Genomic DNA, 113,180 nt, shown 5'->3' on the forward strand with positions numbered 1-113,180 from the left:
TGCCGCGTTCGCCTTCGCGGAAACCAGTGCCGGACGGTGGGATCCCTTCCGGGTGAACGTTCTGACCGGCGCGCGTGGAGGTCCGCGACCCTTCCAGACACCTGTCCGTTGATCCGAGTCATATCGTCGGATTCCCGGACGGAGGCGACCAGCATACGGCGACCGGTTGAGTTAGGAAGTTCCCGGCCTAAAAACAGGATCTAAAAACTGCGATTCGGGCGCCAGAAAGTCTGATGAAAGTGAAATCGCACGGTTACAGCTCGTGCGTACTACGTAGGGGGTGGGGGCGGATTCGAACCACTGTCCTGATCGGCTTCGTGCGGTTTTATTCCCTCTGGGGCGCACCGCAACGCACAATGCTTCACGCTAGAGCGTCGTCAGCGAGGGTAGACCGCTGACCCGCGCAACTGCCGGGGATCCAACAATCGCACGGAGGTTACCCCCGGAAGAAGCGGTCGACCGGTACGACGCAAGTCAGTGAGAACCGGTAATCGGCTGTTTGGGATTATGGTATGACTGTCGGGCGTATCGAGTCAAACTGTGCTGATAGAATTTGTATAGAGAACTTGCTGTGAGCTAATGCGGTTCAATAAACTGATTAGATTCAATACGTGTCGTCACACAAAGATATCTCATGGGAATCTGCGAAGACGCGCCCGAGGAGTACTGCGGGCATGTTCTGAAACCGGAGGATGTTGGACTTGATGAGAAAGCAAGTGACAAGTGGCAAAAAGACGCGCATAACGCTGTTTGTCTCCGTGAACCGAAGTACAACGGACTATGCGTTTGGCACGCCGATAAAAAACAAAAGAGTATACAGGAACTGATTGAGGCAAAACAAACATCTGAAGATGTATGCTGGGACGCGGAGTGCGTGAAAGAACACCTTGGTGGGGCTATCTTACGCGGGATTAGGTTCCCTGATGGGTTCTCATTCCGTGACTGTATTCTCTCGTTTGCTGACTTTTCTCGTACTACTCTAAGGCAAGCAAAATTTGGTAGTAGCTATCTGTATAAAGCTGATTTTCGCAATGCTGACCTCCGGGGTGTCGATTTTTTTAATGCCTCCCTCATAAGTGCTGAATTCCCGAAGGTCTACTTGCATGAAGCCAAGTTTATCGATGCTGACCTCTCCAGGGCCACGTTTTCAGACAGTTACCTCACCAAAGCCGACTTTTGTATGGCCGACCTCCCCCAAGCTAAGTTTCAGAATGTTCATCTCCGCAAAGCCTTTTTCCGCAAGGCTAACCTCCCCCAAGCCGAGTTTCATAATTCGTATCTCCGCAAATCCGACTTCTCTGACGCTGATCTATCTAAAACTGTATTTTGCGATGGATACTGTTGCTCTGCTGACTTCTCCAATGCTATCATCCGAAAAGCTGAATTTTCTTCGAGCAATCTCAAAGAAACAAACTTTTCTCGATCTGAAATATCCGGCACACAGTTTGTTAACGTCAACCTCAAACAGGCTGAATTTCCTCGTGCCAACCTCGAAGAATCTGCGTTTGTAGAAACAAATCTTCGCGAAATTAATCTCACGGAAGCGAACTTACGGGAAGCAGAGTTCTCGGATGCGGATCTACGAAATGCCACATTTAGACCTGCGTTCGCAAGGACGCTCACATCGGAAGATGACATTCCAACCGACCCACTTGGTGCCTCACTTGAAGCCGCAGATCTCACCGGTGGGACAGACCTACGTGGCGCGAATCTCTCCGGAGCGCGGCTCTACCAAGTAAATCTCAGTGATGTTCGTATTAACAATAGAACTCAGTTCGGGATTGACGAGGAAGCCGGTGGCATGCGTGAGATATGTCGGTATGAGTACGACCCAAATACAGGAGTATATATAAACGAAGATATGCCTCATCTTCGGGCCGCTGCGTGGACGTATCGTCGTCTGGAGTCGCTATTTGAAGAGTACGCGATGAACGAACGTGCTCGGAACGCACACATCCGAAGGCAGGAGGCACAGAGAGCGTATCAAAAAGAACGATTAAAAAATAGTGATCGGATTGAAGGAAGCAACTTCCTCTCTAGTTTGTGGCTCAAATCGTTCGGACAGTACACTGTCGGAACGCTAAACTGGAACCTCCACCGTCATGGTGAAAGTTTGCGAAGACTGCTCGGCATGTCGGGGTTGCTGATTTTCTTATGTGGAATTGTCTACTCTAGTGCCGGTATCGCACGGAGTAATCCCGAGACGACGTACCGTGTTACCCTGACCGACCTCACAAATCCAGGCGCGATGTTAGTCGACCTACTCAACGGCTGGTACTTCAGCGTTATCACATTCTCAACGATAGGATATGGAGATTTCTACCCGATGAGTCCATTGTCACGCCTACTAGTTGGCGTTGAATCGCTTACTGGAGCGTTATTTATCGCTTTGTTCGTGTTCGTTCTCGGACGTCGTGTGGCGAGGTGAAACTTCTTTTATATCTGGTTGGATTAATAATGGTATCGCGCGTATTGATTAGAAACACCGCTCGGTACTTCTACAATCGCGGCGAATCCCCCATGTTAACCGGTAGATGACGGCGCTACGAATGCGCCGAGGGCAGACAACTCGAAGAAAATTGTCCTCGAAATCGCAGTACGTGGCGGAGGGTGTTTCCTTCACAAAACCACGCAGCGCGTATGGGTTGGGGCGGATTCGAACCGCCGACCTGCTCCGTGTGAAGGAGCCGTCATAACCTGGCTAGACCACCAACCCGCTCGTGTCGAGGTATCCGACCTCCGGACTTAAGAGTTACCTTCCGCCGAATAGTTCATGCCGCACCCGCCCGATTCACCCCCCGTGACCCACGAACTCCGCTTCCTCGAACGCCTCCGGCAGGGCGTCGCGAGCCTCCTCCACGCGCCGCTGTCGCTCGTCGGCCTCTACGCCGAGCGCGAGACACCTCGCGAGCAGTACGCGTTCACGCTTCATGAACCGTATCCGATCGTCGAGGCGCAGCTCCACCGGCTCGGGTTCGTTCGCAACCTCGTCTCCTCACTCAAGTACCGCGACTACGAGACGCCCCCGGAGACGACCGTCGCGAGCTGGGTCCGGTACCCCGAGGGCGCGCTCGCGAGCGACCACCAGCTCCACCTCGCGCTGTACGCCGGCGCCGACCGCTCGACGACCGACGTGTACGCCCACTGGGAGCCGTCGTGGATCCGCCACCCGATCCGGCACTACCGCGCGACCGACGTCGACGCGCAGGAGGGTATCGAGCGGACGCGGTCCCTGTTCGAGGAAGCGGGCATCGAGTACGCGGTGCTGCCGGCCGAAGAGCGGATCGGCGGCGACGCGGCCGCGACGACCGGACCGCCGCTCCAATAAGGAGTCCGCGGCGTGGCTACTCCGCGGCGGCGTCCTTGCCGCGGTACTCGGCGACGCGCTTCCGGGCGGACGCGATCGCCTCGCGCGCCTCGCCCTCTGCGCGCTCTTCGAGCTCTTTGAGATCGGCTTGGAGCTTGTCCAGCCGCGAGGCCTCCGGCTCCGGCTCCTCGTCTTCCCGCCCGACGAGCTCCTTCACGCGGGCTTCGACCGGCTCTAACTCCTCGACGACGCCCGCCTTCGCGTGTTCCGCCGCTCGACCGAGGTAGTACCGCGCGTCTTCGAAGTGTTTGCTCATATCTGTCCTTTGGACGAGGGCAGATATAACCTTTGTGGCGGTGCGACGAGGACAGTATTCGAAACGGCCGGCCGCAGGTGCTCTCCTCGGGACCGCCACCTCACTCACGCGCGCCCGGCGGTAACGGGTCGGCGTGGTCCGCGATCGCCTGGGCGACGCGGTGCGGGTGTTCGTGGACGACCCAGTGCGTCGCGTCGTCGATCGCGAGCAGCCGGCCGTCGACGCAGTGCTCGACGCTCTCGTTGGCCAGCCGGCGCGCGAGGAACCGGTCGTTCGCGCCCCAGATCAGGAGCGTCGGCACCGATACCTCCGTCTTCGGCGGCTCGGGGCGGTCGCGGACGATCGCGCGGTACCAGTTCACCATCGCCTCGAAGGCGCCGTCGCGGTTCCACGCCCGTCGGTACCGCCGCAGGTCCTCGTCGGTGAAGGTGCCGGGCGCGCTCGTGTCGCGTAACGCGTTCGTCGCGAGCCGCCAGTTTCCGGCGCTCGCCACCGCCTCGGGCAGCTTCGGCAGCTGGAACGCGAGCATGTACCAGCTCTTGAACCGCTGGTCCCACGAGGTGCGGAGCGCGCGCTCGAAGACGGTCGGGTGCGGGACGTTGATCGCGACCAGCTCCGAGACGCGGTCCTCGTGGGCGAGCGCGAGCCACCACGCCACCGCGGCGCCCCAGTCGTGGCCGGCGATGGCGGCCGTCTCCCGGTCGTAGGCGTCGATCAGCCCGACCACGTCGCGTGCGAGTTCGCCGATCCGGTAGTCGCGCACCGCCGGCGGCTTCGCGGAGAGATTGTACCCGCGCTGGTCGGGGATGACGACGCGGTAGCCCGCGTTCGCGAGCGGCGCGATCGCGTCGTTCCAGCCGTACCAGAACTCCGGGAAGCCGTGGAGCAGGACCAGGAGCTTCCCGTCCTCGGGGCCGGCCTCGACGACGTGGAGCGGCACCCCGTTCGTCTCTATCGCGCGGGACCGGCCCGATACCGACTCCGGAACCTCGTCGTCGGGGACCGGTTCCGGCAGCACCGCCTCGTCGACCGGCCGGCCGGTGGGCGTCTCGTCCATACCGATCCCGTGCGTCGGCACCGTCAAATAGGTACGCTCGCCCAGGATGTGGGGGATCGAAATCCTCAAGCGGCTGGCAACCGCCATTCCGAGTATATTCGCGAATCCCAAAGTTCGCCCGCGGTGAGCGCGTTCTCCCGGGATTCGCACCGTACCCTATGACATCCGATTCGTCGACCCCTTCAGCCGCGGACGCGCCGAGCGACGACGCGACCGTCTCGAACGTCGTCCTCGTCACGGTGGACTCGCTGCGCGTGGACGCCGTCTCCCCGTACGACGACGACCGCCGCTCGCCGGTCATCGACGGGCTCGCAAACGGCGGGACCGTGTTCGACCGCGCGTTCGCGACGGGCAACTGGACTCCCTTCTCGTTCCCGTCGATCCTCGCGTCGGAGCCCGTCTTCGCCCGGTCGGGCGACATCGGCGTCGACGAGTCGGTGACGCTCGCGGAGGCGCTCTCCGAGGCCGGGATCGCGACCGGCGGGTTCAACGCCGCGAACGGCTTCCTCACCGACCACTGGGGGTACCCCGACGGGTTCGACGAGTTCGAGCCGTTCGTCACGAGCGTCGGCTCCAGCCGCTACAGCCGGTACCTCGCCGCCCACCCGACGGTCGAGGCGTGGATCCAGCTCGCGTCCTCCCCGATCCGCCGGCTCGGGTCGAGGCTCCGCGGCGAGAGCGACGACCGCCCGTTCCTCGACGCCTCGCGCATGTTCGACGTCGAGGACGCCGCGACCGGGTTCGTCGACGACACGGACGAGCCGTTCTTCCTGTGGGTCCACTACATGGACACCCACACCCCGTACGTCCCCGCGCCCCGGTACATCCGCGAGGTGTCGGACGGCATCGTCGGCACCCACCAGATGCTCCACGCGCACGCCCGGACGAGCCTCGGACTCGAAGTGGGCGAGCGGACCCTCCGCGAGCTCCGGACCCTGTATCAGGCGACGGTACGGCAGGTCGACGCCAGCATCGGCCGCCTGCTCGACAGTCTGGAGGGCGCGGGCGTCGCCGACGACACCGCGGTGCTGCTCGCTGGCGACCACGGCGAGGAGTTCCAAGAGCACGGCCACCTCGCCCACTACCCGAAGCTGTACGACGAGCTGATCCACGTCCCGCTCGTGGCCGACGTCCCCGGGCTCGACGGCGGCCGCGTCGACGGCCACGTCGGGCTCGACGCCATTCCGCCCACGGCCGCCGACCTCCTCGGCGTCGACCCCGCCCCCGAGTGGCACGGCGAGTCGCTCGTGCCGGCGCTGGGCGGCGACGACGCTCCGTCCGAAGCCGGAGAGGCAGACGCCGATGCCGACGGGCCGGACGTCCCCGACGACCCCGTCGTCTCGGTGACCGTCCGCGGCGAGGAGGTGACCCAGCAGCCGATCCCGCGGGCGCTGTCCGACGGCGACCTGTTCGTCAGCGCGCGCGACGACGACTGGACGTACATCGAGAACGTCGACGCCGGCGAGCGGGAGCTGTACCACCGCCCCTCGGACCCGACCCAACAGGAGAACCTCGCGGTCGACCCGAACGAGGAGGAACAGGCGGTTATCGACCGGTTCGTGCCGGTCGTCGACACCCACGCGGAGCTGCTCCGCGAGCGCGGGGCGGCAGCGGAAGCGGCCGCGGCCGAGCGCGGCGAGGAGGAGGTCGACGAAGACCTCGAAGCTCGCCTCGAAGCGCTCGGGTATAAGTGATGATTCGATCGGTCCTGCGCAACCTCGTGAGCGGACCGCTCGCGGTCCAGATGCGTCGGTTCGTGGTCGTCGGTGCGATCACCGCGGGGATACAGATGGGCCTGTTGTGGCTGTTCGACAACGTCGCCGGGCTGAATTATCTGCTCGCCGCGACGATCGCCATCGAGATCACGATCGTCCTCTCGTACGTCCTCAACAATGCGTGGACGTTTCGGGCGAGTCAGAACACCGGCCTGTCCGCGTACCTCGGCGGACTGCTCAAGACGAACCTGGTTCGCGGGACCGCGTGGCCGATACAGATCGGCGTCCTCTACGCGCTCGTCGAGTGGGGCGGGATGACCGCGCTCGTCGCGAACGTCCCCGCGATCCTCATCAGCGGGCTGTACCGCTTCGCGCTCGACTCGCAGTGGACGTGGGGGTGATATCCGCCTCGCCGCGTCGAGTCCCTCAGAACGGGAGCCGCGGCTCGACGCGCTCGACGAGGTCGCGGACCGCCTCCTGCTTGTAGTAGCCGACGGCGGACGCGGCCACGACGAGCGCCACGAGCGCCATCGCCGAGAGGAACCGGCCGCTCGCGAGTTCGCCGCCAGCGTACACCGTCAGCACATACGCCGGAAGGCGGCCGACGGCGATGACGCCGATGAAGGTGGGGAGCGACCACTTGGTGAGCCCGCTCAAAAAGCAGATGGCGTCGTCGGGAAGCCCGGGGATGATGACGAACGCGAACAGCCCGGGAATTCCCACGGTGTCGACGAACCCGTCGAACCGCTCGATCACGTCCTCGTGGATGACGTTCTCGACGAAGGAGCGACCGTACCGCTTCGACAGCGAGAAGGCCACCGCGCTGCCGATGAGCACGCCGGTGAGGCTGTACACGGTGCCCCAGAGCGAGCCGAAAAGGTAGCCCGCGACGAGGGCGACGACCTGTCCCGGAATCGGAGCGACGATGACCTGGAGGGCCTGGATGCCGATGAACACGATGGGGGCGAAGATACCGAACTGGTCGAGCCACGTCCGGAGGGCCTCGGCGTCGGTGATGAAGCCCGCGTAGCGGCTCACGAGGACGTAGAGCCCGACCGCGAGGACCGCGACGCCGACCACGGCGGCGATCCCCCGCCGGCGGTCCGCCCGCGAGGAGAAGAGTTTCATTCGTGTCGTAGCGGGTGACAGAGGGTCTTGAAGCTTACCAACGGGTCGACCGTTCCGAGACGGACGCGGGGCTAGGAAGCGTCTCAATCCAGCCGCTCCGCGCTCCAATACGCCATCCGCATCGGAATCCGCTCGCCGTCGCGGTAGTCGGCGCCCTCGGGCAGGAACCGGAGCTCGTCGAGCGGACGGGACGCGACGGCCGCCAGCGCGAGCGCGTCGACCGCGTCGTCGACGGTCGGGTCCGCGGCGTTCACGATGTCGGCCGGCGCCCCGGCGAGTTCCCGGCAGACCCGGCCGAGCGCCGCGTTCGGATCGTCGAGGTGGCCGTCGAGCGCGTCGAGCCGCTCGCCCACGCCAGGCGCGCCGGTCTTCGAGTGGTCGAGCGGGCGGCCCGCGAGCCCGCGGAAGCACACCTCCGGGTGCGCCTCCAGAATGCGGTCGCGCGCCGCTTCGTCCTCGCGGAGGAATTCGTCGACCTCGCCGACCGCCGGCGCGATGTGGTACGACTGCCGGCTGAGCCCCTTGTCGAGGTCGGCGCGGTTCCGCTCGTTCACCGTCTCGTAGTCCGCGCCCTCCTTCGCCGCCTCGCACGCGCTCCGCGACGGGACGGGAAACACGCTGCTCGGGCGCTCGGCGGCCGACCGCGCGGCGGAGTCGACCGCCTCGCGGGCCGCCAGCGTCTCCGCGTCGTCGGGGAGGCCGATCGGCACGTCGACGAGGATCCGGTCGAAGTCGCGCTCGGTCCACAGCGATTCGAGATCGCGTTCGAGGCGGGGCTTCGGTTCGTCGTCGCCGTCGATGACGACCGCGAGCCACGCGCCGCCCGCCCAGTCGACGCCCGCGACGGTGTCGGTTGGCATCGCTGATCGGTGCGGGCTCCGGGCACTCAATCGGTTCGGTGCGTCGGAAAACGACAGCCGTCGCTCGTCGAGTGAAACGGATGCGGGAGAAGTGGGCCGGCACGAATTTGAATCGTGGTTACGGCCACCCGAAGGCCGAAGGATACCAAGCTACCCCACCGGCCCGCACTCGATTGAAGGCCGCTCGTTCTTTTAATCCTTCCGAAAGGGGGGCGATCAGAGAAGATCAGATAGAATGAGAATCGGTGAGGACCAGGCAAATTGATGGCAGCCACGGCCACCGCCAAAGGTCAGGCTGTTCGCTTATAAATAATTAAAAGCAGACCGGCAGTTGACACCGCTAACTTCCTAGCCGCTCGCTTATAAATGACTGATACCGGATCGATGGTGAATACCGCCAAAGCCCCAGCCGCTCGGTTATAAATAACAGACAATAGATCCACGGCGACCACCGCCAAAGCCCCGGTCGCGAGGGCGGCGCACGCTCGCTGTGCTCCTCGTCGCTCGTTTCACTCGCTCCTGCGGTGTCGCCGGCGGCTTTGCCGCCGGCTTTCCGTGGCGCGTAGCGCCACGCTACTTACGTCGCCTGCGCCGCCCTCGCAACTGCCCCTTTGAGTCCCACCCCGCACAGCCCCGCAGCCTCACGCCTCCCCAGCCTCGTCGGTGGTCCTCCGCTTCGCTCCGGACCACCGACTCCCTCGCGCGTGCGACTCACGCCCTTCGGGCGTTCGTCGGCACGCGCCACCGCAGCTTCACTTATAAATCGACGGCGCCGTCCCCGTCGGTCTCGAAGTACCGATCGCGGTGTTTCCGGCAGCCGGGGTTGAACGCGGCGCCGCACGCGGGGCAGACGTCGTCGTCGGCCGCGAGGTATTCGCGGGCCGTGAGCGTCGTGCGGCAGGCACCGCACAGGACTGCCGGCTCGTCGAAGCGGTCGCGGGGCCACGGGACCGCCTCGTGGTCGGCGGCCGCGTCGTGACAGGCGTCGCAGGGGTAGTACGCCTCACAGCAGCCGAACCGGAGCGCGACCACGTCGACCGGATCGTCCCAGTGCGCGCAGCGCGTCTCGGGGTCGACGTCGATTCCTCGCAGGGGGATTTCGAATCGGGGGTCCGTGTCGGGTGCGGTCGTCGTTTCGCGGTTTTGGGGTTGCGTCGGCATCGGTCTCGCGGTCAGTATTCGGCGTACCCGTCCGTGTCGAGCCAGTTGTGGACCACGGTGACGGTGTGGTCCGCGTGGAGCAGTTCGGGGCCGACGCGGAGTCGCCGCTCGGTGCGCTCGGCCACGGCCTCCGCCTCTGCGGGCGCGAAGTCGTGGTGGTCAGAGAGCACGAACACGGGGTCCTCGGGGGGCTCCGCGTCGGCGAGCGGGTCGCCCTCCTCGTGGAGCTGGACGAGCGTCCCGTCCGGGCCGCGGCCGTCTTCGCCGACGAGTCGGTCAAGCGTCGCGTCGAGATCCATCCGGCGGAGTTCGACGCCCGGAGAGACGTCCGCGGGCATGTGGCCGATGGCGTCGTCCTTCGCGTCGACCGCGTCGCGGACCCGCGCGGCGACGTTGCGCTCGTCGGGGTGGAGGTGGCGGAGCGTGTCCGAATCGAAGGTGACGGTGAACTCGTCCGCGACGACGAGGTGGACCCGGACGGACTCGCGGATGCCGTGCGAGAGGAAGACGCCGGCGCTCACGCACCGGCAGAGCAGATCGAGCCGCCCGGCCCCGGGGATGTCCGACAGCGAGATCGCGTCGGGGTCGGTGGGCACGTCGCGGCCGATGACGACGAACTGGCGCATATCCGGGGCTCGCCCCCGATCCTCATAAGGCGTGCGACCCAACCGCTGCCGTGAGCCTCACCGGACTCTGCCAGGTCTGCGAGGCGGCCACGGCGAGCCACGCCTGCGACCGCTGCGGGCGCGCCGTCTGCGACGACCACTGGGACGAGCGGGCCCGCGCCTGTTCCGGGTGCGCCGCCGGGCGCGGGTAGCGCGGTTCGCTCGACGAGCCCGCCGGAACGCCTCTGCCGGCGCACTCCCGGCGCTATCGGTGCCGGTTCAGCCGCTTTGTGAGCCGCTTCGCCGCGTCGCCCGCGGCGCCGAAGTAGGTCGCCTCGTCGCCGGGCCGGCTCGACTCCTCGCCGGCGAAGATGATCCCGCGCGAGGAGTTCACGAGGCCGACGTCGACCGGGAGGTCGGGGCGCTCCGCGAGCCCGTGTTCGACCGCGGCCTCGGCGTCGCCGCCCTGCGCGCCGACGCCGGGGACGAGGAACGGGATCTCGGGGACGATCTCGCGGACCGTCTCGAGTTCCTCGGGCGCTGTCGCCCCGACGACGAGCCCGACGTTGTCGTTCGCGTTCCACACGTCGGCGAGCGCGGCGACGCGCTCGTAGAGGGGCTCGCCGGAGGCGAGTTCGAGGTCCTGAAGGTCGGCGCCGCCCGGGTTCGACGTGCGACAGAGCGCGAACACGCCCTTGTCCGCGCGGTCGAGGAACGGCTGGAGCGAGTCGCGTCCGAGGTACGGGTTCACCGTGATCGCGTCGACGTGGTCGAGGACCTCGGCGTACCGCCGCGCCGTGTTGCCGATGTCGCCGCGCTTCGCGTCGAGCAGGACGGGGACGCCCTTGCCCTCCGCGTACGCCGCGGTCTCGCGCAGCGCGCGCCAGCCGTCCGGGTCCTCGTAGAAGGCCGCGTTCGGCTTGTAGCAGGCGGCGTGCTCGTGGGTCGCGTCGATGATCCGGCGGTTGAACGCCCACCGCGGGAGGTCGGCGTCGGTCACGGTCTCGGGGAGCCGGCTCGGGTCGGGGTCGAGCCCGACCGAGACGACGCTGTCGACTGCCTCGATTCGGGCCGCGAGCGTCTCGAAGAAGCCCATGGGCGCCCTGTGTCGGCGGGCGCACTAACCGTTGCGCTCCGCGACCGCGCTCCCGGATCGCGACGGTCGTGCGGGCGGGCGACGCGGGCGTACCGGCAACATGATCCGGCGTATGTGCCGACCCCGGGGTCGCGTAATAACAGCTTACACCAACCGGCCTCCCGTTCGGTACCACACGCATGGCAGCCAGCACCGGCGACGGTCTCGGAGCGGGTCTCTCCGGGAACATCCTGAAATACTACGTCTACAAGGCGACGAAATCGGTCGAGTTCTATCGGCCGATCATGTACCTCTTCTTTCTGGCGCAGGGGCTCTCGTTCACGCAGATCGCCGTTCTGGAGGCAGTGTATAACCTGACCACGGTGTTTGGTGAGATCCCGACCGGCTACGTCGGCGACCGCGTCGGGCGGCGCAACAGCCTCCTCATCGGGACCGCGCTCATCTCCGTGACGCTCCTCGGTATCGGGCTGTCGGGCTCGTTCCTCCCGCTGGCCGGCCTCTACGTCTGCTGGTCGCTGGGGTACAACTTCCGCTCCGGAAGCGAGGACGCGTGGCTCTACGACACGCTCACCGACGACCTCTCCGAGGACGAGTTCGCCCGCGTTCGGGGGCGCGGGGAGTCAGCGGCGCTGGCCGTCGGCGCCGTCGCGGCGGTCCTCGGCGGGTACCTCGGCAGCGTCGACCTCTCGTATCCGTGGTTCGTCGCGGCGGGCGTGACGAGTCTCGGGGTCCCGGTGCTGCTCACGCTCGACGAGTCCGAGACGTACAAGGAGACCGACACGGAGGACCTGACCCTCCGCCGAACCGCCGGTATCGTGAAAGCGGTCATCTCGCGCCGTCGGATGCGCTCGTTCCTGTTGTACTACTACGTCCTCTACGCCGCCGTCACCTACCTCGTGTTCGTCTTCCTCCAGCCGATATTCGAGACCGTCGTTCTCGACCTCGGGATCTCGCAATCGCAGGTCGAACCCCTCCTCGGGTGGTTCTACGCGGCGTACAGCCTCGTCGGTGCGGTCCTCTCCTACTACACGGGAGCGATACGGGAGCGGATCGGGCTGCGGACGTGGTTCCTCGTCCTCCCGTTCGCCGTCGGCGGCGCGCTGATCGCGATGTACTTCGTCCCGGTGCTCGCGCTCCCGACGTTCCTCCTGATCCGGGGGGTGTCGGACGTCACGCGGTCGTTCGCCGGCCAGTACGTCAACGACCGCGTGGAGACGCTCGGTCGCGCCACCGTCCTGAGCGCGATGGCGATGGTGAGCGGGCTCGCCGTCGTCCCGTTCCAACTCGGGAGCGGCGTCGTGTCCGACGCCGTCTCCCCGCTGTTCGCGCTCGGCGTCGGCGGCGTCGTCCTCGTCGTCGGGGCGACGGTCATCCTCCTCTGGCGGGTTCCGATCGGCGACGAAGCGACCGAAGACTCCCGTGACGAACGGCCGGATGGCTGAAACGCCCCTGCGGAGCGCCCGAGCTCGCTAACAGGAGCAGTAGTACTCGCGGTCGACGAACTCCGTCTCGAACAGTTTCGCGGCCGGTCCCGGGTCGGAAGGGCGGTACACGCCGGTCGTCAGGTCGCCCTCGCGCTCGAAGGCGCCGGAAACGAGGCGCCGCCAGTCGGCGGCCGACAGCTGGTCCCAGAACGCGTCGTCGCCGGCGAGCAGCGAGAGGTAGTCGCGGAGGTACACCCACCGCGTCGGCTCGACGCCGTCGGACTCGTAGGTCGCGTCGGTGACCGCGGCGTACGCCGCCATCGGGAGGTTCGCGCCCGCCGCGACGGGCATCCCGATCCACTTCCACGGCCGGGTGTTGACGTCGAGCAGGAGGAACTCCTCGCGGTCGGCGTCGTAGACGAACTCCGACTCGCTGATCCCGTGGTAGCCGGCGTCGTCGAGGACGGCGAGCGCGCGCTCCTCGATGGCCGGCTCGTCCGCGGTCTCGACGAGACAGGAGGTGCCGAAGTTGCGGGGGTAGCGCACCGCCGCGTTGCCCACGACCGCGAGCGCGTCGTCGGTGCCCGACGGGGGGACGTAGGAGGCCAGCGAGTGGTCTTTCCCGGTCGCGATGTCGACGCGCTTCTGGGCCATCACCGCGATCCCCTCCTCGCTCGCGGCCGCGACGACGTCCGCGAGCTCCTCGCGGTCCGCGACCTCGATCACGTTGGTGCCGAACGCCTCCTCGAAGTCGCGCTTGAGCTCGGGTTTCACCACAAGCGGGAAGCCGAGCGCGTCCGCGGCCTCCTCGACCGTGGCGTCCGCGTCGCGGGTCCCGGCCGCCGCGGTCTCCGCTAACCGGTACGTCTCCGGGTAGGGGACGCCGAGCCGCTCGCAGGTCGCGTACAGCTCCGACTTGTTCAACACGTCGTCGAGCGTGTCGCTGCCGGCGAACGGGAGCCGGACGCCGTCGGGGTCGGCCTCGGCGTACGACAGCGCCCACTCGTCCATACAGCCGAACGCGACCGCCTCGGTGCCCGCGGCGTCGACGATCGCCTCCACGTCCTCGCGGAACCCGTCGAGGTCGTCGAGCGGGTACGTCACCGCCCCGGCGAAGTCGACCGCGTCCGAGGGCGGGGCGACCCCGTCGTGGGTGACCGTCTCGGCGGCCGTTCCCGCGTCGCTGCCGGCCCGGTCGAGCGCGATCACGGGCACGCCGTGGGCGTCGAGCGCGCGGGCGACGCCGAGCCCGGTGATGTGGGCGTTGCTGACGAGCGCCGGCGGCCGGTCGAACTCGGCGTCCGCGAGCGCGTCGATCAGTCCCTCCGTGGACCGAAACGTGTCTGCCATACCCCGCCTCGGCGGTCGACGCACAAAAGGGACCGACGTACCGGCTCGCTGTGCCCGTATCGGTGACGGGGGCGACGGGGTCCGCCACGACGCCGAGGGCGGGACTCGCGCGGGCGACGCGAGCGGCTTTTCAGGGCGCGTCGCCTCCGATCGGGTATGACAGGAACCGACGACGCGGACGCGACCGGGGAGCTACCGGACCGAGTCCGCCGCGCGTTCGCGGACCACGGCTCGTTCGAGCGCGACGGCGACGCCTGGATATCGACGACGACCGCGTTCGACGGGCGCGTTCGCGCCGAGTCGGCCGAGGAGGGGCGGATCGGGTTCGCGGTCGTCGTCCGCGTGCCCACGCTCTCGGCGGTCACCGCCGACGAGGTCGCCGACGTGGTCGAGGACGGGTGGGCCGACACGTTCGAGCGCCGCGCGGTCGACGTCGGCGGCGTCACGCGGAAGGACAGGGAGTTCGACCCCGCCGTCGAGCGCGCGGGCGACGAGATCGCGGTGACCTACGAGTTCGCGGACATCAACGAGCGTCGCGGCGTCGACGACGCGGGCGCGCTGATCGATTTTGTCGAGGGAACGTACGTTCAGGGCGTCATCCCCGGCTACGAGTACACGGCACCCGTCTCGGACCTGCTCTCGGCCGCGCGCCAGCAGGGCGGCGGCGGGCCGGTCTGAGGGACGGCCGGGCCGGTCAGCGGGAGGGTCGGCCGGGCCGAGGGGCGGCGGTCCGGGCTGCGGCCGATAGGGGGAAGTGTCGGCGGTCCGTACGGCGACCATGCTCGCGCTGTTCGGGTTCGGCAGCCTCCTCGCTCTGGTGGCGTTCCACACGTTCCTCGCCGGGGTCGCGACCCGGTTCTTCCGGATTCAGCTCTCGACGTCGTGGGGGTCGGTCGTGTACACCCTCGTGTTGACTCCCCTGCTGTTGCTCGTCTCGACGCTCGTGTTCACGGGGGCGCTCGGCGTCGGGACCGGGATCGACGTCGGGAGCTCGACCATCCTGCTGGCGCTGCTCGTCGCGCTCCCGCTGGTGCTCGGCGTCGCGATCGACTACCTCTACGTCCCGTCGCCCGACGAGTACGAGCTGCCGGACACGCGCTGAGAACTCCGGATACCCGCTGAAACCCTCGAACGAGACGCCGTTAGCGGTCGACCAAGTTGGCGACTATCTCCTCGACCCGCGCCACCACGTCCTCCGGCGCGCGCGTGGCGTCGACGCGGTGGAATCGGCCCGGGTCGGCGCCGATCAGGCGCTCGTAGTTGTCGCGCACGGCGGCGAGGTAGCCGTCGCGCTCGAACTTGTCCGTCCGGCCGGCGCGCTCGGCCGCGGTCTTCGGGTCTAAATCGAGATAGATCGTCGCGTCCGGCGGGCGGGAGAACGCGGCGTGGATCCCGCGGACGTACTCCACCGGGCGCTCGATCCCGGCGTCGGCGCGCGCGAGCGTCGCCCCCTGATAGGCGAACCGCGAGTCCGAGTAGCGGTCGGAGATAACCAAGTCGCCGTTCGCGAGGGCCGGCCGCACCGTCTCCGAGAGGTGGTTCGCGTGGTCAGCGGTGTATAAGAACAGCTCCGCGAGCGGGTCGGCGTCCGGGTCGCCCATCGAGCGCCCCACCGCCTCCCCGTACCAGCTGTCGGTGGGTTCGCGGGTGAACGTCGCGTCGGGGTACACGTCCTGGAGCGCCTCCCAGACCGTCGTCTTGCCGCTGCCGTCGAGCCCCTCCAGCGTGATCAGCATGGTCGCGTTCCGCCGCGGCGAGGAATAAACGGCCCGGGTCCGGTCCGGGCGTTCGGGCCTCCCTCGGTCCGAGCGCGGGCCCGCCCGACGGCCCTTTTTAGTAACCCCTCCCCGAACGGGGGTCATGGCCGATAATCCGCCAGCCGCTCGCGGGCCCGGAGGGAACGGATGGTAGCGGTCGCCGTCTCGCTCTCGCGGGTGGCGGCCGCCCTGGTGTTGGTCGCCCTGAACGGCTTCTTCGTCGCCTCGGAGTTCGCGTTCGTCAGGATCCGAGCCACCTCGGTCGATCAGCTGGTCGAGGAGGGGAAGGCGGGCGCGGAGACGCTCCAAGAGGTGATGACCAACCTCGATGACTACCTCGCGGCGACGCAGCTCGGGATCACGCTCGCGTCGCTCGGACTGGGGTGGATCGGCGAGCCCGCCGTCGCGGCGCTCATCGAGCCCGTCCTCGGCCCGCTCCTGCCGGACGGGCTGGTCCACCTCGTCGCGTTCGCGATCGGGTTCTCCTTCATCACCTTCCTCCACGTCGTCTTCGGCGAGCTCGCGCCGAAGACCATCGCCATCGCGCAGGCCGAGCGGATCTCGCTTTTGCTCGCGCCGCCGATGAAGCTCTCGTACCTGATCTTCTCGCCCGGCATCGCGGTGTTCAACGGCACCGCGAACGCGTTCACGAGCCTGATCGGCGTGCCGCCCGCCTCGGAGAGCGACGAGACGCTCGAAGAGCGGGAGATCCGTCGCGTGCTGGCCCGCGCGGGCGAGGCCGGCCACGTCGACGAGTCCGAGGTCGCGATGATCGAGGGCGTCTTCGAGCTCGACGACACTGCGGCCCGCGAGCTGATGGTCCCCCGCCCGGACGTCGTCTCGCTGCCCGCGGACGCGTCGCTCTCGGCGATCCGCGAGACGGTCCTCGACGCGGGCCACACCCGGTACCCGGTCGTCGAGAGCGACGACGCCGACCGCGTCGTCGGCTTCGTCGACGTGAAGGACGTGCTGCGCGCGACCGAGGCGGCCGACGGCGACGCCGGCGACGCAGACGGCCCGACCGCGGCGGACCTCTCCCGGGAGATCCTCGTTGTCCCGGAGACGACGAGCGCGAGCGACCTCCTCGTCCAGTTCCGCGACGAGCGCCGGCAGATGGCGGCGGTGATCGACGAGTGGGGCGCCTTCGAGGGGATCGCCACGGTCGAGGACGTCGCGGAGGCGCTCGTCGGCGACCTCCGCGACGAGTTCGACGTGGCCGACGGCCGGCACACGATCCGGCGGACCGGCGACCGGACGCACGAGGCCGACGGCTCGGTCGCGCTCGTCGACGTCAACGACGCGCTCGGCACCGACCTCAGCGGCGACGGCTACGAGACGCTCGGCGGGTTCGTCCTCGACCGCATCGGGCGCTCGCCCGAGGTCGGCGACGTCGCGGAGACCGAGGCGTACGCCTTCGAGGTCACCGCGGTCGACGGCGCGCGCATCTCGACGGTGCGCGTCACGCGGCGCGACGGCCCGGACGAGTCGGGCGACGCCGGCGGCGGCGATGGGTCGTCAGCCGGCGACGCTGCGTGACGGCCACCACACGAGCGTTTTTCACCCCTGCGCGAGACCAGTCGCGTATGTTCGACCGGATCTGCGTTCCCACCGACGGCAGCGACGCGGCCGCGGCGGCCTTCGAGCACACCTTAGCGATCGCCGCCGACCACGGCGCGACGGTCCACCTCCTCCACGTCGCGGACACGACCCGCGACAGCGTGACCCGGATCGGCGGCGACGTGGTCGACGTGCTGGAACAGGAGGGCGAGTCGATCGTCGAGGAGGCGGCGGCCCGTGCCGTCGACCGCGGCGTCGACGCGGAGACGGCAGTCCGACAGGGCGGCGTCCCCGAGACGGTCGCCGCGTACGCCGAGGAGGTCGACGCCGACCTCGTCGCGATGTCGACGCGCGGGCGGCAGGGGGTCGAACACCTCGTCGGCAGCACGACCGAGCGCGTCGTCCGGCAGTCGCCGGTGCCGGTGCTGGCGCTCCGTCCGGGCGACGAGGCCGTCCCGTACCCGTACGAGGACGTCCTGGTGCCGACCGACGGGAGCCCGGCCGCGACCGCCGCGCTCGACCGCGCGATCCCGATCGCGGAGCGGGCGGGCGCGACGGTCCACGTCCTCTCGGTCGTCGACACCGGCGGGATCGGTATCGCCGATCACGTCGAGGTGGACGCCCTCTCCGAGTACGCCGACGACGCGGTCGCCGAGGGCGTCGAGCGCGTCGAGGCCGCCGGGTTAGAGGCGGTCGGCGCCGTCGAGGTCGCCTCCTCGGCCGCGCGCGGGATCCGAGCGTACGTCGACGACCCCGGCGTCGACCTCGTCGCGATGGGGACCCACGGCCGGACCGGCGTGGGGCGGTACCTGCTGGGGAGCGTCGCCGAGCGAACCCTGCGGAGCGCGCCCGTGCCGGTGCTGACGGTCCCGGTTCCCGAGGAGCAGGAGGAGTAGTCCGGCCGTTCCCGTCAACGCCGGCCGCCGATACGTCGAATTTCCAGAGCGTCTGACGCCGCGGTAGGTTTACGGGGCTTCCACGCGATATGACTCGCATGAAAGTGTTGGTAGCCGGGGGGACCGGGTTCATCGGGTCGTACCTCTGTCGCGCGCTCGCCGACGATGGGCACGCGGTGACCGCGCTCTCCCGCTCGCCCGAGGAGACGCCGGACGGCGTGACGGGCGTCACCGGCGACGTGACCGACTACGACTCCATCGCGTCGGCCGTCGACGGCCACGACGCGGTCGTGAATCTGGTCGCGCTCTCGCCGCTGTTCGAACCGGACGGCGGTAACCGGATGCACGACCGGATCCACCGCGGCGGGACCGAGAACCTCGTCCGCGCGGCAGAGGACGGCGGGGTCGACGGCTTCGTCCAGCTGAGCGCGCTCGGCGCGGACCCGAAGGGCGACACCGCCTACATCCGCGCGAAGGGCGAGGCCGAGGAGATCGTCCGCGAGAGCGGCCTCGACTGGACGATCTTCCGCCCGTCGGTCGTCTTCGGCGAGGGCGGCGAGTTCGTCTCGTTCACCAAGCGGCTGAAGGGGATGTTCGCGCCGGGCGTGCCGCTGTACCCGCTTCCCGGCGGCGGGAAGACGCGGTTCCAACCGATCCACGTCGAGGACCTCGTGCCGATGATCGCCGCCGCGGTGACCGACGACGAGCACGTCGGCGAGACCTACGAGGTCGGCGGCCCGGAGGTGCTCACGCTCCGGCAGGTAACGGACCTCGTCTACGAGGCGGAAAAGAAGGGCGTCACCATCGTCCCGCTGCCGATGCCGCTCGCGAAGATCGGCCTCTCGGTCCTCGGCGCGGTGCCCGGGTTCCCGATGGGCGCGGACCAGTACCGCTCGCTGAAGTTCGACAACACGACCGCCGACAACGACGTCGGCGCGTTTGGCGTCGACCCGGCCGAACTGACGACGCTCGGCGAGCACCTCGGGATCCGATGACTGAGACACCGATCACCGGCGACTCGAACGTGTCAGCTGTCCTAATCTCAACGCTGGTAACCGCAACCGAAGGCTTATATACGAGATCACGTTCTGTTCAGTTCAAACGCGGAGGGAGCACACGATGAAACTCGCAATGATCGGATTCGGACAGGCGGGGGGTAAAGTCGTCGACAAGTTCTTGGAGTACGATAAGCGGACGGGCTCCGAGATCGTTCGGGCCGCAGCGGCCGTCAACACGGCGAAGGCGGACCTGATGGGGCTCGAACACATCTCCGAGGACCAGCGCGTCCTCATCGGCCAGTCGCGCGTGAAGGGCCACGGCGTCGGCGCGGACAACGAGCTGGGCGCGGAGATCGCCGAGGAGGACATCGACGAGGTTCAGGGGGCGATCGACTCGATCCCGGTCCACGAGGTCGACGCCTTCCTCGTCGTCGCCGGGCTCGGCGGCGGGACGGGCTCCGGCGGCGCGCCGGTGCTCGCGAAACACCTCAAGCGGATCTACACCGAGCCCGTCTACGGGCTCGGGATCCTGCCGGGCAGCGACGAGGGGGGTATCTACACCCTCAACGCGGCCCGCTCGTTCCAGACGTTCGTCCGCGAGGTGGACAACCTGATGGTGTTCGACAACGACGCCTGGCGGAAGACGGGCGAGTCCGTTCAGGGCGGCTACGAGGAGATCAACGAGGAGATCGTCCGGCGGTTCGGCATCCTCTTCGGCGCCGGCGAGATCCAGCAGGGCCAGGAGGTCGCCGAGAGCGTCGTCGACTCCTCGGAGATCATCAACACGCTCTCCGGCGGCGGCGTCTCCACGGTCGGCTACGCGGAGGAGGAGGTCGAGGAGCGCTCCTCGGGCGGCCTGCTCTCGCGGCTGCGCGACGACGGCGACGACGAGGAGCTCGACAGCGCCCACACGACGAACCGGATCACCAGCCTCGTGCGCAAGGCGGCGCTCGGCCGCCTCACGCTCCCCTGCGAGATCGAGGGCGCGGAGCGCGCCCTCCTCGTGCTCGCCGGCCCGCCGGAGTACCTCAACCGGAAAGGTATCGAGCGCGGGCGGAAGTGGCTCGAAGAGCAGACCGGCTCGATGGAGGTCCGCGGCGGGGACTACCCGTACCGCGGCGCCGGCTTCGTCGCGACCGTCATCCTGCTCGCGGGCGTCACGAACGTCCCGCGGATCAAGGAGCTCCAGCAGGTCGCCATCGAGGCGCAGGACAACCTCGACGAGATCCGCGAGGAGAGCGATGAGAACTTAGACGAGCTCGTCAGCGACGACAGCGACGAGCTGGAATCCCTGTTCTAGGGCCCGCCGTCTGCCGCGATGGAGGTCATCGTCCCCTTTTCGACCGACCGCCCGAAGTCTCGACTCTCGGACGTCCTCTCGCCAGACGAGCGGGCGGCGTTCGCGCGGGCGATGCTCGACGACGTACTCGACGCGGTCAAGGGGGCCGGCGGCGAGCCGCGCGTCCTCGCCACCGACACGGTCGACGTCGACGCGCCCGTCACCGTCGACGACCGGCCGCTGACGGACGCGGTGAACGCGGCGCTGGACGCGCGGCTGGGAACGGAAGAACGCGATAGATCGCCCGAGTCGGTCGCCGTCGTGATGGCGGACCTCGCGCTCGCGACCCCGGCCGCGCTCGACCGACTCTTCGCGGCCGGACACGACGCTGACGTCGCGATGGCCCCCGGGCGCGGCGGCGGCACGAACGCGTTCGTCGCCTCGCACCCCGAGTTCCGGGTGGACTACCACGGCGCGTCGTACCTCGATCACCGCGGGATCGCGGCCGAGGTCGGCGCGGACTTCGTCGCGGTCGACTCCCACCGACTCGGCACCGACGTCGACGAGCCGGCGGATCTCGCGGAGGTGCTGATCCACGGCGAAGGGAGGGCGGGGACGTGGCTCCGCGAGGCCGGCTTCGCGCTCGACGCGTCCGGGGGTCGCGTGGCGGCGGTTCGAGACTGAGCCGCCGTCGAACCGTGCCGGGAACGCGTCCGTCCCGTCCGCGGTCAGTGACGCGACAGTGAGGTCACCGCTGAGTTAGCTCGCCCGTTTCTTGGATGTCGAAGGCGAGGTTCTCCGTCTCGTCCCCCGACGGGATGAAGTGAACGTGGTCCTCGTCGGTCAGTTTCGAGTTCCCCTCGTACGCGTAATAGCGGACAAGATACCGTCCCGCGTCGACGACTCCCTCGGCCGTCGCCTCCCCGTCGGGTTCGACGTCGAACGACGAACTGAACGCTCTCGCCGCCGCCTCCGTCGCGCCGTCGTCGCGATAGAACTCCACCTCGACGGTGTAGGGAGCGTCCGTCTGGTTAAACAGGGTCACGTCGACTCGAGCGCCGCGGGATCGGAGCCGCGAACAGCCGGCGAGGGCGCCGGCCGCGGCGACACTGGCCGCCCGGAGCGCGGATCGTCGGGAGGGCATGGCTTCATCGTCGAGACGCGCGGGGCATCGGCTTTTCGGCTCGCTTCCGAACCGAACCGCACGCGTCCCGTCTCGCGCGGCGTCCGGCCCGGCCGCCCGACCGTGCCGGCCGGCCGCGACGTAACCGGATCCGGTGTCGACGAGGGATCCGCAACCGCGATTCTTTTTAAACGCCGACCGCGAGTGACGGCCGTGTTCGCCGGGGCCGACGAGTACGATATCGACGTCGCGGTCGACGAGCGGGCGGTCGAGCGACTGCTCTCGGTCCGCCCGGCCGACGTCGACGCCGCCGACCGGCTCACCTTCGCGCGCAACGTCTTCATCCCGCTGACGACCGCGTGCCGGTACACCTGTACGTACTGCACCTACTACGACGTCCCCGGCGAGGCGTCGCTGCTCTCGCCCGAGGAGGTGCGCGAGCAGTGCCGCGTCGGCGCCGACGCGGGCTGTACGGAGGCGCTGTTCACCTTCGGCGACGAGCCCGACGACCGGTACACCGAGGTCCACGAGACGCTCGCCGAGTGGGGGTTCGACTCGATCCACGAGTACCTCTACCGGGCCTGCGAGATCGCCTTAGAGGAGGGGTTACTCCCGCACTCGAATCCCGGTGACCTGACCGAGGCGCAGTTCGCCGACCTCCGCGAGGTGAACGCGTCGATGGGCGTCATGCTGGAGACGACCGCCGACGTCGACGCGCACTCCGGCGGGCGGCGGAAGACGCCCGGCCAGCGGCTCAACACGATCCGCGCTGCGGGTCGACAGGGCGTCCCGTTCACGACCGGAATTCTGGTCGGGATCGGCGAGGACTGGCGGGACCGGGCCGAGAGCCTGCTCGCGATCCGGGCGCTCCACGAGCGCCACGGCCACGTTCAGGAGGTGATCGTCCAGAACGTCGTCCCCAACGAGCGCTCCGACTTCCCGAAGCCGGACCTCGCGACGATGCGCCGGGCCGTCTCGATGGCCCGCGCGGCGCTCCCACCCGAGGTGTCGGTCCAGGTCCCGCCGAACCTCTCGCCGGCGGCGGATCTCGTCGACTGCGGGATCGACGACCTCGGGGGCGTCTCGCCGGTGACGGACGACTACATCAACCCCGCCTACGAGTGGCCGGACCTCCGCGAACTCGAGGCGGTGGCGGACGCGGGGGGCGTCCCGCTGCGCGAACGCCTCCCGACGTACGCGCGGTTCCTCTCGGACGAGATCCGGCCCGCGGGCGTCGAGCCCGCCCCCGAACCCGACGGTCGCGAGGCGTGGATCCCCCCGGCAGTCCGGGAACGGATCGCAGCGGACGACGTCCACGGCCGGCGGCTGCGCGCGGTCGCGCGCGGCGACGGGCCGCTCGCGGTTCGGAGCGACTGAGGCCTCGCGGTCCATCGCGTCGTAGCCGCCCGTCACACCGGACGTAAACAACCGCGCTGCCAGTAGCTTCTTTATATAGTCGCGTCAATGAGTGGACGATGTACCCATTACAGCTCGACGCGATCACGAACGCGGTCGACGTGGCGGCGATCGCGACGACGGCGCTCCGGTTCGTCGCCGGCTTCCTCGCCGTGTTGCTCCTCGGAAAGCTCGCCTTGGTTCCGGGTTTCAGACGGGTCGCCAGATCGCGCGGGTTCGACGAGGCGGTGGTGAGCCTCGGGACGAACGTCCTCAACGCCGTCGTCTGGGTGGCCGCGATCGCGATCGGCTTCGCCGTGGCCGGCTACGGGAGCTTCCTCTCGGCGTTCGCGGTGTTCGGCGGCGCCATCGCGCTCGCGGTCGGCTTCGCCGCGCAGGACCTCCTCGGGAACTTCGTCGCCGGCGTGTTCATCCTCAAGGACAAGCCGTTCGAGGTCGGCGACTGGATCGAGTGGAACGGCAACGCCGGCCGCGTCGAGGAGATCGACCTCCGCGTCTCGCGGGTCCGGACGTTCGACAACGAGCTGGTGACGGTGCCGAACGGGGACCTCGCGAACAACGCGGTCACCAACCCCGTCGCCTACGACACGCTCCGACAGAAGTTCGTCTTCGGGATCGGCTACGACGACGACATCGAGACGGCGACCGACATCATCGTCGAGAGGGCCGAGGCCCACGAGGAGATCCTCGACGACCCGGGCGTCTCGGTCCGGCTCGTCGAGCTCGGCGACTCCGCCGTCGGGCTCCAGTCGCGCTGGTGGATCGCGGACCCCGACCGCGGCGACTTCGTCCGCGTGCGCTCCGAGTACGTCACCGCGGTGAAGGAGGCGTTCGACGCCGCCGGCATCGACATGCCGTACGTCCACCGGCAGCTCACCGGCAGCGTCGAAGTGATCGAAGAGGTCGCCGCCGACGAGTAACGCGCTCGCCGCTCCCCTTCACCCGACCTCTTCTTCCGCGTCGCCCGCGTCGGGCCGATACTGCCGGCTGACCGCCTGCCACCGGTTCGAGCGGAACCGGTAGCCGTTGAGTCCGGCCGGCACGAGTTTCTCCGCCACCAGCGCCGCGTAGAGGCCGCCGACGCCGAGCGGCGTGACGAGGCCGACGAGCGCGACCGGGAGCGCGAACGCGTACAGCCCGATCATCGACGCCACGAAGGGCCACCGCGTGTCGCCCGCGCCGCGCAGCGACCCCGTGACCGAGCCGTCGATCCCGAGCGGCACCGCCGAGATCGCGGCCGCGACGACGAACGCCGCGGTGGCGCTCACCGCGGCCGGGTCGTCGACGAAGACGCCCGCGATCGGCGTGGCGGCGGCGATCACCGCGGCCGACGCGAGGACGTAGACGACCGCCGACAAGGCGATCACGTCGCGGCCGTACGCGGTCGCGAGCGACTCCTCGCCCGCGCCGAGCCGCTGGCCGACGAGCGTGCTCGCGGCGATAGAGAAGCCCCAGCTGAAGCTGCCGAGCAGGGCCCGCACCCGGCGGCCGACCTCGAGGGCGGCGACCGTCGCGGAGCCGAACGACGACGCGGCCCACAGGAGCGGGAACACCACGACCCCCTCGGCCACTCGCCGCGCGATCAGCGGCGCGGAGACCCGGAGCAGCTGTCGGGTCAGCCCGGCGTCGAACCACGGCCCGGAGACCTCGACCGGGACGGGCGAGGCGCCGCGGCCGAAGTACGACCGGCCGGACATCCCCACGCGAGGACGAGCCCGACCGCGGCGATGGAGACGGCGGTGCCGAGGCCGGCGCCGAACACGCCCAGCCCGGCGCCGAGGACGAGCCAGACCGTGAGAACGACGTTCAACAGCGCGCCGCCGGCGCGCGCGACCATCGGGGTGCGGGTGTCCCCGACGCCGGCGTACGTCCGGCTGGCGATCATGTTGAAGAATTCGAAGGCGAGCGCGGGCGCCGTGACGGCGAGGTAGGTGGTCCCCGCGGACAGCGCCGCGCCGTCGCCGCCGACGAGGGCGACCAGCCGCTCCGCGCCGAGGACATAGCCGGCGACGATCGGCACGACGAGCAGCGCGGCCACGATCAGCGACTGCTTGACGACGAGCCCCGCCCGCCCGCGCTCGTCGCCGCCGTAGTTCTGCGAGACCAGCGAGACGGTGCCGCCGGCGAGCCCGATGGAGACGAACTTCGCGAGCTGCCAGAACGCGAAGGCGTAGCCGAGCCCAGCGACCGCGGAGACGCCGAGCGCGTACCCGATCACCGCGAGGTCGACGGTGTTCTTCGACATGATCGCGAACCCCGTCACGATCCGCGGCCACGCGAGCCCCATCGTCTCGTCGAGCCGCGACCGGTCGATGACGCCGGCCCGGTCGAGCGCGCCCGCGACCGCCTCGCCGACGCGCGCGGCGCCGTTCCGGAGCCGGGATAGCATTGGACCGCGGTACGGACCGGGCGGGCTTGTGTCTGTCCGTCCCACCCGCGTCCCCGAGCTCGCCCGTCCGCGGAGCGCAACCGTTTTCACCTGACTATCCGCTTGTACCACGCATGAATATCAGCGGGTGGCAGACGTATCTCGTCACGGCGACGAGCCGCTCCGCGGGGCGCACGACTCCCGAGGTGGTCGCGGCCGCGCTCGACGGCGGCGTCGACGTCGTCCAGCTCCGCGACAAGGCGACGAGCGCGCGGGAGCGCTACGAAACCGGGCTCCGCGTCCGCGAGCTGACCACCGAGGCCGGGGTGCCGCTGATCGTCAACGATCGGATCGACCTCGCGAGCGCGGTCGACGCCGACGGCGTCCACCTCGGCCAGTCGGACCTCCCGGTCGCGGTCGCCCGCGAACAGCTGGGCGAGGACGCCGTCGTCGGCGTCTCGGCCTCGACGGTCGAGCAGGCCGAGTCGGCCGAGGCCGCCGGCGCGGACTACCTCGGCGTCGGCGCCGTCTACGGCACCGACTCGAAGGACGTCTCCGGCGACCGCGACGGGATCGGCGTCGAGCGGATCGCCGCGGTCGCCGACGCGGTTGACCTCCCGGTGATCGGTATCGGCGGGATCGACGCGAGCAACGCGGCGCCGGTGGTCGAAGCGGGCGCGACCGGCGTGGCCGCGCTGTCGGCGATCACGGCCGCCGAGGACCCGGAGGTGGCGACCGCAGCGTTGCGGAAGGCGGTGACGGAGTGAGGCGAACGCGGCCGGGCCGACGCCTCCGACCCGGTCACCAGTCGCGCTCGTACTCGGGGTCGAACAGCCGGGCAGACATGGGCGCCGGGTCGCCCTCGGTGAGGTTGTACTCCGAGAAGTCGGTGACGCCCGCCTCGCGGAGCAGGGCCTCGTCGTAGAAGCTGTTCCCCGTACACTCCGCCGGGTCGCGCGCGAGGATCTCGAGGACCGCGTCGGAGACGATTTCCGGGCTTCGCCAGTCGTCCTCGGTGCCGAGCCCGAAGTAGCGCGTCGCGCGGGTGTCGATGGTCGTCACCGGCCAGAACGTGTTACAGCCGACGTCGTCGCCCGCCAGTTCCTCGGCGAGCGAGAGCGTGACGAACGACATCCCGAGTTTCGACCACGCGTACGGCGCCTTGCCCGGCGAGCGGTCGGTCGTGACCGGCGGCGCGTTCGTCAGCAGCCACGCGCCGTCGAGCCCCGCGAGGTGGTCGGCGAACGCGTGCGCGACGAGGTGGGTCCCGCGGACGTTCACGTCGGTGAGGAGGTCGAACCGGTCCGCCGGGAGGTCGGCGACGTTCGCCAGCTGGATCGCGCTCGCGTTGTTGATGACGATGTCCACCTCGCCGAAGTGATCGATCGACTCCTCGACGACGGCCTCGACGCGGTCCTCGTCGCGGAGATTCAGTTCGAGCGCGAGCGCCTCCGGCCCGCGCTCGCGCACCTCGCGGGCCGTCTGTTCGATCGACCCCGCCAGCTCGGAGTCGTCGTCGTCCGTCGTCTTTCCCGTCGAGACGATATTACACCCGTGGTCGGCGAGCGCGAGCGCGATCTGCTTGCCGATGCCGCGAGTCGTTCCGGTGATGAACGCCGTCGAGCCCGAGAGGTCGGGGTCCGCGAGTGGCATACCCCACCTTCGACCGACCGCGGGATAATTCTCGGTGGTTGAGCGCGGAATCGACGAGACGGTATTTAAATATCGACGAGCGGCTGCGACGATCGCATATAAATGGACGATGCGGTGGCGCGTGCCGACGAGCGCCCGGAGGGCGCGAGTCGCACGCGCGAGGGAGTCGGCCGACCGAAGGGAGGCCGACGAGGCTGGGGAGGTGTGAGGCTGCGGTGCGGGGCGGGACTCAAAGGGGCAGTCGCGAGGCGGGCGCAGGCGACGCAAGCACCACAGGAACGAGCGCAGCGAGTGACGAGGAGCGCAGCGAGCGTGCGCCCGCCTCGCGGCTGGGGCTTTGGAGGTGTTCGTCGTCGATCCGCCAGCAACTATTTATAAATGAGCGGCTGGGGCTTTGGAGGTGTTCGTCGTCGATCCGTCAGCAACTATTTATAAACGAGCGGCTGGGGCTTTGGAGGTGTTCGCCGCCGATCTGCGGACAGATGTTTATAAATGAGCGGCTGGGGCTTTGGAGGTGTCTCCCGTCGCTCCGTCAGCAATCAGTTATAAACAAACGGCTGAGGCCTTCGCGACCGTCGTCGCCGACCCGAACTCAATCCACTCTTATCGCGTCGCGGACTTCCACTCCCGCAGGCCCAACCGCTCGCCGTTCAGGTCCTCGGCGGGCGCCTCGGTGGCGGCCCAGACGAAAAGCGGCGCGACGCTCTCGGGGTCGCGGGCGCGTTCCTTCCCAGTGAGGTCCGTCGCGACGAGACCGGGGTCGACGACGCCGACCGTCGCGTCGAGGTCCGCGGCGAAGCCGCGCGCGACCGCCTCGGCGGCCGCCTTCGACACCGCGTACGCGCCCATCCCGGGCTTCGACTCGGCCGCGACCGCGCCCGACGGGACGATGACCCGCGCGTCGTCGGCGAGGTGGGGGACAGCCTCGGTGATCGTCGCGAACACGCCGCGCGCGTTCGTCCGCATCGTGTCGTCGTAGTCGGCGTACGAGAGCTCGTCCGCCGGACTCTCGCCCGGCGCGCCGTGGAACACGCCGGCGTTCGCGAAGACGACGTCGACCGGGCCGGCCTCGCGGGCGACGCGCTCGAAGAAGCGTTCGAGGTCGAACTCGTCGCGCACGTCGACGCGGTCGCCCCAGGCGGTGCCGCGCTCGGCGCCCGCGTCGCCCGCCGGGTCGCCGTCGCCCCCGTCTCCGTCCTCGCCGTCGCCGCCCGAGTCCTCGCCCTCGCCGCCCGAGTCCTCGCCCTCGCCGTTCAGCGCCGCGACGGTGCGATCGACGGCCGCGCCGTCGCGTCCGGAGACGGCGACGAACGCCCCCTCGTCGACGAACGCCTCGGCGACGGCTCTCCCGATCCCGCTCGTTGCGCCGGTGATCGCGACCGTCAGGTCCATGTGAAACCGGGTACGCGCGTCGGCGACTTAGAGGTATCCACTCGCGCCGGGACCGGCGGAGCGGGTCTCCCGCCTCGCCCGGCGTCCCGGACACGTTCGGGACGTTTCCGCGGCGCGTCTGACCGGATTTATACCGTCGCCGCTCCTACGATCGCGTATGGACGTGGTCCCGGACATCGACGGCGTCGCCGGCGAGTCCGTCGTCGTGATCGGCGGCGGATTCGGCGGCCTCTCGACGGCCTGTTACCTCGCGGACGCCGGCGCGGACGTCACCCTATTAGAGAAGAACGAGCAGCTCGGCGGCCGCGCCAGCCGGCTCGAAGTCGACGGCTTCAGCTTCGACATGGGGCCGTCGTGGTACCTGATGCCGGACGTCTTCGAGCGGTTCTTCGGCCACTTCGGCCGCGAGCCGTCGGAGTTCTACGATCTTGAGCGGCTCGACCCGCACTACCGCGTGTTCTGGAAGGACGGCGATCAGGTCGACGTGCTGCCGGACCGCGAGAAGAACAAGGAGATATTCGAGTCGTACGAGCCCGGGGCCGGCGAGGCGTTCGACGCGTACTTGGAGGAGTCGAAGCGCACCTACGAGATCGGGATGGAACACTTCGTGTACGAGGACCGCCCGCGGCTGCGCGACTACGTGGACAAAGACGTGCTCCGCTACTCGTGGGGGCTCTCGCTTTTAGGCAAGATGCAGGGGCACGTCGAGGACTACTTCGACCACCCGAAGCTCCAGCAGCTGATGCAGTACACGCTCGTGTTCCTCGGCGGCTCGCCCACGAACACGCCGGCGCTGTACAACCTGATGAGCCACGTCGACTACAACATGGGCGTCTACTACCCCGACGGCGGGATCGGCGCCGTCGTCGACGGGATCGTCGAGCTCGCCGAGGAGCTCGGCGTGGAGTTCGTCACCGACGCGGAGGTGACGGGCATCGAGGGGCGGTACGGCGCCTTCGCGGTCGACACCGAGAACGGCGAGCGCTACCTCGCGGACCGCGTCGTCTCCGACGCCGACTACGCGCACACCGAACAGGAGCTGCTGCCCGAGCACAAGCGCCAGTACACGGAGGAGTACTGGGAGTCGCGGACGTACGCCCCCTCCGCGTTCCTGCTGTACTTGGGCGTCGAGGGCGACGTGCCGAACCTCGAACACCACACGCTCGTCCTCCCGACGGACTGGGACGGGCACTTCGCGCAGATCTTCGACGACCCAGAGTGGCCCGACGACCCCGCGTACTACCTCTGCGTACCCTCGAAGACCGACGACAGCGTGGCGCCCGAGGGGCACAGCAACCTCTTCGCGCTCGTTCCGATCGCGCCCGGCCTTGCGGACACCCCGGAGATCCGCAACCGCTACCGCGACCTCGTCATCGACGACATCGCCGAGAACACCGGCACCGACCTCCGCGGCCGGATCGTCGTCGAGGAGACGTTCTCGGTCGACGACTTCGCGGACCGGTACAACAGCTACGCGGGCAGCGCGCTCGGGTTGGCGCACACGCTCACCCAGACCTCGCTGCTTCGCCCGCCGCACGTCTCTGACGCGGTCGACGGGCTCTACTTCACGGGCTCGACGACGACGCCCGGCATCGGCGTCCCGATGTGTCTCATCAGCGGGGGGCTGACTGCGGAAGCGATGGCCGACGACGACGTGTGAGTCCAGCCGTGAGCGACCAGAACCGATCCGCGACCGACGGCGACGAGCGCTCCCGACCCACCGAGGACGAGCAGCCCCGCTCCGCCGGGAGCGGGAGCGAGGGGCTCCGGTACCTGCTGGTGTTGTCGCGGCCGCGCTTCTGGCTCTACCTCGCCGGCCCGGTCGCCGTCGGCGTCACCTACGGAATCGACGCCGTGAGCGGACTGTTCACGCCCGTCACCGTCGCGCTCGCGCTCTACTTCCTCGTCCCCGCGAACGTGTTCCTCTACGGCGTCAACGACGTGTTCGACGCCGACATCGACGAGCTGAACCCCAAGAAGGAGGGCCGCGAGGCGCGCTGGCGGGGGAGCCGTCCCGTCGTCGCCGCGGTCGTCGCGTCGGGCCTCCTCGGGCTCGCGACGCTCGCGATCACGCCGCGGGTCGCGTGGCCGTACCTGCTCGGCTTCCTCGTCCTCGCGGTCGGCTACAGCGCGCCGCCCGCCCGGTTCAAGACGACGCCGTTCCTCGACTCGCTGTCGAACGGGCTGTACGCGCTCCCCGGCGCGGCGGCGTACGCGACCGTCGCGGGGACGCACCCGCCGCTCGCGGCGCTCGCCGGCGCGTGGCTCTGGACGATGGGGATGCACACGTTCTCCGCGATCCCGGACATCGAGCCGGACCGCGCGGCGGGGATCGACACGACCGCGACCGTCCTCGGCGAGGGGCGTACCTACGCCTACTGCTTCGCGGCGTGGACCGCCGCGGCCGCCGGGTTCTGGCTCGTCGACTTCCGGCTCGGACTCCTGCTCGGCGTCTACCCGATCTTCGTCGCGTGGGTCGCGCGCTCGTCGGTCTCGGTCGACCGCGCGTACTGGTGGTTCCCGGCGTTAAACACCGTCGTCGGCACGCTGCTGTCGATGGGCGGCCTCTGGCGGGTGTACCCGCTCTGGGAGGCGCTGCCGTGACCGACGGCGACGGCGGGGGGTCGGCCGAGGGCGGCTCGGCAGGGGACGGGGCGACCGGAAGCGCCTCCACCGCGACGACCGCCTCCGGGCTCGACGCGCTCCGCGAGCGCGCGCCCGACACGCGCCGCGAAGCGGAGGCGCTGCTCGACCGACTCGTCCGCGAGAACCGCTTCACCATCGCGGTCGTCTTCCCGCTCGTGGGGGCGATCGCGCTCGTCGGCAGCGCCGAGGGGTGGATTCCCGAGCCGTTCGCGTTCCACCCGTGGTTCGTGCTGTTCGGCGTTATCGTGATGCGCTCGCCGCTCGTCGTCGGCGTGCTGCCGACGATAGACCGCCGAGCGCTCGGTTGGATCGGCGTGTTGACCGCGTACACGTACCTCATCGAGGGGGTCGGGGTCGCGACCGGGTGGCCGTACGGGGAGTTCGCGTACACCGTCGACCTCGGGCCGATGCTCGGGGGCGTGCCTGTCGCGCTGCCGGTCTTCTTCATCCCGCTCGTGATGAACGCCTACCTGCTCTGCCTGCTGCTGCTCGGCCCGCGCGCCGACAGCGTGTGGGTGCGGCTGGCGACGGTGATCCCGGTCGTCGTCGCGATGGACGTCGTCTTGGACCCCGGCGCCGTCTCGCTCGGCTTCTGGGACTTCGGCGGCGGCGCGTTCTACGGGGTGCCGCTCTCGAACTACGCCGGCTGGGTGCTGTCCGCGATCGTCGCGGTGGTCACGCTCGATCGCGCCTTCGCGGCGGCGGGGATCCGCGAGCGGCTCCGGGACTGCGAGTTCATGCTCGACGACATGGTGAGCTTCGTGATCCTCTGGGGCGGGATCAACGTCTGGTTCGGGAACCTCCTGCCCGCGGCGGTCGCGGCCGCGTTCGGCGTCGGGCTCGTCCGCGCCGACCGGTTCGACACGCGGCTGTTCACCGAGTGGCGGCGGTCGTAGGCTCCCGCCCGACTCGGCTGCGCTTATATACCGGGATCGCGTTTGCTCGCTCGTGACCGACGGCGGCAATCGCAGCGGACGACCCCCGGAGGACAGACAGCGATGAGCGACCTCGCCATCGACTACGGCGACCACGAGCGGGTGCGCGAGGTCGTCGACCGACTGACCTACTGCGCCGAGCACGTCGGCGTCTCCTTCGGTGGGTGGGAGGAACCGCACGTCAAGGGGCCGGGGCTGTACTTCGCGGTCGTCGCTGACCGCGACTACGGCGCGTACGCTGACCCGATGGGCGACAAGCGCTGGCCCCGAGCTGACTGCGCGTCGGTCTTCGACGAGGACGCCTTCATTGACGCCGCCGAGTCGGTGAGCGTCGAGCAGGACGGCGGGATCGTCGTCGCGGTCGACGGCGAGATCGAAGAGCAGATGGTCAGGTTCCGCGACCTCGGCACCCGCGACGAGGAGGCCGACCTCGTGGACGACGTGAGCTACGAGCCGTGGATGGGGTCGCGACACATGAGCGCGATCGAGACCTCCGTCCGCCCCGAGGTCGTCGCGACGGTGACGCTGAGCGAGGAGACCGGCCGCGTCAGCGTCTTCCGCGACGGCGAGGCGAACAGCATGCGCCGCGAGGAGATCGGCGGCCGCTGGCGCGGCGAGTAGCGCTCCCCGCCTCCGGCACCGACTCCGCGCGCGGCGGGAAGCGCTCCCGCCTCCCGACACCGAGGCCCCACCGTTAAGCCTCGGCCGCGCGAACGCCGAGACATGTACGACGAGATCCTGGTGCCGACCGACGGGAGCGAGGCCGTCGACCGCGCGCTCGACCACGCGATCCGGCTCGCGACGGACCACGACGCGACGCTCCACGCGCTGTACGTCGTCGACCAGCGGGTGACGACCGCCAACTCGGGCGACCTCCACGACGAGGTCGTCGAGGACCTCGAATCGCAGGGCGATGCCGCGGTCGACGCGGTCGCCGACGCGGCGAGCGAGGCCGGCCTCGACGTCGAGACCCACGTCGCGCACGGGACGCCGGACACGGAGATCGTCGAGTACGCCGAGGAGTTCGGCATCGACGTGATCGTGATGAGCCCGGAGGGGAAGTCGCCGCGCGAGCGGATTCGGTCGCTCGGCAGCGTCTCCGACCGCGTCGCCGACGACTCGTCGGTGCCGGTGTTCCTCATCAAGTGACGCCCGTCCGCGACTGAAGCCGCGGGGTTCAGGTGGATCCGGACGCGACCCGTCCGCATGGAACTCACCGTGCTCGGGTCCGGCAGCGCGATGCCGGTCCCCGACCGCGCGCAGGCCGGCTACCTCCTCGACGACGGCGACCGGTCGCTGCTCGTCGACTGCGGCAGCGGCGTCCTCCAGCGGCTCGCCGGGACGGACACCAGCTACGAGGGCGTCTCGACGGTCCTCCTCACGCACCACCACCTCGACCACGTCGCGGACCTTCTTCCCCTCATCAAGGCCCGCTGGCTCGCCGGCGAGGAACACCTCGAAGTGGTCGGCCCCGCGGGCACGAAGTCGCTCGTCGACGGCCTGCTCGACGTTCACGACTACCTCGACGGGCGGATCGACCTCGCCGTCCGCGAGGTGTCGGCGTCGCGCCCGTTCGCCGCTGGCGGGTTCGACGTGACTGCGCGCGAGACGCGGCACTCGATGGACGGGTTCGCCTACCGGTTCTCGCCGCCGAGCTCGGACGCCGAGGCCAGCGGCGGGCCGCTCGCGCTCTCGGGCGACACGGAGGCGTTCGCGGGGATGGGGCGGTTCGCGGACGGCGCGGAGCTCCTGGTTCACGACTGCTCGTTCCCGGACGACGTCGACGTGTCGAACCACCCGACCCCGACGAGCCTCGGCGAGTCGCTCGCGGGCGCGGAGATCGGGACCCTCCTCCTCTCGCACCTCTACCCGCACACCGGTGGTCGCGAGCGCGAGATGGAAGAGAGCGTCCGCGACGCGGGCTTCGACGGCGAGGTGCGGGTCGCGACCGACGGGCTCCGCGTGTCGCTGTGAGGGGGGCGGTGAGTCCGGAATCGTAACCGTCGGTCGGCGGCGTCGCGGCCGCAATGTAACCGCTGAGTGTTACGCACCCACACGTTCGACCCGGATATTTAAGCGCGCGTAGTCGCTTCTCTCCGCCATGGCCGGCCCACTCGCGGACGACTTCGGACGGGAGGTGACGGGGGTACGGATCTCGCTCACCGACCGGTGTAACTTCGACTGCGTCTACTGTCACAACGAGGGGTTAGGCGACACGCGCGGGCCGATGGAGCCGAGCGACGAGGAGATGAGCGCGGACGACGTGGTCCGCTTCTTAGAGGTCGTCGAGGGGTACGGCGTCGACGCCGTGAAGTTCACGGGCGGCGAGCCGATGCTCCGCCAGGACCTCGAGGAGATCATCGAGCGCACGCCCGACTCGATGGAGGTGTCGATGACGACGAACGGCACCTTCCTCCCCGGGCGCGCGGAAGACCTGAAGGCCGCCGGGCTCGACCGCGTCAACGTCTCGCAGGACGCGCTCGACCCGGACGACTTCGCGGAGGTGACGAAGTCGGGCGCCTACGAGAAGGTCCTCGAAGGCGTCAGGGCCGCCGTCGACGCCGGGCTCGACCCCGTGAAGCTCAACATGGTCGTGTTCACGCACACCGCGGGCTACGTCGAGGAGATGGTCGAGTACGTCGCCGACAACGACGGGCTCCAGCTCCAGCTCATCCAGTACATGCCGGAGCTGACGGGCAAGCCCGAGTGGAACGTCGACATCGGGCGCGTCCACGACTGGCTCGCGGAGAAGGCCGACCGCGTCGAACACCGCGAGATGCACGACCGGAAGCGGTACTTCGTCGGCGAGGACAGCGACGACGAGACGGGCGGCATGGTCGAGATCGTCGACCCCGTCGAGAACGAGGAGTTCTGCGCCAACTGCGGCCGCGTCCGCGTCACCCACGAGGGGTACCTGAAGGGGTGTCTCAACCGCAACGACGACCTCCGCTCGATGGGCGAGATGACCCGCGAGGAGATCGCGGACACCTTCGAGGAAGTGGTGGCGAACCGCGTCCCCTACTACGGCGAGTACCTGATCGAGGGTGAGGACGGGGAGTACGAACTGAACGAGAAGTATCTCGGGGCGCCGAGCGCGGCGGACTGAGAATATTTCAGTTATTGTTGATAACTCACTCCAGCGACTCTCTTTGGAACTGTTCGTAATCATCAGGCGGCTTCGGTCTTTCAGTCGACATCTCCAGGTGTAGTTGAAATTAGGATTATGAAATCTCCAAGAGAATTTTGGTAAAAAATACACATCCAATTTTTTGTTATTGTGTTAGCTTGGTTCTTATAGTTAGAATAGTGATGTCAAGATTATGCTTCAAGAAATACTCATATAATGTGGGTTTTGATATGGTAGATGTGAAATCAATATATGATGAGTGACCTACTATCCGAAATCATCGCCAAACTTCGCCCAGAAGATGGACTTGATTGGCATGGCTTCATTGTTGGCGCGGTCGTTGCGATGGTAATCGCGGTCTTATTTCAGCCGTACCTTGCTACGGCCGCAACAAATCTGAAAGTCAGCGTAGGTGCCCCGGGATATCAAGAGCCAAATGTTGATGTTTCAGTTAATGAGATGCCAGTAATTTACCCGGAGAATGTGAGTGTGGACGACTTTGATGGGTTAAAATGGAAAGAAGACTACTCCCTGTATCGGGTTCAAATAGAAAATACAGCGGATAAGCCGGTTGAAGATGTTGAGTTATCATTGCGGTTACCGGGGTGTTCAATATATACTAATCTTGAGGGACCTGGAATAACCGAGGGGATGGATTCAGATAATTATATTCAACCAAGAATTACCTTTGATTTGGAGCCCCCAGATGGCTACGAAAACAGGCTAAGTACATTGGGATGTACCAAGCAAATTGAGATCTCGAATTTACCGTCAAACGAAGTCCGGACTGTAGAATATGTTGTCACGAGAGAGTTCTCTAGATGTGACTTTATTAGTGGTTATAAGCCGACACCGGAATACAATCTTACCTACCAGTGGACTGCCGATTCTGAGGAATACGGAGTAGAACTGTCGGATCGGGTTTCGGGTCTCGATGATGATTATGAATCTGCTAGAAGCCCAGGAGGGGTAGGAATACAAACCACATTGTACCCTTCCAATGGTGAAGTTAGCTACGCATATCTAGTGAATGTGTCCGCACCATCACTCGAAGAAGGGATGAAAAAGTGTGTATACACTCCAACAAGCAGTAACATCACAGCTTCAAGATAGACGGACTCAGTAAATTCGTCTCCGACAAATCAGTGGGATGACCTTCCACTAATGTCCGTGTGTCACGAGTTTTGCCTGCGCGAGATTACCCCGAAGTTCGTTATTCCGGATGGCGTTTGTTATCCGCAAGAATAGTTCCACTGAGATTATGCGGAAACTGTATTTGCGGAAATAGGACGCGCTAGTTGGTGTAGTACTATCTTCCCAAATTAGCCGTCCTCAAATTTCTCGCGGGCATCTTCGAGTATTTCATCAATAAAATTCCTATGCCGCTGAATTACAGCTGGACGCCGTTCGATAGCAAAGTCAGTCTCCAGACGCTGTTTAACAAAGGGTAGTGTTGGTGAGTAATCGGTGAGTGGGCGTCCAGATTCAATCATTTCGTTTTGTGTTTCAAAATCGTGTTCATCAGGAGCGAGCCGTTCAAATGTTGTTGAATTTTCATTTATATATTCAGCTAGCCTTCGTTGCGCATCCCGGAACCTCTCTTCTTGGCCCGAATTTCGATAATAGATACTCTCGAATGCGTTGATCATCTGTACGTCGTTTAGCCCCTCGACAGGGGTTTCGGAGGTGATAGTAACTTTCCGCTCTTCTTGATTTGTGTACTCAACAAAGTACGCAGCAGGATCGTAGAGCATGACCTGAACTTCATCAGAAAATGGGACAAAAATCTGTAATCCTCTGTTCTGTGTACCAATTAGATACTTATCGATCTCGTACTTAAATCTAGGATTATCATGGACAACAGGATGGTCAGAAATCACAAATTCAAGATCTGTCTTATTCTCTAGGATCGCAACCTCAAGATCAATGATCAGTTCAATTCCTGTTAGTGCCTGTAGCATTGGATAAGAAAGAGGAGACTCATGAGTGATTTTGTAGTCATCAAGGATGTCCAAAGCGTTCTTTCCGCTCGGTAACTCTGGATCAACCTCTCCTGACTCCACCTTCAATTGAATATATTCTTTGGCAAGGTTGTCTATCAGTTGTTCAGTCTCTTTCTTCGTTTGTTTAGTCCTAGTTCGCTGAAGGAGGACAAAAACACAAAAGAATCGCACCTCAGAGTCAGATAGTGTATTAAAACTTCGCTCATCCCGTATTTTGTTGATAACATTTGCATGAAGATCTTCTAGACCATCCATGCTCTGTTCCACCTCTGGTCCACCGTAGAAATAGTCCTCAGAACACAAATTCGAAATAGAGGTGGGAGGGTATTCCTGTTTGTTATCTATATTATATACGGGAACACGTTCATTGTCCGTCCATCCGCGGAGAAGATACTTCGGGACATAGTGTTGGTTCTTGTACTCTGCCATCGAATATAATTGGGCCTACTGTCCAAATTAATGTTACTGAGTGGAGGAGAGTCGTAATGGTCCTATCACGAGGGTGGGCTGATGAATATTGAGTGTACAAAATTTGCGGGGATTCTCTATGGTTCCATGTCCGTACAGTCACGGTGGGGCTCCCGCGAGCGACTGAAGGAAGCGAGTGGAGTAAACCGCGCCCGGGAGTGACCGCAGGAAATGAACGGGCACAGTGGGATTCGAACCCACGACCGTCGGATTAGAAGTCCGACGCTCTATCCGGGCTGAGCTATGTGCCCTCACTCGCTTCTAATCCTCCGAGTCTAAAAAACGCCCGCGGTTCGCGCCGCCCGCGGGCCAACAGCAGACCTAAGTCCGCGAGCGGAGTATCCGCCGGTAATGAACGTTATCGGAACCGTCGGCCTCCCCGGCAGCGGGAAGGGGGAGGCGGCGAACGTGGCCGAGGCGGCCGGCATCCCCGTCGTCGTCATGGGCGACGTGATCCGCGCCGAGTGCCGCCGCCGCGGGCTCGACCCGGCCGAACACCACGGGCGGATGGCCGGCACGCTCCGCGAGGAAGAGGGCGACGACGCCATCGCCGCCCGGACGCTCCCGCGGATTCGGGAGGCCGCGGCCGAGAGCGACCGCGACGAGACCGTCCTCGTCGACGGCCTCCGCTCGACCGTCGAGCTGGAACGCTTCCGCGAGGCGTTCGGCGACGACTTCACGCTCGTCGCGATCCGCGCGCCGTTCGAGCTGCGCGCCGAGCGGTTAGGCGAGCGCGGCCGCGACGACTCCGACTCCGACCTGTCGGCGCTCCGCGAGCGCGACGAGCGCGAGATCGACCTCGGCCTCGGCGAGACCCTCGAACGGGCCGACGTCGAGATCGACAACACCGACAGCCTCGCTGCGTTCCGCGAGCGCGTCCGCGAGGAGCTGGGCGTCGACGACGCGGAGTCGGACCGCTCCGACGGCAAGGCCGGCGAGAAGCCCGACGACGCCGAGGCGACCGACGACCCTGAGGCGCCCGAGGCCGGAGGTGACGGCGCGTGATCTACAGCGTCGACGTCCGGATCGAGACGCCGGTCAACGACACGGAGGTGACCGACCGGGTCACCGACGCGGTCGAGAACGTCTTCCCCGACGCCGAGCCGGTCCACGAGGACGGGCGGCTCGTCTCCGAGACGCACAGCCTCGACGCCTTCTCCGACGTGCTCCACGAACAGGAGATCCTCGACACCGCGCGGCGCGTCTTCCGGCAGAACAGGACGGAGGAGGAGTTCACCTTCTCGCTGAAGAAGCAGGCGGCGTTCGAGGGCGTCGTCAACTTCGCGGTCGGCGAGTCGGACGAGCTCGGCGAGATCGACGTCGAGGTTCGCGTCCGCGAGCCGGACGTCGAGTCGTTCATCGACTACGTCGCGCCCGAGACCGACGAGGGGCAGCCCGTCGACCCCGTCCGCGAGTATGGCGACCGGTTCGACCCCGAGGACGAGGCGTACTGAGGGCGGGAGGCGGTCAGCCGAGAAAGTTCTCCGACTCAGTTACTCAACGCCGACGAGCCCGCGCCGCCGATCGCGCCGAAGACGGCCGGGTAGACGGCGCCGGCGAGCAGGACGGCGGTGACGATGTCCGGAGCCACGCTCCCGTCGCCGACCGCGTACCGGAACAGGAACGCCCCGACGACAGCGAGCGGGAGGTAGCCGGCCGCGACGAGCGCTCCCGAGCGGGCGCCGTCGAGTGGCGCGTCCGCGCCGGCGACCCGACCCGCGACGAGGCCTGCGACGAGCAGGAGGACCGGCGGGACGAGTAGTAGGAATCCCGCGCCCTCGGCCTCCATGAGGAGGTTCCGCGACGACGTGCCGCCGAACAGCGCGGGGAACACGGTCTCGACGAAGTGGGCGTTGTAGAACATCCAGCCGGACACCTGCCACGTCGAGATGGGGTCGCTCCCGAACAGCTCGGCGAGGAAGTTGAGCCCCGACAGCCCCTCCTCGATCCGGCCGCTCTGCGTGAGGTAGACGGACAGGTAGCCGACGAGGTACGCGGCGGCGCCGGCGACCGCGCCGGCGACCGCCTCTCTGGCGATGCTCGGATCCGAACCGGTCGTCGCGGTCGTTCCACCGGGTGGTGACGAGGACATGCGCTCGGTGTCGTTTCGGACGCCGTAAGTGTTTGTTGGGTCGGGATCGTCACCGTAATTCAACAGAATCGTCGGTTGAAACACCCGCTCTCGCCGGAATTTTCGCCGGTCAGGCGGTCGCCTCGCGCCATTCCGCCTGCGTGATCGTGTACCGGACCTCGTCGTGGACGGTGCCGTCCGGGAAGGTCATGTGGTTTCGGAGCAGCCCCTCGCGGCGGCCCCCGAGCCGGTCGACGTACCGCTCGATCGCGCGCCGCGAGTTCTCGTTGTCGGGGTGGTGGCTCACGGCGACGACCTCCAGGTCGAGGTCGTCAAACGCGACCTCGACGAGCGCGGCGGCGCGCTCGCCGGAGTAGCCTCGGCCCCAGAACCGCTTGCGGAGCCACGTGCCGAGGAGCGCGGTGCGCTTCTCCCAGTCGACGTGGAAGCCGCCGAAGCCGGCGAGCTCGCCGGCGCCGTCCTCGCCCTCGCGCGGTCGGATGACGTAGCTCGCGGCCTCTCCCTCCTCGAAGCGCTCTCGGCCGCGTTTGAGGAACTCCAGCGTCTCCTTTTTTGTCTCGTGGGGGTCCCACGCGAGATGCTCGGTCACCTCGTCGATGTCGGGATCCGACGAGCAGATACGGTAACACTCGTCGAGGTCGACGGTCTCCGGACTTCTCGCCTCCAACCGCAGTCGGTCCGTTTCGATCGTTTCGGGGAACACGCCGGTCGGGTCGTCGCCGACCGAATAAACTCCACCGGCGGCCTGCGACCCTTTATCACGGCTTTGTTGAGATACCATTCTTCAGATACATTCTCGCCTGAAACAGCCGATCGATGAGAGCTGCTTCTTGATCGATAGCGGGAGTGAGTGTAGTACGTCGTGAGTGAGGCCATTTATACGGGAAACCGGGGAGTTGCTGTCGGCTATTTATAAACGGTCGACCGCGTTGCGCTGACGACCTCCAAAGCCCCAGCCGCGACGGCTCGCGCGCCTTGCTGTGCTCCTCGCTCAGTCGCTCGCGCTCCCTCGCTGCGGTGCTTGCTGCGGCGTGCTTCGCCCTCGCGGCTGCCCCTTTGAGTCCCGCCCCGCACCGCTCCGCACAGCACCTCACGCCTCCCCAACCTCGTCAGTCGCCTCCGCTTCGCTCCGGCGACTGACTCCCTCGCGGGCTGGCTCGCGGCCTCCGCTTCGCTCCGGCCGCTCGCAGGCGCGCCATCGCCGACTATTTATAAGCGGCCGTCGCCGCCGCTGGCGACTATTTAAATACCAAATCGCTGCTACCGATCTGCGATACCCACTCCCGAAATCGCTCGCCGCTACCCCTGTATTGAACAAATCAAGTCAGAATATTCTGAGGATTTCGACAGGGCGTTATCACGGGCCGATCGTCGTCATTCGTGGAGCGCGTCGGCGAGGTCGGCGGCGACGTCCGCGATCGCCTCTCGCGCCCGATCGACGTCCTGCATCGTCATGAACCCGTGAACCATCGACGGGTAGTTCTCGTAGCGGGTCGCGACGCCGTCCGCGACGAGCTTCTCCGCGTACGCCTTCCCGCCGTCTCGGAGCGGGTCGAAGCCTGCGGTGACGACCGTCGCGGGCGCGACGCCGGAGAGGTCCCCGGCGTTGATCGGATCGGCGTACGGGTTCCGGCGGTGGATCTCGCTCCGGTAGTAGGCCTCGGAAAACCACTCGATGTCTTCCCGCGAGAGGACGACCCCGGCGTGTTCGCGCACCGACTCCTGCTCGGGGTCGATTCCGATCCCGGGATACAGCAGCGCCTGATGTGCGATCTCGGGGCCGTCCCGCTCGGCGGCCATCAGCGCCGTCACGGCGGCGAGGTTGCCCCCCGCAGAGTCGCCTGCGACCGCGACGTCGCCGGTGCCGCGGAGCCGCTCCGTCGAGTCCGCCGCCCACTCGACCGCGGCGTAGGCGTCCTCGACGGCGGCCGGGAACGGGTGTTCGGGCGCGAGGCGGTACTCGACGGAGAGGACGGCACAGCCGCTCTCCCGCGTCAGGTGGCGACAGAGCCAGTCGTGGGTCTCGACGCTGCCGAGAACGAACCCGCCGCCGTGGAAGAAGACGACGGTCGGGTGCGGTGGGTCGCTGTCCGGGAGGTACAGCCGCGCCTCGCTGTCTCCTTCCGGGCCCGGAACCCTCACCGACTCCGTCGCGCCGACGCTCGGCGGATTGCGGTTCTGGAGCCGCGTCAGGGGCCCGGTCAGGCGCCGGAGCAGTTTTAGCTTGTAGCCGCCGTGCGGGAGGGGAATCCGCGACTGGCGGGCCGCGGCGCGCTTCGCTTGGGGGTCGATCTGGTCGGCGCTCACGCCGCGAGAGTCGTCGGGCCGTCGACAAGACGGTTGCGGCGGAGTCGCCCGGGCGCGGGCGGTGCCGAGTCGCTCACCCGGTCACGCCGGCCGCGCGTAGCTCCTCGCGGATCGCGTCGCGTTTCACTAAGGCGAAACCGACGCAGATGATCAGGAAGCCGGCGACCGTCGTTGCGGTGATCCCCTCATCGAGGAGGAGCCACCCGACGACGGCGGCGAACACGGGCGCGACGTAGGAGACGAGGTTGATCTCGATCGGGCCGAGCCGGTCGAGCAGGTCGAAGTAGATGAGGAAGCCGATTCCGCTGGCGACGACCGAGAGGTAGCCCAAGGCGAGCAGCGACTCCGTCGTCCACGCGACGTCGGCGACCGACTCGCCGAGTGCGAGCGAGACCAAGTGGGTGAGTCCGGCACCGAGCAGCATCGCCCACGCCTCCATCGTCTCGACCGCGATGTCGGCCTCGGAGGCCCGGGAGAGGACGGAGCCGAGCGCGAAGGAGGCGGCCGCGAGCAGGACGAGCAGCTTCGCGACCGTGCCGCCGCCGGTCAGGTTCGCGGGGTCAGGGTTCGCGAGCACGACCGCGCCGACGAGCCCGATCGCCAGCCCGAGCGCCCCGACCGCGGTCAGTCGCTCCGCGGGGAGGAAGGCGCGCGCGAACACCGTGGTCAGGAGCGGAGAGAGGCTGACGATGACGGCCGCGACGGCGCTCGTCACCGCAGGGTCGGTCTCGCCGACGAACAGGAACGAGTGGTAGGCGGCGATGATGAACACGGCGCCGGAGAGGACTTCCAACCACGCGTCGCGGCCGCGGGGGATCGGGTCGTCGACCGCGTACGCGGCGTACGCGAGCATGACGACCCCGGCCACGTCGTACCGGAGCGCCGCGAACAGCACCGGCGGGAAGTACGCCAACCCCGCCTTGATCGCGACGAACGCCGAACCCCAGACGGAGGCGAGGATCAGGAACAGCGAGAGGTTTCTGAGACGGCTCACGTCCGCCCTCTCCCCGCGGCGCGCCAAAAGGTTCCGGAAACGGTCGCGTTCGCTGGATTCGCCCGGGAGGGAGAGGCGGGTGGCGTCCGCTACCGGACTCGGTACCCGTCGGCGTCGCGGGCGACGACGCCCACGTCGGAGAGCCGGCTGAGCGCGCTCTCGACCGTCGACTCCCGCGCGCCGACCTCGTCGGCGACCGCCGCGGGGGTGCCGTCCGTCTCGACCACTGCGGCGATGACGGCCGCGAAGAAGCGGCTGTCGGCCTGCCCGCCGAGCCGCTCGTCGATCTCCCCCAGCGCGTCCTCGACGCGACCCTGAACCCACCGCTGGGCGAGCGAGAGCTCGCGGTCGAGGTCCTGAAGCCGCGCGAACTCCTGGGCGAGCTCCGCGAGGTCACCCGTCGCGCCTGAGCCGTCGGGGGCCTCGATCGAGAGGTGCGGACAGCGCCCGGACATGTCGAGGCTGTTCTTCGCCGGGTAGGCGCTCTTCGCGCCGAAGCCGTACGGCGAGACGCTCACCTCTAAGCGGAGGCTGCGCGCGATCCGGAAGTACTTCCGGCGCTGGTCGTCCGTCGTCGACTCGACGAGACCGGCCTCCTCCAGCTTCCGCAGGTGGTCGATCACCGCCTTCGGGCTCACGTCGAGGTACTCCGAGATCTCCGTGACGTAGCAGGGTTTGGTCGCGAGAAGCCGGAGGATTCGCCGCCGGTTCTCGTTGCCGAGGAGATCGAGCAGTACCGCGGAGTCCATTAACGTGTGGTTAGCGTTCAGCGGATAAAAGGTTGGCTTCCGGCGACAGACGCGTCGAGCGGAGATCGAAGGACGGGACGGCGGGTGGAGCGATTCGTTCGTGCTCGCTTTCGCCCGCCGCTGAGGCGCCGTCCCCGAGCAGGTGCGGCTCGTTCGTTCGACCGCCTCACGCTATGACGTATCTCGATACCGCCGCGGCAGCCCAAATACTGATTACCGTGACGGCGCACCCTTACGGAGGGAATGCCCGAGAAACAGCCGCGTCCCGAATGGAACCTCTCCGAGCGGGACACGATCATCTTACAGGAACTCGCGCGCGACCCGCAGCTCACCTCCCGCAGGCTCCGGGACCTCCTCGACGAGGAGCACGACATCGACGTCTCTCACGTCACCGTCAACGAGTCGATCCGGCGGATGCGCGAGGACGGAGTGTTCCGCGAGGCGCTGGTCCCCAACGAAGAGCAGCTCTTCTTCTCGCTTTTCGAGTTCCAGTTCAACCCCGAGGGGTTCGAAGAGAACTGGCGGGACGCGCTCGAACACATCCGGTCGAGCCGCCACACGTTCATGTACTTCCTCTCCGACGGCGACTACCAGTGGAAGACCATCATGATGTTCAAAGACCGCGAACAGGAGTCGAAGTGGATCCACGAGTTCTACAAGGAGTACGGCGAGCTCATCACTAACCTCCGCAACTCCGTCGTGACGAACGTCCTCAAGTTCGGGACCGACCCCGAGCTGTTCGAGGTGTTTCAGGAGGACGGCGACGACGAGTGACCGTCGCCGCCGGTCACCGACTCAGTCGAATTCGCCGAACCGCGTGACGGCCTCTAACTCCTCCGTCGGCGGGTCCTCGAACGCGTCCCGCGCGATCGACCGCCGGTGGACCTCGTCGGCGCCGTCGACGATGCGGAACTGCCGGACGTTCTCGTGGAAGCGCGCGATCGGCAGGTCGTAGGCGATCCCGTTGCCGCCGCAGAACTGGAGGGCGTCGTCGATCGCCTCCTGCGTCACGTTCGCCGCGAACGTCTTCGCCATCGCCACCTCGATCCGCGCCTCGTGGCCGTCGGCGATCCGCCCGGCCGCGTGCCGCACCATCGTGCGGGCGGCGTGGAGCTCGGTCCGGCGGTCGGCGATCCGGAACCGCGGGCCCTGCTTCTCCGAGAGCGGCTCGCCGAACCCCTCCCGCTCGGAGAGGTACGCGGTCGCGATGTCGAGCGCGCGGTCGGCCATCCCGGCGTACCGCATACAGTGGGTGAGCCGGGCCGGCCCGAGCCGCTGTTGGACCAGCGTGAACCCCTCGTTCTCCTCGCCCAGCGTGTTCTCCACGGGCACCCGGACGTTGTCGAACCGGATCTCGGCGTGCGTCGTCCCCACCAGCCCCTCGCCGAGGTGCGGGATGTTCCGGACGATCTCGACGCCGTCGGCGTCGGCGGGCACGAGGATGACCGAACAGCCCGCGTACGGGTGCGCCTCCTGGTCGGTGCGCGCGAACGTCAGGAACACGTCGGCGTCGAGGCCGCCCGTCGTCCACCACTTGTGACCGTCGATGACCCACTCGTCGCCGTCCTTCTCGGCGGTCGTCCCCAGCATCTTCGGGTCCGACCCGCCGCCCCCCATCGGCTCGGTCATCGCGAACCCGGAGTCGATCTCGCCGGCCGCGAGCGGGCGGAGCCAGCGCTCCTTCTGCTCCTCGGTGGCCGCGATCTCGAGGGTGTGCATGTTCCCCTCGTCCGGCGCCGCACACCTGAGTGCGGTCGGGCCGAGCAGGCTCCGTCCCGCCTCCTCGAACACGGGGAGCATCTCGCGGAAGCCGAGCCCGAGCCCGCCGTACTCCTCGTCGACCTGCGGGGCGTAGATGCCCTCGTCGCGCGCGGCGTCGCGCAGCGCCTCGATCTCCGCCGGCGGGATCGGCCCCCGACCGAGCCACTCACGCTCGACCGGGAGCACCGTCTCGTCGACGAACTCCCTGACGGCCTCGGCGACCTCCGGTCCGCGTCCGATGTCGTCGTACTCCATACCGGCCCTTATTTAGCAATGTAAATAGTGGTTCCGGCTATTCTCCCAAAATTCTATATTACGCGAAACTGATCCCCAATGTACCGAAAAATAGATTTACAATGTTAGTTGAATATGCGACAACCGATGAAAGCCGTTCGGGCATAGATCGGCCGGCTGCCGTCGCCTCCGGCCCGCATCGAACGGGGGGAGACCGGCCGTGACTGACGCCGATTACCTCGACAGGCTGGTCGACGACGACGCGCTCGGGACGTATCTCGCGGGCGAGTTCGGGCCGGCCGACACGTTCGCCGTCGAGCGACACGCGGAGGGGCACTCGAACGAGACGCTGTTCGTCACGTGGGGCGACCGCGAGTTAGTCATCCGGCGGCCGCCGCCCGGCGAGACGGCCGACACGGCCCACGACGTGCTGCGCGAGTACCGCGTCGTCGACGCACTCTCCGACACCGGCGTCCCGGTTCCATCGACGCTGCGCGCCTGCGACGACGCCGCGGTGCTCGGGAGCGACTTCTACGTCATGGAGCGCACCGACGGCGACGTGCTGCGCGACGCCGAGCCAACGCGGTTCGCCGACCCGGCCGCGCGCGAACGCGTCGGGGGCGAACTCGTCGACACGCTCGCGGCGATCCACGCGGTGGACTACGAGGCGGTCGGGCTCGGCGAGTTCGGTCGCCCGGAGGGGTACACGGCCCGGCAGGTCGAGCGCTGGACGAACCAGCTCGACTGGGCCTTCGGGACGACGGAGTCGGTCAGGGAGGTGCCGGACTTGGTCGCCGTCGGCGAGTGGCTCGCCGACAACGTGCCCGACGAGCACCCGGAGACGCTCGTCCACGGCGACTTCAAGCTCGACAACGTGATGTACGGCCCCGGGACGCCGCCGGCGGTCGTGGCCGTCTTCGACTGGGAGCTGTCGACGCTCGGCGACCCCCTCGCCGACCTCGGCTGGCTGCTGTTGTTCTGGTACGACGAGGGCGACCCGGCCCCGGCGATGCCCGACCTGATGTCGACGTTCACCGCCCGCGAGGGGTACCCGACGCGCGCGGAACTGATCGACCGGTACGAGGCGTCGACGGGCCGCGAGTTCGCCCACGAGCGGTTCTACCGCGCGCTTGCGGCGTACAAGATGGCCGCGCTCGGCGAGATGTTCCTCGCGCGGCACCTGAACGACGACAGCGACGACCCGCTGTATCCGAAGATGGAGACGCAGGTCCCCGAGCTCGCGGCGCGGACGCTCGCGTACGTGGAAGGCGAGACCGAGCGGCTGTAGGCCCGCCGTCGGACCGTGGGCCGCGACTTACCGCGCCGTCCAGCCGCCGTCCGCGGCGAGCGTCTCGCCGGTGACGAAGCTCGCCGCGTCGCTCGCGAGGAAGACGACCGGGCCGGCTATCTCCGTCGGCTCGGCGAAGCGGTCGAGCGGCGTCCGGTCGAGGATCGACTGCCGGAGCCGCTCGTTCTCTTGGAGGGTCTCCGTGAGTTCGGTCGCGACGTACCCGGGCGCGACCGCGTTCACCCGCACCTCCGGCGCCCAGTCCATCGCCGCGCTCTTCGTCAGCCCGACGAGCCCGTGTTTCGACGCGACGTACGGGTGCTGTTTCGGCAGCCCGACCTCGCCCGCCACGCTGGCGACGTTGACGACGCTCCCCTCCGCCTCACGCAGGTGCGGGCCGGCGGCCCGGAGGGTCCGGAACGAGCCCCGCAGGTTCACGTCGAGCACGCCGTCGACCGCGTCCGACTCGATCTCGGTCGGGTCCCCGAGCGCGTCGTCGGGGTTGAACCCGGCGTTGTTGACCAAGACGTCGAGCGAGCCGAACGCCTCGACGGTCTCCTCCACGAGCGCCTCCACGTCGGCGTCGTCGGTCACGTCCGCGGTGATCCCGCGCGCCTCGACGCCGAGGTCGCGGGCCTCGTCGGCGACGGCCTCGACCTCCGCGGCCGTGCGCGCAGATGGGACGACCGTCGCCCCCGCCGCGGCCATCCCGAGGGTTATCGCGCGCCCGATCCCGCGCCCGCCGCCGGTGACGACGGCGACCTTCCCAGAGAGATCCGGGAGGGCGTCGCCCGGCGTCGGGGCGGCGGCGTCCGCACCGTCTCCGTCGGCCGACGGCACCTCCTCGTCTCTCATTCGCCACCTCCGTCGCCCGGCGCGTACGGCAGCTCCGGCTCCTCGACGGTCTCCCGGAGCGTCTTCTTGTCGAACTTCCCGGTCGCGGTCTTCGGGATCTCCTCGCGGAACCGGACGTCGTCCGGGAGCCACCAGCGCGGGAACTCTTCTTCGAGGAACGACCGGATCGCCTCCACGTCGAGCTCGCGGCCCGCCTTCGGCACGACGAACGCCAGCGGCCGCTCCTGCCAACGCTCGTGCGGCGCCGCGATCACGACCGCCTCGGCGACGTCGTCGTGCGCCATCAGGGCGTTCTCCAGCTCGATGCTGGAGATCCACTCGCCGCCCGACTTGATCACGTCCTTGGCTCGGTCGACGACCTCAATGTATCCGTCCTCGTCGACGGTGGCGATGTCGCCGGTGCGGAGCCAGCGCGCCCCGCCGTCCTCGGCCGCGACGAAGTCCGTCTCGTTGGCCTCCGGGCGGTTGTAGTACTCGCTGACGACGCTGGGGCCGCGGACGAGCAGCTCGCCGAACGCCTCGCCGTCCCAGGCGATCGGCTCGCCGTCGTCTCCGACGACCCGCATCTCCAGCCCGGGCGAGAGCAGCCCCTGCTTCGCCCGCTTGTCGAGTTCCGCCTCGCGGTCGCCGTCGGCGGTCCCCGAGGTCGGCCGCGAGACCGACCCGATGCTCATCGTCTCGGTCATTCCCCACGCGTGTTCGATCGTCACGTCGTGTTCGTCCTCGTACCGCCGCATCACCTCCCGCGGCGCGGCACTGCCGCCGACGACGATGCGTTCGAGCGAGGAGAGGTCGCCGCCGTGCTCGTCTAAGTGGTCGAGCACGTCGATCCACACCGTCGGGACCCCAGCGGTGAGCGTCACGCCCTCCTCCTCGATCAGCTCGACGAGGTCGGCGGGGTCCGGGACGGTCCCGGGTACACCTGTTTCGCGCCCGCCATCGTCACGGCGTACGGGAACTCCCACGAGTTCACATGGAACATGGGGACGACCGGCATCACCACGTCGTCCTCGGCGATGTCGAGCGCGGCGGGCGTCATCACCATCATCGCGTGGGCGTAGATCATCTTGTGGGTGTACTCGACCCCCTTCGGCTTCCCCGTCGTCCCGGAGGTGTAACACATCCCGGCGGGGTCGTCCTCGGAGAGCGAGGGCCACGATTCCATCGGGTCGGCGTCCGCGATCAGCTCCTCGAACGACGACAGCGGCAGGTCCGCCTCCGTCTCGGGGACCGCGTCGTCCATGACGACGACCTCGCGGACGCCGTCGATCCGGTCCCACAGGCGGTCGAGGACCGCCACGGCGTCGCGGTCGACGATCAGCACGTCGTCCGCGGCGTCGTTGATGATATACTCGACGTTGTCGTCCTGTAACAGGAGGTTCACGGTGTGGAGCTGCGCGCCGGAGAGGGGTACGGCGTAGTACGCCTCCAAGTGGCGGTGCGTGTTCCACCCGAGCGTCCCGACGCGGTCGCCAGGCTCGACGCCGAGGTCGGCGAGCGCGGCCGCGAGCCGCCGGACGCGGTCGCCGAAGTCGGCGTAGGTGTAGCGGTCGACCCCGTCGTGGGTGCGTGAGACGACCTCCGTCTCCGGGAACAGCCGCGTCGCCCGCCAGAAGAACGGGCGGAGGGTGAGCTCCTCAGGCATCGGCGGTCCCCACGGAGAGGTACGTCTCGAGGAGGTCCTCGCGGTCCCGGATCTCCGCGACGGTGCCGTCGAAGACGATCTCGCCGGTGTCCATGATGTACCCCCGCTCGGCGAGGTCGAACGCGAACTCGACGTTCTGTTCGGTCAGCAGGACGGTGACGTTCTGGTCGACGACCGTCTGGACGATCTCTCGCAGGTCGTCGACGATCACCGGCGCGAGCCCCTCGGTCGGCTCGTCGAGCAGCAGCACGTCTGGCGCTTGGACGAGCGCGCGGGCGACCGACACCATCTGCTGTTCGCCGCCGCTGAGGTTCCGCCCGTTGCTGCCGCGGAGGTCGTCGAGCGCCGGGAACAGCTCGTACATCTCCTCGACCGGCCGCGGGTCGCTCGCCAAGTTGTGCGCCAGCCGGAGGTTCTCCTGAACGGTCAGCGTGGGGAACACCCGGCGGTCCTCCGGCACGAGCGAGATCCCGCGCTCGTTGATCTCGTCCGACGACAACCCCGCTATCTCCTCGCCGCGGTACGTGATCGACCCCGAGCGCGGCGGCGACGCGCCGACGATCGAGCGCATCGTCGTCGTCTTCCCGGCGCCGTTGCGCCCGAGCAGCGTCACCACTTCGCCCTCGTCGATCTCCAGTGAGACCCCGTGGAGCACGTGGCTGTTCCCGTAGTACGTGTCGATATCGTCGACCGTGAGTATCGTCATACGCTATCACTCCCTAAGTACGCCTCGGTCACCCGTTCGTCCGTGAGCACGTCCTCCGGCGCCCCGTCCGCGAGGATCGACCCCTCGGCGAGTACGACGATCCGGTCGGAGATATCGGTGACGACGTCCATGTTGTGTTCCGTCACGACGAACGTGGCGTCTAAGTCCTCGTCGAGCTCGCGGATCAGCGAGACGATCTCCGTGACCTCCGTCGGGTTCATCCCCGCGGTCGGTTCGTCCATCAGGAACACGTTCGGCTCGATGGCGAGCGCTAAGGCGATCTCGACGGTCCGCTTCTCGCCGTGGCTCAGCGTGTCGCAGGGCGTGTCCGCGATGTCGGTGAGCCCGGTGAGCTCCAACAGCTCTTCGACGTCGGCCTCGACCGACTCGTCGCCGGTCGCCCGCGAGCGGAAGTCGAGCCGGGAGCCATCGTGGCTGATCCGGGCGACCCGCACGTTCTCGCGGACGGTGAGCCCCTCGAAGATATTCGTTATCTGGTACGAGCGCGAGAGCCCAGCCTGCGCCACCTCGTGCGGCTCCGCGTCGGTGACGTCGGCGAGGTCGTCCCCGTCCCCGCTCCGGAGCCAGATCGACCCCGACGTGGGTTCGAGCACGCCCGTCAGCAGGTTGTAGAACGTCGTTTTTCCGGCCCCGTTCGGGCCGATGATGCTGGTGATCTTGTCGTCGTCGATCTCGATGGAGACGTCGTCGACGGCGGTCAGTTGGCCGAACTGTTTGCGGAGGTCTTCGGTCTTGAGGACGGTCGTCACGAGTTATCACCTCTGTCAGCGCGCGCGTTGTCGTCGCCCGATTCGGCTCCGTCGTCCGCCGCAGTCGACGCCTGCCCGCCGTTGAGGGCGCCGCCACCCCCGCCGCCGCCGCCGTCGCCGTCGCCGTCTCCGAACAGTCGGTCGCGGAGCAGCAGGAGGCCGCCGACGGCGCCCTGCTTGAAGAACAGCACGACGGCGATGAGCAGCGCGCCGAAGAACAGCTCCCAGTACGCTTCGAGCGCCGGGAAGCGGCTGATCGCCCACCGGATGTACAGGAAGATGAACGCTCCGACGATCGGACCGTAGAAGTAGGTCGCGCCGCCGATCACGGTCGCGATGACGGCGATCGCGCTCGTCGACCAGTGCGTGAGCCCGGGCGACGCGACGCTCGCGAGCCCCGCGCGCAACACGCCGGCGATTCCGACGACCGCCGCCGAGACGATGAACGTCATCCAGCGGTGGTGGCCGACGTCGATCCCGAGCGCGGCCGCGCGGTCGGGACTCTCGCGGATCGCCTTACAGACAGTCCCGAACGGCGAATTGACGACGCGCCACACCCCGTACGTCGCCGCGACCACGGTGACGGCCGAAATGGCGTAGTAGATCCGACGGCCGCCGATCCGGAGGCTGAAGCCGCCGAGGTCGACGGTCCCGAGCAGGACGATTACCCCGTCGGTCCCGTTCGTCAGCCCCGCCGGGTCCTGAATGATGAGCGAGTAGCCCAACATCCCGAACGCGAGGGTGATCAGCGCGAAGTAGATCTCCTCTAACCGGACGCTGAGCCACCCGACGGGCACGGCCACGAGAACGACGAGCACGAGGCCGACGACGCCGCCGAGGACGAACGTGACGAGCGGCGAGATCCCGGCGCCGACGATGTCGGCGATCACCGGGCCGAGGTCTCGCAACACGATCGCGATCCCGTACGCGCCGCCCGCGTAGAACAGGCCGTGACCGAACGAGAGCAGGCCCGTGTAGCCGTACAGCAGGTTGAAGCCGAGCGCGAACAGCGCGACGACGAGGAAGTCGGTGAACAGGTACACCTGGAACGGCGGCGCGAGGGCGATAAGCACCAGCGCGACGGCCCCGAGAAGGCCGAACCGCTCGCGGGTCCACCCCTCGGCGACCGCCGAGCCGAACCGGCTGACCCGGCCGCCCGTGTCGGTCGCGCTCATTCGCCGATCCCCCCGAACAGGCCCTCGGGACGGATCAGCAACACGATCACCATCGCGAGGAAGGGGATCGCGATGCTGCCGGCGCTGATGAACTGCGGGCCGAGGCTCTGCATCATGCCGATGAGCATCGCGCCGACGAAGGCGCCGCTCATGGAGCCGAGTCCGCCGATAACCACGACGATGAACGCGTCGATGATCACCTGGTCGCCGAGCGCCGGGCTGGTCGCCTGGAGCGGCGCCGACAGCGCGCCGCCGAGCCCGGCCAACACGCTCCCGAGGAAGAAGACCCCGGTGTAGAGCCGGGGCACGTCGACGCCGAGCATGGCCGCCATCTCGCGGTCAGAGGAGGTCCCCCGGACCAGCGAGCCGAAGTACGTCCGCGTGATGAACAGCCACAGCGCGACGAGCACCCCGACGGCCAGACCGATGACGACCAGCCGGTACGCGTTGAACGTGCTCCCGCCGAGCGTCACGGAGAAGTTGAACACGTCCGGCGGGTCGATCGAGTACGACCCCGACCCCCAGATGAACCGGACCGCCTCGTGGATCACGAGCACGAACCCGAACGTGACGATGAGCTGGTCGAGGTCCGAGTCGACTCGGTTGTACAGCCGGCGGATCGCCGAGAACTCGATCGCGGCGCCGACGACGCCGACGGCGAGCGCGCCGACCACGACGGCGATCCAGAAGTTGTCGACGACGTTCGAGACGACGGCGAGCGTGACGTACGCGCCGAGCATGTAGAACCCGCCGTGCGCGAAGTTGAGCACGCCGAGCACGCCGAAGATGAGGCTCAGACCGACGGCGATCAGGAAGAGCCGACTCCCGAGGCTCAGCCCGATGACGACGTCGGCGATACCGATCAGTGGAACGAGTGATGTGAGACTCATGAGAACGGCGACGGGCTTAGATACCCGCCGGGAGGTCAGAGTCGCCGAGCGCCTCCGACAGCACGTCGGGACCCGCCTCGTACCGATTCACGGGGTCGAGCACGTTGCTCTCCCACTCGTCGTCGTACGTGACGGTGCCCCAGATGGACGCGACCGTCGCCTGGTTCGTCTCGCTGAACTGGTAGTCGCCGACGGGGCCCGAGTGCTCCATACCGGTGAACTCGTCGACGAGTGCACTGGGGTCCGTCCCTCCGGCGGACTCGATCGCCTCCTTGTACAGGTGGACCGCCCGATACGCGCCCTCTGCGTTGTACGTCGGGAGCGACTCGTACTCCTCGTAGTACGCCTCGCGGAACGAGTTGTTCGCCTCGGTGTCGGGGACGAACGGATCGTACCGCGTGGAGGCGTACTCCCCCTCCGGAAGCGGGCTGCCGTCGCTCGGGAGGTCCGTCCCCATCCCGACGCTGAACAGCGTGTGGTCGATCTGGTCGAACCAGCCCGCGCTCTCGGCCTGTCCGATGAACGTCGTGAGGTCGGCGCCCCACAGCGGCGTGAGCACCGCGTCCGGGTCGGCGTCGAGGATGGAGCTGATAAAGGGCGTGTAGTCGCTGGTCGCCAGTGCCGGGAACTGCTCGGCCGTGAACTCGGCCTCGACGCCGAGCCCGTCGCAGTACGCCTGGAAGTAGTCCCACGTCTCGTACCCGAACGCGTAGTCCGGGCCGATGGTGGCCCACTCGGTCGCGTCGAGATTCTCGGCGACCCGCGCGGCCCCGTAGATGTCCTGTGCGAGGCTGTTGGAGTCGCGGAACACGTACTCGTTCCCGACGGAGTCCTCGTGTTCGCCCTGCGGCGAGGTGACGAACGGGGTCGCCGCGTGCGTGATCATGAACGGCATCTGGAGCTGCGAGATCTGCGGCGCGACGGCCTGGGCGACGCCGCTGGAGTCGAGCCCGAACAGCCCGTCGACGTTGTCCTCCTGGACGAGGCTGCGGATCTGCTGGATCGCCGTGTCGGCACTCGCCTCGGTGTCGCGGACGAGCACCTCGACGTCCCGCCCGTCGATACCGCCGTTGTCGTTGATCTCTGACACCGCGAAGTCGATTCCGCGTTCGGCCTCCTCGCCGTACAGCGACGCGAACCCGGAGAGGATGTTCGCGGCGCCGAGCGTTACGGGCCCGCCGTCGCCGCCGCCCCCGCCGGAACAGCCGGCGAGCCCGACGGCCGCCCCCGCGCCGGCGGCCTGAAGGAACCGCCGCCGTCCGACCGGTGACCGGCCTCCCGGACTCGTCTCAGCGGCGTCGGCCTGTTTATACTTGTTTTCGGTATCGCTGTCTTCGGTTACCATTGTTAACAATCGTCCGTGAGTGTCGCTCTCCACATAAATATGCGGGTCTATGACATACAGACGTATTGGGAAATTTATGATTCTCCCGAGATCCCCGGCCTGGACCCGGATCGACCGGGTCGAACGCGGGAGTCGGCAGCCGGTCTTCCGGCGTGACTACTATTACAACGACTGTACAACGTTCACACACCTCTCATGAACGTGGTAAACCCGGCGACCGGAGCGCAGATCGAAACGTACAACGAACACGACGCGGACGACGTCGAGGCGGCGTTAGGCCGGTCGGTTCGAGCGTTCGAGGACTGGCGGACGCGCCCGCTCCGGGACCGCGAGCGGCTGCTCGCGAACGCGGCGGACGTGCTCAGAGAGAACAAGCGGCGGTACGCCGAGACGATGACGCGGGAGATGGGGAAGCCGATCTCGCAGGCGGTCGGCGAGGTCGAGAAGTGCGCGTGGGTCTGCGACCACTACGCGGAACACGCGGGCGCGTACCTCGAAGCCGACCACCACCCGAGCCCGCCGGGCTCGACGGTCAAGACCGAACACGAGCCGCTCGGCCCCGTCCTCGCGGTGATGCCGTGGAACTTCCCGTTCTGGCAGGTGTTCCGCTTCGCCGCGCCGTACCTCACGGCCGGGAACGTCGGGCTCCTCAAGCACGCGTCGAACGTGCCCGGCTGCGCGCTCGCGATCGAGGAGGTGTTCCGCGAGGCCGGCTACCCCGAGGACGTCTTCCAGACGCTTCTGATCCCCTCGGACCTCGTCGACGACCTCCTAACGGACGACCGCGTCCGGGCCGCGACGCTGACCGGGAGCGGGCCGGCCGGGCGCGCGGTCGCTGCGAGCGCCGGCGACCAGCTCAAGAAGACCGTCCTCGAACTCGGCGGGAGCGACCCGTTCGTCGTCCTCGACGACGCCGACGTCGCGGCCGCGGCCGAGACGGGCGCGTGGGCGCGGAACCTGAACGGGGGCCAGTCGTGCATCGCCGCGAAGCGCTTCGTCGTCCACACGGACGTGTACGACGAGTTCCTCGACGCGCTCGTCGACGAGGTCGACGCGCTCGTCGTCGGCGACCCGACCGACGAGGCGACCGACGTCGGGCCGCAGGCGCGGGAGGACCTCATGGAGTCGCTCCACGAGCAGGTGACCGCGAGCGTCGACGCCGGCGCGACGGTCGTGACCGGCGGAGAGCCGCTCGACCGAGCGGGGGCGTTCTACCCGCCGACCGTCCTGACCGACGTCCCCGAGGGGTGCCCCGTCGACACCGAGGAGACGTTCGGGCCGGTGGCCACGGTGTACGAGGTCGACGACGAGGAGGCGGCGATCGAGACGGCCAACGACACCGAGTTCGGGCTCGGCGCGAGCGTCTGGACCGAGGACCGCGACCGCGGCGAGCGCGTGGCGAGCCGCATCGACGCGGGCTGCGTGTACGTGAACCAGCTGGTGAAGTCCGACCCGCGGGTCCCCTTCGGCGGCGTCAAGGACTCGGGCTACGGTCGGGAGCTCTCCGAGGCCGGGATCAAGGAGTTCGTCAACCGCAAGACCGTCTGGGTCGAGTGATGGGAGTGACAGCCATCGAAGGGTAGTTACCCCCGGGCGGCACGCTGGGGTATGGAGACGGCACTCGTCATCCTCGACGGCTGGGGGCTCGGCGACCACGACCGCCGCGACGCCGTGAAGGCGGCCGACACGCCGACGTTCGATGCGGCGACGGCGCGCGGGGCGGACGGCCGCCTCGTCGTCCACGGGCGGCGCGTGGGGCTCCCCGAGGGACAGATGGGCAACTCCGAGGTCGGCCACCTCAACATCGGCGCGGGGCGGGTGGTGAAGCAGGCGTACACGCGGATCACGGACGCGCTCGCCGAGGGGTCGCTCTCGGACAACGACGCGATCGCGGACGCGCTCGACCACGCGAAATCGACCGGCGGCCGGGTCCACTTCATGGGGCTCGTCTCGGACGGCGGCGTCCACTCCGACGTCGAGCACCTGCTCGCGCTGATCGACGCCGCGGCCGACGCGGGCGTGCCCGCGACGAGTCACGCGTTCACCGACGGGCGCGACACGGCCCCGGAGATCGCCGACGAGTTCCTGGCCGACGTGACCGCGAAGGCCGACGAGCGCGGGACCGGCCACGTCGCGACCGTGACCGGCCGCTACCACGCGATGGACCGGGACGAGAACTGGGAGCGGACGCGGAAGGCGTACGACGCGATCGTCGAGCGCGAGGCCCCGCACGAGGCCGAGAGCGCGGTCGCGGCCGCCCGCGAGGCCCACGCCCGCGGCGAGACGGACGAGTTCGTCGAGCCGACGCTCGTCGCGGACGAGCCCGCGATCGATGACGCCGATGAGCAGAGCTCATCGAGCCACCGAGGCAAGCTCGATGACGGCGACGCCGTGATCTTCTTCAATTTCCGCGCGGACCGCGCCCGGCAGCTGGTCCGGATGCTCACCGGGACCCGACCGGAGTGGGGGTTCGACCTCGATCAGCCCGAGATCCGCATGACGACGATGACCGAGTACGACGAGACGTTCGAGTTCCCGGTCGCGTTCCCGCCGGAGATCCCCGCGAACACGATCGGCGAGGTCGTCGCGGACGCCGGCGGCACGCAGCTCCGGATCGCGGAGTCCGAGAAGTACCCGCACGTCACCTACTTCCTCAACGGCGGCCGCGAGGTGGAGTTCCCGGGCGAGATCCGGACCATCGTGGAGAGCCCGGACGTGCCGACCTACGACCTCCAGCCGGAGATGTCCGCGCCCGAGGTGACCGACGAGGCCGTCGAGACGATCGCCTCGGACGACCCCGACCTGCTCGTGTTGAACTACGCGAACCCGGACATGGTGGGCCACACCGGTGACTTCGACGCGGCCGTCGAGGCCGTCGAGGCCGTCGACGCCCAACTGGACCGCCTGCTCGACGCGATCGCCGACGCCGGCGCGCACGCGGTCGTCACCGCCGACCACGGCAACGCCGACGACATGGGCACCGTCGAGGATCCCCACACCGCCCACACGTACAACCCGGTCCCGTTCGTCTACCTGACGCCCGACGGCGACGACGGCGGACGCAGGGTCCGCGAGGGCGGGTCGCTGTGCGACATCGCCCCGACCCTGCTCGACCTGATGGACCGCGACCGGCCGGCGGAGATGACCGGCGAGAGCCTGCTCGAAAATAAACGATAAACTTCGGATCGATTCTCGCTCGTTCCACGGCGTTTTAATACACCGACTCACCTGTTATCTTTCATGACAGACGAGACCACGCCGGTGATCGCGGCCGCCTACCGAACGCCGCAGGGGAAAGAGGGCGGCGTCTACGAAGATGTCCGCAGCGAGGACCTCTCGACGACGCTCATCGACCACGCGCTCGCGGAGACGGGGCTGACTAGCGACCACGTCGACGACCTGATGTGGGGCGTCGCCCAGCAGCGCACCGAGCAGGACAACAACGTCGCGCGCGTCATCGCGCTGCTCTCGGACCTGGGCGAGTCGGTTCCCGCCACCTCGATCAACCGGTGGTGCGCCTCCTCGATGCAAGCGGTCATCTCGGCGTCCGACGCGATCGCCGCGGGCAACCGCGACTGTATCATCGCCGGCGGCGTCGAGAACATGAGCCGCGTCCCGATGGACGGCGACTCCTACGAGCACCTCCATCCCGAGCTCTCCGAGCAGTACAACATCTTCCAGCTACAGATGGGGATGACCGCCGAGAAGGTGGCCGAGGAGTACGACGTGAGCCGCGAGGCGCAAGACGAGTACGCGGCCCGGAGCCACCAGCGCGCCGCCGAGGCGACGGAGTCCGGCCGGTTCGACGACGAGATCGTCCCCGTCGAGACCGACGAGGGACTGGTCGAGGAAGACGAGGGGATCCGCCCTGACACGACCGCCGAGAAGCTCGCCGACCTCCCGCCCGCGTTCACGGGCGACGGCACCGTCACTGCGGGGAACTCCTCGCAGATCTCCGACGGCGCGTCGCTGACGGTCGTCACCAGTAAGGCGTTCGCCGAGGAGCACGGCCTCGACGTGCTCGCGGAGGTCGGCACGAACAACGTCGCCGGCGTCGACCCGACCGTGATGGGGATCGGCCCGGTGCCCGCCACCCGCGGGCTCCTCGAACGCGCCGGAACCGACATCGACGACTACGACCTCGTCGAACTGAACGAGGCGTTCGCCTCCCAGTGTGAGTACTCGCGCCGCGAGCTCGGTATCGACGAAGACAGCTACAACGTTAACGGCGGCGCCATCGCGCTCGGGCACCCGCTCGGCGCCTCGGGCGCGCGGCTCCCCGTCACGCTGCTCCACGAGATGCAAAAGCAGGACGCCGAACGCGGCCTCGCGACGCTCTGCGTCGGCTTCGGGCAGGGCGCCGCGATCGAGTTCCTTCGGTAGACGACGTAGGACCCGGAATTTTTCCTTCGGTGGCGCGTGCCTGCGAGGCCGCTCTGCGGCCGAGCAGCACGCGCGAGGGAGTCAGTCGCCGGAGCGAAGCGACGGCGACTGACGAGGTTGGGGAGGCGTGAGGCTGCGGTTGCGGCGCGGGGGCGGGGGCGGGACTCGAAGGGGCGGCCACGAGGCCCCCGTAGGCGACGTAAGCACCACAGGAACGAGCGAAGCGAGTGACGAGGAGCGCAGCGAGCGTACGGGGGCCTCGTGGCCGGGGCTTCGCCGGTGTTCGTCGTCGTCCTGTCAGTACCAATCAGTAAGCGAGCAATCGGATCTTCAGCGTCTTACTTGTCTCCGTGCGTGAATCCGCGGTCGGGCAGGGGGTCGCCGTCGGCGAGGACGCGCGGGGCTCCCTCTTCGGGCGCCTCGGTTACCGTCCCGATCCGAGTCAGGCCAGACGGACACGCCGCTTCGACCGCATCAACCTCCGCTTCCGGCACCGCACACAGCAGCTCGAAGTCCTCGCCGAAGTGCGCCGCGAGCTCGAACCGCTCCGCCGACCCCTCCGCGAGCTCCTCGACCGCGGGATGGACCGGAACCGCGTCCCGCTCCACCTCGATCCCGACCCCGCTCGCCTCGGCGAGCTGGTGACACGAGCGCGCCAGCCCGTCCGAGGAGTCCATCATCGCGGTCGCCGCGCCCACGAGCGCCAGCCCGTCGGCCACCCGCGGCGTGAACCGGAACAGCTCGTTGGCGCGCTCGACCGCCTCGTCCGAGTTCTTTTTAAATAGCCGGAGCGCCGCCGCCGAACGCCCCCACTCGCCGGTGACGCAGAGCGCGTCGCCCGGCCGCGCCCCGCCTCTGGTGACGGGACCTGCGTCGGTCACGTCCCCGATCGCGGTGGTCGCCGTCGTGAACTCGACGTGCTCGTCGAGGTCGCCGCCGACGTACTCGGCGTCGACGGCCTCGCAGACGTCGACCGCGCCCGCGACGAACGCGTCGAGCTCGTCCGGGTCGAACACCTCGTCGGCGTAGACGGCGACCGCGGCCCGGGCAGCCGCGCCCATCGCGGCCACGTCCGAGAGCGACGCGCCCACCGCGCGCCAGCCGGCAGTGTACCGGGTCGTCCCGGGCGGGAAGTCGGTCCGCTCGTGGAGCATGTCCGTTGTGATGACCGTCCCGTCGACGACGGCGGCGTCGTCGCCCGCGGCTGGGAGGTCGGCGGCGATGGCTCGGAGGGCGTCGCGCTCGTTCACTACCCGAAACTCCGCACGTGGACCCAATAAGCGATCGGTCCGGGCGACGGATGACGTCGACATCGGTGGCCCACGAACCCGGGGCGGCCGCCCCGTCCATGTCCCATGTTGCCATGAAACATTTAAACGGGTAATACACATTAACGAATATTATCATTATCAATCATTATGTTTATTATCCTCCTCCGATTTCCTCCGTTCGCAATGGCAGTACCCGTACACGGACACGCAGCGACCCGACGCACGGACTCGATCACCAGACGACCGCCGCAACCGCCCACACGACCCGATGACGACACCTAACGACACGCCCGACGACACGACCCGACGCACAGACGGCACGACCGACACGGACTCGACGACCCGCTCCGACCGCCGGACCGGTTCGAGCTCAACGACTACTTCTCCGCGGACGATCCCCGGCCGTACCCCGCTCACCGAGGAGGCCGGCGCGCCGCTGGTCCCGACGATCACGACCCGGCGAGCGACGGGGACGCGAACGGCCGGCTCGCCGCCGCAGACCGACACCCGGCAGCCAACCGACACCCCGCAGCCGACCGACACCCCGCAGCCGACGGCGACCGACACCCGCCGACCGACCCGCCCGCCGACGGACGGCGAGCGTGACGCGCCGCTCGTCCCCGACCTGCGTCCCGCCTCGCGGACGCGGACGGACGGGGGGTCCCGATGACGGCGAACACGACGCGCCGCCCCGTTCCCATGGCGGGGACCGGCGACGGCCCGCGACCGGACTCCACGTCGTTCGCGCCCACCGCGCGCACGGACGGCGGACGCCGCGCCGACGAGCGCCGCGCCGACAGCCGTCCCGACCGACGCTCCACCGACGAGCGCCGCGCCGCGTCGAACCGCACCGCAGCCGACGACTCCACGCTGTAATCCGATGAATCCCAACGAACTCGACGACGACGTCTTCGACAGAGATATCGACAACCCGGCCGGCCGAAAGCTCCGCCAGCTGTTCGACGAGCAGGAGTACACGTTCGCGCCCGGGATCTACCACGCGCTCGATGCCCGCCTCGCGGAGATGGCCGGGCTCGACGCGGCCTACATGAGCGGCTACTCGACCGTCCTCGGCCAGTTCGGCTTCCCCGACCTAGAGATGGTCACCATGTCCGAGATGGTCGAGAACGCCAAGCGCATGGTCGAGGCAACGAACCTCCCCGTCATCGCCGACTGCGACACCGGTTACGGCGGCGTCCACAACGTCCGGCGCGCGGTCCGCGAGTACGAGAAGGCCGGCGTCGCGGCGATCCACATCGAGGACCAGACCTCGCCGAAGCGCTGCGGCCACATCGCGGGCAAGCAGATCGTCTCCCGCGAGCAGGCCCGCTCGCGGTTCGAGGCCGCCGTCGACGCGAAGCAGAGCGAGGACACGGTCATCATCGCCCGCACCGACGCGTACGGCTCCGCGAATGGCGACTGGGAGGAACACCTCGAACGCGGCCGCATCTACGCCGACGCCGGTGTCGACCTCGTCTGGCCCGAGATGCCCGACCCCTCGCGCGAGGACGCGGTCGAGTACGCCGAGACGATCCACGAGACCCACCCCGACCTCGACCTCGCGTTCAACTACTCCTCCTCGTTCGAGTGGGGCGCCGAGGAGGACCCGCTCACCTTCGAGGAACTCGGCGACCTCGGCTACCAGTACATCTTCATCACGCTGTACGGGCTCCACTCCGGCGCCCACGCCGCCTACGAGGACTTCGCGAACATCGCCGAGAACGACGAGGAGGCGCAGTTCGACCTCGAAGAGCGCTACATCGGCCACGAGACCGAGAGCCACCACGAGCTCTCCTTCGTCCCGCGGTACCAGGACATTGAGGCCGAGTTCGACCCCGAGGCGCGACAGCGCCAGGAGGAGTCGGCCGGCTTCACCGAAGACGAGAACGACCCGATCACGGCCTCGGAGGGCGACGACTGATGGCCGGGCCGGAAGACGTCACGCTCCGGCGGAGTCAGCTCGCCACGCCGGGCTCCGACCCGGAGATGATCGAGCGCGCGCCCGACTCCGGCGCCGACGAGGCGTTCCTCGACCTCGAGGACTCCGTCGCGCCCTCGGCGAAGGTCGACGCCCGCGAGAACGTCATCGAGGGGCTGATCGAGTACGACTGGTCGGACACCCGGCCCTGCTACCGGATGAACGGCGTCGACACCAGGTGGTTCTACGACGACGTGATCGAGGTCGTCGGGCGCGCCGGCGAGTACCTCGACACGATCATGGTGCCGATGGCGAACAACCCGGAGACGGTCGCCACCGTCGACAACCTCCTGACGCAGGTCGAGGAGAACAACGACCTGCCGGTCGGCGACATCGGCCTCCAGGCGCAGATCGAGTCGCCGGAGGCGATGACGAAGGTCGCCGACATCGCCCGCGCCAGCGACCGCCTGGAGTCGCTCGTGTTCGGCCCCGGCGACTACACCGCCAACGTCGGCGCCGCCGGCCTCACGATCGGCTCCGGCGGCGGCTACCCCGGCCACTACTGGCACTACCAGCTCGCGCGCATCGCCCACGCGGCGAAGGCGCAGGGCCTCCAGGTGATCGACGGCCCGTACGCCGAGATCGAGGACGCGGAGGGGTTCCGCGACTCCTGTCGCTGGGCGAGCCAGCTGGGCTGTGACGGCAAGTGGGCGATCCACCCGAGCCAGATCGAGCCCGCCAACGAGACGTTCGCCCCCTCGCCCGAGGAGGCCGAGAAGGCGCGTCGGATCGTCGACGCCTACGCGGAGGCGAAAGAGCAGGGCAAAGGCGCCGTGAGCGTCGACGGCGAGATGGTCGACGAGGCGACCGACAAGATGGCCCGCGGGATCGTCGCGCGCGCCGAGCAGGCGGGAATTCTGTAAGCCGGGACGCTCCGAGGTCGTCGCGGCACTCGGGCATCTTTTTTCGACGCGCGCTCGCCGGTCGCCCGCCGGTATCGTCACTCCGAAATCGTCACTCCGGAATCGCTACTCCGAGATCGCGCCGCGGTCCCGCAGCTCGTCGATGTCGCCGTCGCCGTAGCCGTACTCGCGGAGGACCGACTCCGTGTGTTCGCCGAGCGCGGGCGGGTGACGGCGGACCGTCGTGGGCGTCCGCGAGAAGTGCATCGGCGAGCCGGGGAACCGCACCGTGCCCGCGGTCGGGTGCTCGGCCTCTTCGAGCATCCCGCGCGCCTCGATCTGGGGGTCGGCGAACACCTCGCCCACGTCGCGGACGCGGCTCGCGGGGACGTCGTGGTCGTCCAGCCGCTCGACCGCCTCGTCGGTCGTCATCGCCGCGAACGTCTCCGCTAACTCGCGGTCGAGCTCCTCGCGGTTCCGGACGCGCCCCTCGTTCGTCTCGTACCGCTCGTCGGCGAGCAGGTCCGGGCGGTCGATCGCCTCGCACAGCGGCGGCCAGAAGCGGTCGGACGAGCAGGCGACGACGATGTAGTCGTCCGCCGTCTCGTACGCCCGGTAGGGGACGATGTTCGGGTGTTTGCTCCCCATCCGACCCGGCGGCTCGCCGCTGGCGAAGTAGTTCGTCGCCATGTAGCTGGTCCAGGCGGCCTGGCCGTCGAGCAGGCTCACGTCGATCTTCTGTCCGCGCCCGTCGCCGAGTTCGCGTTCGAGCAGCGCCGCGAGGATCGCCTGCGTCGCGTACATCCCGGCGCCGACGTCGGCGAGCGCGACCCCGATCCGGACTGGCGGGCCGCCCTCGACGCCCGTGAACGACATGAAGCCCCCGCGGGCCTGCATCATGATGTCGTACGCGGGCTTGTCGCGGTCGGGCCCCCACTCGCCGTAGCCGGAGATGCCGCAGTAGACGAGCCCGGGGTTCTCCTCGACGAGGTCGCCGTAGCCGAGCCCCCACTCCTCCGTCTTGCCGACCCGGAAGTTCTCGACGAGGACGTCCGCCTCGCGCGCGATGTCGCGGACGACCGCGCGGCCCGCCTCGGTCGTGAGATCCAGCTGGATCGAGCGCTTATTGCGGTTGACGCTGACGTAGTAGGCGCTCTCGGCGCCGCTGTCGGTCTCACCATCCTCGCTGTCCCTCTCACCATCTTCGCCGTCCCTCTCACCATCCTCACCGCTGTCGCCCTTGCTGAACGCCGGAGGTACCCACGTCCGCGTCTGGTCGCCCGGGCCGGGCCGCTCGACCTTGATCACCTCCGCGCCGAGGTCGCCGAGCTGCATCGTACAGAACGGCCCGACGAGCACGCGCGAGAGGTCCAAGACGGTGAGTCCGTCGAGCGGACCCGCGTCGCCCTCGGGATTTCGCGCCTCACCGACCACGCGGTCTCGCCTCCGCGGACCGTCGCCGTATCCGGTTCATGCGATCCGGCACAGCCGCCGGGGTAGTGAGTGTTGCGGCGCGGTGGTGGGACTGAAGAACAGCGGCAGGGCGGTCGGATCAGGCGGGGAGGGTGTCGATCCCGTTGATCTCGACGTAGCCGTAGCCGCAGTCGGGGCAGCGCCACTTCGTCTTCTCGCCGAGGTGGAGCGTCATCGCCGCGGTCCGGTAGAACGAGCGGGTCTCGCCGCACGCGGGACAGTCCGCGTCCTTTTCGAGCGCCATGCGCGCCGATCGGTCCGGGGCGGTGTTGAACCTACTGATTCGGGCGTGGCCGGCGCGGTCGGTCGCCGCTGGGGGCGCCTCACCACACCGGCGCGAGCAGCAGCGCGACCGTCGCGGAGATGAAGACGAGTTTCAGGGAGGTGTTGACGACGATCACCTTCGTGCCGAACGACGCGCCCCAGATCCCGTACTGGAACGGGATCGAGCGCCGGAACGTCGAGACGGCAAAGGAGAGGATACTTCCGATGAGCAGCGACGCGACCGCGGTCCGGGTGGTGAAGGTGCCGGCTTCGGTCCCGGCGAGCGTCGCCGCGCCCGCGGTCGTGTCGAGCGTGAACACTGCGATGACGGGTACCGCGGCGCCCGGCAGCCCCAGCACGCTCGTGATCGGTTCGGCGACGCTCGTCAAAGCACGCACGTCGTACGTCGAGACCAGCCAGATGACCAGGGTGTAGACGACCGCGAGCCGCGGAACGATCCGCCGGAGCGTGCCCCACGACTTCTCGGCGGCGTCGCGGACGCGCTCGCGGTCGGTGCGGTCGTCGGCCTCGGGGCCGGTCGCGTCGACGTCGGCGAGCGCTGAGCGGTCGACGTTCGCGTCGGAGAGGAGGAGTCCGCCAGCGACGACGCCCGTGACCGTGATCAAAAGCGCGATGCCGGCGCGTGCGCCGACGTAGACTGCGCCCGTCGTGACCCCGAGGATCGGGATCAACACCGGGACGTAGTAGGTGAACACGTGCTGGACGAAGCCGAAGAACGTGTTCATCGTCACGGCGACGAGCGTCGCGCGGTCGTCGAGCAGGCCCGCCTCGCGGTACTCCGCCAGCGTCGCGTAGCCCGCGGTCGTCGACGCCGCGGTCGTGAGGATCGCCGTGCCGACCTCGTCCGGGAGGTTCGCCGGCCGCGTGAGCCACCCCGCGACCCCGGCGACGTACCGGACTAAGCCGAACGCGACGGCGACGTTGGCGGCGAAGACACCCCCCGCGATGAACGCCGTGATCCGGGCCAGCCGGGGGACCACGTCCGCGAGCACCGTCGCGAGGTCGGCGGCGACCGATTGCACGAATCGACGTACGCGAGGGGCGCTCAAATGGCCGTCGGAATGCGCGGGCGTTCCCGGGGCGTCGGAACGCGCGACGGTGCCCGAGGGGTCGGAACACGCGACGGTGCCCGAACCCGGGGCGGGAGCGCCGGCGCGCGGGGCTTATGTCCCGCCGCGGAGAACGCCCTCCCGATGGCTCCCGCCGAGGACGACATCTCGATCGACGAAAAGCGCGTGTACGCGGGCAGCACCGGCCGCACCGACGCCTACGTCGCGACCGGGGCCGGGATCGTCCGCGTCTCGCTGTCGGCCGACAAGATCGGCGCGTTCGACATGGTTGCGCGCGACGCGGCCCGCGACGTCGCGGTCCTCGCGTGCGGCGAGGGGACGGCTGATCTCGTCGCCGCCGCGACCCCAGACGGGCTCTCGGTCGCCGCGGTCGGCGACGACCCCGACTTCGAGCCGGTCGACGACGAGCCGGCGGTCGCGGTCGGCGTCGCGGGCGGTCGCGACGGCGTGATCGTCGCGCGAGAGGACGGCGCGGTCGAGCACGTCGAGTTCGAAGAAAGCGGGACAGCGGTCGCGTCGACGGCGCGGCTCGGCTCGGTCGCGGACCCGCGCGCGGTCGACGGCGCGCTCGTCGCGGGTGCGGACGGGGTCTTTCGGGTCGATGCGGGGAGACTCACCGACGTCGGCCTCGACGATGCGCGCGACGTAGCCGGGTCCGGGATGCCCCTCGCCGCGACCGGTGCGGGGCTCTACTGGCTCGGGAACGGCTGGATGACGGCCCGCGAGGGCGCCGCGGACGCGGTCGCGGCCGACGGCGACGGCCACGCGATGGCGGTCGTCGGCGGTGATCTGTTTGTTCACTCGGGTGCGGGCGAGTGGGATGATGAGACGTGGGCGGTTGCTGATTTGCCCGTGGACGAGACGGCGGTGGCGCTCGGTTACGGGCCCGGCGTCTCCGTCGCAGTCACGGACGCCGGTACGCTCTGCGTCGACGCCGGCGACGGCTGGCGCCACCAAGTGGTCGGCGTCCGCGACGTGGCGGGCGTGGCGCTCGTGGTCGTGGAATGAGTTGGAGATACTGTGTGGAGCGCCCCGAAATCTCGATCGTTCGCTTATAAATCATCGATAGCGGATCGGCGGCGACCGCCTCTGATGTCTCGGCTGCTGGTTTATAAATCGCGGATAGCAGATCTGCGGTGAACACCACCGGAGCCCGGCTGATAGTTTATAAGTAGTCGGCTGCGGATCGACGGCGACTAACTCCAAAGCCCCGGCTGATAGTTTATAAGTAGTCGGCTGCGGATCGACGGCGACTAACTCCAAAGCCCCGGCTGATAGTTTATAAGTAGTCGGCTGCGGATCGACGGCGACTAACTCCAAAGCCCCCGGCTGATAGTTTATAAGTAGTCGGCTGCGGATCGACGGCGACTAACTCCAAAGCCCCGGCTGATAGTTTATAAGTAGTCGGCTGCGGATCGACGGCGACTAACTCCAAAGCCCCGGCCGTGAGGCGGGCGCACGCTCGCTGCGCTCCTCAGTCGCTCACTCCGTTCGCTCCCTGCGGTGCTTGCGTCGCCTGCGCCCGCCGCACGGCCGCCCCTTTGAGTCCCGCCCCGCACCACCGGAAGACGGTCCTGCTCGCTCACTCCGTTCGCTGCGCGGGCTGCGACTTCCGTGCTCCCGCTCGCTTCGCTCGCGGGAACGCAACCGCACCTCACGCCTCCCCAGCCTCGTCGCTCGCGCTTAAAAGCGCTCGCGACTCCCTCGCGCGTGCTGACTCGCGGCTGCCGAGGGCGGCCGCTCGCAGGCACGCGCCACCGCCTCGAACATTTATAAACGAAAAGTTAGATTCCCGCCTTGGGCCGCTTTACGGGCTCGGCAGGTCGATCGGCTCGCCGTCGGCGTAGACGGTCGGATTTCGGATGATGCCGTCGAGGTGGAGCGGCGCGTCCGTCTCGCCGCCGATGCCGGCGTTGTCGCCGATCGCGATGTGGACGGTGCCGCCCGCCTTCTCGTCTAAGAGGACCGAGCCGACGAGCTCCTCGACGCCGCCGTTGGTCCCGATGCCGAGTTCCGCGAGGTTGTACGCCGCGTCGCCGACCTCCTCGGCGGCCGCCTCCACGTCGGCCCGGATCTCGTCGTCGCCGATCTCGGTCACGAACCCGTCCTCGACCTCGAACGCGAGTTCTTGGCCGTCGTCGAGCAGGCCGTGGGGCATCATCGTCCCGTCGACGACGAAGGTCCCGGTCGCGGTCTCGGGCGCGACGAACACCTCGCCTGCGGGGAGGTTCGAGAAGTCGCCCGGCTCGCGGACCATCCCGGTGTCGGCGAGCCACTCGCGGTCGCCGATCCCGAACGTGATGTCTGTGCCGGCGGGCGCGGTGACCCGGACCTCGTCCGCGTCGGCGACCTGATCGAGCACGTCGTCGCAGGCGGCGTCGATGGCGGCGTAGTCGGCGTCGAGCCCGGTCGTGAACACGTCCTCGGTGATCCCTGGGAGCGTCGCGCCGCGTGCGCCGGCGTCGCAGGCCGCGCCGCGGGCGCGGGTGTGGCTCAGGCTCTTCGTCGTGGGCGCAAGGAAGACGTCCGCCTCTCGCATCGCGGCCGCGACCGGCGCCGGCGGCTCCGTCCCGTGCTGCCCGGCCGGCGGGTACCGCAGGACCGTCGCGTCGTCGGTGACGGCGCACGCGGCCGCGTAGAGCGCCTCGCCGATCGGCTCGCGCTCGTCGTCGGTGACCACGACGACCGACTCGTCGGGGGCGACGTTCAGACACTGTTCGACCGCGGTCGCCGCGGCGTCGGAGAGGTCGGCTGGCATGTCCGCGCCTCCGTCCGCCCGGGCGTTAGGCCTTGCCATCGACGATTTTACTCTATTCTGTAATTGAATTATTTACGTCCGGTGCCGATCGGCGTCGAATTAACCGATCGATTACTCGTGGGGTAGTTAATTCCAATTGAGGTTCCTCGAAAAGATTATACCGGTCCCCGAGCGAGAGACGGTATATGATACGCGTGGGCGTCAACGGCTACGGCACGATCGGCAAGCGGGTCGCGGACGCCGTCGCGGCCCAGGCCGACATGGAGCTCGTCGGCGTGACGAAGGCGTCGCCGGACTACGGCGTCGAGGCCGCGGCCCGCCGCGGCTACGACCTGTACGCGGCCGTCGAGGACCGCGTCGACGAATTCGCGGCCGCCGGCGTCGAACTGGCGGGGACGCTCGGCGACCTGCTCGACGCCGTCGACGTCATTGTCGACTGCGCGCCCTCCGGCGTCGGCGAGCGCAACGCGCCGGTCTACGAGGCGCACGACACGAAGGCGGTCTTCCAGGGCGGCGAGGACGCCGCGGTCGCCGAGGCCTCGTTCAACGCCCGCGGCCGCTTCGAGGCGGCGCGCGGCGCTGACGCCGTCCGCGTCGTCTCCTGTAACACGACCGCGCTCTCGCGGCTGCTCGCGCCGCTCGACGAGACCTACGGCGTCGAGAAGGCGCGCGTCACGCTCGTCCGCCGCGGCGGCGACCCGAACGAGACCGACCGCGGTCCGATAAACGACATCGTCCCCGACCCGGCGACGGTCCCCTCCCACCACGGCCCGGACGTGAACGAGATCCTCCCCGACGTGACCGTCGACACCGCAGCGCTGAAGGCGCCGGTCACCGGGATGCACACCCACAGCGTCAACGTCACCCTGGCGACCGACCCCGACCCGGCGGCGGTCCGCGACCTGCTCGCCGACGAGAGCCGTATCTTCCTCGTCCCCGAGGGCGCCGGCATCGACGGCGCCGGTGCGCTGAAGGAGTACGCCGCCGACGCGGGGCGCCCGCGCGGCGATCTCTGGGAGAACTGCGTCTGGGAGGAGTCGATAAGCGTGACCGGTCGGGACCTCTACCTCTTCCAGAACGTCCACCAGGAGGCCGACGTGGTCCCCGAGAACGTCGACGCGGTCCGCGCGATGGCGACCGACGTCGACGCCGCCGAGTCGGTCGCGCGTACGAACGAGACGCTCGGCGTGGGCCTTGACAGCCGACTCGGAGACGGCGACCTGGTCCGGACGGAACTGCCGGCCGACGACTGACGTCCTCGTTGACCGCCTTCGTTGACTGCTCTCGGTTCGCTACCGCCCGCAGCCGGCGGTCACTCGTTCGGGCGCGTGACGAGGAACGTCCGCCCGCCCCGCCGTTCGAGGTGGACCTCGCTGCCGTCGACGCGGTTCGCCCGGACCCGGTCCGGGAGGCGGTCGGTTCGACAGTCGGTGACGTCCACCCGCGTCGGCGTCGCGTACCGCGGTCGGTCGGCGGTGACTGCGCTCATACCTCACCGTTCGACCGGACAGCCCCTATAAGCGAGCCATCCGCGGAGTGAAAGTGAAAGTAGACGGCTCCGAACCGCTGCCGGGCGATCCGAACGCGGACGGACGGGGACCTCGTCCCCCGCCCGCCCTACCGGCGGAGCCCCGTCGCCTCGTCGTCCTCGACGAACCGCACCGTGAAGTAGTCGTAGCCGCCGTAGGCGGCGTCGAGCGCGCCCATCCACCAGTTCCACCGCTCGACGAGCGAGGAGCCGTCCGGCGCGTCCTCCAAGTGTCCGATCACCCCCGTCACGGTCAGTCCGTGGCCGCGGTCCTCGGAGGGCCGCCCGGAGTCGACGAGGTCGCGGGCCGACCGCGAGACCGCGCGCCGCTCGGCCTCGGTCCCGCCGAACTCGTCTTCGAGTGCGCGTTCCAGACGCTTTCTGTCCATGCTCCCGCTACGTGCCGCGAGTATATCAGTCGCGTGGTAGGGGGTGGCACGTCCGGTGACGCCGAGGAGCTTCGACCGGACGTTCCGCCACCTGCCGGCGGGCGCGCAGCCGACTCACAGCCGCGCGGCGAGCACGAGGAACAGCAGCGAGAACGGTGCCGTGAGCAGCGCCAGCGCCAGTCCGCCCGCCCCCTCGCCGGCCGCGACGGTCATCAGCACGCCGACGACGAGCGAGAACGACCCCAGCGCCGCGAGCGTGAGCCGTTCCGGAACGCTCGCGCGGTCCGGCCCGTCGCTTTCCGCCAGTGCCGCGTCGAGCGCCGACTCGACCGCGTTGGCGCGCTCCACCGGGACGAACAGCCACGGCGTCGACCGGAACCACGCGTTCCCACGGTACGCGAGCAGGAACAGCGTCGTCCATCGGAGGTCGACCCGCCGCGTCCGGACCACCGCCCCGAGGTCGTCGCTCCGGGCCCGATCGTGGCTCGGATACGTCCGCTCGACCGTCGACTCGACCGAATCCAGTCGGACGACCACGCCCGACGACTGGACGACGGCCGGCACGAACCAGACGAGCCAGAACAGCGGCCAGAGGGCGGGGAGGAAGTCGGACGGCGCCGCCAGCGCCGCGGCGACGACGGCGCCGAACCCGGCGAGCGTCCACCCCGGACTGAGCGCGCCCGCGGCCTCCCGGAGCCGGGAGCCGGTCAGCTCGCCGACCGAGGTCTCGCGGTACCAGACGTACAGCGAGGGGAGGGTGGCGACCGCGAGCGCGAACAGGAACCCGACGCCGACCGCGGCCTCGGTAAGGCCGACGCTCGGGAGCGCGAGTTCGCCGGCGGCGGCGCCCGCGAGCGCGGCGACCGCGACGGCGCCGATCGAGACGAGGACCGTGCCGACGATCCCGACCGTCGCGCCGGCCGCGAGCGAGCGGAGGCGGTCGTGACGGACCGGCCCCCACTCGATCGGGTCGCGTTCGGCGGTCGCCTCGGAATCGCGGGGAGTTTCGGACCCCTCGGCCACGCCGCGGCCGTCGTCGGCCGTCGAGACGCCATCGGCGGCGTCGACGGCGTCGGCGGCGGCGGGCTCTCGGCTCTCGGAGGGCATACGCGCCGAGTCGTTCCGGGATGGCAAAAGAGTGAGGCCGAGCGCGGTGCGACGTGACGCGTCCCGGGTCCCGACGGTCGTTCGCGGTGCGCGCCACTCGCTCTCCCGGTCGCTTCGGGGAGGATGATACTTATTCGCTACCCGCGTAGAGGGGAGGTATGGATGCGGACTCCCTGACGGAGACGCTCGAAAACGCCGGCCTGTCACCGTACCAAGCGGCGGTGTACGTCGCGCTCCTCGATCTACGGACCGCGACCGCGACCGAGATCGCCAACGAGAGCGACATCCCGACGCCGCGCGTGTACGACGTGATCGACGCCTTGGCCGAGCGCGGATACGTCGAGAAATACGAGCAGGGGACGATCAAAGTGCGGGCACACAGCCCCGGGAAGGTGCTCGAGGACCTCGAAAACAGGATCGATCAGTTGGAATCGGCGACCGCCGAAATAGAGGACCGGTGGGAACAGCCCCCGCTCGAAAAGTCCACCGCCAGCATCGTGAAGCAGTTCCAGACGGTTATCGACCGCGCGCGGCTGTTCATCGAACAGGCGGAAACCCGCGTGTACGTCTCCGTGACGGCCGAGCAACTGGAGATGCTTCGCGACCCCCTCAAGCGGGCTCACGAGCGCGGCGTCGCCGTGTACATTCTCGTTAACACAGAGTCGAGCGAAGACAGGCCGACGGTCGACTCGATAGCCGGGATCTGTCGGGAGGCGCGATACCGCGGGCTCCCGGCGCCGTTCGTCGCGTCGGTCGACCGACAGAGCGCCTGCTTCTCACACCATCCGGACGCGGTCAACCAGACCGGCGTCCTCGTCAACGACGAGGAGTACACCTTCGTCTTCCACTGGTTCTTCATGACGTGCCTCTGGGAACACGGGACGCCGATACACTCGGAGGGACAGGACACGCTGCCGATCGAGTACGTCGACATCCGTCAGTTAGTACGCGAAGCGCGGCCGCTCTTCGAGTCCGAGGCGACGGTGACCGTCCGCGTTGAGGGGACCGACGTCTCCACCGGCGAACCGCGGACGATCGCGGGGACCGTCGAGGAAGTCCGGTCACACGTGGGCGACAGGGAGTCGGACACGCAGGTCGCCGGACAGGTACTGATGGTCGTCGACACCGGCACCGACCGGATCAGCGTCGGTGGCTGGAACGCCGTGGTCGAGGACGTCGAGGCGACTCGGATCGTCATCACCGACGTCGCGGATGTCGACGAGTACCCGTCGCTACGGGCGGGGACGGAACCGGCCGAGTGATCGCGGACGGCAGCGTCTCCGGGGCCACGTAGAACGGGTCACAGCCCGTCGCGAAGCTCCTCGACGGCCTCCCGGTCGGGAAGTGCGGCCATCGCACCGCGGCGCTTCGTCGACGCGGCGGCGACGGCGTTGGCGAACCCGAGGATACCGTCCGGGTCGTCGCCGTCGACGAGTCCCGCGATCGCTCCGGCGGAGAAGGCGTCGCCGGCGCCGGTCGTGTCGACGACCTCCTCGATCTCGTATCCGGGGTGGTGCCACTCGCCGGCGGCCCACCGCGAGCCCTCGTCGGTGACCAGCCGCGCGCCGGAACTGCCTTCGGTCAGGAAAACCGCGTCCGGTCCGGCGGCGAGAACCTCCGCGGTCGTCGTCGGGAGACCGGCGCCCTCGAGGTCCTCGCGGGTGACTTTGAGGACGTCCGTCTCGGAGAGCATCCGCTCTATCGTGGGCCCCGGATCCGTCTCCCACAGCTCGGGGCGGACGTTCGGATCGAAGAAGACGCAGCAGTCTCGGTCACGGGCCCGCTCGACGAGGTCGAACGTCGCCGATCGCGCTGGCTCGACGGTCAGCGTGACCCCTCCCACGACGACGACCTCGACCGAATCGAGGACGTCGTCGCCGACGACGCTCGTGTCGAGGCGCCTGTCCGCCGTGTCCGAGCGGTAGAAGGTGAACTCGCGGTCGGCGTCCTCGCTGTGCGAGACGAACGCCAGCGCCGTCCGGCTGTCCGGAACCTCCGTGACGAAGTCGTCCGGAACGCCCTCGCGGTCGAGCACCCGCGCGAGATGCGAGCCGAACGGGTCGTCGGCGAGCGCGGTACAGAACCACGGCGTCCGGTCGAGGCGCGCCAGCCCGACCGCCACGTTGGCCGGCGCGCCGCCCGCTCGCTTGGAGAACGACTCCACGTCCGCGAGCGGTCCGGGGCGGTCGGGAATAAAATCGATCAGGGTCTCGCCGGCGACAAGGGCCTCACGCGTCATGCGCCACCATGCTCGGAGTCAGGAGTATGAAAACAATAAAAATTCGGACGAGGGCGCGACCGACCCGGCGGGCGGTGCGTTCCGGCCCGACCGGGCGGTCGCGTACCGGCTCGGAACCGTGCCGCAGGGGTGAGCGGTTCAGTCGGCCTGAACGCCCTCGTCGCCGGCTTCGACGTCCGCGTCGGAGACGACGCCGTGCGAGATCGCGTCGCCGGTCTGGTCGTCGAACAGGTGGATCCGAGCGCGGTCGAAGACGATCTCGACGTGCTCCTCCTCGCCGATGTCGGTCGCGGGGTCCACGCTCATCAACAGCCCCTGGCGCTCCTCGAAGTCGGCGTCTTCCTCGTCGAACGATTCGAGGATCGGCTTCAGGTAGACGAAGATCTCGTCGCCCATCGGTTCGAGCACGTCGGTCTCGACCGAGAACGTGCGGCTCGGGTCCTCGGCCTCGCCGCTGTTGCCCTCGAGGTAGATGTCCTCCGGGCGGATACCGACCTCCACCGGGTCGTCGGCCCCTAAGCCGTCGACCGCCGCGGTGTCGAAGGCGATGGAGTAGCCGTTCGCGTCGAGCGAGCCGTCGCCGGCGGTCGCGTCGAAGAAGTTCATCGAGGGCGAGCCGATGAAGCCGGCGACGAACCGGTTTGCGGGCTGGTTGTAGCAGGTCAGCGGCGCGGCGATCTGCTGAAGCTCCCCCTTGTTGAGCACCGCGATCCGGTCGGACATCGTCATCGCCTCCGCCTGGTTGTGCGTGACGTAGATGATCGTCGTGTCCAGCTGCTTATGGAGCCGCTGGAGCTCGGTCCGCATGTTGACGCGCAGCTTGGCGTCCAAGTTCGCCAGCGGCTCGTCCATCAGGAACACGTCCGGGTCGCGGACGATGGCCCGCGCGATCGCGACGCGCTGGCGCTGGCCGCCGGACATCTCGCTCGGCATCCGGTCTAACATCCCCTGGAGCCGAACGACCCGCGCGGCCTCGTCGACCCGCTCGTCCATCTCCTCTTTGGGGAAGTCCCGCAGGCGGAGCCCGAAGGAGATGTTGTCGTACACGTCCATGTGCGGGAACAGCGCGATGTTCTGGAACACCATCGCGATGCCGCGGTCCTTCGGCGGGAGGTTCGTCACCTCGCGGTCGCCGATCAGGATCTCCCCCGACGTGGGCTTGGTGAGGCCCGCGACGGTTTCGAGCGTCGTGGACTTCCCGCAGCCCGACGGTCCGACGAGGCAGATGAACTCCCCGTCCTTCAGGTCGAGGTTCATGTTGTCGACCGCCGTTACGTCGTCGTACTGTTTCGTGACGTCTGTGAGTTTAACTCGTGCCATGTGGAGTCACTCCTTGAGGGCTCCCTGCGTGAGGCCGCTGATGATCTTGTCCTGTGCGACGACGACGAGGATCGCGACCGGGACGATCGCGATCAGGCTCGCCGCCGCCTGGAGGTCGTACCGGACGGTGTACTGCGTCTGGAACGCGAGGACGCCGTCGACCACCGGCGCCCACTCCGCGGCGCTGTTGCCGGTCATCAGGTACGAGAAGAAGAACTCGGTGTAGACGGTGATGAAGGTGAGAATGCCGGCGGTCGCGACGCCCGGCGCCGAAAGCGGCATGATCACGCGGAACAGCGCGCCGATGCGCGTCGTCCCCTCGACTCTGGCGGCCTCCTCGAGTCCGTCCGGGATCTGCCCGTAGAACGTGGTCAGGATGAAGATCGCCAGCGGCATCGTGAACGCGCTGAGCGGCGTGACGACCGCGCCCGGCGTCCCGTACAGCTCCACCGGGAGCGTGAACAGCCCCAGCATCGGAACCTGCTGGTTGAACGCCCGAAACAGCGGGATGAAAAGCGTCGCCGGCGGGAAGAAGCTGAGCACCAGAAGCGAGAACAGAAGCGGCGTCTTCCCCCGGAACTCCAGGCGGCCGAACGCGTACCCGGCGAGGCTCCCGACGAGGAGCACGAACACAGTTACCGTGAACGCGTAGAAGAGGCTGTTGAACATGAACCGCGCGAACGGGACCTGCTGGAACACCTGAACGAACGCCGAAAGATCGATCGTCGCCGGGAACAGCGGAATGTCCGTCTGTCCGGGCGGCGCCATCGCGACGTTGAACAGCCAGTACAGCGGGAACAGCGACGTGGTCAACAGCACCCCGCCGAGGAACACCAACATGACGGCGTACGCCTTCTCGGGGTTTTTGATCCAGTCGTCCGCCCACCGCGCGACGCGGGACTTGTTGTCCCCCTCGTCGTCGGCGTCGTCGCCCGATCCGTCGAACACTTCCGCGTCCTCGTGGTCGCGTGCGTCGATGCTCATGTCAGGCTAACCCCAGGCTCTGGTTGCTCTGTTTGATGAACAGGAGGTACACCATGATGAACAGCCCCACCACGATGGCGATCAGCACGCTCACGGCGGCCGCCGAGCCGTACAGCGTCGACGACCCGAACATCATCTGCGTGACCAGGCAGGTCATCGACGGGACGGTCGAACAGCCGACGGTAGTCGACTCGATGATGCCGTACACCCGGAGCGCGCCCATCGTCCGGAACAGCATCGCGACCATCAACACCGGGAACACCAGCGGGAACGTGATGTAGCGGAACCGCTGCCACCGGGAGGCGCCCATCACGTCGGCCACCTCGTAGAGGTCCTGGTTGACGCTCTCTAGCCCCGCCAAGATCAGCAGGGCCATGAACGCCGACGTCTTCCAGATGTCCGCCACCGTCACGATGACGAAGCTGTCGAAGGTCGTGTTGAGAGGGAGACTGGAGAAGATCCCGAGCTGCTGAAGCGGCTCGGTCAACAGCCCGTAGCCGGGGCGGAACAGCAGGAAGAAGATCATCCCCTGAATGACGATCGGGATCGCCCACGGCAGGATGATGAGCAGGCGAACGAGCCGCCGCCCCTTGTACTCGGCTTTCATCAGCATGGCGTAGAGGAACCCGAGCAGCGTCTCGCCCGTGACGCTCAACACGGCGAACAGGATCGTCATGAACAGCGCCTGTTCTAAGATCGGCGTCTCGAACGAGGGGTCGACGAACGCCGCCGGCGCCAGCGCGTTGTTGTTGGTGAGCAGCTGGACGTAGTTCTGGACCCCGACGAACTCCCCCAGGCTCCCGCCGGTGATCACGTCGGCGAAAAACGACATCCTGATCGCCGACGCCAGCGGCCAGAACGCGAACAACAGCAGGACCACGAACGCCGGGGTCAAGAGCAGGTACGCGTACGCCTGCTCGCTCAGATTCTCCGTCCACGTCCCGAGTCGCGTTAGGACCCCGCCAGATCCCTCTGCCACCTCCGATCTGCCCTGTTCAACTGCCATCCCGACTAACACCTCCCTGTGCCATTGCCCGCCGTTGTGGTACGAGCATCGCCCGCGTGTTTCTCGTGCGAATATTTATCATTATTGTCTATTTTACATGTGTGTTCGGCCCCTGAGTCCCCTCGACCCGGGGCCGACCCCGCTCCAGTTATCCGGACTGCTCTTCGACGGCGGAGATCTGTTCTTGCATCGCCGACGCCGCCTCTTGCGGGCTCTTCTCCTGGCGGAGCGCCGCGTTGACCTCGGTTGCGACGATGCTACGCTGATTCGGCCACACCGACGTCGTCGGCCGCGGGATGAGGTTCTCCGCCGAGTACTGGAGCGCCTCGAAGTACGGGCCGTACGTGTCGCTCTGCTCGACGTAGCTGTACAGCTCCGGCTTCGGCGGCATGAAGTTGGCCGTGTCGAACTGGTACTCGAGGACGGAGTCCTCCCACCACGCCTTGATCACTTCCTTCGCCGACGCCATGTTGTCGGTGTAGGGGTTCATCGACATGATCCAGCCGCCCTGCGCGTGCCAGGACCCGTTCGGTCCCTGCGGAAGCGGCATCACGCCGAGCTCCATGTCCGTCTCCTCGAAGGCGGTCAGGGCCCCGCCGATGGAGTAGGTCCAGTTGCGCTGGGTGACCGCGCTGCCGTCCTCGAAGAGGCTCTTCGTGTCCGGTTCGGACCAGCCGGCCACCTCCTGCGGCGAGACGCCCTCGATGTCCATCGGGGCGCTGCCCGTACCGTGGATGGTGTCGACCGCGGCCTCGATCCCGTCGATGGACTCCTCCGTGTCGAGGGTGACCGGACGGTCACCGATCGGCCCGAAGAGGTTGTCCTGACCGCCGAAAAAGGCGCCGCCCATGCTCGTGAGGTACTCGTTGAACGTACAGCACGCCAGCCCGGCGTAGTTGTTCCCCTGCCAGAGGTGGCCGTAATCGACGTCGGCGCCGTCCATGGCCTCCGAGACGATCTGGGAGAACTCCCCCCACGTCGGCGGGTCCCCGCGCCACGTGTTGAAGTCCGATTCGCCGTAGCCCGCGTTCCGAAGCAGGTCTTTCCGATACGTGATGGTCGGGAAGTCGGGGAACACGGGAACCGAGTACAGGTCACCCGTCTCGGGGTGAGTCCCCGTGTTGATCATCGACTGGACGCCCTCCTCTCTGACCCGGGAGATGAACTCGTCGTCCATCTCCTCTTCGAGGTTGACCAGGTCGCCGCGGACGATGAACGGGAGGGTCCACCCGTTGTCCGTCAACACCAGGTCGGGGTCGGACTCCTCCGCGTTGATCGCGGTCCGGAGCTGCTGTTGCTTGCTGCCCGTGTCCTGTGGCGGCCGGGTCATCTCGATCGTGATCGAGTCCGGCACGCCCGCCTCGTGGAGCACCTCGGGGAAGCCGGCGTCCACGAACTGCGGTCCCGAGAAGACCGTGACCGTGCCGCCGATCTCGCCGTCCCCCGACGAGCCCGCCGTGGTTCCGCCGTCCCCACCGTCTCCACCGCCGGAACAGCCCGCGAGGCCGGCCGCTCCCACCGCGCCCGTCGCCGCGAGGTACTGTCGCCGCGAGACGCCGTTTCGTGTGCTATCTTCTGACATCACGTGGCCATAAGGAATAATCATTAATATAGTTACTGTGGATTACAACGGCCGTTGTAAAAATCAGTTCCCGGAGGAGGTGCCGACGCCGGGGCGGCTCGGACCGAGGCACGTCTCCTCGACGGGCGTGTCGTCGTCCCAGCGGTGGGTCCGATGGATGTCGATGTAGTCGGTCCGAGTCGATGGCGGCGGAACGTTGATGCCCCGGTGGCGGGTATCTGGTCGGGATGGGATCGTCGTTCGTCTCCGGACTCCGGCGGTCGGACCACACCGGTGAGAACCGCTGTTGGCCGTGTACGGTCGTCAACGTCGCCCTCGTCGGTGCCGCCGGCACGGCGCTGGGAGCCGTCGTCACGCCGGCGGTCGGCGTCGCCGCCGCGGTCGGCGGCCTGGCGCTGGTCTGGCTCCGCGGGTACCTGATTCCGGGCACCCCGCGGTTCGCCCCGCCGTTGGTCGCCGCCGTCCCGGGCGGAGCGGCCCTCTTCGACGAGGCGCCCCGGGGCCAAGAGGAGCCACCGAACGGGGGCGGATCGCTGGGGGCCGAAGACGGGCCTGCCGACCCCGAGGCCCTGCTCGACCGGCTCGTCGAGACCGGTGTCCTCGAAGTCGGCGACGACACCGTCGCTCCCACCGCGGCGTTCGACGAGCGGTGGCACGCGGAGATGGACCGACTGCGCGACGACACCACGGAGGAACTCGCCCGCGCCGCGCTCGCGATCTCCCCGGCGGCCGAGGCGCGGACGATCGACGACGAGTGGATCGCGCTCGGTCCCGAGGACGGCGGCGTGACGGACGAGACCTGGCTCAGCCGTCCGGTAGCGATCGCCGAGATCGCCGGCTACCGGGCGACCGAGTCGCACCTCGACGACGACGAGACCCGGCTGGCGGCGGCGCAGACGAACCGATTGTTCCTCGACTCGTGTCCGGACTGCGGGGCCGCCTTGGAACGGGGCACGGACATGTCGTGTTGCGGCGGCCACACTGGTGCCGGCGACGAACCGTCCGAGACGCTCGTCTGTCCGGACTGCGAGGCCCGGCTGTTCACGTTCGACTGATACCGAGCCGGCGCCGCGCCGCACACGGCGGAGAGGCCGACGTGTGGACCGCACAGTTCGGACCGGGAACAATAAGTGAATTTACTACAGAAGGGAGTGTAACTGAACATGAGCGAGAGAAACCCCGACAGCCGACGGAGCACTGAGGGCTGGTCCCCGCCGCAGTGGACGAGATCGCAGGCCGACGGGATCGAACGCACGCCCGAAACCGTCGCCCCGGTCATCGAGCCGCCGCCCGAGGACCCAGCCGCCGACCTCCACATCTGGGACACGTGGCTGCTCCGGGATCGACACGGAGAGATCGCCGAGATCGACGGCTGGCGGGTGCTCTTCTCACTGACCGCCCCCGAGGAACTACTCCCCGGAAAGCGCCACGACGTCGCGGAGATCCGGTTCTTCTACTCCCGGAACGGCACCGAGTGGCACGGCGGCGATCGCGTGTTCGAGGCCGACGCGCTCGGCCAGCGCCAGTGGGCCGGCTCCGCGCTGTACGACGACGGCGAGCTGTACCTGTACTACACAGCCGCCGGGGACGAGTCGGCCGACGACCTGAACTACACGCAGCGCATCGCGGTCGGCCACGGCGGCCGTTTCGAGGCCGACGAGGACGGCGTGTGGAGCGAGGGGCCTTGGCGCCACGAGACCATCCTCGAACCGGACGGGGAGTGGTACGAGAACGAGGACCAGTCTCGGGGGATGATCTACACGTTCCGCGACCCCTGGTTCTTCGAGGACCCGGAGACGGGCGAGACAAACCTCCTGTTCGAGGCGAACACGCCGGTCCCCGTCGACAGCGACCGGTGCGACGGCGACGAGGCGCAGACGGAGTTCAACGGGAGCGTCGGCGTCGCCGCGTCCCCGAGCGGCGACCCGCTCGACTGGGAGCTCGAACCGCCGCTTCTCGACGGCGTCTGCGTCAATCAGGAGCTCGAACGCCCCCACGTCGTCCCCCGCGACGGCCGGTACTACCTCTTCTTTTCGAGCCACATGCACACCTTTTCGCCCGGTCTCCACGGTTTCGACGGCCTCTACGGGTTCGTCGCCGACTCGCTCCGGGGGGAGTACGAGCCGCTGAACGGGTCCGGGTTAGTCGTGACCAACCCAGCGAGCGTCCCCTTCCAGGCGTACTCTTGGATGGCGTTTCCCTACCGGGACGAGATACTCGTTCAGAGCTTCTACAACTACCGCGAGTTCGCCGGCGACTCGCTCGACGGCATCGCGGACCTCTCGGAGGCCGAGCAGCGACGCCGGTTCGGCGGGACGCTGAGCCCGACGCTTCGGCTCGACGTCGACGGCGATCGGACGCGCATCCACGGCACGCTCGCGCACTGGCACATCCCCACCTCGGAAGAGGAGCTCCCGGACACCGACGAGTATCGACCGCCGGACGAGGTAGGCTCGGACGACGGCTACGTCGATCGGGTGGACGCCCGGATGGATCGCCACCGGACCGTCGGGTACCTAAGGAGCAACTACTGAGACTCTGTGCCGGGCGCCGCGGCGGGCGAGCCCGTCACGGGCGTGATCGCGGATTCGAGCTCCCAGACGTCGAACTCGGCGACCGTCGCTCGCCCGTCTTCGGCGTTCACCGATAGCCCGGTACTGTTCTCGGCGGGATACACCCGGCTGGTCAGGCAGTGCCGCCCGTTGGCGAACAGCTCGATCACCGAGCCGTCGAGGAACGCCCGGAGCGACAGGGGCTCGTCGTACGGCGGCACGGACAGCCGCTGGGTGTCGGCCGCCCCGACCTCCCCGCGGCTCGACTCCGAGCGGTCGACGATCAGTTCGCCCTCGCGCGTGTAGCGGATCGCCGTCCGCTCGTCTCGGTCGGTCGATTCGAACACCGAGAGTTCGAACGCCGAGGCGTCCGCCAGCGACACCTCCAAATCGACCTCCAGCGTCCGGCCGTCCGCGTCGAGCGCGTGGCGGCGCTCGTCGAGGACGTCCGGGACCGCGGTCGACAGTCGGCGCTGGCGGAGCCGATCCACCTCGGCGGCGGGTCGCTGCCGGAGTCGTCCGTCGTCGCCGAGCGACAGCACCCGCGGGAGCGACAGGGCTCCGGACCACCCGGCGTCCCACTGGGCGCTCGTCTCCCGCGTCTCCGGGAGCCACCCCCAGGTCAGGTAGCGGTCGCCGTCTCGGAGCGACTGCGGCGCGTAGAAGTCGCCGGGGTCGAGCACGCCCCGGTGAGCGACGTCGAACTCGCCGTCGTCGATCTCTCCGAGGAAGTACACGACATCCTCGTAGTTGGAGACGTGGAGGAGCGACCGCTCGCCGAGGTCCAACAGCTCCGGACACTCCCAGACGGCGCCGTGTCCGTCGTCTCCCGTCAGCAGCGGCCCCTCGTACTCCCACTCGCGGAGGTCCGAGGACGCGTACAGGAGGGCCGTCCCGCCTCGGTCGGAGATGCCGCTACCGATGAGCTGGTACCACGTCTCGCCGTCCCGCCAGACCGCGTGGTCGCGGAACTCGATCTCCCAGTCCTCCGTCGACAGGAGGTCGAGATCGGACGGCGGCTCCTCGATCACAGGATTCCCCGGGTCCTTGTTCCACTCGCGGAGGTCCGGCTCCCCGCTCGTGGCGAGACACGGGAGCTGCCAGCGGCCGTCCCCGCCCGTGTAGAGGATCGTCGGCGTCCCGTCGTCGTCGACCGCACATCCCGACCAGCAGCCGTCGCGGTCGGGGCCGTCCGGAGACGGCGAGAGCGCGATCGGCTCGTCGGTCCAGTGAAGGAGGTCGTCGCTGACGGCGTGGCCCCAGTGGATCGCGTTGTGAAACGGCCCTGCGGGGTTGTACTGGTAAAAGAGGTGGTACCGCCCGTCCAACCGGATCAGCCCGTTCGGATCGTTCAGCCAGTTCGCCGGCGGGGTGAAGTGATAGCGCGGTCGGCCCGGGTCGTCGGCGAACGCCTCTCGCATCGCCGTCAGCTCGTCGGCCGTCTTCGGACGGCCGGGCTGGTCACCGCCGCCGTCGACCGCCGACAGACAGCCGGCGACCAGCTCCGAGCGCGCGTCGGCGATCGGCTCGGCCGCGGACTCGTCGAACGCCACCGGCGCTCCGACGCCCATGACGCCGCCGCCGCGGTCCCACGAGACCACGGTCATCTCGTTCGGGACGTCCCGGTCACCGCGGACGGTCGACGCGAGCACTTCGCCGTTCGAAGGCACCGCGCGCTCGTAGTGAGCCGTCGGGACTGCCCCTCGATCGCAGGTCGGGATCCGAACCGAATCGAACGCCGTTACTGCCGGGTGGTCGTCGTAGAGCGTCCGCCAGAGCACGCCGGTGGGTTCGGCGACGCTCTCGGTCCCGACCGCGTCCGGCGCCACCGGATCGATCCCGATGTCGTCGACGACGGCCATCGCTCGAAGCGTGAGCAGTAGCCCGCCGCCATCTGCGAGAAAGGCGTCGAAGGCGTCCCCGGTACCCTCAGAGAGGAGACTCTCTTCGATCGGCGCGTCGCGGTGCCACCACAGCACGTCGCACTCGTCGGTAACTTCTCCGACTTCGGCGGGGGAGACCCGCACGATTTCGACCGACCGTGCCTCCAGCCACGACAGCGCTGCCCGCTGTTCGTCCGACGGCGCGCCGTCACAGACGAACCCGACTCGTGTCTCGCGGCCAATCATAGCAAAGATAACTTGCTCCCGAGTAAAAGTCGTATCGTCTCCGGTCAACGCCGACGCGGTGGCGCCGATCGCCCGCGGCGAGACCGTCGTCGCCCGACCCTACGCCCCCTCTGCGTTCGATTCGGCGGCCTCCGCGTACGACTCTGCGGCCTCCGCGTCTGCGGTCGGGGGCTCGGCGGGTTCGACGTTACCGAGCCGGAGCGCGTTGCCGGTGACGCCGAGGCTCATCCCCATGTCGCCGACGACCACGGCCATCGCGACGCTCACGTAGCCGAGCGGGGCGCCCGCGGCGAGCAGCGCCTTCACGGCGAGCGAGGCGCCGATGTTCGTCCGGATCGTCGAACTCGCGCGCGAGGAGAGATCGACCACGTACGGGAGCCGCGTCAGGTCGTCGGCCATCAGCGCCACGTCCGCGGTCTCGATGGCGGTGTCGGCGCCGGCGGCACCCATCGCGATCCCGACGTCCGCGGCCGCAAGCGCCGGCGCGTCGTTGATCCCGTCGCCGACCATCGCCACGCCGTCGGCCTCGGCGCCGAGCTCGCGCACCGCGTCGACCTTCTCCTCGGGGAGCAACTCCGCGCGCACCTCGTCGACGCCGACGCGCTCGCCGATCGCCCGGGCGGTCCGCTCGTTGTCGCCGGTGAGCATCGCGACGCGGTCGATCCCGAGCTCGTGGAGCCGGTCAACGACCCACGCCGCCTCCGGGCGGACGGTGTCCGCGACCGCGATGACGCCCTCTAACTCCGTCTCCGTCCCCACGAGCACGACCGTCTTCCCCTCGGCCTGGAGCCGCGGGATCGTCTCGCTCGCCAAGTCGAGGTACTGGCCGTGATCGCAGGACTCGGGCTCCGCGGGGGCGTCGGCTCCCTCGGCGCCGTCTCGATCCGCCAGCGCGGACCCGCCGTCGGCGCGGACGTGCGCGTGGCTCAGGTCGAAGCCGAGCTCCTCGAACAGCGATGGCTTGCCGGCGTAGTGCGTCTCGCCGTCGAGGTCGGCGCGCACTCCCTCGCCGGTCAGCGCCTCGAAGTCGGTGACCTCGACGTCGTCGCTCGCGGCGTCGGTACCACCGGTCCCGTCCGCGGACTCGCTCCCGCGCGCGACGATCGCCGCCGCGACCGGGTGTTCGCTCCGCCGCTCGATCGCGGTCGCACACGCGAGGACGTCGTCGGCCTCGCGGTCGCCGAGCGGGACCACGTCGGTCACCGACAGCTCGCCGCGCGTGAGCGTCCCCGTCTTGTCGAGCGCGACGGCGTCGACGTCGCCCGCGGCCTCCAGGTGTTCGCCGCCCTTGATGAGGACGCCGTTGCGCGCGGCCGCGGTCACGCCGGAGACGACGCTGACGGGGGTGGAGATGACGAACGCGCACGGGCACGCGACGACGAGCAGCGTGAGCCCGCGGACGAACCACGTCTCCGCGCCGCCGCCGACGAGGAGCGGGCCGAGCGTCGCCGTGGCGATCGCCCCGACCACGACGATCGGGGTGTAGACGCTCGCGAAGCGGTCGACGAACCGCTCGGCGCGCGTCTCCTCGCCGTTGGCGGCCTCGACGAGCTCGACCACCCTCGCGATGGTCGACTCCTCGGCGGGCGCGGTGGCCTCCACTTCGAGGTAGCCCGCCTCGTTGATCGAGCCGGCGTACACCTCGTCGCCGGGCTCCTTCTCTGCGGGGACGGACTCGCCGGTGATCGGCGACTCGTCGACCGCGCCGGAGCCCTCCTTCACGACCCCGTCGAGGGGGACGCGCTCGCCGGGGCGCACCGCGAGCCGCTCGCCGGTTGCGACGCTCTCGGCGGGCACCGTCTCCTCTTCCCCGTCGCGGATCACGACCGCGTCGTCGGGCGACAGCTCCATCAGCTCGCGGAGGGAGGTGCGCGCCCGGTCGATGGAGTAGCGTTCGAGCAGCTCCGCGACCGAGAACAGCACCGCGAGCGTCGCCGCCTCGAACGGGAGGTCGACGAGCAGCGCGGCGACGACGCCGACGCTCATCAGCAGGTCGATGTCGAGGCTCAAGCCCCGAAGCGAGTAGAGCCCGTTCCGCAGGATCGGCGGGGCCGCGACCGCGACCGCCAGCAGGAACGCGACCGACGCGCCGGTGACGGCCCACGGGCCGAGGAACCCCACGCCGCCGACCGTCGCGAACGTCGGGTCGAGCCCCGGGAGAAGCCACTCCAAGACGAGGCCGACCGCGAGGAAGACGCCGCCGACCGCGGTCGCGATCGCTCGGGGGCTCGTGAACAGGTCGTCGGCGACGCCGTCGGAGTCGGCGTCTTCGACCGCGTAGCCGGCGGCCTCGACAGCGGCCGTCAGCGCCTCGACGTCCGTCACGTCGGGGTCGTACGTGACCACGACGACGCCCGTGGTCGGGCGGGTGTCGATCGAGAGGACGCCCTCGCGGTCGAGCGCGCCCTCGACTTTCCCCGCGCACGACGAACAGTCCATGTCCGGCACGGCGAGCCGGAGCCGCGCGCCGTCGGGGGTGTCGGTCGCGCCGCCGCCGGGCGGATCCGTCGCCCCGTCGTCGGGGCCGTTCGATTCGCGTGAGTCGCTCATTGTCCGACCCTATCCGCCGCATCATTATTAATCCAACTGCCATTCTCACGGGTTATTTTATAAGTAATTATTAAAATATCGATTAGATATACTAAAACATCCGCGAGTATTTACCCGTCGGTGGGCTACTCGCGGGCATGACAGACTGGCGCGCCGTCGGCTATGGGTTCGTCGTGATGCTGATCGCCGGGGTGTTGGCGACCGCCGTCCCGGTCGTCGGACACGCGGCCGCCGGGCTCGTCGGCGGGTTCGTCGCGGGCTACCTCGCCGGCGGCGGCCTGCTCTCCGGCTTCTGGCACGGCCTGCTCGCGGGGTCGGTGAGCGGGGTCGTCGTCACGCTGCTGCTCGCCGCGTTCGGCGGGCTCGTCGGTCTCGTGGGCGGCCCGCTCGGGAGCCTGCTCGGCGGCGCCGGCGTCCTCGTGGTCGGGCTGTTCCTCACGTTTCTGTTCGCCGTCGACTCGGCGCTCGCGGGCGCCATCGGCGGCGTGGTCGGGAAATAAGCACGTTTTTGCGAGACAGTCGGTTTTAAGGGGGTCAAAAAAGGTAGTTTCCTCATCGGCGCGCGCCTCCGAGCGGTCGTTTTTAAACGGCCGCGAGGAGCGCGTGCGAGGGAGTCGCGAGCGCTTTTAAGCGCGAGCGACGAGGCTGGGGAGGCGTGAGGTGCGGTCGCTGTGCGGGGCGGGACTCAAAGGGGCAGCCGCGAGGAGGCCGTAGGCGACGCAAGCACCGCAGCGAAGGAACGGAGTGACTGAGCGAGGAGCGTGGTTCGAGAGAGCGAAGCTCTCTCGTCATCACGAAAGGCGCAAAGCGCCTTTCGAACGACAGCGAGCGTACGGCCTCCTCGCGGCTGGGGCTTTGGGGGTGTTTGCCGCTGATCGGTTAGCAGTTATTTATAAGCGATCGGCTGGGGCTCCAGAGAGATGCGCCACTACGGTCACCCCGCTGGCTTATAAAAAGATGACTGGAGCGGCAACTGGTTTTTAAGCGCTCTCGACGGCGTCGAGGACCGCCTCGTAGTCGGGTTCGTTCGTCGGGTCGTCGGCGACCCAGTCGTAGACGACCTCGCCGTCGTCGTCGATCACGAACACCGCCCGGTTGGCGATGCCGTGGAGGCCCAGCTCGGCGATGTCGATCTCCAGCCCGTACGCCCGGATCGCGTCGCCGGCCATGTCGCTCACGAGGTCGAACTCGATCCCGTGCTCCTCGCGGAACGCGCCCTGCGAGAACGGCGAGTCGGCGCTGACCCCGAAGAGGGTCGCGCCGGCCGACTCGAACGCGTCGGCGCGCTCCTGGAACGCGATCATCTCATTCGTACACGGCGGCGTGAACGCGCCGGGGAAAAAGGCGAGCACGACCGGCCCGTCGCCGATCTCCTCGTCGAGGTCGAACGGCTCGTGGTCGCTCGTGCCGACCGTCGCGGTGAACGTGGGTGCGGCGTCGCCTGTGGATACCATCTTCACACAGTACGGTCGATTCACGCAAAAGGCTTGTCGCGACCGCGTTCGGTGCCGGTGTCGGCGCGGGGTCGCGGACCGCTACTCGCGGTCGAGGTACTCCTGTTGGATCGCGACGATCTCCGAGGAATCATCACAGTCGGCGTACCGCCGGAGCGGCTCGTCGTTGAGTTCGAGGAACGTCTCGCCCCACGTGAACTTCGACAGGACCCGCTCGGCGTGGTCGCGCTCGCCGAGGATGATCAGTGCGGCCGCGAACGCCTCGACCGTCGTGAGCCGCATCGGCCGCCCGAAGTTCACGGGATTGGCGGCGACGAGGTACGGGAGCGCGCGGTGCTCGCCGGGTAACGAGAACATTTTCTCGCCCGCCGACTCCCACGAGCAGTCGAGCGCGACGAGGGCGCTCTCGCGGGCCATCTCGGCGTCCGCCGGCGAGAGCGCCCGCTCGGCGTGGGGGTTGAGGACGACCCCGTACGGCGTGGCCCGGTCCGAGCGATGGAGCGCCGCGAGGTCGAAGCGCGCGAGCTTCCGGGCCGTACACTTGTCGGGGTCGTCGTCGCCCTCGTACCGGACGTGGAGGTCCACACCCCGGATTCGACGGAGTCGCCTATAAGCCGTGCGGACGTGGACAACACAAAAATACGCGGAGCCGTCGCCCGCCGCCCGTCACGGGGCGCGGGTCCGGGTCAGGATCGGTTCCGAGTCGTCGCTCTCGGCCGGGACGCGCGTCCGCGTCTCGACCGGCGCCGGTTCGTCGTCCGTCGTTAGTTCACACATCGCAGGCCACGCTTGCCGCTCGTGGTACAAAACTGTTCGGCTGAATGTCTCGTTATCTCTTCTATCTCCTAATATACGTTTATCTTTTCTCCCTGTACAACGAATATCAAACAGCTATTTCGGATTTAGTTCGACGAACGATGATACGCATCGTCGGATCTCGCGCCACGGTCCCGATACCGTCAAACCGACCCGGTACCGGCGGTGTTTTTCCTCGTCGCCGCGCAGGTGATCGTATGGAGCTGTTCGCGGTTCCGGACCTCCCGGAGATCCGGGAGGGAGACGATCTGGCGGCCATGATCGACGAGCGCGTCGACCTCCGTGAGGACGACGTGGTCGTCGTCGCCAGCACGGTCGTCTCGAAGGCCGAGGGGCGCGTCTTCGACCTCGACGACTTCCCGGCGAGCGAGCGCGCAGAGGCGGTCGCCGACCGGCTCGCGGAGATTTCGGGCGAACAGAAGGATCCGCGCTTCGCGCAGGCCGTCATCGAGGAGTCGACGGAGCTCCTCATGGAGGCGCCCTTCCTCCTCACCGCGACGCGCTTCGGCCATATCGGCGTTAACGCCGGCATCGACCGGTCGAACGTTCCCGACGGCGACCTGCTGCTGCTCCCCGAGCGCCCCTCCGAGAGCGCGGCGCGGATCCGCGAGGGGCTCGCGGCCGACCGCGTCGTCGTCAGCGACACCTGCGGGCGCCCGTTCCGCCACGGCCAGCGCGGCGTCGCGATCGGCTGGGCCGGAACCCCCGCCAGTCGCGACTGGCGCGGCGAGACGGACCGCGACGGCCGCGAGATGGGCGTCACCGTCCAGAACGTGATCGACGAGCTGGCCGCGGCCGCCAACCTCGTCGCGGGCGAGGGCGACGGCGGAACCCCCGTCGTCGTCGTCCGCGACTGGGAGTTCGGCGACCACGACGGCTCGGACAACCACTTCCGCGAGGTCGAGGGCGACTTCGTCCGGCAGGCCCTGCGGGAGTGGACCTTCGACGAATAACCATGCTCGGTATCGAACTCACCCCCGAACACGAGTTGTCCCGCCTCGTCGACCTCGGCGTCCGCGCCGAGGACGCCGGCTACGACGCCGTCTACTCGACGTGTCACTACAACAACCGCGACCCGTGGGCGTTCCTCTCGCGGCTCGCGGCCGCCACGGACTCCGTCCGGCTCGGCCCGGGCGTCGCGAACCCCTACGAGACGCACCCGGTGACGCTCGCCTCGAAGGTCGCCACCCTCGACGAGGCGTCCGGGGGCCGGGCCGTCTTCGGCCTCGGCCCCGGCGACCCCTCGACGCTGGCGAACCTCGGGCTCGAAGACGAGCGCGGGCTCCGCCCCGTGCTGGAGGCGTTCAAGACCGCCCAGAAGCTGTGGGCCGGCGAGCGCGTCGACCACCAGGGGACCTTCGACGCGACCGACGCCGGGCTCAACTACGAGCCGCCGCAGGGGGCTGATATTCCGGTCCACGTCGGCGGCGAGGGGCCGCACATGTGCCGGATGGCCGCGAAGCACGCCGACGGGCTGCTGTACAACGGCTCGCACCCGAAGGACCTCGTGTGGGCCCGCGAGCAGGTCGACGACGGCCTCGCGGACAGGCCCGACCACCGCGGCGAGTTCGACCTGATCGCGTACGCCGCCGTCTCTATCGCCGAGGACGAGACCGCCGCCCGCGAGGCCGCCCGCCCGCCGGTCGCGTTCATCACCGCGGGCGCCGCGCCGCCCGTCCTGAAGCGCCACGGGATCGACCCGGACGCGGCGACGGAAATCGGCGACCGCGTCTCGGCCGGCGAGTTCTCCGCCGCCTTCGAGCGCGTGACCCCGGAGATGATAGACGCGTTCTGTATGGCGGGCACCCCCGAGACCGTCCGCGAACGCGCCGCCGCGGTCGCCGAGCACGCCGACGGGCTCGTCGTCGGCTCGCCGCTCGGCCCGGACTTGGAGAACGCCGTCGACCTCGCCGCCGACGCGGTCGACGGGCTCTTTTAACACCTCCCGCACCGCGGCGGATTCTCACCCCGTGACAATCGAGAATCGGTCCTGATAACCCCGGCGGGAGGTTCATATGGCGTTCTCATCGAGGTCCGAACATGTCCACGACACGACAGCGCCGCCCGGGGATACGCGGGCGGTACGAGGCTATTCTGTGGCGGACGATGGACGCCCTCGGCGTCACGGAGTCGATAGAGCGCAAGGTCGTCACGGCGGTCGGCATCCAGTTCCTCGTCACCGTCGGCATCTTCGTCACGCAGTTTGTCCTCTCCGGGACCGCCGCGTACGTCGTCTCCGGCGCCCTGTTCCTCGGCGCGGTCGTCGCCATCTACAACACCCTGCTCATCGTCCGACGCGACTTCGTCGCCCCGATCCGAGCGTTAGAGCGCGAGGCGGACGCGATCGCCGCGGGAGAGATCGAGGGGACGAGCGGCGTCGACGCGGCCGATCAGTCGGACGGCGACGCGGCCGGCGCGCTCGATCCAACCCAACCCGACGAGGTCGGGAGCCTCGTCGGCGCGTTCGGCGAGGTCCACGGCTATCTCACCACCGTCTCGGCGCAGGCGGAGGCGCTCGCGGCTCAGGAGTTCGACGACCCGGCGCTCGACGAGGACGTCCCGGGCTCCTTCGGCGAGTCGCTCGACGAGATGGCCGAGAACCTCGCCGCCTACACGGCCGAGCTGGAGGCGCTCGTCGACGCCTTCGGCGACGCCGCGGAGCGCGCGCAGGACGGCGACCTGACGGCGACCATCGACGCGGACGCGCTGGCGACCGACGAGGAGCGGTACGCCGAGCTCGTCGACAACTACAACCGGCTCGTGGCGACCCTCGGCGAGACGCTCGGCGACGTCGGCTCGTTCACCGCCGACGTGGCCGGCACCGCGGACGACGTGCGCGCGAGCATGGACGAGGTCGACGACGCGAGCGGCGAAGTCGCCCGCTCGGTTCAGGAGATCTCCGACGGCGCAGCAGAGCAGACGGACGAGTTAGAGGCGATCGCCGGCGAGATGAACACGCTGTCCGCGACGGTCGAGGAGATCGCGGCGAGCGCGGACGACGCGGCCGAGACCGCCCGCGACGCCGCCGAGCGCGGTCGGTCCGGCCGAGAGGAGGCAGCCGAGGCGATCGCGGAGCTGGAGACCCTCGAAACCCGGATCGGCGAGACGGCGGCCGCGGTCACCGACCTCGCGGAGCGGGTCGGCGAGATCGACGAGATCGCAGCCGTGATCGACGAGATCGCGGAGGAGACCAACCTGCTCGCCCTGAACGCCTCCATCGAGGCGGCGCGCGCCGACGGCTCCGGCGACGGGTTCGCGGTCGTCGCGGACGAGGTGAAGTCGCTCGCGGAGGAGACCCGCGAGTCTGCGGCGGAGATCTCCGGGCGGATCGAGGAGGTCCAAGAGGCGTCGGCAGAGACCGCGGCCGACGCCGAGGAGATGGAGACGCAGGTCGCGGACGGCGTCGAGACGATCGAGTCGACGCTGCGGGAGTTCGAGGGGGTCGTCGAGGACGTGACGACGGTCGACGAGACCGTCCAGGAGATCAGCGACGCGACCGACGACCAAGCGCGCACGACCCAGGAGGTCGTCGACATGGTCGACGGGGTCGCGTCCGTGAGCAGACAGACCGCGACCGAGGCCGAGACCGTCGCGGCCGCGGCCGAGGAGCAGACCGCGACCGTCTCCGAGGTGACGGGGCAGGTCCACACGCTCTCGGACCAGTCCGACGAGCTGCTCGCGCGGCTGAACGAGTTCGAGGTGCCGGACGGGTCGGACGGGGCCGCGACCGCGGTCGGGGGCCGGCGAGCGGTTCCGGGACGCGGTCGGCGACGGGCGCCGACGACGACTGAAGAGAGGGTCCGATCGAGCCCCCGGTTTTCACCTCTTTATTCGGAGCGGCCGCGACCGCCGAGCGCGGGGAGGTTCACGCCGATCTCGTTGAGCAGCGCGCCGACCGCGGCGTAGCCGAACACGGCGACGCCGCCGACAAGCAGGAGCTGTCCGACGACGACGAGCAGCGCCGACAGCGGGTCGCCCGCGCCGAGGATCAGGTCGTTCAGGAAGATGTCGACGAACCGGCCGACGTCGCCGACCAGCCGCGAAACGAAGTCGATGAGCGCGATCATGGGCCACGGTTGGGCCGGGGGGTACTTGGGTGTTGAGTTCGCGGCGGCGATTCGCCGATCGATTCACCCTTCCGACCGCGGCGTCGCCGCCTCGTCGGCGCGCGCGTACCGCAGCGCCCAGCCGATCAGGACGCCCTGGAACGGCAGCCGGATCCACGCCGCGAGCCGCGCCGGGCCGACGAGCCGGTCGGAGACGAGGTCGTTCAGGGTGTCGCTCCGGGCGAGGTGGACGTTCGCCGGGAACACGGCCACGAGGAGGGCGACGATCCCCCACGCCGACGGGCGTCGCGTCCGCGGGATCGCGACGCCGATCCCGAGGAGGATCTCGGCGATTCCGGAGAGGTAGACGAGCCCCACCGGCCGCGGGAACGAGGGCGGAACCGCCTCGGCGAACCGCTTCGGAGCGAGGAAGTGCGCGATACCGGCGACGACGTACGTCGCGCCCATCAGCGGCGCGAGCGAGCGCTCGGACTCGCCGCTTCCCTGGCTGTGCGACTCGTCCGGCGCGTCGGCCACCGGCCTGGACTGCGTTCGGTCTGCGTCGGTCACGCCTCGTCCCACGAACGGGAGGCGTATTACTCCTCGCCGCCCCGCCGCGGCCGGCCCGGATTCCGGGAACCGAACGTCTTAGGAACGGCCGAACCTAACTGACCCGTAATGAACACGCTGTTCTGGGTGCTCACCGGGATCCTCGCGTACTCCGCGGTCGCGATGTACCTGCGGAACAAGGGGGTCCTCCCGGACGCGTTCAGGGTCTCCGGCCCGGTGTTGACCCTCCGGACGCTCCGCGGGCGCGCCTTCCTCGGTCGACTCGCGGCCCCGAAGCGGTTCTGGCGTGCGGTCGCCAACCTCGGACTCGGCGGGGCTTTGGTGGCGATGGTGGCGTCGTTCGCGCTCATCCTCTCATCGGCGATGTCCGCGTTCACGAACGCGCAGCCCTCCGCGATCCAGCAGCCGCAGAACTTCCTCATCATCCCCGGCGTCAACGACTTCCTCCCGCTGTCGGTCGCGCCCGAGATCGTCGCCGGCCTCGCCGGCGCGATGGTGGTCCACGAGGGCGCGCACGGCCTGCTCTGCCGGGTCGAGGACATCGACATCGACTCGATGGGGCTCGTCTTCTTCGCGCTGCTCCCGGTCGGCGCGTTCGTCGAACCCGACGAGGAGGCGACCCAAGAGGCGTCTCGCGGCGCCCGCGCCCGGATGTTCGCGGCCGGCGTTACCGCGAACACGGTGCTGACGATCGTCGTCTTCGCGCTCCTCTTCGGCCCGGTCGTCGGCGCCATCTCGCCGGCGGCCGGCTACGCGGTCGGCGAGGTGAACCCCGGCTCCCCGGCGGCCGCGGCCGACCTCTCGCAGGGCGACCGCGTCGTCGAGGTGGCGGGGACGCCGATCGAGACGAGCGGCGAGTTCGAGTCCGCGATCGCCGACGCCGGCGACTCCGTCGCGCTCACGGTCGACGACGGCGAGACGCGGGAGACGGTGACGGTCGACCGCGAGCTACAGGTGGTCGGCTCCGCCGGCGGCAACCCCCTCGGGGTGACCATCGAGGAGGTGCCCGTGACGATCGCGGCCGTGAACGGCGAGCCGGTCGCGACCGAGTCGGACTTCTTCGACGCGGTCGGCGGCGACGAGCGCGCAACGCTGACCGTGACGGGGAACGCGACCGTCCTCGACCAAGTCCGCGACGCGCCGGGCGCCGAGAACGCGTCCGGCGTCGAGGCGGCCGACGGCGACGCGGCGGTCACCGTCCCCGACGTGCCGGTCGGCGCGTACGTCGTCGGCGTTCAGGAGGACGGCCCGATCCACGACGCGGGCGCCGCGCTCGGCGAGCCGCTGACGATCGTCTCGGTCGACAGCGAGCGCGTCGCCGACAACGAGGCGCTCTCGGCCGTCCTCGGCGAGCGCGAGGCCGGCGAGACCGTTCCCGTCACCGTCTACGACGCCGACGGCGAGCGCACCACGTACGACGTGGAGCTCGACGCGCACCCGAATCGCGACGGCGGGTTCATCGGCGTCAGCGTCTTCCCCGGCACGAGCGGGCTCGCGCTCGACGACGTGGGCGTCACCGAGTACCCCGCCGGCGCGTACCTCGAACTGCTCGGCGGCGACGGCGGTCAGGAGGCCGCGGACGGGCTCCCGCTCGGCGGGGTCACGGAGTCGCCGCTCGGCCTCGTCTTCGTCGCGCTCATCCTCCCGCTCGGCAGCCTCTTCGGACTCCCGTTCAACTTCGCGGGGTTCACCGGCGACCTGACCAACTTCTTCGTCGTCGAGGGGCCGCTGGCGGCGCTCGGGGGCGGCACCTTCCTGCTTGCGAACCTCCTCTTCTGGTCGGGGTGGATCAACATCCAGCTGGCGCTGTTCAACTGCCTGCCGGCGTTCCCGCTGGACGGCGGCCGCATCCTCCGGATGGTCGCCGAGGCGGTGATCAGCCGGGTCCCGATCAGCGACCGGCACGCCGCGGTGCGGACGATAACGGTCTCGTCCGGGCTCGTCATGCTGGCCGGGCTGGTCGCGATGATCTTTGGCAACCAGATCCTCACCGCGCTCGGGGTTATCTGAGGCGGTGGCGCGCGCCTCCGAGTGGCCGCCGAAGGCGGCCGCGAGGAGCACGCGCGAGGGAGCGGTGAGCGCTCGAAGAGCGCGAACCGCGAGGCTGGGGAGGAGTGAGGCGCGGTGCCGTGCGGTGCGGGACTCAAAGGGGCAGCCGGGAAGCAGGCGCAGGCGACGCAAGCACTGGAGGGAGCGAACGGAGTGAGCGACCGAAGCGCGCAGCGAGCGTGCGCCCGCTTCCCGGCTGGGGCTTTGGAGGTTGTCTCCGTCGATCCGCGATCAGGCATTTATAAACGAGCGGCTGGGGCTTTGGAGGTTGTCTTCGTCGATCTACTGGCCGTCATTTATAAACGAGCGGCTGGGGCTTTGGAGATCGTCACCGCGCCATCGGCCACGTATAAATAGCCGACGGCAACACCACGATCCGGTTTATAAGTAACCGATCAACCACACAGGTTCATACTCCCTCGCTACCGTTCACCGCCGTTTCCGTACTGCGCGAGATACGTCAGAATCCTCTCTGTTGAAGAGTCGTAACAGACCGAGGGAAACCGGTTTCCCCGACGGGCGCGACGCCTCCGTATGACGCACTCGCGGACCGTCGAACTCGAAGGTCACATCATCGACAGCGGCACGATGCAGCGCTGCTTCGGCGCGGTGATGGACCTCGGCGGCTCGTTCGACGTCGAGCAGTTCGACGTCGGAAAACACGAAACTGAGGAGTCGTACTGCCGGCTGACCGTCTCCGCCGACGACCCAGAGACGCTGCGCGACATCCTCCACGAGCTCCACCAGAACGGCGCCGTACTGGAGGACCCCTCCGAGGTGGACCTCGTCGCGGCGCCCGCGGACAAGGTGGTGCCGCCGAACTTCTACTCGACGACGAACCACCCGACCGAGGTGTTGTACGACGGCGAGTGGATCGACGTCGAGCGGATCGAGATGGACTGCGCGCTCGTCGTCGATCCCGAAGGCGCCTCCGACGGTTCCCCCCGCGCCTACACCAAGACGCTCAACGCGGTCCAGGAAGGCGACCTCGTCGCGACGGACCAGTCCGGGATCCGCGTGAACCCGCCGGAGCGCCCGCGGAGCGGCGGCGGCGCGTTCGGCTTCATGCAGGGCGGCGTCTCCGCCGAGCGCCCTTCGGAGTCGACGATCCGCGAGGTCGCCGAGGAGCTTCGCGCGGTGAAGGAAGACGGCGGCAACGTGATGGTCGTCGCGGGGCCGGCCGTGATCCACTCCGGCGCCGGCGACGCGCTCGCGGACCTCGTCGCCGCTGGCTACGTCGACGCGCTCTCGGCGGGCAACGGCTTCGCCACGCACGACTTAGAGCGCTCCATCTACGGCACCTCGCTGGGGATGAACGTCGAGACGCTCGAACACCCGCGGAAGGGCCACAAACACCACATCTGGACCATCTCGGAGATCATCCGGGCCGGCGGGATCGAGGCGGCAGTCGACGAGGGAATCGTCACGGAGGGCGTGATGTACGAGTGCGTCGAGAATGACGTCGACACCGTCCTCGCGGGCTCGATCCGCGACGACGGCCCGCTCCCGGACACGATCACCGACGCGGTCGAGGCGCAGGACGCGATCCGCGAGCAGGCCCACGACGCCGACCTCGTGATCATGCTCGCGACGCTGCTCCACTCCGTCGCGGTGGGAAACTGCCTCCCGTCGACGACGAAGACCGTCTGCGTCGACATCAACCCCGCAACGGTCACCCAGCTGCTCGACCGCGGCTCCGCGCAGGCGATCGGGATGGTCACCGACATCGGGACGTTCGTGCCGACGCTCGCGGAGTTCGTGCTGGAGGGGGACGAGGCGTGACCCCCGAACTCCGCCCCTACGACCGCGAGCGCGACGCGGACGGCCTCTACGAACTGAAGCGCGCCTTCGAGCGCGGCCTCGGCGAGAACACCGGCGGCGACGAGAAGGCGGCCGCCTACGAGGGGAAGCTCACCGACGCCTACCGCGAGCGGTGGCTCGACTGGGTCGACCGCTGCGTCGCCGACGACGAGCGGTGCGTGACCGTCGCGGTCGACCGAAGTGAGGCCGAAAGCGGCGCTTCGGTCGTCGGCTACGTCTTCGTCCTCCCCGAGCGCACCGCGATGATCTGGGACGCGGCGGTCCTGAACGAGATCTACGTCGCCCCCGACCACCGCGGCACCGGCGTCGCCGACGACCTGATCGACGCCGCGCTCGCGCTCGCGGCCGATCAGGACCTCCCACTCGACCGACTGGTCCTCGACGTCGACCCCGCGAACGAGCGCGCGAAGGGGTTCTACGACCGTCACGGCTTCGAGCCGTGGGGCAAGATGGTGGCGCGGCCGCTGGACGACGCCTGACATCACGGCCACGCGACCGCAATCGGCCCGACCCGACCCGTTCCGACTCCCGAAGCTACAAGCGCGCTCGCCCGCTCTCGTCGGCCGTGATACAGATCGGGATCGTCGGCTGCGGCGTCATCGGGAACCGACTCGCGGCCGCCGTCGCGGAGCACGACCAATACGAACTGGCGGCCGCCTGCGACCTCGACGCGGACCGCGCGGCGTCGCTCGCGGCCGACCACGGCACCGACCGCACCCAGACGACGACCGACCACGCCTCGCTCGTCGAGCGCGACGACCTCGACGCGGTGTACGTCGGCGTGCCGCCGCTCGCCCACCGCGAGGTCGTCGCCGACGCGCTCGCTGCCGACAGGCACGTCATCTGCGAGAAGCCCATCGCGGCGGACGCGGAGACGGGCCGCGAACTCGTCGGGCTCGCGGAGGAGACGGACCGCGTCACGGCCGTGAACCTCCCGTTCCGCTACACGCCGGGGTTCGTCCGCCTGCGCGAGGCGGTCGCCGCGGGCGATATCGGCGACCCGCGCCGGGTCGAACTCCGGTTCCGGTTCCCGGAGTGGCCTCGCGAGTGGCAGGACGTGGCGTGGTTGGAGTCGCGCGAGCAGGGCGGCCCGCTCCGCGAGGTCGGGACGCACTTCCTGTTCGGCGTTCAGGAGCTGTTCGGCCCGATCGAGACCGTCTCCGCCGACGTGGGCTACTCCGGACCGGAGACCTACGAGGACGACGTTGTCGGCTCCTTCCGGGTCGACGGCGTCAGGGGAACGATCGACCTGCTCTGCGACCACGAGGGCGAGGAGGAGAACGCGATCACGGTCGTCGGCGACGAGGCGTCGCTGTCGCTGACGGCGTGGTACCGGCTCGTTCGGAACCGGGGGCGCGAGGACGAGGAGACGCTCGTTGACGAGCGCGGCGACACCGTGAGCGCGCTCCTGACGGAGTTTGCGGGGGCGGTTGAGGGCGAGGGCGGCGACCTCGTCTCGTTCGCGGAGGCGACACGCGTTCAGGAGGTGCTCGACGCGATCCACGCGTCGGACGGGGACCGGGTTCGGGCGGGAGGTAGCGGCCGGGAGAAGTAACCCGATCGCGGAGTCGTCGGCCGGGAACGCCCGGCAGGAGTTATGTGTCTCACGGACCCATTTCCGCGTATGAGCTACCTCGTTGCGACCGACGGGTCGACGGAGAGCGACGAAGCCGTCCGGTACGCGGCGCGACAGGCGGTCGCGTTCTACGAGACGCTCGAGATCGCCCACGTGCTGACGCCGGACTCGGAGCTGGTCGACGGGACGATCGTCCTCCCGGGCGAGGAGGCCGCCGTCGAGGCCGGGCAGGGCGTCTTAGAGAGCGCTCGGAGCATCGCCGAGGAGGCGGTCGGCGACGAGTCGATCGACGTCGAGACCCAGCTCCTCACGGGGCGTCCGGCCGACGCGCTCACCGAGTACGCGAACGAGGAGCCGGTCGACGCCATCTACGTCGGCCACCGGGGGCTCTCGGAGGAGCGCGAGCAGGTCGTCGGCAGCGTCGCGAAAAGCGTCGTCGACAAGGCCGACGTGCCCGTGACGGTGATCCGGTAGGTGTCAGCCGAAGAAAACGACTGAGCGGCCGCGAGGCGGTCGAATTTTCCGTTTTCGCGCGCCGATCCGGCTGTCACAGGCGCCGGAAAGAACCGCCATTATCGGACGTTCAAAACGGCGTTAGACCGTAGTACGGGTGATGACAGAAGACGTACTCGTCACGGCGGACTGGGTCGAAGACCGCTTGGACCGCTTCCAGGACGACGACTCGGACCTCCGGCTCGTCGAGATCAACAACCCGACCGTCACCGACGAGTCGGAGTACACGCCCTACGAGGAGGGCCACGTCCCCGGCGCGCTCAACTTCGAGTGGGACGCGGTGTTCACCGACGAGACCGAGCGCGACATCGTCTCGAAGGCGGACTTCGCGGCCCGAAACGGCGAGGGCGGCATCGACGCCGACACGACGGTCGTCGTGTACGGCGGCGGCCGCGTCCCGAACTGGTTCGCGCTGTTCGGCTACTGGATCTACAAGTACTACGGCCACGACGACATCCGCGTGATCGACGGCGGGAAGGGGTACTGGGTCGAGAACGACTACCCGCTCTCGACCGAAGAGCCCGACTTCACGCCGCGCGACTACGAGGCCCGCGGCCCCTTCGAGAGCGTCCGCGCGTACAAGGACGACATCGACAAGGCGATCGAGGAGGGGATCCCGATGGTCGACGTCCGCTCCCCCGAGGAGTTCTCCGGCGAGGTCATCGCGCCCGAGGGGCTCAACGAGACCGCCCAGCGCGGCGGCCACATCCCCGGCGCCAGCAACGTACCGATCGGCACCACGCTGAACGAGGACGGGACGTTCAAGAGCGCGGACGAGCTCCGCGAGCTGTACAGCGACGCCGGCGTCGACGGCGACGAATCGACGATCACCTACTGCCGCGTGGGCGAGCGCTCGTCGATCGAGTGGTTCCTGCTCCACGAGCTGCTCGGCTACGACGACGTCCGCAACTACGACGGCTCGTGGACCGAGTGGGGGAACCTCGTCGGCGCGCCGATCGAGACCGGCGAGTAAGCGAAGCTCGCGGTCGCTGACCGCCGTACCCCTTTTCAACTACTCCCGACGCGGGGAGTCACCGCCTCAGCCCTCCAGCGACGCGACCGCGGTCCGCTCCGCGCCGATTTTGCGGTCGAGGAAGTCGTCGAGCAGCTCCAGCGAGCGGATCTTCTGGTCGATGTCGCCGGAGCCGTGGCCCTCCTCGCCGAGCTCCTCGTACTCGTAGTCGACACCCTCCTCGAAGCCGGCGTCATCGAGCGCGTCGCGGAGGATGCGCGCCTGCGAGACCGGCACCCGCGGGTCGTTGACGCCGTGGACGATCAGGAGGGGCGCGTCGACGTTTTCGACGTAATTGACGGGGCTGCGCTCGCGGTAGATCGCCTCGTTCTCGTCCGGCTCGCCGAGGTTCTTCACCATGAGCTCCGTCCGGAAGTGCGGCATGGTGTTCTCGTACATGTCGAACAGGTCGCTGACGCCGACCCACGTGACCCCCGCGGCGTACAGGTCCGGGTACTGGACCATCTGCCAGTTCGCGGAGTAGCCGCCGTAGGAGCCGCCGTAAACGGCGACGCGGTCCTCGTCGAGCCAGTCGTACTCGTCGAGGACGTGCTCGGCGCCGACCGCCACGTCGCCCTGCTCGGCGCCGCCCCAGTCGTCGTACAGCTCCTGGACGAACTCGCGGCCACGCCCCGTGGAGCCACGGTAGTTCACCTGGAGGATCGAGTAGCCGCGCGAGAGCAGGAACTGGACGCGGTAGCTGAACCGCCGGCTGTCGTGGTGTCGCGGGCCGCCGTGCGGGTTGACGATCAGCGGCGAGGGGCGTCGCCCCGAGTCGAACAGCAGCCCCTCGATCTCGAACTCCTCGTACGGGTCGTGGTCGACCGCGCGCGCCGGCGTTTCGGGGACGCCGTCGGAGGCGAACGAGACCGTCTCGGGCTCCACGAAGTCGTCCGGGTCGAACGGACCGTACTCCGCGTCGAACAGCGTCTCCGTCTCGTCGGCGCTGAGGTCGTACGCGACTAGTTCCGGCCGCCGGCTCGACGTCGTCCGGTACGCGAGCAGGCGGTCGTCCGCGAGGCGGCCGTCGGCCACGCTGGCGACGCCGGCCGGGAAGTCGAGCTCGCGGCCCTCGCCGGTCTCGGCGTCGTAGACGACCGGGACCGTCACGGCGCCGCGCGTCCGGCTCGCGACGAACCGGTCGCCGTCGTCGAGGAAGTGGCTCGGGGACTCCTCGAACTCGCCCGCGCCGAACCAGGTCACGTCCGCGGCGTCGCCGTCCGGGCTGGCCGCGTCCCCGCCGCCGAGGTCGACGATCCCGGCCCGGCCGAGGTCGGCGCTGTTGTCCGTGATCAGCAGGCGCTCGCCGTCGGGGCCCCAGTCGGTCGGCACGACCTCCGCGCCGAGGTCGCCGACCCCGAGGTTCCGCGGGTTCGCGCCGTCCGCGTCCGCGACGTAGGCGTCGAGGTTCTCGTAGGTGTCCGTCTCGTTGGTCGCGTACGCGATCCGGTCGCCGTCGGGCGAGAGCTCGCCGGCGTTGACCGCGCGGTCGTAGTCGGTGAGCTTCGCCGTCTCGCCGCTCGGCAGGTCGTGGCGGTAGAGGTTCATCTGCCCGTCGCGGCTGGAGCCGAGCAGGAGCGTTTCGCCGTCCTCGCCCACGTCGTGGAGCCGGATCTGTCCGTCCATCTCGACGACGGGCTCGCTCTCGCCGTCGAGCGACATCGCCCACACGTCGTGCTGCTCGTCGCCGGCCTCGTCGCGGTGATAGAACAGTCGGTCGCCGCTCGGGTCCCACTTGAACCCGGCCCGGACCGACCGGGGAACGTCGCCGTCGCTGAGCTGCTCTAGGGAGCCGTCGTCGAGGTCATAGAGGTGAAGCTCGTTGCGGCCGGTGACGTCGTAGTAGAGGGCGACGGTCTCTCCGTCCGGGGACACGCGCGGGCTCGCGATCGTCGGCAGCTTCGCGAGTTCGCGCAGTACGTCGGTCTCGTCTGAGTCTGACATCCATGTCAACACGGTGACGGCTCCCTATTCAACGTTTCCGCCGCGGACCCCGCGGCGGCCGACAGGCCCTTGCGCCGCCGGTCCGTTACCACTAATTCACATGACCGCGGGCGACGCCGGGCTCCCGTCGAGCCCCGACTCGGAAGCGATCCGGTCGCTCTCCGGCGCGCCGGGAACCGTCGTCTGGCACCGCGCCGACCTGCGGATCGCAGACAACCCGGCGGTCGCGGCGGCCGCCGACGAGGCTGACCGAATCCTCCCGCTGTTCGTCTTCGACCCCGGCTTCCATGACGAGCGCGGCGCGGCCTGCGACGCGCGGATCGAGTTCCTCCACGACTGCCTGCGCGACCTCGACCGCCAGTACCGCGACGTCGACGGTGCCGGGCTGACGTACGCCCACGGCGACCCGATCGACGTGCTGGGGCGGTTCGTCGACGCCGGCTGGGACGTCGTCGCGAGCGCGAGCCCGACCGGTCGGTACGGGCGCCGCCGCGACGAGCGCGCCCGCGAGCGGCTCGGTGTCCGCTTCGTCGCTGGCGACGGACTGGTCCGCGACGCGGACCGCCCCCGCGAGGGCTGGAGCGATCACGTCGAGTCGTGGCTCGCGGCCGACCCGTTCGACTGGGACCCCCGATCCGTCGCGGTCGACGGCGTCGAGACCGGGATCGACCCCGAAGCGGTCGCCGACGCGTACGACGTCAAGTCGACGAAGACGCGCGTCCCGACCGGCGGGCGCGAGGCCGGCCGCGAGCGCCTCCGCGCGTTCACCGAACGGATCGCGGAATACCCCGGCTCCATCTCCTCGCCGGTCGACGCCCGCGACGGAACGAGCGGCCTTTCCCCCTATCTGCGGTTCGGCTGCCTCTCGGTCCGCGAGGTCCACCGGCACGTCGACGAGAAGGTGCCCGACGGCCGCGGCAAGTCGATGTTCGTCTCCCGCCTCTACTGGAACCGCCACTACACCCAGAAGCTGCTCGACTGGCCGGGATGGCTCGACCGCGCCGTCAACCCCGTCTACGAGGGGTTCAACCACGACCGACACGATCCCGACCTCGTCGCGGCGTGGAAGCGCGGCGAGACCGGGTTCCCGATGGTCGACGCGAGCATGCGCTGTCTGCGGGAGACGGGGTGGCTCAACTTCCGGATGCGGGCGCTGTGCGCCTCCGTCTACTTCCATATCCTCCAGCAGCCGTGGAAGATCGGCGCGGACCACTTCTACGAGCACCTGATCGACGACGACGCCGCGATCAACTACACCCAGTGGCAGTCGCAGTGCGGGCTGGTCGGCCGTCCCGGTCTGCGATTGTACGACCCCCGCAAGCAGGTGCGCGATCAGGATCCGGACGGCGAGTTCGTCACGCGGTGGGTCCCCGAACTCGACCCGCTGCCGGCCGCACACCTCGACGCCCCCGAGAAGGCGCCCCTCGCGGTCCAGCGCGAGGTCGGCGTCCGGGTCGGCGAGGAGTACCCGTACCCGGTCGTCGACTACGAGGCGGCCCGCAGCGAGTTCCGCGAGCGGTACGGCGCGGTCCACGGCGCGGCCGCGGCGCGACTCGGCGAGGAGGAGACAGCGCGTCGCGCGTCGCTGTCTGGCGGGATCGAGGCCGCACGGTCGATCGCGGCCGAGCGCGGCGAGCCGGGGAGAGCGGACGCGACCGACGCCGGCGGGACCTCTCAGACCGGCCTCGACGACTTCGGGTGAGGCGGGCCGAGCGTCCCCGCCGATTCCCGCCGCCCACCGTGCGAGCGTCCGCCCGATCAGACCGAGCGCGACGACCCGAGATACCGACGGTGGAAAGGTTCATACGGTCGTGTGCCGTATTGTAGCGCATGAACCAAAACGTCGGTGCGACGGACAAGCGCGTCAGGACCGCGGTCGGCGCTCTTGCCGGTGTCGCCTCGTTAGCTACGCTCGCCAACGCCGCGCCGCTCCCCGCCATCGCGGCTCCGGTGCTCGGCGTCGTCGCCCTCATGATGCTCGGGACCGCCGCGACCGGGACCTGCGGCCTGTATTCGCTGCTCGGCGTCGACACCTGTCCGGCCGACGCCGGCGGCTCGCGCTGACCCCCGACGCTGGCCTATTTTAAGAATAGAGGCTCTTAGGAACGCGGTTTTTGCCGAAGTGGACGGCAGTCTCAAGTGTCGCGGATGCGTATCGTTCCCATGCGCGACAGTAGTCCGAGTAGGCGGCGTCTCGCGGCGGCCCGTGACCGCACCCGAGCCGGAGTGATCGCCCCGTGAGCGGCGACCCGACCGTCCTCGTGATCGGCGGCGGCGCGACGGGAACGGGCGTCGCCCGCGACCTTTCAATGCGCGGGGTCGACGTCGCGCTCGTCGACCGCGGGGGGCTCGGCAGCGGCACCTCCGGCCGGTCGCACGGCCTCCTCCACAGCGGCGCCCGGTACGCCGAGGCCGACGCCGAGGGGGCGCGCGAGTGTATCGAGGAGAACCGGACGCTCAGGTCGATCGCCGGCGCCTGCGTCCGCGACACCGGCGGCCTGTTCGTCCGCCTCGACGGCGACGACCCCGACTACTTAGAGGAGAAACTCGCCGCCTGCGAGTCGCTCGGGATCGAGACCGAACGCCTCGACGGCGACGACGCCCGCGAGGCGGCGCCGGGGCTCGCGGACGAGGTCGAGGCGGCGTTCCGGGTCCCCGACGGCGCCATCTACCCGTCGCGGTTAGTCGCGGCCAACGCCGCCGACGCCGAGCGGCGCGGGGCGAGCGTCTATCCCCACGCGCCGGTGGAGGACGTGACGGTCCGCGACGGCGAGGTTGCGTCCGTCAGCGTCGGCGGTTCGGTCGACGCGACGCTGTCGCCCGACGTCGTCGTCAACGCCACCGGCGCGTGGGCGGACTCGATCGCGGAGCTGGCGGGCGTCGAGGTCGGGATGGCGCCGAGCCGCGGCGTGATGGTCTCCGTCGAGTACGAGGGACTCGGCCCGGTGTTGAACCGGTGTCGCGACCCCGACGACGGCGACATCGTGGTCCCCCACGAGGGCGAGGTCGTGTTGGGGACGACGAGCGTCCCCGTCTCCGATCCCGACGACTACGAGACCGCCGACTGGGAGGTGGAGCGCTCCGTCGAGGAGTGCGCCGCGATGCTCCCCGCGGTCGCGGACGCGCCGACCGTGCGGACCTGGTGGGGCGTTCGACCCCTCTACGAGCCGGACGAGGCCGGGCAGGACCGCCGCGGGATCTCCCGCGGGTTCACGCTGCTCGACCACGAGCGCGACGGCGCCGACGGCCTCTACAGCGTCGTGGGCGGCAAGCTGACCACCTACCGACAGATGGCGGAGACGACCGCGGACCGCGTCTGCGACCGCCTCGGGGTCGAAGCCGCCTGCGAGACCGCGGACGAGCCGCTCGCGCACGCCGACGACCCCGAGCGGTTAGACGAACTCGTGGCGGAGTACGGCGGGGCGAACCCCACCGACGCCGACGTGGTCGACGCGCCGGCGGACGACTGACCCGGCCGGATCGCCGGATCGCCGCGGGACCCCGGCGGGGGTTCGAGGCTGAACCACGGGGTTGAGGCCCCGCCGGTGAGACCGATCGGTATGCCAGTCGCGACGGTCGGCGAGACGGCGACCAACGAGGTAACGGTGACCGAGGAGACGATCGAGGCGTTCGCGGAGCTCTCGGGCGACGAGAACCCGATCCACCTCGACGACGAGTACGCCGCCGAGACGATGTTCAGCGGCCGCGTCGCGCACGGAATCATATCCGCGGCCGTCGTCTCCGGAGCGCTCGCGCGGCTCTCCGGCGACATCGTCTACCTCTCTCAAGACCTCTCTTTCGAGAAGCCGGTCTACCCCGGCGAGACGGTCGAAGCGAGCGTCAGCGTCATCGACGACCTCGGCGGCGACCGGCTCGCGGTCGAGACGACTGCGACCGTCCCGGAGCGCGACGAGCGCGTCCTCTCGGGCGAGGCGACGGTGCTGTCGGTGCCGCACGGCGACGAGTAACTGACCGATGACAGCAGCCGCCCGGTCGGTATTGTTTATAAATAATCGACGAGTCGAGGCGGTGGCGCGTGCCTCCGAGCGTCCGAAGGACGCGAGGAGCACGCGCGAGGGAGTCGCTGGCGCCGGTGGCGCCAGCGACGAGGTTGGGGAGGGGTGAGGTGCTGTGCGGGGCGGTGCGGGGTGGGACTCAAAGGGGCAGTCGCGAGGCGGGCGCAGGCGTTCACGAGAGCGAAGCTCTCGTGAGCCAATCAGAACGCTTCGCGTTCTGATGACGACGTAAGCACCGCAAGGAGCGAGCAGCGCGAGCGACTGAGGAGCACAGCGAGCGTGCGCCCGCCTCGCGGCTGGGGCTTTGACGGTGTTCGCCGCCAAATCGCTAGCAGCTATTTATAAATAAGCGGCCGAGGATGTGGCGGTATTCGTCCCCGAACCGCTAGCGACGAGTTATAAATGAGCGACCGGAATCCGGAAGCGCTCGCCGAGATTTGATGGACTCTATTTATAAAATCGTCCGGTTCAAGCGAAACCACGTAAAGACGTTCTGAGCGACGGTCCTGCGAGGTTGCGGGACACGCCCCACGCCTCGCTATTTATAAGCGGTCAGCCGTGCCACCGAACGACGGTCGCGGACCACGTGTACCCCGTTCCGGCCGCGAGCAGGCAGACGAGGTCGCCCGGTTCCAGCCGACCCGTCTCGACGCCGCGCTCCGTGGCCAGCGCCTGGTCGACGCTCTGGACGTGGCCGTACTCGTCGAGGTAGTAGCCGTCGCTCGCTGGGTCGAGCCCGAGCTCATCGAGGACGCGCTCGTGGAACGACCGCTTCATGTGGGTGAGCGCGACGTAATCGAGGTCGTCGCGGTCGAACCCGGACCGCTCCAAGGCGGTGTCGGCGACCGAGAGGTACGCGGGCAGCGACACCGGCCCCAAACGCTCCTTCATCCCCTCCGGGTCCGGGACGTCGAGCGTGTGGAGCCCCTCGCGGACGGTTTCCTCGCTCGGCGGGCGCTTCGATCCCCCGGCGGGCATCACCACGTCGTCGGCGAACGAGCCGTCGGTCTCCGCCGCGCTCGCGCGGACGGTCGCCCGCGCTCGGCCGTCGAAGGGGTCGCCGTCGGCCGACCCGTCCCCGCCGTCGTCGACCGCCTCGACCACGAACGCGCTCGCGCCGCTGCCGAAGTTGAACATGAACGAGCTGTCCTCGTTGCCGTAGTCGACGAGGTCCTCCTCGCGGCTGGCGGCGACGAGCAGCGCGGCGTCGATCGGCTCCGTCTCCAGCTGGGCGGTCACCTGCCGGAGCGCGATCGGCGCGCCCGCACAGAGCGTGTAGCTCTCGGTCGCATAGGCGTTCGTCGCCCCCAGCCGGTCGGTGATCGCCGCCGCCGCCGACCAGACGACGTGGTCCTTGTACTCGGAGCCGTGGTAGACGACGACGTCGAGGTCGGTCGGGTCGACGTCCGCGTCCGCCAGCGCGGCCTCGGCCGCCTTCACGGACATGTCGGTCGCGTGGTCGCCGTCCGGCGGGCAGACGCGCTTCTCGCGGACGCCCATCTTCTCGACGACGACCGCCTCCGGGATCCCGCTCTCCGCGGCGATCGCTTCGCCCGTGACGGTCTCGTCCGGGACGTACGTCCCGAGTCCGGTGATCCCGACGGTCATGCTCTTCTTCGATGCCGCGTTCGGTCCGTTTCGTCCTGTCGCGTTCGAGCCCTCTCGTCGTGTCGCGTGGTGTCGATCATGTGTCGTAAGTCCGAATCGTAGCGTATCGCCGTTCCGCGTCCGCCGCGACAGCGCGGCGGGCCCGCGACGCTACCGGAGGTAGCGCCGCAGGTGGTCAGGGAGCCGCTTCCCGACGGTGCCGCCGAGCCGGTCGCGCAGGGTCCCGAGGATGCCGTTCGGGACGAACAGCACGAACAGCACGAAGATGATCCCGAGGTACAGCGGAGCGCGCCCGTCGACGGCCGTGTTGACGAACAGCTCCAGGCTGACCCCGAAGAGGTCGGTCTCGTAGACGCCCTCCGGGATCCCCTCGCGCAGCAGGGTCGCTATCCCGCCGCTCTCGGTGGAGAGGACGTCCTCTAACCCCTGCGTGAACAGGGTGCCGTACACCGGCCCCGCGAGGGTGCCGAACCCGCCGATGATCGTCGTGATCAGCGCGTCCGCGGTGACGAGGAAGTAGAACGTCCCGTCGGGTGCGACCGACCGGGAGTACGCCGCGAAGACGCCGCCGGCGATCGCCCCGAAGAAGCCGCTGATCGCGAACGCGGCCAGCTTGAACCGGTAGGTCGGGTAGCCGACGGCGCGGGCGCGCTCCTCGTTCTCGCGGATCGCGACCATCACGCGGCCGAACGGCGAGTGGACGATCCGCTGCATCGCGAAGTAGCAGACGACGACCACGATCCCCAGCGCGTAGTAGGAGACCACCGTCGCCGACAGGTCGATCCCGAGCCCGAGCAGGTTCTCGACGCTCTCGCCCGTCAGCCGCCCCAGGTTGAGGCTCAGCGCGTCGATGTACGGGACGCCGACCGCGAGCGCGTCGCCGCTCACGGTCGTTCCCTCCGTCGGGTTCGAGGAGACGTACCCCCACGAGCGGATCAGCTCGTAGATCACCTGCGCGAACCCGAGCGTGATCATCGCGAAGTAGACGCCCGTGAGCCGGAACGACACCGACCCGATCACGATCGCAAGCAGGCCGGCGAGTACCGCCCCGAGCAGGAGCGTGATCATGAACGGCGTCCCCGCGGGGATCCCCGGAACCTGCCCGTTCGCGGCGAGGACGACGAAGTACGCGCCCGTGCCGTAGAAGGCCGCGTGGCCGAAGGATAGGTACCCGGTGTACCCGCTGACGAAGTCGAAGCTCATCGCGAACAGCCCCATGTACAACACCGCGATCATGAACGTGACCGCGGGGAGGAACGCCTCGGCGAGCGTCGCGGCCGGCGTCGCGAGCAGCGCCTCGTAGACGAGCGGGTACAGCAGGAACCCGACGATTACGGCCGCGTGGACGGCGTGATCCCGCAGGTGCTCGCGGAGCCCACCGGTCGCGGTCGACGGCGGTATCGGGTCCGTCTCGTCGACGGGAGCTTCTTCGCCGAGTGGAGCCGCTTCGTCGCTAAGCGAGTCGGAGTCGCTAATGGCCACCCACCTCCTCGACGCCGTAGAGCCCCTGCGGGCGGATGATCAGCATCACCACGAGCAGGAGGAAGATGGTCACCTCAGAGAGGCCGGGGAAGGCGACGATCCCGGTGGTGAACAGCCACGTCGTCACCGAGTCGGCGACGCCGACGATGCCCGCGGCGACGAGCGTTCCGGTGAAGCTGCCGAGCCCGCCGATGATGACGACGACGAACGCGTACAGCAGCACGTCGACGCTCAGGAGGACGCTCGGCCCCCAGATCGGGTCCCACATCAGCAGGACGCCGCCGACCGCGGCGAGGCCGGTTCCGACGCCGAACACGACCGTGAACGCCTGCCGCACGTCGACGCCCAGCGCCTGGACCATCTCGGTGTCCTCGCTGCCGGCACGGATGTAGAGGCCGTACAGCGTCTTCGTCAGGAACGCCCAGACGGCGACCGCGACGACCGCGCCGATCGCGATCTCGAAGAGGTACAGCCGCCTGACGCCGATCCCGAGCAGGTCGGTCCGGCCGAGCAGCACGTCGGGGGTGGTCGCCATCGGCGCCTGCCACTGCGGGTTCGGCTGGATCCCGCGGAGCGTCAAGACGATCCGGGCCAGCTCCTCGATGACCAGCGAGACGCCGAACGTCAACAGGATCTGGTAGGTGGGCGTGCGGTCGTAGATCGGTCGGATCAGCGTCACCTCCATCGCACTGCCGGCGGCGGTCGTGACCGCGAACACCAGCGCCAACGCGACGAAGAAGACGAGTATCGTCGCGACGGTTCCGGTGTTGGCGCCCACGACGAGGACGAGCACGAGTCCGCCGAGGTACGCGCCGACCATCGCGACCGCGCCGTGCGCGAAGTTGAGAACGCCCATCAGCCCGAAGACGAGCGTCAGACCGACGGCGATGGTGAAGTACACCGCGCCCTTGCCGATCCCCTCGACGAGCACGCGGGCGGCGGTCCGAAGCCCGTCGACCGCGCCGCCGGTCGCCAGCAGCGCGCCCGGGTCGACGGCGGAGGCGAGGGCCGCGGCGTCGACGAGAGCGGGGAGCGTTCCGGGGGTCATGCCGTTAGGTACCTCCGGATCCGCTCGTCGTCGCTCGTGACGCCGGCCGTCTCGCCCGCCTCGACGACGACGCCGTGGTCGACGAGGTAGAACCGGTCGGCGAGGTCCATCGCCAGCCGGAAGTTCTGTTCGACGAGGACCATCGTCGTGTCCGCGGAGGCCGCGCGGAGCGCCTCCACGACGTCCTCGACGATCTGGGGCGCGAGTCCCTCGCTCGGCTCGTCGACCAACAGCAGGTCGTTGTCGCCGACCATGCCACGGGCGATGGCGAGCATCTGCTGTTGGCCGCCGCTCAGGTCGCCCGCCTCCTTGTCCGCGAAGCGGTCGAGCGCCGGGAACAGCTCGTACGCCTCCGCGATCCGTGCGTCCGGGTCGGCCGCCGAGTGCGCGGCGACGCGGAGGTTCTCCTCGACCGTGAGATGCGAGAACACGCGACGCTCCTCGGGTACCCAGCCCATCCCGCGGGCGGCGATCTCGTTGGGCTTCATCCCGGTCACGTCGGTCCCGTCGAACCGGACCGTTCCCTCGCGAGGCGGCGTCAGCCCGAGCGCGGTGCGGAGGGTCGTCGTCTTCCCGACGCCGTTCCGGCCGACGAGGGCGACGATCTCGCCCGCCTCGACCGACAGGGAGAGCCCCTGGAGGATGTGGCTCTCGCCGTAGTAGGTGTGGACGCCGTCGAGTTCGAGCAGGCTCACGGCCGGTCACCTCCGAGGTCGGCGCGGCGCCCGGCTCGGGCGCCCACCTGTCGGCCGCCGTCGGTCGCGGCGTCGCTCTCGGCGGGGCCGTCCGCCGAGCCGCCGTCGCGTCCCGACTCCTCGCGGCCGTACCCGCCGAGGTACGCCTCCTGAACGGTCTCGTCGCCGCGCACGTCCTCTGGCGGTCCGTCGGCGATCAGTTCGCCGCGGTGGAGGACGGCGATCCGGTCGGAGATATCCATCACCACCTCCATGTTGTGTTCGATGAGCATCACCGAGTGGTCCTCCGCCACGTCCTCGATCAGCGCGACGACCTCGTCGACGCCCTCGCTCGACACGCCGGCGGTCGGCTCGTCGAGCAGGAGGAGGTCGGGGTCGCCGGCGAGTGCGACGCCGACCTCGAGGCTCCGCTTCTCGCCGTGGCTCAGGTTCTGTGTGACGGTCTCCGCCTCCGCCGCGAGCCCGATCCGCTCGAGGATCGCCGTCGCCTCCGCGTAATGGTCCTCGAAGTCGGACACGTTGCGCCACAGCTTCCACGAGTCGTTCCCGCGGCTCGCCTGTGCGGCGACGCGGACGTTCTCCAGCACCGACAGCGTGGGGAACAGGTTCGTGATCTGGTACGACCGGTGGATCCCGGCCAGCGCCGTCTCGTCCGGCGAGGCGGCGGTGATGTCGAGCGCCGTGTCGTCCCCGGCCGACCCCGAGCCGTTGGAGCCGGTCGAGTCGGCTCCGCCCGCCGGATCGAACCGGATTCGCCCGTCGGAGGGCTCCAACACGCCCGTGAGCAGGTTGAAGAACGTCGTCTTCCCCGCGCCGTTCGGGCCGATGATCGAGCAGAGCTCGCCGGCCTCTAAGGCGAAGTCGACGCCGTCGACGGCGGTGATGCCGCCGAAGCGTTTCGTGAGCCCGTCGGTCTCCAACAGCATTACAGCGAGCAGCCGGCGTCCTCTTCGGGGACCATCACATCCTCGGCGTCGAGCCGTTCGAGGGGCTCGCCGGGCATGATCGGCGCGTCCCAGGTCTCGGCGTACTCGTTGCTCGTCGGCACCGGCCACGCGACGGTCATCTTCGACGCCGCCTGGTTGTTGTGCTCCTGGAACGTGTACCCGTCCTCGCCCTTCGGCGTGTCCGTGACGGTCATCCCGCGCAGCGCGTCGGCGATGTCGGCGCCCTCGGTCGAGCCGGACTCCGAGACGGCCTGCGCGAGCGCCGAGGCCGCGGTGAAGGTGCCGGAGCTGAACAGGTCGGGCACGATGCCGTACGCGTCGACGTGCATCTGCCGGAACTCCTCGTTGATCGGGTTCTCGTACTGGTTCCAGTGGTACCGGCTGGTGAACGGACCGAGCCCGGCGTCCTTGATGTCCTGCGCGGTGAAGTCCTCGCCCAGGGCCGACTCGATCGTGCCGCCGATGAGCTGCGTCGTCAGCAGCGCCGCGAAGCCGCCGAACACCTGGACGTCGTAGGAAATGGCCGAGGTGAGGAACTGGGGCAGCGTCGACGCGGTGAAGCCGCCGACGACGCCCGTCGCGCCGTCGGAGACCGCCTGCTCGAAGAGCCCGTCGAACTCGGAGTAGCCGACCTCGACGAACCGCGGTTCGAGGACGTCGATCCCCTGGCTCTCCAAGACCTCGGTGTAGTTGCTCGCGACGCTCTGCCCGAACGCGTTGTCGGACGCGAAGATCGCGACCGTGTCGATGTCGAAGTTCTCGGCGACGTACGTCCCGCCCGCCCGCGCGTCCATCGCGGTGTGTTCGCTCGCGCGGAACGCCATCGGGTGACAGAACTCGTCGCTCACGGTGATGCCGGCGTCGGCCGCGGGACCGATCAGGTACGGGACGTCCGTCTCGTCGACCACGGTGTCGATGAGCCGGCGCGCGCTGTCGGAGGAGGTCCCCCCGAACAGGATGTCGACCTCCTCGTCCAAGACGAGGTCCGTCGCGACGCTCTGGGCCGTGTCCGGGCTGAACTGCGTGTCCTCGACGATGATCTCGTAGGTCGGGCCGCCCTCGGGCTCGACCGTGTACGTCCCCGGCGTCGCCTCCTCGATCGGGTCGAGGTCGTACTTGTACGCCAGCCCGGAGTAGAACCCGCGCAGGCTGATCTGCCCGTAGTACTGGAGGTCGCCGGAGGTCGGCTGGAGCGCCCCGATCCGGACCGTCTCGCCGGAGAGGTCGCCGCCGTCTGAGCCGTCTCCGCCGTCGGAACCGTCCCCGCCGTCCGATCCATCCCCGCCGTCGGAGCCGTCCCCGCCGTCCCCCCGCCGGAACAGCCCGCCAGTCCGGTGAGTCCGGCCGCGCCGACCGCGGCGCCGGTTCGTCGCAGATACGCTCGCCGTGTGTGGTCGTCTCGCATACACTGATCGAGGACGGACACCACCATGAAGGGCCGAGTTAAGATGTTAACAGTCCGCGCGGATTCGACCGAATACGCCGGAAAAGGGGGCTGAACCGCGTTTCTCGAACGACACGCTAACGTGGTCGGATTCGCGTGCTCCCCGCGCCGGCAGTTCGCTCCGGACCCTATTCCAGTCGGTCGAGCGCGGCGACGACGCTGCGGAGCAGCTTCTTCTCGCCGCGGCGCATGTTCTTCGAGACGGCCGCGGTCGAGACGTCGAACTCGTCGGCGAGCGTCGACAG

105 protein-coding genes, 3 tRNA genes and 4 pseudogenes (1 of these 112 cut by a window edge) are annotated in these 113,180 nt (G+C 68.7%); 55 read left to right on the forward strand and 57 right to left on the reverse strand.

Annotated features, from left to right (window positions below):
• The first annotated feature begins 634 nt into the window (after nt 1-634).
• A complete protein-coding gene (locus J7656_RS06380; RefSeq protein WP_082224277.1) occupies nt 635-2,428 on the forward strand; it encodes a pentapeptide repeat-containing protein in 1,794 nt (597 codons plus the stop codon).
• 213 nt (nt 2,429-2,641) lie between these two features.
• Here the strand turns inward: J7656_RS06380 and J7656_RS06385 are convergent.
• Nucleotides 2,642-2,716, reverse strand: a tRNA-Val gene (locus J7656_RS06385).
• An 84-nt stretch (nt 2,717-2,800) separates the two neighbouring features.
• Between J7656_RS06385 and J7656_RS06390 the strand changes: the two genes are divergently transcribed.
• Nucleotides 2,801-3,328, forward strand: coding sequence for a hypothetical protein (locus tag J7656_RS06390; protein ID WP_211554417.1), 528 nt, complete (start codon nt 2,801-2,803; stop codon nt 3,326-3,328).
• 16 nt (nt 3,329-3,344) lie between these two features.
• On the opposite strand, the gene J7656_RS06395 is transcribed toward J7656_RS06390, so the two are convergent.
• On the reverse strand, nt 3,345-3,623 hold the full coding sequence (locus tag J7656_RS06395; RefSeq protein ID WP_017344463.1) for a DUF7553 family protein: 279 nt from the start codon (nt 3,621-3,623) through the stop codon (nt 3,345-3,347).
• Between the two features lie 100 nt (nt 3,624-3,723).
• On the reverse strand, nt 3,724-4,680 hold the full coding sequence (locus J7656_RS06400) for an alpha/beta fold hydrolase (RefSeq protein WP_017344464.1): 957 nt from the start codon (nt 4,678-4,680) through the stop codon (nt 3,724-3,726).
• A 158-nt stretch (nt 4,681-4,838) separates the two neighbouring features.
• Between J7656_RS06400 and J7656_RS06405 the strand changes: the two genes are divergently transcribed.
• Complete coding sequence (locus J7656_RS06405) at nt 4,839-6,374, forward strand: sulfatase family protein (RefSeq protein WP_211554418.1); 1,536 nt, start codon at nt 4,839-4,841, stop codon at nt 6,372-6,374.
• A complete protein-coding gene (locus tag J7656_RS06410) occupies nt 6,374-6,796 on the forward strand; it encodes a GtrA family protein (RefSeq protein ID WP_017344466.1) in 423 nt (140 codons plus the stop codon). The genes J7656_RS06405 and J7656_RS06410 overlap by 1 nt, the downstream gene beginning before the upstream one ends.
• Before the next feature lie 25 nt (nt 6,797-6,821).
• On the opposite strand, the gene J7656_RS06415 is transcribed toward J7656_RS06410, so the two are convergent.
• From J7656_RS06415 to trmY, 5 genes are all read right to left on the reverse strand, one after another.
• Nucleotides 6,822-7,523: a TVP38/TMEM64 family protein gene (locus J7656_RS06415; RefSeq protein ID WP_017344467.1), complete on the reverse strand. Its 702-nt coding sequence runs from the start codon at nt 7,521-7,523 to the stop codon at nt 6,822-6,824.
• An 83-nt stretch (nt 7,524-7,606) separates the two neighbouring features.
• The gene (locus tag J7656_RS06420; protein WP_017344468.1) at nt 7,607-8,383 is read right to left on the reverse strand and encodes a DUF429 domain-containing protein; all 777 of its coding nucleotides are present in this window, start codon (nt 8,381-8,383) and stop codon (nt 7,607-7,609) included.
• A gap of 92 nt (nt 8,384-8,475) precedes the next feature.
• A tRNA-Pro gene (locus tag J7656_RS06425) sits at nt 8,476-8,548 on the reverse strand.
• Nucleotides 8,549-9,139: 591 nt separating this feature from the next.
• Nucleotides 9,140-9,544: a CHY zinc finger protein gene (locus J7656_RS06430; RefSeq protein ID WP_211554419.1), complete on the reverse strand. Its 405-nt coding sequence runs from the start codon at nt 9,542-9,544 to the stop codon at nt 9,140-9,142.
• A gap of 11 nt (nt 9,545-9,555) precedes the next feature.
• Entirely contained in the window at nt 9,556-10,170 is a 615-nt protein-coding gene (trmY, locus tag J7656_RS06435) for a tRNA (pseudouridine(54)-N(1))-methyltransferase TrmY (RefSeq protein WP_211554420.1), read from the reverse strand.
• A gap of 50 nt (nt 10,171-10,220) precedes the next feature.
• On the opposite strand from trmY, the gene J7656_RS06440 reads away from it, so the two are divergent.
• Nucleotides 10,221-10,361: a hypothetical protein gene (locus J7656_RS06440; protein ID WP_211554421.1), complete on the forward strand. Its 141-nt coding sequence runs from the start codon at nt 10,221-10,223 to the stop codon at nt 10,359-10,361.
• Nucleotides 10,362-10,414: 53 nt separating this feature from the next.
• Here the strand turns inward: J7656_RS06440 and pyrF are convergent, their stop codons facing one another.
• Nucleotides 10,415-11,245 carry an orotidine-5'-phosphate decarboxylase gene (pyrF, locus tag J7656_RS06445; protein ID WP_017344471.1) on the reverse strand — a complete coding sequence of 277 codons (831 nt, stop codon included), beginning with the start codon at nt 11,243-11,245 and terminating at the stop codon, nt 10,415-10,417.
• 179 nt (nt 11,246-11,424) lie between these two features.
• Here pyrF and J7656_RS06450 point away from each other — a divergent pair, with 179 nt between their 5' ends.
• On the forward strand, nt 11,425-12,687 hold the full coding sequence (locus J7656_RS06450; RefSeq protein ID WP_211554422.1) for an MFS transporter: 1,263 nt from the start codon (nt 11,425-11,427) through the stop codon (nt 12,685-12,687).
• A 27-nt stretch (nt 12,688-12,714) separates the two neighbouring features.
• Here the strand turns inward: J7656_RS06450 and J7656_RS06455 are convergent, their stop codons facing one another.
• Nucleotides 12,715-14,019: a carboxylate--amine ligase gene (locus J7656_RS06455; RefSeq protein WP_211554424.1), complete on the reverse strand. Its 1,305-nt coding sequence runs from the start codon at nt 14,017-14,019 to the stop codon at nt 12,715-12,717.
• A gap of 156 nt (nt 14,020-14,175) precedes the next feature.
• Between J7656_RS06455 and J7656_RS06460 the strand changes: the two genes are divergently transcribed.
• Both J7656_RS06460 and J7656_RS06465 read left to right on the forward strand, forming a co-directional pair.
• Nucleotides 14,176-14,697, forward strand: coding sequence for a DUF5813 family protein (locus tag J7656_RS06460; protein WP_017344474.1), 522 nt, complete (start codon nt 14,176-14,178; stop codon nt 14,695-14,697).
• A 100-nt stretch (nt 14,698-14,797) separates the two neighbouring features.
• Entirely contained in the window at nt 14,798-15,121 is a 324-nt protein-coding gene (locus J7656_RS06465) for a DUF7991 family protein (protein WP_017344475.1), read from the forward strand.
• Nucleotides 15,122-15,161: 40 nt separating this feature from the next.
• Here the strand turns inward: J7656_RS06465 and tmk are convergent, their stop codons facing one another.
• On the reverse strand, nt 15,162-15,755 hold the full coding sequence (gene tmk, locus J7656_RS06470) for a dTMP kinase (RefSeq protein WP_211554426.1): 594 nt from the start codon (nt 15,753-15,755) through the stop codon (nt 15,162-15,164).
• Nucleotides 15,756-15,923: 168 nt separating this feature from the next.
• On the opposite strand from tmk, the gene J7656_RS06475 reads away from it, so the two are divergent.
• The 5 genes from J7656_RS06475 (at nt 15,924) to cofC (ending at nt 21,190) form a co-directional block, all read left to right on the forward strand.
• Nucleotides 15,924-17,312: a hemolysin family protein gene (locus J7656_RS06475; protein ID WP_017344477.1), complete on the forward strand. Its 1,389-nt coding sequence runs from the start codon at nt 15,924-15,926 to the stop codon at nt 17,310-17,312.
• A gap of 47 nt (nt 17,313-17,359) precedes the next feature.
• Nucleotides 17,360-18,229: a universal stress protein gene (locus tag J7656_RS06480; protein WP_017344478.1), complete on the forward strand. Its 870-nt coding sequence runs from the start codon at nt 17,360-17,362 to the stop codon at nt 18,227-18,229.
• A gap of 98 nt (nt 18,230-18,327) precedes the next feature.
• Complete coding sequence (locus J7656_RS06485; RefSeq protein WP_017344479.1) at nt 18,328-19,224, forward strand: complex I NDUFA9 subunit family protein; 897 nt, start codon at nt 18,328-18,330, stop codon at nt 19,222-19,224.
• A 124-nt stretch (nt 19,225-19,348) separates the two neighbouring features.
• Entirely contained in the window at nt 19,349-20,527 is a 1,179-nt protein-coding gene (locus tag J7656_RS06490) for a tubulin/FtsZ family protein (RefSeq protein WP_026046309.1), read from the forward strand.
• 18 nt (nt 20,528-20,545) lie between these two features.
• Nucleotides 20,546-21,190: a 2-phospho-L-lactate guanylyltransferase gene (gene cofC, locus J7656_RS06495; RefSeq protein WP_017344481.1), complete on the forward strand. Its 645-nt coding sequence runs from the start codon at nt 20,546-20,548 to the stop codon at nt 21,188-21,190.
• Between the two features lie 64 nt (nt 21,191-21,254).
• Here the strand turns inward: cofC and J7656_RS06500 are convergent, their stop codons facing one another.
• A complete protein-coding gene (locus J7656_RS06500) occupies nt 21,255-21,551 on the reverse strand; it encodes a hypothetical protein (RefSeq protein ID WP_237738340.1) in 297 nt (98 codons plus the stop codon).
• Nucleotides 21,552-21,842: 291 nt separating this feature from the next.
• On the opposite strand from J7656_RS06500, the gene cofG reads away from it, so the two are divergent.
• Together cofG and J7656_RS06510 are read left to right on the forward strand one after the other, a co-directional pair.
• Nucleotides 21,843-23,006 (forward strand): 7,8-didemethyl-8-hydroxy-5-deazariboflavin synthase subunit CofG, encoded by a 1,164-nt coding sequence (gene cofG / locus J7656_RS06505; protein WP_017344483.1) that lies wholly within the window; start codon nt 21,843-21,845, stop codon nt 23,004-23,006.
• A gap of 98 nt (nt 23,007-23,104) precedes the next feature.
• On the forward strand, nt 23,105-23,965 hold the full coding sequence (locus J7656_RS06510) for a mechanosensitive ion channel family protein (protein WP_017344484.1): 861 nt from the start codon (nt 23,105-23,107) through the stop codon (nt 23,963-23,965).
• Nucleotides 23,966-23,983: 18 nt separating this feature from the next.
• On the opposite strand, the pseudogene J7656_RS15165 reads toward J7656_RS06510, so the two are convergent.
• A pseudogene (locus J7656_RS15165) lies at nt 23,984-25,434 on the reverse strand (MATE family efflux transporter).
• A 113-nt stretch (nt 25,435-25,547) separates the two neighbouring features.
• On the opposite strand from J7656_RS15165, the gene thiE reads away from it, so the two are divergent.
• The gene (gene thiE, locus J7656_RS06520; protein ID WP_017344486.1) at nt 25,548-26,180 is read left to right on the forward strand and encodes a thiamine phosphate synthase; all 633 of its coding nucleotides are present in this window, start codon (nt 25,548-25,550) and stop codon (nt 26,178-26,180) included.
• Nucleotides 26,181-26,214: 34 nt separating this feature from the next.
• Here the strand turns inward: thiE and J7656_RS06525 are convergent, their stop codons facing one another.
• Both J7656_RS06525 and J7656_RS06530 read right to left on the reverse strand, forming a co-directional pair.
• Complete coding sequence (locus J7656_RS06525) at nt 26,215-27,066, reverse strand: SDR family oxidoreductase (RefSeq protein WP_211554428.1); 852 nt, start codon at nt 27,064-27,066, stop codon at nt 26,215-26,217.
• A 603-nt stretch (nt 27,067-27,669) separates the two neighbouring features.
• Nucleotides 27,670-28,458, reverse strand: a complete 789-nt coding sequence (locus J7656_RS06530; protein WP_017344488.1) for an SDR family oxidoreductase — start codon at nt 28,456-28,458, stop codon at nt 27,670-27,672.
• 157 nt (nt 28,459-28,615) lie between these two features.
• On the opposite strand from J7656_RS06530, the gene J7656_RS06535 reads away from it, so the two are divergent.
• The 8 genes from J7656_RS06535 to J7656_RS06570 all read left to right on the forward strand — a co-directional run bounded on the left by J7656_RS06535 (nt 28,616) and on the right by J7656_RS06570 (nt 36,279).
• Nucleotides 28,616-30,118: a phytoene desaturase family protein gene (locus J7656_RS06535; RefSeq protein ID WP_211554430.1), complete on the forward strand. Its 1,503-nt coding sequence runs from the start codon at nt 28,616-28,618 to the stop codon at nt 30,116-30,118.
• Complete coding sequence (locus J7656_RS06540) at nt 30,115-31,062, forward strand: prenyltransferase (RefSeq protein ID WP_211554432.1); 948 nt, start codon at nt 30,115-30,117, stop codon at nt 31,060-31,062. Before J7656_RS06535 ends, J7656_RS06540 begins: the two co-directional genes overlap by 4 nt.
• On the forward strand, nt 31,059-32,000 hold the full coding sequence (gene cruF, locus J7656_RS06545; protein WP_211554433.1) for a bisanhydrobacterioruberin hydratase: 942 nt from the start codon (nt 31,059-31,061) through the stop codon (nt 31,998-32,000). Before J7656_RS06540 ends, cruF begins: the two co-directional genes overlap by 4 nt.
• A gap of 102 nt (nt 32,001-32,102) precedes the next feature.
• On the forward strand, nt 32,103-32,660 hold the full coding sequence (locus tag J7656_RS06550) for a diadenylate cyclase (protein ID WP_017344492.1): 558 nt from the start codon (nt 32,103-32,105) through the stop codon (nt 32,658-32,660).
• Between the two features lie 102 nt (nt 32,661-32,762).
• Complete coding sequence (locus tag J7656_RS06555) at nt 32,763-33,188, forward strand: universal stress protein (RefSeq protein ID WP_211554434.1); 426 nt, start codon at nt 32,763-32,765, stop codon at nt 33,186-33,188.
• Nucleotides 33,189-33,245: 57 nt separating this feature from the next.
• Nucleotides 33,246-34,013, forward strand: coding sequence for an MBL fold metallo-hydrolase (locus J7656_RS06560; protein WP_211554435.1), 768 nt, complete (start codon nt 33,246-33,248; stop codon nt 34,011-34,013).
• Nucleotides 34,014-34,140: 127 nt separating this feature from the next.
• Nucleotides 34,141-35,145 (forward strand): GTP 3',8-cyclase MoaA, encoded by a 1,005-nt coding sequence (moaA, locus tag J7656_RS06565; RefSeq protein WP_211554437.1) that lies wholly within the window; start codon nt 34,141-34,143, stop codon nt 35,143-35,145.
• Between the two features lie 276 nt (nt 35,146-35,421).
• Nucleotides 35,422-36,279 (forward strand): hypothetical protein, encoded by an 858-nt coding sequence (locus J7656_RS06570; RefSeq protein ID WP_211554439.1) that lies wholly within the window; start codon nt 35,422-35,424, stop codon nt 36,277-36,279.
• A gap of 209 nt (nt 36,280-36,488) precedes the next feature.
• Here the strand turns inward: J7656_RS06570 and J7656_RS06575 are convergent, their stop codons facing one another.
• Together J7656_RS06575 and J7656_RS06580 are read right to left on the reverse strand one after the other, a co-directional pair.
• Entirely contained in the window at nt 36,489-37,598 is a 1,110-nt protein-coding gene (locus tag J7656_RS06575; protein ID WP_211554441.1) for a DUF4238 domain-containing protein, read from the reverse strand.
• A gap of 215 nt (nt 37,599-37,813) precedes the next feature.
• Nucleotides 37,814-37,888: transfer RNA gene (locus J7656_RS06580), tRNA-Arg, on the reverse strand.
• 100 nt (nt 37,889-37,988) lie between these two features.
• Here J7656_RS06580 and J7656_RS06585 point away from each other — a divergent pair.
• Nucleotides 37,989-38,642 (forward strand): AAA family ATPase, encoded by a 654-nt coding sequence (locus tag J7656_RS06585; protein WP_017344497.1) that lies wholly within the window; start codon nt 37,989-37,991, stop codon nt 38,640-38,642.
• Nucleotides 38,639-39,091, forward strand: coding sequence for an RNA-binding domain-containing protein (locus tag J7656_RS06590; RefSeq protein WP_211554443.1), 453 nt, complete (start codon nt 38,639-38,641; stop codon nt 39,089-39,091). Before J7656_RS06585 ends, J7656_RS06590 begins: the two co-directional genes overlap by 4 nt.
• A gap of 35 nt (nt 39,092-39,126) precedes the next feature.
• Here the strand turns inward: J7656_RS06590 and J7656_RS06595 are convergent, their stop codons facing one another.
• The 5 genes from J7656_RS06595 to J7656_RS06615 form a co-directional block, all read right to left on the reverse strand.
• Nucleotides 39,127-39,729 carry a DUF7978 family protein gene (locus J7656_RS06595; RefSeq protein ID WP_211554445.1) on the reverse strand — a complete coding sequence of 201 codons (603 nt, stop codon included), beginning with the start codon at nt 39,727-39,729 and terminating at the stop codon, nt 39,127-39,129.
• 109 nt (nt 39,730-39,838) lie between these two features.
• On the reverse strand, nt 39,839-40,432 hold the full coding sequence (locus tag J7656_RS06600; protein ID WP_017344500.1) for a GNAT family N-acetyltransferase: 594 nt from the start codon (nt 40,430-40,432) through the stop codon (nt 39,839-39,841).
• A 671-nt stretch (nt 40,433-41,103) separates the two neighbouring features.
• The gene (locus tag J7656_RS06605; protein ID WP_211554447.1) at nt 41,104-42,036 is read right to left on the reverse strand and encodes an alpha/beta hydrolase; all 933 of its coding nucleotides are present in this window, start codon (nt 42,034-42,036) and stop codon (nt 41,104-41,106) included.
• Between the two features lie 73 nt (nt 42,037-42,109).
• Nucleotides 42,110-43,030, reverse strand: a complete 921-nt coding sequence (locus tag J7656_RS06610; protein WP_211554449.1) for a DMT family transporter — start codon at nt 43,028-43,030, stop codon at nt 42,110-42,112.
• An 89-nt stretch (nt 43,031-43,119) separates the two neighbouring features.
• Nucleotides 43,120-43,779, reverse strand: a complete 660-nt coding sequence (locus J7656_RS06615; RefSeq protein WP_017344503.1) for an ArsR/SmtB family transcription factor — start codon at nt 43,777-43,779, stop codon at nt 43,120-43,122.
• Nucleotides 43,780-44,022: 243 nt separating this feature from the next.
• On the opposite strand from J7656_RS06615, the gene J7656_RS06620 reads away from it, so the two are divergent.
• A complete protein-coding gene (locus J7656_RS06620; protein WP_211554451.1) occupies nt 44,023-44,553 on the forward strand; it encodes an Lrp/AsnC family transcriptional regulator in 531 nt (176 codons plus the stop codon).
• A gap of 21 nt (nt 44,554-44,574) precedes the next feature.
• Here J7656_RS06620 and J7656_RS06625 read toward each other — a convergent pair whose 3' ends face one another.
• On the reverse strand, nt 44,575-45,795 hold the full coding sequence (locus J7656_RS06625) for an acyl-CoA dehydrogenase family protein (protein WP_017344505.1): 1,221 nt from the start codon (nt 45,793-45,795) through the stop codon (nt 44,575-44,577).
• Nucleotides 45,796-45,994: 199 nt separating this feature from the next.
• Between J7656_RS06625 and J7656_RS06630 the strand changes: the two genes are divergently transcribed.
• Entirely contained in the window at nt 45,995-47,062 is a 1,068-nt protein-coding gene (locus J7656_RS06630; RefSeq protein WP_211554452.1) for a phosphotransferase family protein, read from the forward strand.
• Nucleotides 47,063-47,089: 27 nt separating this feature from the next.
• Here the strand turns inward: J7656_RS06630 and J7656_RS06635 are convergent, their stop codons facing one another.
• The 7 genes and pseudogenes from J7656_RS06635 to J7656_RS06665 form a co-directional block, all read right to left on the reverse strand.
• Nucleotides 47,090-47,917 carry an SDR family NAD(P)-dependent oxidoreductase gene (locus tag J7656_RS06635; protein ID WP_211554454.1) on the reverse strand — a complete coding sequence of 276 codons (828 nt, stop codon included), beginning with the start codon at nt 47,915-47,917 and terminating at the stop codon, nt 47,090-47,092.
• Nucleotides 47,914-49,562 (reverse strand): annotated as a pseudogene (locus tag J7656_RS06640) (long-chain fatty acid--CoA ligase). Before J7656_RS06640 ends, J7656_RS06635 begins: the two are co-directional and overlap by 4 nt.
• Nucleotides 49,555-50,268 (reverse strand): ABC transporter ATP-binding protein, encoded by a 714-nt coding sequence (locus J7656_RS06645; RefSeq protein WP_017344509.1) that lies wholly within the window; start codon nt 50,266-50,268, stop codon nt 49,555-49,557. The pseudogene J7656_RS06640 and the gene J7656_RS06645 overlap by 8 nt, the downstream one beginning before the upstream one ends.
• Nucleotides 50,265-51,038 carry an ABC transporter ATP-binding protein gene (locus J7656_RS06650; RefSeq protein ID WP_017344510.1) on the reverse strand — a complete coding sequence of 258 codons (774 nt, stop codon included), beginning with the start codon at nt 51,036-51,038 and terminating at the stop codon, nt 50,265-50,267. The genes J7656_RS06645 and J7656_RS06650 overlap by 4 nt, the downstream gene beginning before the upstream one ends.
• Nucleotides 51,035-52,213 (reverse strand): branched-chain amino acid ABC transporter permease, encoded by a 1,179-nt coding sequence (locus J7656_RS06655; RefSeq protein ID WP_017344511.1) that lies wholly within the window; start codon nt 52,211-52,213, stop codon nt 51,035-51,037. The genes J7656_RS06650 and J7656_RS06655 overlap by 4 nt, the downstream gene beginning before the upstream one ends.
• A complete protein-coding gene (locus J7656_RS06660; protein ID WP_017344512.1) occupies nt 52,210-53,103 on the reverse strand; it encodes a branched-chain amino acid ABC transporter permease in 894 nt (297 codons plus the stop codon). The genes J7656_RS06655 and J7656_RS06660 overlap by 4 nt, the downstream gene beginning before the upstream one ends.
• Before the next feature lie 16 nt (nt 53,104-53,119).
• Nucleotides 53,120-54,448 carry an ABC transporter substrate-binding protein gene (locus J7656_RS06665; RefSeq protein ID WP_017344513.1) on the reverse strand — a complete coding sequence of 443 codons (1,329 nt, stop codon included), beginning with the start codon at nt 54,446-54,448 and terminating at the stop codon, nt 53,120-53,122.
• Nucleotides 54,449-54,643: 195 nt separating this feature from the next.
• On the opposite strand from J7656_RS06665, the gene J7656_RS06670 reads away from it, so the two are divergent.
• The 3 genes from J7656_RS06670 (at nt 54,644) to J7656_RS06680 (ending at nt 58,831) form a co-directional block, all read left to right on the forward strand.
• Nucleotides 54,644-56,005, forward strand: a complete 1,362-nt coding sequence (locus J7656_RS06670) for an NAD-dependent succinate-semialdehyde dehydrogenase (RefSeq protein WP_211554455.1) — start codon at nt 54,644-54,646, stop codon at nt 56,003-56,005.
• A gap of 51 nt (nt 56,006-56,056) precedes the next feature.
• Nucleotides 56,057-57,625: a 2,3-bisphosphoglycerate-independent phosphoglycerate mutase gene (gene gpmI / locus J7656_RS06675; RefSeq protein ID WP_211554456.1), complete on the forward strand. Its 1,569-nt coding sequence runs from the start codon at nt 56,057-56,059 to the stop codon at nt 57,623-57,625.
• Nucleotides 57,626-57,688: 63 nt separating this feature from the next.
• Nucleotides 57,689-58,831, forward strand: coding sequence for a thiolase family protein (locus tag J7656_RS06680; RefSeq protein ID WP_211554457.1), 1,143 nt, complete (start codon nt 57,689-57,691; stop codon nt 58,829-58,831).
• A gap of 338 nt (nt 58,832-59,169) precedes the next feature.
• On the opposite strand, the gene thiL is transcribed toward J7656_RS06680, so the two are convergent.
• Complete coding sequence (gene thiL / locus J7656_RS06685) at nt 59,170-60,081, reverse strand: thiamine-phosphate kinase (RefSeq protein ID WP_211554458.1); 912 nt, start codon at nt 60,079-60,081, stop codon at nt 59,170-59,172.
• Nucleotides 60,082-60,370: 289 nt separating this feature from the next.
• On the opposite strand from thiL, the gene J7656_RS06690 reads away from it, so the two are divergent.
• Genes J7656_RS06690 through J7656_RS06705 form a run of 4 tightly spaced genes read left to right on the forward strand, consistent with a single transcriptional unit; the run spans nt 60,371 to nt 62,943 of the window.
• Nucleotides 60,371-60,772 (forward strand): hypothetical protein, encoded by a 402-nt coding sequence (locus J7656_RS06690; RefSeq protein ID WP_017344518.1) that lies wholly within the window; start codon nt 60,371-60,373, stop codon nt 60,770-60,772.
• Nucleotides 60,769-60,978, forward strand: coding sequence for a hypothetical protein (locus J7656_RS06695; protein WP_026046311.1), 210 nt, complete (start codon nt 60,769-60,771; stop codon nt 60,976-60,978). Before J7656_RS06690 ends, J7656_RS06695 begins: the two co-directional genes overlap by 4 nt.
• A gap of 4 nt (nt 60,979-60,982) precedes the next feature.
• A complete protein-coding gene (gene aceA, locus J7656_RS06700; protein ID WP_017344520.1) occupies nt 60,983-62,023 on the forward strand; it encodes an isocitrate lyase in 1,041 nt (346 codons plus the stop codon).
• Nucleotides 62,023-62,943, forward strand: a complete 921-nt coding sequence (locus J7656_RS06705) for an HpcH/HpaI aldolase/citrate lyase family protein (RefSeq protein WP_017344521.1) — start codon at nt 62,023-62,025, stop codon at nt 62,941-62,943. Before aceA ends, J7656_RS06705 begins: the two co-directional genes overlap by 1 nt.
• 105 nt (nt 62,944-63,048) lie before the next feature.
• Here the strand turns inward: J7656_RS06705 and J7656_RS06710 are convergent, their stop codons facing one another.
• From J7656_RS06710 to J7656_RS06720, 3 genes are all read right to left on the reverse strand, one after another.
• On the reverse strand, nt 63,049-64,356 hold the full coding sequence (locus J7656_RS06710; protein ID WP_017344522.1) for a CaiB/BaiF CoA transferase family protein: 1,308 nt from the start codon (nt 64,354-64,356) through the stop codon (nt 63,049-63,051).
• A 118-nt stretch (nt 64,357-64,474) separates the two neighbouring features.
• On the reverse strand, nt 64,475-64,639 hold the full coding sequence (locus J7656_RS06715; protein ID WP_017344523.1) for a DUF7838 family putative zinc beta-ribbon protein: 165 nt from the start codon (nt 64,637-64,639) through the stop codon (nt 64,475-64,477).
• 79 nt (nt 64,640-64,718) lie between these two features.
• Nucleotides 64,719-65,702, reverse strand: a complete 984-nt coding sequence (locus J7656_RS06720; RefSeq protein WP_017344524.1) for a nucleoside recognition protein — start codon at nt 65,700-65,702, stop codon at nt 64,719-64,721.
• 171 nt (nt 65,703-65,873) lie between these two features.
• Here J7656_RS06720 and J7656_RS06725 point away from each other — a divergent pair, with 171 nt between their 5' ends.
• On the forward strand, nt 65,874-66,758 hold the full coding sequence (locus J7656_RS06725) for an HVO_0234 family beta-propeller protein (RefSeq protein ID WP_017344525.1): 885 nt from the start codon (nt 65,874-65,876) through the stop codon (nt 66,756-66,758).
• A 799-nt stretch (nt 66,759-67,557) separates the two neighbouring features.
• Here J7656_RS06725 and J7656_RS06730 read toward each other — a convergent pair.
• A complete protein-coding gene (locus tag J7656_RS06730) occupies nt 67,558-68,508 on the reverse strand; it encodes an aminopeptidase (RefSeq protein ID WP_017344526.1) in 951 nt (316 codons plus the stop codon).
• A gap of 185 nt (nt 68,509-68,693) precedes the next feature.
• On the opposite strand from J7656_RS06730, the gene J7656_RS06735 reads away from it, so the two are divergent.
• Nucleotides 68,694-69,761 (forward strand): type II glyceraldehyde-3-phosphate dehydrogenase, encoded by a 1,068-nt coding sequence (locus tag J7656_RS06735; protein ID WP_017344527.1) that lies wholly within the window; start codon nt 68,694-68,696, stop codon nt 69,759-69,761.
• Nucleotides 69,762-69,820: 59 nt separating this feature from the next.
• On the opposite strand, the gene J7656_RS06740 is transcribed toward J7656_RS06735, so the two are convergent.
• From J7656_RS06740 to J7656_RS06750, 3 genes are all read right to left on the reverse strand, one after another.
• Nucleotides 69,821-69,997 carry a hypothetical protein gene (locus tag J7656_RS06740; protein ID WP_017344528.1) on the reverse strand — a complete coding sequence of 59 codons (177 nt, stop codon included), beginning with the start codon at nt 69,995-69,997 and terminating at the stop codon, nt 69,821-69,823.
• 128 nt (nt 69,998-70,125) lie between these two features.
• On the reverse strand, nt 70,126-70,449 hold the full coding sequence (locus tag J7656_RS06745; protein WP_484494413.1) for a WNWW family protein: 324 nt from the start codon (nt 70,447-70,449) through the stop codon (nt 70,126-70,128).
• 90 nt (nt 70,450-70,539) lie between these two features.
• Entirely contained in the window at nt 70,540-71,532 is a 993-nt protein-coding gene (locus J7656_RS06750; RefSeq protein WP_017344530.1) for a hypothetical protein, read from the reverse strand.
• A gap of 158 nt (nt 71,533-71,690) precedes the next feature.
• On the opposite strand from J7656_RS06750, the gene J7656_RS06755 reads away from it, so the two are divergent.
• Complete coding sequence (locus tag J7656_RS06755; RefSeq protein WP_211554459.1) at nt 71,691-72,794, forward strand: TrmB family transcriptional regulator; 1,104 nt, start codon at nt 71,691-71,693, stop codon at nt 72,792-72,794.
• A 38-nt stretch (nt 72,795-72,832) separates the two neighbouring features.
• Here the strand turns inward: J7656_RS06755 and J7656_RS06760 are convergent, their stop codons facing one another.
• The 5 genes from J7656_RS06760 to J7656_RS06780 form a co-directional block, all read right to left on the reverse strand.
• Complete coding sequence (locus J7656_RS06760) at nt 72,833-73,771, reverse strand: carbohydrate kinase family protein (protein ID WP_017344532.1); 939 nt, start codon at nt 73,769-73,771, stop codon at nt 72,833-72,835.
• A gap of 138 nt (nt 73,772-73,909) precedes the next feature.
• Nucleotides 73,910-75,091 (reverse strand): ABC transporter ATP-binding protein, encoded by a 1,182-nt coding sequence (locus J7656_RS06765; RefSeq protein ID WP_017344533.1) that lies wholly within the window; start codon nt 75,089-75,091, stop codon nt 73,910-73,912.
• A 6-nt stretch (nt 75,092-75,097) separates the two neighbouring features.
• Complete coding sequence (locus J7656_RS06770) at nt 75,098-76,075, reverse strand: carbohydrate ABC transporter permease (protein ID WP_017344534.1); 978 nt, start codon at nt 76,073-76,075, stop codon at nt 75,098-75,100.
• 1 nt (nt 76,076) lies between these two features.
• Entirely contained in the window at nt 76,077-77,081 is a 1,005-nt protein-coding gene (locus J7656_RS06775) for a carbohydrate ABC transporter permease (RefSeq protein WP_049890545.1), read from the reverse strand.
• Between the two features lie 148 nt (nt 77,082-77,229).
• On the reverse strand, nt 77,230-78,663 hold the full coding sequence (locus J7656_RS06780) for an extracellular solute-binding protein (protein ID WP_017344536.1): 1,434 nt from the start codon (nt 78,661-78,663) through the stop codon (nt 77,230-77,232).
• 227 nt (nt 78,664-78,890) lie between these two features.
• Here J7656_RS06780 and J7656_RS06785 point away from each other — a divergent pair, with 227 nt between their 5' ends.
• Nucleotides 78,891-79,718 carry a DUF8054 domain-containing protein gene (locus tag J7656_RS06785; protein ID WP_211554461.1) on the forward strand — a complete coding sequence of 276 codons (828 nt, stop codon included), beginning with the start codon at nt 78,891-78,893 and terminating at the stop codon, nt 79,716-79,718.
• 108 nt (nt 79,719-79,826) lie between these two features.
• Complete coding sequence (locus J7656_RS06790; RefSeq protein ID WP_017344538.1) at nt 79,827-81,197, forward strand: glycoside hydrolase family 68 protein; 1,371 nt, start codon at nt 79,827-79,829, stop codon at nt 81,195-81,197.
• On the opposite strand, the gene J7656_RS06795 is transcribed toward J7656_RS06790, so the two are convergent.
• Nucleotides 81,191-83,344, reverse strand: coding sequence for a GH32 C-terminal domain-containing protein (locus J7656_RS06795; protein WP_211554462.1), 2,154 nt, complete (start codon nt 83,342-83,344; stop codon nt 81,191-81,193). The two genes, J7656_RS06790 and J7656_RS06795, sit on opposite strands and share 7 nt — an antisense overlap.
• A 99-nt stretch (nt 83,345-83,443) precedes the next feature.
• Entirely contained in the window at nt 83,444-85,894 is a 2,451-nt protein-coding gene (locus J7656_RS06800; protein ID WP_211554463.1) for a heavy metal translocating P-type ATPase, read from the reverse strand.
• Nucleotides 85,895-86,031: 137 nt separating this feature from the next.
• On the opposite strand from J7656_RS06800, the gene J7656_RS06805 reads away from it, so the two are divergent.
• The gene (locus tag J7656_RS06805; RefSeq protein WP_017344541.1) at nt 86,032-86,394 is read left to right on the forward strand and encodes a DUF5518 domain-containing protein; all 363 of its coding nucleotides are present in this window, start codon (nt 86,032-86,034) and stop codon (nt 86,392-86,394) included.
• A 480-nt stretch (nt 86,395-86,874) separates the two neighbouring features.
• Here the strand turns inward: J7656_RS06805 and J7656_RS06810 are convergent, their stop codons facing one another.
• Nucleotides 86,875-87,348: a redoxin domain-containing protein gene (locus J7656_RS06810; RefSeq protein WP_017344542.1), complete on the reverse strand. Its 474-nt coding sequence runs from the start codon at nt 87,346-87,348 to the stop codon at nt 86,875-86,877.
• An 81-nt stretch (nt 87,349-87,429) separates the two neighbouring features.
• The gene (locus tag J7656_RS06815) at nt 87,430-87,933 is read right to left on the reverse strand and encodes a DUF367 family protein (protein WP_017344543.1); all 504 of its coding nucleotides are present in this window, start codon (nt 87,931-87,933) and stop codon (nt 87,430-87,432) included.
• A gap of 428 nt (nt 87,934-88,361) precedes the next feature.
• On the opposite strand from J7656_RS06815, the gene J7656_RS06820 reads away from it, so the two are divergent.
• The 3 genes and pseudogenes from J7656_RS06820 (at nt 88,362) to J7656_RS06830 (ending at nt 91,955) form a co-directional block, all read left to right on the forward strand.
• Complete coding sequence (locus J7656_RS06820; RefSeq protein ID WP_211554464.1) at nt 88,362-89,117, forward strand: coenzyme F420-0:L-glutamate ligase; 756 nt, start codon at nt 88,362-88,364, stop codon at nt 89,115-89,117.
• Between the two features lie 2 nt (nt 89,118-89,119).
• Nucleotides 89,120-90,103 (forward strand): 5,10-methylenetetrahydromethanopterin reductase, encoded by a 984-nt coding sequence (locus J7656_RS06825; protein WP_017344546.1) that lies wholly within the window; start codon nt 89,120-89,122, stop codon nt 90,101-90,103.
• 167 nt (nt 90,104-90,270) lie between these two features.
• Nucleotides 90,271-91,955, forward strand: a pseudogene (locus J7656_RS06830) (methyl-accepting chemotaxis protein).
• Between the two features lie 36 nt (nt 91,956-91,991).
• Here the strand turns inward: J7656_RS06830 and J7656_RS06835 are convergent.
• Together J7656_RS06835 and J7656_RS06840 are read right to left on the reverse strand one after the other, a co-directional pair.
• Nucleotides 91,992-92,231 (reverse strand): DUF8024 family protein, encoded by a 240-nt coding sequence (locus J7656_RS06835; protein WP_017344548.1) that lies wholly within the window; start codon nt 92,229-92,231, stop codon nt 91,992-91,994.
• Nucleotides 92,232-92,294: 63 nt separating this feature from the next.
• Entirely contained in the window at nt 92,295-92,780 is a 486-nt protein-coding gene (locus J7656_RS06840; RefSeq protein WP_017344549.1) for a DoxX family protein, read from the reverse strand.
• 108 nt (nt 92,781-92,888) lie between these two features.
• Here J7656_RS06840 and J7656_RS06845 point away from each other — a divergent pair, with 108 nt between their 5' ends.
• The 7 genes from J7656_RS06845 (at nt 92,889) to J7656_RS06875 (ending at nt 99,712) form a co-directional block, all read left to right on the forward strand.
• Complete coding sequence (locus tag J7656_RS06845) at nt 92,889-94,790, forward strand: site-2 protease family protein (RefSeq protein ID WP_017344550.1); 1,902 nt, start codon at nt 92,889-92,891, stop codon at nt 94,788-94,790.
• A gap of 192 nt (nt 94,791-94,982) precedes the next feature.
• Entirely contained in the window at nt 94,983-95,186 is a 204-nt protein-coding gene (locus tag J7656_RS06850) for a hypothetical protein (protein WP_082224278.1), read from the forward strand.
• Nucleotides 95,187-95,363: 177 nt separating this feature from the next.
• The gene (locus tag J7656_RS06855) at nt 95,364-96,611 is read left to right on the forward strand and encodes an ornithine cyclodeaminase, nickel-pincer nucleotide-dependent (RefSeq protein WP_017344551.1); all 1,248 of its coding nucleotides are present in this window, start codon (nt 95,364-95,366) and stop codon (nt 96,609-96,611) included.
• The gene (locus J7656_RS06860; protein WP_017344552.1) at nt 96,608-97,129 is read left to right on the forward strand and encodes a GNAT family N-acetyltransferase; all 522 of its coding nucleotides are present in this window, start codon (nt 96,608-96,610) and stop codon (nt 97,127-97,129) included. Before J7656_RS06855 ends, J7656_RS06860 begins: the two co-directional genes overlap by 4 nt.
• 86 nt (nt 97,130-97,215) lie before the next feature.
• On the forward strand, nt 97,216-98,205 hold the full coding sequence (locus J7656_RS06865) for a Gfo/Idh/MocA family protein (protein ID WP_211554466.1): 990 nt from the start codon (nt 97,216-97,218) through the stop codon (nt 98,203-98,205).
• Between the two features lie 69 nt (nt 98,206-98,274).
• Entirely contained in the window at nt 98,275-98,700 is a 426-nt protein-coding gene (locus tag J7656_RS06870; protein WP_211554467.1) for a universal stress protein, read from the forward strand.
• 139 nt (nt 98,701-98,839) lie between these two features.
• On the forward strand, nt 98,840-99,712 hold the full coding sequence (locus tag J7656_RS06875; RefSeq protein WP_017344555.1) for a sulfurtransferase: 873 nt from the start codon (nt 98,840-98,842) through the stop codon (nt 99,710-99,712).
• Nucleotides 99,713-99,778: 66 nt separating this feature from the next.
• Here J7656_RS06875 and J7656_RS06880 read toward each other — a convergent pair whose 3' ends face one another.
• Nucleotides 99,779-101,695 (reverse strand): S9 family peptidase, encoded by a 1,917-nt coding sequence (locus tag J7656_RS06880; RefSeq protein WP_211554469.1) that lies wholly within the window; start codon nt 101,693-101,695, stop codon nt 99,779-99,781.
• Nucleotides 101,696-101,795: 100 nt separating this feature from the next.
• Here J7656_RS06880 and J7656_RS06885 point away from each other — a divergent pair, with 100 nt between their 5' ends.
• The 4 genes from J7656_RS06885 to J7656_RS06900 all read left to right on the forward strand — a co-directional run bounded on the left by J7656_RS06885 (nt 101,796) and on the right by J7656_RS06900 (nt 105,663).
• Nucleotides 101,796-103,397, forward strand: a complete 1,602-nt coding sequence (locus tag J7656_RS06885; RefSeq protein ID WP_211554471.1) for an FAD-binding domain-containing protein — start codon at nt 101,796-101,798, stop codon at nt 103,395-103,397.
• Nucleotides 103,398-103,525: 128 nt separating this feature from the next.
• On the forward strand, nt 103,526-103,759 hold the full coding sequence (locus tag J7656_RS06890) for a YgaP family membrane protein (protein ID WP_017344558.1): 234 nt from the start codon (nt 103,526-103,528) through the stop codon (nt 103,757-103,759).
• Between the two features lie 173 nt (nt 103,760-103,932).
• Complete coding sequence (locus J7656_RS06895) at nt 103,933-105,165, forward strand: FAD-dependent oxidoreductase (protein ID WP_017344559.1); 1,233 nt, start codon at nt 103,933-103,935, stop codon at nt 105,163-105,165.
• 90 nt (nt 105,166-105,255) lie between these two features.
• Nucleotides 105,256-105,663, forward strand: a complete 408-nt coding sequence (locus tag J7656_RS06900) for a MaoC family dehydratase (RefSeq protein WP_017344560.1) — start codon at nt 105,256-105,258, stop codon at nt 105,661-105,663.
• A gap of 600 nt (nt 105,664-106,263) precedes the next feature.
• Here the strand turns inward: J7656_RS06900 and J7656_RS06905 are convergent.
• The 7 genes and pseudogenes from J7656_RS06905 to J7656_RS06935 all read right to left on the reverse strand — a co-directional run.
• On the reverse strand, nt 106,264-107,319 hold the full coding sequence (locus tag J7656_RS06905; protein ID WP_017344561.1) for a 3-oxoacyl-ACP synthase: 1,056 nt from the start codon (nt 107,317-107,319) through the stop codon (nt 106,264-106,266).
• Nucleotides 107,320-107,469: 150 nt separating this feature from the next.
• Nucleotides 107,470-108,801: a branched-chain amino acid ABC transporter permease gene (locus J7656_RS06910; RefSeq protein WP_017344562.1), complete on the reverse strand. Its 1,332-nt coding sequence runs from the start codon at nt 108,799-108,801 to the stop codon at nt 107,470-107,472.
• Complete coding sequence (locus tag J7656_RS06915; RefSeq protein ID WP_211554473.1) at nt 108,791-109,849, reverse strand: branched-chain amino acid ABC transporter permease; 1,059 nt, start codon at nt 109,847-109,849, stop codon at nt 108,791-108,793. The genes J7656_RS06910 and J7656_RS06915 overlap by 11 nt, the downstream gene beginning before the upstream one ends.
• Nucleotides 109,846-110,544 carry an ABC transporter ATP-binding protein gene (locus J7656_RS06920; RefSeq protein WP_017344564.1) on the reverse strand — a complete coding sequence of 233 codons (699 nt, stop codon included), beginning with the start codon at nt 110,542-110,544 and terminating at the stop codon, nt 109,846-109,848. Before J7656_RS06920 ends, J7656_RS06915 begins: the two co-directional genes overlap by 4 nt.
• Entirely contained in the window at nt 110,541-111,470 is a 930-nt protein-coding gene (locus tag J7656_RS06925) for an ABC transporter ATP-binding protein (RefSeq protein ID WP_017344565.1), read from the reverse strand. The genes J7656_RS06920 and J7656_RS06925 overlap by 4 nt, the downstream gene beginning before the upstream one ends.
• Nucleotides 111,470-112,896, reverse strand: a pseudogene (locus tag J7656_RS06930) (ABC transporter substrate-binding protein). The gene J7656_RS06925 and the pseudogene J7656_RS06930 overlap by 1 nt, the downstream one beginning before the upstream one ends.
• Nucleotides 112,897-113,063: 167 nt before the next feature.
• A protein-coding gene (locus J7656_RS06935; RefSeq protein ID WP_017344567.1) for a helix-turn-helix domain-containing protein crosses the window boundary here: on the reverse strand, nt 113,064-113,180 show its 3' end. The gene runs 585 nt beyond the window's last position; 117 of the gene's 702 nt are visible here — the last part of the coding sequence; the start codon falls outside the window, past its right edge; its stop codon occupies nt 113,064-113,066.

The sequence above is a fragment of the Halorubrum ruber genome (assembly GCF_018228765.1).
Classification (GTDB): Archaea; Halobacteriota; Halobacteria; order Halobacteriales; family Haloferacaceae; genus Halorubrum; species Halorubrum ruber.

Excerpts from the sequence above, each read along its gene's own strand:
- J7656_RS06785 (WP_211554461.1), top strand. The coding sequence starts at position 78,891 with ATGGGATCGTCGTTCGTCTCCGGACTCCGGCGGTCGGACCACACCGGT.
- J7656_RS06410 (WP_017344466.1), top strand. The coding sequence starts at position 6,374 with ATGATTCGATCGGTCCTGCGCAACCTCGTGAGCGGACCGCTCGCGGTC.
- J7656_RS06570 (WP_211554439.1), top strand. The coding sequence starts at position 35,422 with ATGAGTGACCTACTATCCGAAATCATCGCCAAACTTCGCCCAGAAGAT.
- pyrF (WP_017344471.1), bottom strand. The coding sequence starts at position 11,245 with ATGGGCTTCTTCGAGACGCTCGCGGCCCGAATCGAGGCAGTCGACAGC.
- J7656_RS06690 (WP_017344518.1), top strand. The coding sequence starts at position 60,371 with ATGACGACACCTAACGACACGCCCGACGACACGACCCGACGCACAGAC.
- J7656_RS06775 (WP_049890545.1), bottom strand. The coding sequence starts at position 77,081 with ATGGCAGTTGAACAGGGCAGATCGGAGGTGGCAGAGGGATCTGGCGGG.
- J7656_RS06855 (WP_017344551.1), top strand. The coding sequence starts at position 95,364 with ATGACGCACTCGCGGACCGTCGAACTCGAAGGTCACATCATCGACAGC.
- J7656_RS06595 (WP_211554445.1), bottom strand. The coding sequence starts at position 39,729 with ATGTCCTCGTCACCACCCGGTGGAACGACCGCGACGACCGGTTCGGAT.
- J7656_RS06915 (WP_211554473.1), bottom strand. The coding sequence starts at position 109,849 with ATGACCCCCGGAACGCTCCCCGCTCTCGTCGACGCCGCGGCCCTCGCC.
- J7656_RS06760 (WP_017344532.1), bottom strand. The coding sequence starts at position 73,771 with ATGACGCGTGAGGCCCTTGTCGCCGGCGAGACCCTGATCGATTTTATT.
- J7656_RS06635 (WP_211554454.1), bottom strand. The coding sequence starts at position 47,917 with ATGAGAGACGAGGAGGTGCCGTCGGCCGACGGAGACGGTGCGGACGCC.
- J7656_RS06885 (WP_211554471.1), top strand. The coding sequence starts at position 101,796 with ATGACCGCGGGCGACGCCGGGCTCCCGTCGAGCCCCGACTCGGAAGCG.
- J7656_RS06765 (WP_017344533.1), bottom strand. The coding sequence starts at position 75,091 with ATGGCACGAGTTAAACTCACAGACGTCACGAAACAGTACGACGACGTA.
- J7656_RS06655 (WP_017344511.1), bottom strand. The coding sequence starts at position 52,213 with ATGAGCGCGACCGACACGGGCGGCCGGGTCAGCCGGTTCGGCTCGGCG.
- J7656_RS06845 (WP_017344550.1), top strand. The coding sequence starts at position 92,889 with ATGAACACGCTGTTCTGGGTGCTCACCGGGATCCTCGCGTACTCCGCG.
- J7656_RS06705 (WP_017344521.1), top strand. The coding sequence starts at position 62,023 with ATGGCCGGGCCGGAAGACGTCACGCTCCGGCGGAGTCAGCTCGCCACG.
- J7656_RS06400 (WP_017344464.1), bottom strand. The coding sequence starts at position 4,680 with ATGGACGAGACGCCCACCGGCCGGCCGGTCGACGAGGCGGTGCTGCCG.
- J7656_RS06525 (WP_211554428.1), bottom strand. The coding sequence starts at position 27,066 with ATGCCACTCGCGGACCCCGACCTCTCGGGCTCGACGGCGTTCATCACC.
- J7656_RS06380 (WP_082224277.1), top strand. The coding sequence starts at position 635 with ATGGGAATCTGCGAAGACGCGCCCGAGGAGTACTGCGGGCATGTTCTG.
- J7656_RS06755 (WP_211554459.1), top strand. The coding sequence starts at position 71,691 with ATGGATGCGGACTCCCTGACGGAGACGCTCGAAAACGCCGGCCTGTCA.
- J7656_RS06900 (WP_017344560.1), top strand. The coding sequence starts at position 105,256 with ATGCCAGTCGCGACGGTCGGCGAGACGGCGACCAACGAGGTAACGGTG.
- J7656_RS06645 (WP_017344509.1), bottom strand. The coding sequence starts at position 50,268 with ATGACGATACTCACGGTCGACGATATCGACACGTACTACGGGAACAGC.
- J7656_RS06695 (WP_026046311.1), top strand. The coding sequence starts at position 60,769 with ATGACGGCGAACACGACGCGCCGCCCCGTTCCCATGGCGGGGACCGGC.
- J7656_RS06530 (WP_017344488.1), bottom strand. The coding sequence starts at position 28,458 with ATGGACCTGACGGTCGCGATCACCGGCGCAACGAGCGGGATCGGGAGA.
- J7656_RS06870 (WP_211554467.1), top strand. The coding sequence starts at position 98,275 with ATGAGCTACCTCGTTGCGACCGACGGGTCGACGGAGAGCGACGAAGCC.
- J7656_RS06620 (WP_211554451.1), top strand. The coding sequence starts at position 44,023 with ATGCCCGAGAAACAGCCGCGTCCCGAATGGAACCTCTCCGAGCGGGAC.
- J7656_RS06735 (WP_017344527.1), top strand. The coding sequence starts at position 68,694 with ATGATACGCGTGGGCGTCAACGGCTACGGCACGATCGGCAAGCGGGTC.
- J7656_RS06890 (WP_017344558.1), top strand. The coding sequence starts at position 103,526 with ATGAACCAAAACGTCGGTGCGACGGACAAGCGCGTCAGGACCGCGGTC.
- J7656_RS06575 (WP_211554441.1), bottom strand. The coding sequence starts at position 37,598 with ATGGCAGAGTACAAGAACCAACACTATGTCCCGAAGTATCTTCTCCGC.
- J7656_RS06405 (WP_211554418.1), top strand. The coding sequence starts at position 4,839 with ATGACATCCGATTCGTCGACCCCTTCAGCCGCGGACGCGCCGAGCGAC.
- tmk (WP_211554426.1), bottom strand. The coding sequence starts at position 15,755 with ATGCTGATCACGCTGGAGGGGCTCGACGGCAGCGGCAAGACGACGGTC.
- J7656_RS06475 (WP_017344477.1), top strand. The coding sequence starts at position 15,924 with ATGGTAGCGGTCGCCGTCTCGCTCTCGCGGGTGGCGGCCGCCCTGGTG.
- J7656_RS06780 (WP_017344536.1), bottom strand. The coding sequence starts at position 78,663 with ATGTCAGAAGATAGCACACGAAACGGCGTCTCGCGGCGACAGTACCTC.
- J7656_RS06625 (WP_017344505.1), bottom strand. The coding sequence starts at position 45,795 with ATGGAGTACGACGACATCGGACGCGGACCGGAGGTCGCCGAGGCCGTC.
- J7656_RS06795 (WP_211554462.1), bottom strand. The coding sequence starts at position 83,344 with ATGATTGGCCGCGAGACACGAGTCGGGTTCGTCTGTGACGGCGCGCCG.
- J7656_RS06510 (WP_017344484.1), top strand. The coding sequence starts at position 23,105 with ATGTACCCATTACAGCTCGACGCGATCACGAACGCGGTCGACGTGGCG.
- thiE (WP_017344486.1), top strand. The coding sequence starts at position 25,548 with ATGAATATCAGCGGGTGGCAGACGTATCTCGTCACGGCGACGAGCCGC.
- J7656_RS06465 (WP_017344475.1), top strand. The coding sequence starts at position 14,798 with ATGCTCGCGCTGTTCGGGTTCGGCAGCCTCCTCGCTCTGGTGGCGTTC.
- J7656_RS06790 (WP_017344538.1), top strand. The coding sequence starts at position 79,827 with ATGAGCGAGAGAAACCCCGACAGCCGACGGAGCACTGAGGGCTGGTCC.
- aceA (WP_017344520.1), top strand. The coding sequence starts at position 60,983 with ATGAATCCCAACGAACTCGACGACGACGTCTTCGACAGAGATATCGAC.
- J7656_RS06730 (WP_017344526.1), bottom strand. The coding sequence starts at position 68,508 with ATGCCAGCCGACCTCTCCGACGCCGCGGCGACCGCGGTCGAACAGTGT.
- J7656_RS06810 (WP_017344542.1), bottom strand. The coding sequence starts at position 87,348 with ATGGTATCCACAGGCGACGCCGCACCCACGTTCACCGCGACGGTCGGC.
- gpmI (WP_211554456.1), top strand. The coding sequence starts at position 56,057 with ATGGAGACGGCACTCGTCATCCTCGACGGCTGGGGGCTCGGCGACCAC.
- J7656_RS06670 (WP_211554455.1), top strand. The coding sequence starts at position 54,644 with ATGAACGTGGTAAACCCGGCGACCGGAGCGCAGATCGAAACGTACAAC.
- J7656_RS06805 (WP_017344541.1), top strand. The coding sequence starts at position 86,032 with ATGACAGACTGGCGCGCCGTCGGCTATGGGTTCGTCGTGATGCTGATC.
- J7656_RS06455 (WP_211554424.1), bottom strand. The coding sequence starts at position 14,019 with ATGGCAGACACGTTTCGGTCCACGGAGGGACTGATCGACGCGCTCGCG.
- cofC (WP_017344481.1), top strand. The coding sequence starts at position 20,546 with ATGGAGGTCATCGTCCCCTTTTCGACCGACCGCCCGAAGTCTCGACTC.
- J7656_RS06615 (WP_017344503.1), bottom strand. The coding sequence starts at position 43,779 with ATGGACTCCGCGGTACTGCTCGATCTCCTCGGCAACGAGAACCGGCGG.
- J7656_RS06835 (WP_017344548.1), bottom strand. The coding sequence starts at position 92,231 with ATGATCGCGCTCATCGACTTCGTTTCGCGGCTGGTCGGCGACGTCGGC.
- J7656_RS06740 (WP_017344528.1), bottom strand. The coding sequence starts at position 69,997 with ATGAGCGCAGTCACCGCCGACCGACCGCGGTACGCGACGCCGACGCGG.
- J7656_RS06875 (WP_017344555.1), top strand. The coding sequence starts at position 98,840 with ATGACAGAAGACGTACTCGTCACGGCGGACTGGGTCGAAGACCGCTTG.
- J7656_RS06415 (WP_017344467.1), bottom strand. The coding sequence starts at position 7,523 with ATGAAACTCTTCTCCTCGCGGGCGGACCGCCGGCGGGGGATCGCCGCC.
- J7656_RS06535 (WP_211554430.1), top strand. The coding sequence starts at position 28,616 with ATGGACGTGGTCCCGGACATCGACGGCGTCGCCGGCGAGTCCGTCGTC.
- J7656_RS06460 (WP_017344474.1), top strand. The coding sequence starts at position 14,176 with ATGACAGGAACCGACGACGCGGACGCGACCGGGGAGCTACCGGACCGA.
- J7656_RS06585 (WP_017344497.1), top strand. The coding sequence starts at position 37,989 with ATGAACGTTATCGGAACCGTCGGCCTCCCCGGCAGCGGGAAGGGGGAG.
- J7656_RS06485 (WP_017344479.1), top strand. The coding sequence starts at position 18,328 with ATGAAAGTGTTGGTAGCCGGGGGGACCGGGTTCATCGGGTCGTACCTC.
- J7656_RS06550 (WP_017344492.1), top strand. The coding sequence starts at position 32,103 with ATGAGCGACCTCGCCATCGACTACGGCGACCACGAGCGGGTGCGCGAG.
- J7656_RS06480 (WP_017344478.1), top strand. The coding sequence starts at position 17,360 with ATGTTCGACCGGATCTGCGTTCCCACCGACGGCAGCGACGCGGCCGCG.
- J7656_RS06555 (WP_211554434.1), top strand. The coding sequence starts at position 32,763 with ATGTACGACGAGATCCTGGTGCCGACCGACGGGAGCGAGGCCGTCGAC.
- J7656_RS06450 (WP_211554422.1), top strand. The coding sequence starts at position 11,425 with ATGGCAGCCAGCACCGGCGACGGTCTCGGAGCGGGTCTCTCCGGGAAC.
- J7656_RS06800 (WP_211554463.1), bottom strand. The coding sequence starts at position 85,894 with ATGAGCGACTCACGCGAATCGAACGGCCCCGACGACGGGGCGACGGAT.
- J7656_RS06395 (WP_017344463.1), bottom strand. The coding sequence starts at position 3,623 with ATGAGCAAACACTTCGAAGACGCGCGGTACTACCTCGGTCGAGCGGCG.
- J7656_RS06770 (WP_017344534.1), bottom strand. The coding sequence starts at position 76,075 with ATGAGCATCGACGCACGCGACCACGAGGACGCGGAAGTGTTCGACGGA.
- moaA (WP_211554437.1), top strand. The coding sequence starts at position 34,141 with ATGGCCGGCCCACTCGCGGACGACTTCGGACGGGAGGTGACGGGGGTA.
- J7656_RS06725 (WP_017344525.1), top strand. The coding sequence starts at position 65,874 with ATGGCTCCCGCCGAGGACGACATCTCGATCGACGAAAAGCGCGTGTAC.
- J7656_RS06905 (WP_017344561.1), bottom strand. The coding sequence starts at position 107,319 with ATGACCGTCGGGATCACCGGACTCGGGACGTACGTCCCGGACGAGACC.
- J7656_RS06430 (WP_211554419.1), bottom strand. The coding sequence starts at position 9,544 with ATGCCGACGCAACCCCAAAACCGCGAAACGACGACCGCACCCGACACG.
- J7656_RS06490 (WP_026046309.1), top strand. The coding sequence starts at position 19,349 with ATGAAACTCGCAATGATCGGATTCGGACAGGCGGGGGGTAAAGTCGTC.
- J7656_RS06420 (WP_017344468.1), bottom strand. The coding sequence starts at position 8,383 with ATGCCAACCGACACCGTCGCGGGCGTCGACTGGGCGGGCGGCGCGTGG.
- trmY (WP_211554420.1), bottom strand. The coding sequence starts at position 10,170 with ATGCGCCAGTTCGTCGTCATCGGCCGCGACGTGCCCACCGACCCCGAC.
- J7656_RS06925 (WP_017344565.1), bottom strand. The coding sequence starts at position 111,470 with ATGCTGTTGGAGACCGACGGGCTCACGAAACGCTTCGGCGGCATCACC.
- J7656_RS06825 (WP_017344546.1), top strand. The coding sequence starts at position 89,120 with ATGCTCGGTATCGAACTCACCCCCGAACACGAGTTGTCCCGCCTCGTC.
- J7656_RS06665 (WP_017344513.1), bottom strand. The coding sequence starts at position 54,448 with ATGGTAACCGAAGACAGCGATACCGAAAACAAGTATAAACAGGCCGAC.
- J7656_RS06750 (WP_017344530.1), bottom strand. The coding sequence starts at position 71,532 with ATGCCCTCCGAGAGCCGAGAGCCCGCCGCCGCCGACGCCGTCGACGCC.
- J7656_RS06660 (WP_017344512.1), bottom strand. The coding sequence starts at position 53,103 with ATGAGTCTCACATCACTCGTTCCACTGATCGGTATCGCCGACGTCGTC.
- J7656_RS06820 (WP_211554464.1), top strand. The coding sequence starts at position 88,362 with ATGGAGCTGTTCGCGGTTCCGGACCTCCCGGAGATCCGGGAGGGAGAC.
- J7656_RS06715 (WP_017344523.1), bottom strand. The coding sequence starts at position 64,639 with ATGGCGCTCGAAAAGGACGCGGACTGTCCCGCGTGCGGCGAGACCCGC.
- J7656_RS06560 (WP_211554435.1), top strand. The coding sequence starts at position 33,246 with ATGGAACTCACCGTGCTCGGGTCCGGCAGCGCGATGCCGGTCCCCGAC.
- J7656_RS06880 (WP_211554469.1), bottom strand. The coding sequence starts at position 101,695 with ATGTCAGACTCAGACGAGACCGACGTACTGCGCGAACTCGCGAAGCTG.
- J7656_RS06680 (WP_211554457.1), top strand. The coding sequence starts at position 57,689 with ATGACAGACGAGACCACGCCGGTGATCGCGGCCGCCTACCGAACGCCG.